The organism is Oceaniglobus sp. K40-3, from assembly GCF_055808395.1.
Genome location: NZ_CM147868.1, coordinates 1,915,899 through 2,030,274, shown reverse-complemented (window position 1 = coordinate 2,030,274; position 114,376 = coordinate 1,915,899). Strand labels below are relative to the sequence as shown.

Annotated in this window: 93 protein-coding genes, 7 tRNA genes and 21 pseudogenes (1 of these 121 running past the window's edge); 57 read left to right on the top strand and 64 right to left on the bottom strand. The window is 60.7% G+C overall.

The features are described from left to right. The 10 genes and pseudogenes from AC0L7P_RS10515 to AC0L7P_RS10470 all read right to left on the bottom strand — a co-directional run. On the bottom strand, positions 1-168 hold the 5' portion of the coding sequence (locus tag AC0L7P_RS10515; RefSeq protein WP_473432754.1) for a hypothetical protein. It extends 111 nt beyond the left edge of the window; the window shows 168 of its 279 coding nt (coding positions 1-168); the start codon lies at positions 166-168; the stop codon falls past the left edge of the window. Next, the gene (locus AC0L7P_RS10510; protein WP_473432753.1) at positions 168-536 is read right to left on the bottom strand and encodes a hypothetical protein; all 369 of its coding nucleotides are present in this window, start codon (positions 534-536) and stop codon (positions 168-170) included. Before AC0L7P_RS10510 ends, AC0L7P_RS10515 begins: the two co-directional genes overlap by 1 nt. After that, positions 536-2,341: a succinate dehydrogenase flavoprotein subunit gene (gene sdhA / locus AC0L7P_RS10505; RefSeq protein ID WP_473432752.1), complete on the bottom strand. Its 1,806-nt coding sequence runs from the start codon at positions 2,339-2,341 to the stop codon at positions 536-538. The genes AC0L7P_RS10510 and sdhA overlap by 1 nt, the downstream gene beginning before the upstream one ends. A 24-nt stretch (positions 2,342-2,365) precedes the next feature. Beyond that, a complete protein-coding gene (locus tag AC0L7P_RS10500) occupies positions 2,366-2,737 on the bottom strand; it encodes a succinate dehydrogenase, hydrophobic membrane anchor protein (protein WP_473432751.1) in 372 nt (123 codons plus the stop codon). Positions 2,738-2,749: 12 nt separating this feature from the next. Then, the gene (gene sdhC, locus AC0L7P_RS10495; RefSeq protein ID WP_473432750.1) at positions 2,750-3,133 is read right to left on the bottom strand and encodes a succinate dehydrogenase, cytochrome b556 subunit; all 384 of its coding nucleotides are present in this window, start codon (positions 3,131-3,133) and stop codon (positions 2,750-2,752) included. 215 nt (positions 3,134-3,348) lie between these two features. Beyond that, positions 3,349-4,389: pseudogene (locus tag AC0L7P_RS10490) on the bottom strand (MaoC family dehydratase). Next, positions 4,386-4,598 (bottom strand): DUF1737 domain-containing protein, encoded by a 213-nt coding sequence (locus tag AC0L7P_RS10485; protein WP_473432749.1) that lies wholly within the window; start codon positions 4,596-4,598, stop codon positions 4,386-4,388. The pseudogene AC0L7P_RS10490 and the gene AC0L7P_RS10485 overlap by 4 nt, the downstream one beginning before the upstream one ends. Further along, the gene (locus AC0L7P_RS10480; RefSeq protein WP_473432748.1) at positions 4,591-5,136 is read right to left on the bottom strand and encodes an NnrU family protein; all 546 of its coding nucleotides are present in this window, start codon (positions 5,134-5,136) and stop codon (positions 4,591-4,593) included. Before AC0L7P_RS10480 ends, AC0L7P_RS10485 begins: the two co-directional genes overlap by 8 nt. Next, complete coding sequence (locus AC0L7P_RS10475; protein ID WP_473432747.1) at positions 5,133-6,005, bottom strand: HpcH/HpaI aldolase/citrate lyase family protein; 873 nt, start codon at positions 6,003-6,005, stop codon at positions 5,133-5,135. The genes AC0L7P_RS10480 and AC0L7P_RS10475 overlap by 4 nt, the downstream gene beginning before the upstream one ends. Before the next feature lie 92 nt (positions 6,006-6,097). Next, complete coding sequence (locus AC0L7P_RS10470; RefSeq protein ID WP_473432746.1) at positions 6,098-6,850, bottom strand: sulfite exporter TauE/SafE family protein; 753 nt, start codon at positions 6,848-6,850, stop codon at positions 6,098-6,100. 163 nt (positions 6,851-7,013) lie between these two features. Here AC0L7P_RS10470 and mdh point away from each other — a divergent pair. The 11 genes and pseudogenes from mdh to lpdA form a co-directional block, all read left to right on the top strand. Further along, positions 7,014-7,961: pseudogene (gene mdh / locus AC0L7P_RS10465) on the top strand (malate dehydrogenase); the annotation flags it as partial. A gap of 263 nt (positions 7,962-8,224) precedes the next feature. Then, positions 8,225-9,451 carry a coiled-coil domain-containing protein gene (locus tag AC0L7P_RS10460; protein ID WP_473432745.1) on the top strand — a complete coding sequence of 409 codons (1,227 nt, stop codon included), beginning with the start codon at positions 8,225-8,227 and terminating at the stop codon, positions 9,449-9,451. 258 nt (positions 9,452-9,709) lie between these two features. After that, the gene (sucC, locus tag AC0L7P_RS10455; protein WP_473432744.1) at positions 9,710-10,903 is read left to right on the top strand and encodes an ADP-forming succinate--CoA ligase subunit beta; all 1,194 of its coding nucleotides are present in this window, start codon (positions 9,710-9,712) and stop codon (positions 10,901-10,903) included. Positions 10,904-11,019: 116 nt separating this feature from the next. Further along, positions 11,020-11,904 (top strand): succinate--CoA ligase subunit alpha, encoded by an 885-nt coding sequence (sucD, locus tag AC0L7P_RS10450; protein ID WP_473432743.1) that lies wholly within the window; start codon positions 11,020-11,022, stop codon positions 11,902-11,904. A gap of 4 nt (positions 11,905-11,908) precedes the next feature. Next, positions 11,909-12,397 carry a DUF805 domain-containing protein gene (locus AC0L7P_RS10445; protein WP_473432742.1) on the top strand — a complete coding sequence of 163 codons (489 nt, stop codon included), beginning with the start codon at positions 11,909-11,911 and terminating at the stop codon, positions 12,395-12,397. After that, the gene (locus AC0L7P_RS10440; protein WP_473432741.1) at positions 12,394-12,930 is read left to right on the top strand and encodes a DUF805 domain-containing protein; all 537 of its coding nucleotides are present in this window, start codon (positions 12,394-12,396) and stop codon (positions 12,928-12,930) included. The genes AC0L7P_RS10445 and AC0L7P_RS10440 overlap by 4 nt, the downstream gene beginning before the upstream one ends. Then, positions 12,927-15,887 carry a 2-oxoglutarate dehydrogenase E1 component gene (locus AC0L7P_RS10435; protein ID WP_473432740.1) on the top strand — a complete coding sequence of 987 codons (2,961 nt, stop codon included), beginning with the start codon at positions 12,927-12,929 and terminating at the stop codon, positions 15,885-15,887. Before AC0L7P_RS10440 ends, AC0L7P_RS10435 begins: the two co-directional genes overlap by 4 nt. Positions 15,888-15,891: 4 nt before the next feature. After that, positions 15,892-17,384, top strand: a pseudogene (gene odhB / locus AC0L7P_RS10430) (2-oxoglutarate dehydrogenase complex dihydrolipoyllysine-residue succinyltransferase). A gap of 2 nt (positions 17,385-17,386) precedes the next feature. Next, positions 17,387-17,881, top strand: coding sequence for a hypothetical protein (locus AC0L7P_RS10425; RefSeq protein ID WP_473432739.1), 495 nt, complete (start codon positions 17,387-17,389; stop codon positions 17,879-17,881). Continuing rightward, complete coding sequence (locus AC0L7P_RS10420; protein WP_473432738.1) at positions 17,878-18,267, top strand: MAPEG family protein; 390 nt, start codon at positions 17,878-17,880, stop codon at positions 18,265-18,267. The genes AC0L7P_RS10425 and AC0L7P_RS10420 overlap by 4 nt, the downstream gene beginning before the upstream one ends. A gap of 80 nt (positions 18,268-18,347) precedes the next feature. Next, complete coding sequence (lpdA, locus tag AC0L7P_RS10415) at positions 18,348-19,736, top strand: dihydrolipoyl dehydrogenase (RefSeq protein WP_473432737.1); 1,389 nt, start codon at positions 18,348-18,350, stop codon at positions 19,734-19,736. Between the two features lie 34 nt (positions 19,737-19,770). On the opposite strand, the pseudogene AC0L7P_RS10410 reads toward lpdA, so the two are convergent. Further along, positions 19,771-20,422, bottom strand: a pseudogene (locus AC0L7P_RS10410) (GntR family transcriptional regulator). Next, positions 20,419-21,108 (bottom strand): M48 family metallopeptidase, encoded by a 690-nt coding sequence (locus AC0L7P_RS10405; RefSeq protein WP_473432736.1) that lies wholly within the window; start codon positions 21,106-21,108, stop codon positions 20,419-20,421. Before AC0L7P_RS10405 ends, AC0L7P_RS10410 begins: the two are co-directional and overlap by 4 nt. 146 nt (positions 21,109-21,254) lie before the next feature. Here AC0L7P_RS10405 and AC0L7P_RS10400 point away from each other — a divergent pair, with 146 nt between their 5' ends. The 3 genes from AC0L7P_RS10400 to AC0L7P_RS10390 all read left to right on the top strand — a co-directional run bounded on the left by AC0L7P_RS10400 (position 21,255) and on the right by AC0L7P_RS10390 (position 22,349). Beyond that, a complete protein-coding gene (locus AC0L7P_RS10400; protein WP_473432735.1) occupies positions 21,255-21,578 on the top strand; it encodes a TIGR02300 family protein in 324 nt (107 codons plus the stop codon). 102 nt (positions 21,579-21,680) lie between these two features. After that, positions 21,681-21,756: transfer RNA gene (locus tag AC0L7P_RS10395), tRNA-Ala, on the top strand. A 230-nt stretch (positions 21,757-21,986) separates the two neighbouring features. Beyond that, the gene (locus AC0L7P_RS10390) at positions 21,987-22,349 is read left to right on the top strand and encodes a tyrosine-type recombinase/integrase (protein ID WP_473435436.1); all 363 of its coding nucleotides are present in this window, start codon (positions 21,987-21,989) and stop codon (positions 22,347-22,349) included. A gap of 23 nt (positions 22,350-22,372) precedes the next feature. Here the strand turns inward: AC0L7P_RS10390 and AC0L7P_RS10385 are convergent. The 4 genes and pseudogenes from AC0L7P_RS10385 to AC0L7P_RS10370 all read right to left on the bottom strand — a co-directional run bounded on the left by AC0L7P_RS10385 (position 22,373) and on the right by AC0L7P_RS10370 (position 26,110). Continuing rightward, a tRNA-Arg gene (locus tag AC0L7P_RS10385) sits at positions 22,373-22,449 on the bottom strand. 76 nt (positions 22,450-22,525) lie between these two features. Beyond that, positions 22,526-23,927, bottom strand: a pseudogene (locus AC0L7P_RS10380) (sensor histidine kinase). A 27-nt stretch (positions 23,928-23,954) separates the two neighbouring features. After that, positions 23,955-25,371 (bottom strand): annotated as a pseudogene (locus AC0L7P_RS10375) (dihydrolipoyl dehydrogenase family protein). Position 25,372: 1 nt separating this feature from the next. After that, on the bottom strand, positions 25,373-26,110 hold the full coding sequence (locus tag AC0L7P_RS10370; protein ID WP_473432734.1) for a TVP38/TMEM64 family protein: 738 nt from the start codon (positions 26,108-26,110) through the stop codon (positions 25,373-25,375). A gap of 295 nt (positions 26,111-26,405) precedes the next feature. Here AC0L7P_RS10370 and rpmH point away from each other — a divergent pair, with 295 nt between their 5' ends. The 3 genes from rpmH (at position 26,406) to yidD (ending at position 27,172) form a co-directional block, all read left to right on the top strand. Then, the gene (rpmH, locus tag AC0L7P_RS10365; RefSeq protein ID WP_007118882.1) at positions 26,406-26,540 is read left to right on the top strand and encodes a 50S ribosomal protein L34; all 135 of its coding nucleotides are present in this window, start codon (positions 26,406-26,408) and stop codon (positions 26,538-26,540) included. Positions 26,541-26,693: 153 nt separating this feature from the next. After that, the gene (rnpA, locus tag AC0L7P_RS10360) at positions 26,694-26,954 is read left to right on the top strand and encodes a ribonuclease P protein component (protein ID WP_473432733.1); all 261 of its coding nucleotides are present in this window, start codon (positions 26,694-26,696) and stop codon (positions 26,952-26,954) included. Then, positions 26,951-27,172 (top strand): membrane protein insertion efficiency factor YidD, encoded by a 222-nt coding sequence (yidD, locus tag AC0L7P_RS10355; protein ID WP_473432732.1) that lies wholly within the window; start codon positions 26,951-26,953, stop codon positions 27,170-27,172. Before rnpA ends, yidD begins: the two co-directional genes overlap by 4 nt. Positions 27,173-27,190: 18 nt before the next feature. On the opposite strand, the gene larB is transcribed toward yidD, so the two are convergent. The 4 genes from larB to AC0L7P_RS10335 are packed head-to-tail and all read right to left on the bottom strand — an operon-like array spanning position 27,191 to position 31,109. After that, positions 27,191-27,841 (bottom strand): nickel pincer cofactor biosynthesis protein LarB, encoded by a 651-nt coding sequence (larB, locus tag AC0L7P_RS10350; protein ID WP_473432731.1) that lies wholly within the window; start codon positions 27,839-27,841, stop codon positions 27,191-27,193. A 13-nt stretch (positions 27,842-27,854) separates the two neighbouring features. Next, entirely contained in the window at positions 27,855-28,613 is a 759-nt protein-coding gene (gene larE, locus AC0L7P_RS10345) for an ATP-dependent sacrificial sulfur transferase LarE (RefSeq protein ID WP_473432730.1), read from the bottom strand. Then, the gene (gene larC, locus AC0L7P_RS10340) at positions 28,606-29,742 is read right to left on the bottom strand and encodes a nickel pincer cofactor biosynthesis protein LarC (RefSeq protein ID WP_473432729.1); all 1,137 of its coding nucleotides are present in this window, start codon (positions 29,740-29,742) and stop codon (positions 28,606-28,608) included. The genes larE and larC overlap by 8 nt, the downstream gene beginning before the upstream one ends. Then, positions 29,739-31,109 carry a nickel-dependent lactate racemase family protein gene (locus AC0L7P_RS10335; RefSeq protein WP_473432728.1) on the bottom strand — a complete coding sequence of 457 codons (1,371 nt, stop codon included), beginning with the start codon at positions 31,107-31,109 and terminating at the stop codon, positions 29,739-29,741. The genes larC and AC0L7P_RS10335 overlap by 4 nt, the downstream gene beginning before the upstream one ends. Positions 31,110-31,156: 47 nt before the next feature. On the opposite strand from AC0L7P_RS10335, the gene ttcA reads away from it, so the two are divergent. The 6 genes from ttcA (at position 31,157) to yihA (ending at position 37,010) form a co-directional block, all read left to right on the top strand. Then, entirely contained in the window at positions 31,157-32,035 is an 879-nt protein-coding gene (ttcA, locus tag AC0L7P_RS10330; RefSeq protein ID WP_473432727.1) for a tRNA 2-thiocytidine(32) synthetase TtcA, read from the top strand. A 92-nt stretch (positions 32,036-32,127) separates the two neighbouring features. Further along, positions 32,128-32,826, top strand: a complete 699-nt coding sequence (locus AC0L7P_RS10325) for a GGDEF domain-containing protein (protein ID WP_473432726.1) — start codon at positions 32,128-32,130, stop codon at positions 32,824-32,826. A gap of 7 nt (positions 32,827-32,833) precedes the next feature. Next, the gene (locus tag AC0L7P_RS10320; RefSeq protein ID WP_473432725.1) at positions 32,834-33,715 is read left to right on the top strand and encodes an EAL domain-containing protein; all 882 of its coding nucleotides are present in this window, start codon (positions 32,834-32,836) and stop codon (positions 33,713-33,715) included. Positions 33,716-33,775: 60 nt separating this feature from the next. After that, positions 33,776-35,647: a membrane protein insertase YidC gene (yidC, locus tag AC0L7P_RS10315; RefSeq protein WP_473432724.1), complete on the top strand. Its 1,872-nt coding sequence runs from the start codon at positions 33,776-33,778 to the stop codon at positions 35,645-35,647. Between the two features lie 74 nt (positions 35,648-35,721). Further along, positions 35,722-36,363, top strand: coding sequence for a CatB-related O-acetyltransferase (locus AC0L7P_RS10310; RefSeq protein ID WP_473432723.1), 642 nt, complete (start codon positions 35,722-35,724; stop codon positions 36,361-36,363). Continuing rightward, entirely contained in the window at positions 36,360-37,010 is a 651-nt protein-coding gene (yihA, locus tag AC0L7P_RS10305) for a ribosome biogenesis GTP-binding protein YihA/YsxC (RefSeq protein ID WP_473432722.1), read from the top strand. Before AC0L7P_RS10310 ends, yihA begins: the two co-directional genes overlap by 4 nt. On the opposite strand, the gene AC0L7P_RS10300 is transcribed toward yihA, so the two are convergent. From AC0L7P_RS10300 to AC0L7P_RS10255, 10 genes and pseudogenes are all read right to left on the bottom strand, one after another. After that, positions 37,007-37,177 (bottom strand): DNA gyrase inhibitor YacG, encoded by a 171-nt coding sequence (locus tag AC0L7P_RS10300; RefSeq protein WP_473432721.1) that lies wholly within the window; start codon positions 37,175-37,177, stop codon positions 37,007-37,009. The two genes, yihA and AC0L7P_RS10300, sit on opposite strands and share 4 nt — an antisense overlap. Before the next feature lie 14 nt (positions 37,178-37,191). Then, positions 37,192-38,206: pseudogene (locus AC0L7P_RS10295) on the bottom strand (ribonuclease E/G). Further along, complete coding sequence (locus tag AC0L7P_RS10290; RefSeq protein ID WP_473432720.1) at positions 38,203-38,775, bottom strand: Maf family protein; 573 nt, start codon at positions 38,773-38,775, stop codon at positions 38,203-38,205. The pseudogene AC0L7P_RS10295 and the gene AC0L7P_RS10290 overlap by 4 nt, the downstream one beginning before the upstream one ends. 3 nt (positions 38,776-38,778) lie before the next feature. After that, positions 38,779-38,997, bottom strand: coding sequence for a translation initiation factor IF-1 (gene infA, locus AC0L7P_RS10285; RefSeq protein ID WP_007205486.1), 219 nt, complete (start codon positions 38,995-38,997; stop codon positions 38,779-38,781). A gap of 169 nt (positions 38,998-39,166) precedes the next feature. After that, positions 39,167-39,625, bottom strand: a complete 459-nt coding sequence (locus AC0L7P_RS10280) for an arsenate-mycothiol transferase ArsC (RefSeq protein WP_473432719.1) — start codon at positions 39,623-39,625, stop codon at positions 39,167-39,169. A gap of 1 nt (position 39,626) precedes the next feature. Then, entirely contained in the window at positions 39,627-40,091 is a 465-nt protein-coding gene (locus AC0L7P_RS10275; RefSeq protein ID WP_473432718.1) for a UPF0262 family protein, read from the bottom strand. Further along, positions 40,088-41,389: a histidinol dehydrogenase gene (hisD, locus tag AC0L7P_RS10270; protein ID WP_473432717.1), complete on the bottom strand. Its 1,302-nt coding sequence runs from the start codon at positions 41,387-41,389 to the stop codon at positions 40,088-40,090. Before hisD ends, AC0L7P_RS10275 begins: the two co-directional genes overlap by 4 nt. Positions 41,390-41,449: 60 nt before the next feature. After that, positions 41,450-41,902: a DUF2948 family protein gene (locus AC0L7P_RS10265; protein ID WP_473432716.1), complete on the bottom strand. Its 453-nt coding sequence runs from the start codon at positions 41,900-41,902 to the stop codon at positions 41,450-41,452. Then, positions 41,899-43,181: pseudogene (gene murA, locus AC0L7P_RS10260) on the bottom strand (UDP-N-acetylglucosamine 1-carboxyvinyltransferase). The gene AC0L7P_RS10265 and the pseudogene murA overlap by 4 nt, the downstream one beginning before the upstream one ends. Then, positions 43,178-43,345, bottom strand: a complete 168-nt coding sequence (locus AC0L7P_RS10255; protein WP_473432715.1) for a hypothetical protein — start codon at positions 43,343-43,345, stop codon at positions 43,178-43,180. The pseudogene murA and the gene AC0L7P_RS10255 overlap by 4 nt, the downstream one beginning before the upstream one ends. Before the next feature lie 203 nt (positions 43,346-43,548). Between AC0L7P_RS10255 and AC0L7P_RS10250 the strand changes: the two genes are divergently transcribed. The 8 genes and pseudogenes from AC0L7P_RS10250 (at position 43,549) to AC0L7P_RS10215 (ending at position 48,845) form a co-directional block, all read left to right on the top strand. Further along, positions 43,549-43,623: transfer RNA gene (locus AC0L7P_RS10250), tRNA-Thr, on the top strand. Between the two features lie 106 nt (positions 43,624-43,729). Beyond that, complete coding sequence (locus AC0L7P_RS10245) at positions 43,730-44,935, top strand: hypothetical protein (protein ID WP_473432714.1); 1,206 nt, start codon at positions 43,730-43,732, stop codon at positions 44,933-44,935. Positions 44,936-45,072: 137 nt separating this feature from the next. Then, a complete protein-coding gene (locus AC0L7P_RS10240) occupies positions 45,073-45,402 on the top strand; it encodes a hypothetical protein (protein ID WP_473432713.1) in 330 nt (109 codons plus the stop codon). A gap of 64 nt (positions 45,403-45,466) precedes the next feature. Beyond that, the gene (gene istA, locus AC0L7P_RS10235) at positions 45,467-46,093 is read left to right on the top strand and encodes an IS21 family transposase (RefSeq protein WP_473432712.1); all 627 of its coding nucleotides are present in this window, start codon (positions 45,467-45,469) and stop codon (positions 46,091-46,093) included. Then, a complete protein-coding gene (locus tag AC0L7P_RS10230; protein WP_473432711.1) occupies positions 46,090-47,073 on the top strand; it encodes a Mu transposase domain-containing protein in 984 nt (327 codons plus the stop codon). The genes istA and AC0L7P_RS10230 overlap by 4 nt, the downstream gene beginning before the upstream one ends. Beyond that, positions 47,070-47,913: pseudogene (gene istB / locus AC0L7P_RS10225) on the top strand (IS21-like element helper ATPase IstB). Before AC0L7P_RS10230 ends, istB begins: the two are co-directional and overlap by 4 nt. A gap of 320 nt (positions 47,914-48,233) precedes the next feature. Next, positions 48,234-48,411 (top strand): annotated as a pseudogene (locus AC0L7P_RS10220) (transposase); the annotation flags it as partial. 74 nt (positions 48,412-48,485) lie between these two features. After that, a complete protein-coding gene (locus AC0L7P_RS10215; RefSeq protein ID WP_473432710.1) occupies positions 48,486-48,845 on the top strand; it encodes a transposase in 360 nt (119 codons plus the stop codon). 7 nt (positions 48,846-48,852) lie between these two features. On the opposite strand, the pseudogene AC0L7P_RS10210 reads toward AC0L7P_RS10215, so the two are convergent. Further along, positions 48,853-49,452: pseudogene (locus tag AC0L7P_RS10210) on the bottom strand (transposase); the annotation flags it as partial. Between AC0L7P_RS10210 and AC0L7P_RS10205 the strand changes: the two are divergent. Next, positions 49,450-49,611: pseudogene (locus AC0L7P_RS10205) on the top strand (transposase domain-containing protein); the annotation flags it as partial. The pseudogenes AC0L7P_RS10210 and AC0L7P_RS10205 overlap by 3 nt on opposite strands. 296 nt (positions 49,612-49,907) lie before the next feature. Here AC0L7P_RS10205 and AC0L7P_RS10200 read toward each other — a convergent pair. The 6 genes from AC0L7P_RS10200 to AC0L7P_RS10175 form a co-directional block, all read right to left on the bottom strand. Continuing rightward, positions 49,908-49,984: transfer RNA gene (locus tag AC0L7P_RS10200), tRNA-Asp, on the bottom strand. A gap of 116 nt (positions 49,985-50,100) precedes the next feature. After that, positions 50,101-50,177: transfer RNA gene (locus tag AC0L7P_RS10195), tRNA-Asp, on the bottom strand. 140 nt (positions 50,178-50,317) lie between these two features. Beyond that, the gene (gene iolB / locus AC0L7P_RS10190) at positions 50,318-51,112 is read right to left on the bottom strand and encodes a 5-deoxy-glucuronate isomerase (protein WP_473432709.1); all 795 of its coding nucleotides are present in this window, start codon (positions 51,110-51,112) and stop codon (positions 50,318-50,320) included. Positions 51,113-51,123: 11 nt separating this feature from the next. Further along, on the bottom strand, positions 51,124-52,020 hold the full coding sequence (gene iolE, locus AC0L7P_RS10185; protein ID WP_473432708.1) for a myo-inosose-2 dehydratase: 897 nt from the start codon (positions 52,018-52,020) through the stop codon (positions 51,124-51,126). 11 nt (positions 52,021-52,031) lie between these two features. Next, positions 52,032-53,870, bottom strand: coding sequence for a 3D-(3,5/4)-trihydroxycyclohexane-1,2-dione acylhydrolase (decyclizing) (iolD, locus tag AC0L7P_RS10180; RefSeq protein ID WP_473432707.1), 1,839 nt, complete (start codon positions 53,868-53,870; stop codon positions 52,032-52,034). 5 nt (positions 53,871-53,875) lie between these two features. After that, positions 53,876-55,792 (bottom strand): bifunctional 5-dehydro-2-deoxygluconokinase/5-dehydro-2-deoxyphosphogluconate aldolase, encoded by a 1,917-nt coding sequence (locus AC0L7P_RS10175; RefSeq protein WP_473432706.1) that lies wholly within the window; start codon positions 55,790-55,792, stop codon positions 53,876-53,878. 191 nt (positions 55,793-55,983) lie between these two features. On the opposite strand from AC0L7P_RS10175, the gene AC0L7P_RS10170 reads away from it, so the two are divergent. Together AC0L7P_RS10170 and AC0L7P_RS10165 are read left to right on the top strand one after the other, a co-directional pair. Beyond that, positions 55,984-56,127, top strand: a complete 144-nt coding sequence (locus AC0L7P_RS10170) for a hypothetical protein (protein ID WP_473432705.1) — start codon at positions 55,984-55,986, stop codon at positions 56,125-56,127. Continuing rightward, positions 56,124-57,677 (top strand): metallophosphoesterase family protein, encoded by a 1,554-nt coding sequence (locus AC0L7P_RS10165; RefSeq protein WP_473432704.1) that lies wholly within the window; start codon positions 56,124-56,126, stop codon positions 57,675-57,677. The genes AC0L7P_RS10170 and AC0L7P_RS10165 overlap by 4 nt, the downstream gene beginning before the upstream one ends. A gap of 72 nt (positions 57,678-57,749) precedes the next feature. Here the strand turns inward: AC0L7P_RS10165 and AC0L7P_RS10160 are convergent, their stop codons facing one another. The 3 genes from AC0L7P_RS10160 to AC0L7P_RS10150 all read right to left on the bottom strand — a co-directional run bounded on the left by AC0L7P_RS10160 (position 57,750) and on the right by AC0L7P_RS10150 (position 60,887). Continuing rightward, entirely contained in the window at positions 57,750-58,688 is a 939-nt protein-coding gene (locus tag AC0L7P_RS10160) for a LacI family DNA-binding transcriptional regulator (RefSeq protein WP_473432703.1), read from the bottom strand. Between the two features lie 451 nt (positions 58,689-59,139). Beyond that, complete coding sequence (locus tag AC0L7P_RS10155) at positions 59,140-60,099, bottom strand: alpha/beta hydrolase (RefSeq protein WP_473432702.1); 960 nt, start codon at positions 60,097-60,099, stop codon at positions 59,140-59,142. After that, positions 60,009-60,887 carry a LysR family transcriptional regulator gene (locus AC0L7P_RS10150; protein ID WP_473432701.1) on the bottom strand — a complete coding sequence of 293 codons (879 nt, stop codon included), beginning with the start codon at positions 60,885-60,887 and terminating at the stop codon, positions 60,009-60,011. The genes AC0L7P_RS10155 and AC0L7P_RS10150 overlap by 91 nt, the downstream gene beginning before the upstream one ends. 141 nt (positions 60,888-61,028) lie before the next feature. Between AC0L7P_RS10150 and AC0L7P_RS10145 the strand changes: the two genes are divergently transcribed. The 6 genes from AC0L7P_RS10145 (at position 61,029) to AC0L7P_RS10120 (ending at position 67,043) form a co-directional block, all read left to right on the top strand. After that, positions 61,029-61,541, top strand: a complete 513-nt coding sequence (locus tag AC0L7P_RS10145) for a TRAP transporter small permease subunit (RefSeq protein ID WP_473432700.1) — start codon at positions 61,029-61,031, stop codon at positions 61,539-61,541. After that, the gene (locus tag AC0L7P_RS10140) at positions 61,538-62,848 is read left to right on the top strand and encodes a TRAP transporter large permease (protein WP_473432699.1); all 1,311 of its coding nucleotides are present in this window, start codon (positions 61,538-61,540) and stop codon (positions 62,846-62,848) included. The genes AC0L7P_RS10145 and AC0L7P_RS10140 overlap by 4 nt, the downstream gene beginning before the upstream one ends. Before the next feature lie 36 nt (positions 62,849-62,884). Further along, positions 62,885-64,009, top strand: a complete 1,125-nt coding sequence (locus AC0L7P_RS10135) for a C4-dicarboxylate TRAP transporter substrate-binding protein (protein ID WP_473432698.1) — start codon at positions 62,885-62,887, stop codon at positions 64,007-64,009. A gap of 161 nt (positions 64,010-64,170) precedes the next feature. Next, on the top strand, positions 64,171-64,311 hold the full coding sequence (locus AC0L7P_RS10130; protein WP_473435539.1) for a hypothetical protein: 141 nt from the start codon (positions 64,171-64,173) through the stop codon (positions 64,309-64,311). Positions 64,312-64,451: 140 nt separating this feature from the next. Beyond that, positions 64,452-65,924: a DUF6880 family protein gene (locus tag AC0L7P_RS10125; protein WP_473432697.1), complete on the top strand. Its 1,473-nt coding sequence runs from the start codon at positions 64,452-64,454 to the stop codon at positions 65,922-65,924. A 126-nt stretch (positions 65,925-66,050) separates the two neighbouring features. Next, on the top strand, positions 66,051-67,043 hold the full coding sequence (locus tag AC0L7P_RS10120; protein ID WP_473432696.1) for an LLM class flavin-dependent oxidoreductase: 993 nt from the start codon (positions 66,051-66,053) through the stop codon (positions 67,041-67,043). Between the two features lie 133 nt (positions 67,044-67,176). On the opposite strand, the gene AC0L7P_RS10115 is transcribed toward AC0L7P_RS10120, so the two are convergent. Beyond that, the gene (locus AC0L7P_RS10115; RefSeq protein WP_473435435.1) at positions 67,177-67,722 is read right to left on the bottom strand and encodes a YaeQ family protein; all 546 of its coding nucleotides are present in this window, start codon (positions 67,720-67,722) and stop codon (positions 67,177-67,179) included. A 153-nt stretch (positions 67,723-67,875) separates the two neighbouring features. Here AC0L7P_RS10115 and AC0L7P_RS10110 point away from each other — a divergent pair, with 153 nt between their 5' ends. From AC0L7P_RS10110 to AC0L7P_RS10100, 3 genes are all read left to right on the top strand, one after another. After that, on the top strand, positions 67,876-68,265 hold the full coding sequence (locus AC0L7P_RS10110; RefSeq protein ID WP_473432695.1) for a helix-turn-helix domain-containing protein: 390 nt from the start codon (positions 67,876-67,878) through the stop codon (positions 68,263-68,265). Positions 68,266-68,328: 63 nt separating this feature from the next. Next, positions 68,329-69,482, top strand: a protein-coding gene (locus AC0L7P_RS10105; RefSeq protein WP_473432659.1) for an IS3 family transposase whose coding sequence is annotated in 2 segments (ribosomal slippage) — positions 68,329-68,578 and positions 68,578-69,482 — 1,155 coding nt in all. Because the reading frame shifts where the segments join, the coding sequence is not laid out codon by codon here. Next, positions 69,483-69,941 (top strand): hypothetical protein, encoded by a 459-nt coding sequence (locus AC0L7P_RS10100; protein ID WP_473432694.1) that lies wholly within the window; start codon positions 69,483-69,485, stop codon positions 69,939-69,941. Between the two features lie 140 nt (positions 69,942-70,081). On the opposite strand, the gene AC0L7P_RS10095 is transcribed toward AC0L7P_RS10100, so the two are convergent. Both AC0L7P_RS10095 and AC0L7P_RS10090 read right to left on the bottom strand, forming a co-directional pair. Next, a tRNA-Asn gene (locus tag AC0L7P_RS10095) sits at positions 70,082-70,156 on the bottom strand. 49 nt (positions 70,157-70,205) lie between these two features. Next, a pseudogene (locus tag AC0L7P_RS10090) lies at positions 70,206-71,137 on the bottom strand (MBL fold metallo-hydrolase). A 39-nt stretch (positions 71,138-71,176) separates the two neighbouring features. On the opposite strand from AC0L7P_RS10090, the gene AC0L7P_RS10085 reads away from it, so the two are divergent. Beyond that, the gene (locus AC0L7P_RS10085) at positions 71,177-72,499 is read left to right on the top strand and encodes an ATP-binding protein (RefSeq protein ID WP_473432693.1); all 1,323 of its coding nucleotides are present in this window, start codon (positions 71,177-71,179) and stop codon (positions 72,497-72,499) included. On the opposite strand, the gene pgi is transcribed toward AC0L7P_RS10085, so the two are convergent. The 3 genes and pseudogenes from pgi to zwf all read right to left on the bottom strand — a co-directional run bounded on the left by pgi (position 72,496) and on the right by zwf (position 76,288). Further along, entirely contained in the window at positions 72,496-74,103 is a 1,608-nt protein-coding gene (pgi, locus tag AC0L7P_RS10080) for a glucose-6-phosphate isomerase (protein WP_473432692.1), read from the bottom strand. The genes AC0L7P_RS10085 and pgi overlap by 4 nt on opposite strands. Further along, a pseudogene (gene pgl, locus AC0L7P_RS10075) lies at positions 74,103-74,773 on the bottom strand (6-phosphogluconolactonase). The gene pgi and the pseudogene pgl overlap by 1 nt, the downstream one beginning before the upstream one ends. 62 nt (positions 74,774-74,835) lie before the next feature. Continuing rightward, positions 74,836-76,288 (bottom strand): annotated as a pseudogene (gene zwf, locus AC0L7P_RS10070) (glucose-6-phosphate dehydrogenase). A 212-nt stretch (positions 76,289-76,500) separates the two neighbouring features. On the opposite strand from zwf, the gene AC0L7P_RS10065 reads away from it, so the two are divergent. Beyond that, positions 76,501-77,451, top strand: coding sequence for a radical SAM protein (locus AC0L7P_RS10065; protein WP_473432691.1), 951 nt, complete (start codon positions 76,501-76,503; stop codon positions 77,449-77,451). An 84-nt stretch (positions 77,452-77,535) separates the two neighbouring features. Here AC0L7P_RS10065 and AC0L7P_RS10060 read toward each other — a convergent pair whose 3' ends face one another. Both AC0L7P_RS10060 and AC0L7P_RS10055 read right to left on the bottom strand, forming a co-directional pair. Then, positions 77,536-78,321 carry an SseB family protein gene (locus AC0L7P_RS10060; RefSeq protein ID WP_473432690.1) on the bottom strand — a complete coding sequence of 262 codons (786 nt, stop codon included), beginning with the start codon at positions 78,319-78,321 and terminating at the stop codon, positions 77,536-77,538. Beyond that, positions 78,318-78,899 (bottom strand): uracil-DNA glycosylase family protein, encoded by a 582-nt coding sequence (locus AC0L7P_RS10055; protein WP_473435434.1) that lies wholly within the window; start codon positions 78,897-78,899, stop codon positions 78,318-78,320. The genes AC0L7P_RS10060 and AC0L7P_RS10055 overlap by 4 nt, the downstream gene beginning before the upstream one ends. A gap of 89 nt (positions 78,900-78,988) precedes the next feature. Between AC0L7P_RS10055 and AC0L7P_RS10050 the strand changes: the two genes are divergently transcribed. From AC0L7P_RS10050 to AC0L7P_RS10020, 7 genes and pseudogenes are all read left to right on the top strand, one after another. Next, positions 78,989-79,342: an ArsR/SmtB family transcription factor gene (locus tag AC0L7P_RS10050; protein ID WP_473432689.1), complete on the top strand. Its 354-nt coding sequence runs from the start codon at positions 78,989-78,991 to the stop codon at positions 79,340-79,342. Then, positions 79,335-80,362: pseudogene (locus AC0L7P_RS10045) on the top strand (permease). Before AC0L7P_RS10050 ends, AC0L7P_RS10045 begins: the two are co-directional and overlap by 8 nt. A 122-nt stretch (positions 80,363-80,484) precedes the next feature. After that, positions 80,485-81,785 (top strand): annotated as a pseudogene (locus AC0L7P_RS10040) (Na+/H+ antiporter NhaA). Between the two features lie 185 nt (positions 81,786-81,970). Then, positions 81,971-82,631: pseudogene (locus AC0L7P_RS10035) on the top strand (ABC transporter ATP-binding protein). Then, positions 82,609-84,273, top strand: coding sequence for a KpsE/RkpR family capsule polysaccharide export protein (locus AC0L7P_RS10030; protein ID WP_473432688.1), 1,665 nt, complete (start codon positions 82,609-82,611; stop codon positions 84,271-84,273). The pseudogene AC0L7P_RS10035 and the gene AC0L7P_RS10030 overlap by 23 nt, the downstream one beginning before the upstream one ends. 79 nt (positions 84,274-84,352) lie before the next feature. Beyond that, the gene (locus AC0L7P_RS10025; RefSeq protein ID WP_473432687.1) at positions 84,353-85,651 is read left to right on the top strand and encodes a mechanosensitive ion channel domain-containing protein; all 1,299 of its coding nucleotides are present in this window, start codon (positions 84,353-84,355) and stop codon (positions 85,649-85,651) included. Between the two features lie 142 nt (positions 85,652-85,793). Then, positions 85,794-85,868: transfer RNA gene (locus tag AC0L7P_RS10020), tRNA-Gln, on the top strand. A 172-nt stretch (positions 85,869-86,040) separates the two neighbouring features. Here the strand turns inward: AC0L7P_RS10020 and AC0L7P_RS10015 are convergent. The 4 genes and pseudogenes from AC0L7P_RS10015 to AC0L7P_RS10000 form a co-directional block, all read right to left on the bottom strand. Then, positions 86,041-87,681: a recombinase family protein gene (locus tag AC0L7P_RS10015; protein ID WP_473432686.1), complete on the bottom strand. Its 1,641-nt coding sequence runs from the start codon at positions 87,679-87,681 to the stop codon at positions 86,041-86,043. Further along, positions 87,678-88,103 carry a DUF2924 domain-containing protein gene (locus tag AC0L7P_RS10010; RefSeq protein ID WP_473432685.1) on the bottom strand — a complete coding sequence of 142 codons (426 nt, stop codon included), beginning with the start codon at positions 88,101-88,103 and terminating at the stop codon, positions 87,678-87,680. Before AC0L7P_RS10010 ends, AC0L7P_RS10015 begins: the two co-directional genes overlap by 4 nt. After that, entirely contained in the window at positions 88,093-88,335 is a 243-nt protein-coding gene (locus tag AC0L7P_RS10005; protein WP_473432684.1) for a DUF3489 domain-containing protein, read from the bottom strand. The genes AC0L7P_RS10010 and AC0L7P_RS10005 overlap by 11 nt, the downstream gene beginning before the upstream one ends. Before the next feature lie 366 nt (positions 88,336-88,701). Continuing rightward, positions 88,702-88,888: pseudogene (locus AC0L7P_RS10000) on the bottom strand (transposase domain-containing protein); the annotation flags it as partial. Here AC0L7P_RS10000 and AC0L7P_RS09995 point away from each other — a divergent pair. Beyond that, positions 88,887-89,193: pseudogene (locus AC0L7P_RS09995) on the top strand (IS30 family transposase); the annotation flags it as partial. The pseudogenes AC0L7P_RS10000 and AC0L7P_RS09995 sit on opposite strands and share 2 nt — an antisense overlap. 76 nt (positions 89,194-89,269) lie before the next feature. Here the strand turns inward: AC0L7P_RS09995 and AC0L7P_RS09990 are convergent. The 3 genes from AC0L7P_RS09990 to AC0L7P_RS09980 all read right to left on the bottom strand — a co-directional run bounded on the left by AC0L7P_RS09990 (position 89,270) and on the right by AC0L7P_RS09980 (position 96,613). After that, positions 89,270-90,214 (bottom strand): response regulator, encoded by a 945-nt coding sequence (locus tag AC0L7P_RS09990; protein ID WP_473432683.1) that lies wholly within the window; start codon positions 90,212-90,214, stop codon positions 89,270-89,272. Positions 90,215-90,559: 345 nt separating this feature from the next. Continuing rightward, positions 90,560-94,300 (bottom strand): BapA prefix-like domain-containing protein, encoded by a 3,741-nt coding sequence (locus tag AC0L7P_RS09985; RefSeq protein ID WP_473432682.1) that lies wholly within the window; start codon positions 94,298-94,300, stop codon positions 90,560-90,562. A gap of 276 nt (positions 94,301-94,576) precedes the next feature. After that, entirely contained in the window at positions 94,577-96,613 is a 2,037-nt protein-coding gene (locus AC0L7P_RS09980; protein ID WP_473432681.1) for a BapA/Bap/LapF family prefix-like domain-containing protein, read from the bottom strand. Between the two features lie 411 nt (positions 96,614-97,024). Here AC0L7P_RS09980 and AC0L7P_RS09975 point away from each other — a divergent pair, with 411 nt between their 5' ends. The 4 genes from AC0L7P_RS09975 (at position 97,025) to AC0L7P_RS09960 (ending at position 100,908) form a co-directional block, all read left to right on the top strand. Then, positions 97,025-97,927 (top strand): sensor histidine kinase, encoded by a 903-nt coding sequence (locus tag AC0L7P_RS09975; RefSeq protein WP_473432680.1) that lies wholly within the window; start codon positions 97,025-97,027, stop codon positions 97,925-97,927. 26 nt (positions 97,928-97,953) lie between these two features. Next, the gene (locus AC0L7P_RS09970) at positions 97,954-98,913 is read left to right on the top strand and encodes a response regulator (RefSeq protein WP_473432679.1); all 960 of its coding nucleotides are present in this window, start codon (positions 97,954-97,956) and stop codon (positions 98,911-98,913) included. A gap of 301 nt (positions 98,914-99,214) precedes the next feature. Then, the gene (locus AC0L7P_RS09965) at positions 99,215-99,745 is read left to right on the top strand and encodes a response regulator transcription factor (RefSeq protein WP_473432678.1); all 531 of its coding nucleotides are present in this window, start codon (positions 99,215-99,217) and stop codon (positions 99,743-99,745) included. 143 nt (positions 99,746-99,888) lie between these two features. Beyond that, complete coding sequence (locus tag AC0L7P_RS09960) at positions 99,889-100,908, top strand: glycosyltransferase family protein (RefSeq protein WP_473432677.1); 1,020 nt, start codon at positions 99,889-99,891, stop codon at positions 100,906-100,908. A 226-nt stretch (positions 100,909-101,134) separates the two neighbouring features. Here the strand turns inward: AC0L7P_RS09960 and AC0L7P_RS09955 are convergent, their stop codons facing one another. The 9 genes and pseudogenes from AC0L7P_RS09955 to AC0L7P_RS09915 all read right to left on the bottom strand — a co-directional run bounded on the left by AC0L7P_RS09955 (position 101,135) and on the right by AC0L7P_RS09915 (position 113,803). Then, the gene (locus AC0L7P_RS09955) at positions 101,135-102,235 is read right to left on the bottom strand and encodes a BamA/TamA family outer membrane protein (RefSeq protein ID WP_473432676.1); all 1,101 of its coding nucleotides are present in this window, start codon (positions 102,233-102,235) and stop codon (positions 101,135-101,137) included. Between the two features lie 280 nt (positions 102,236-102,515). Then, on the bottom strand, positions 102,516-102,797 hold the full coding sequence (locus tag AC0L7P_RS09950) for a beta-barrel domain-containing protein (protein WP_473432675.1): 282 nt from the start codon (positions 102,795-102,797) through the stop codon (positions 102,516-102,518). Positions 102,798-102,973: 176 nt separating this feature from the next. Continuing rightward, positions 102,974-103,456 (bottom strand): annotated as a pseudogene (locus AC0L7P_RS09945) (hemolysin D); the annotation flags it as partial. A gap of 227 nt (positions 103,457-103,683) precedes the next feature. Beyond that, on the bottom strand, positions 103,684-105,036 hold the full coding sequence (locus AC0L7P_RS09940) for an ATP-binding cassette domain-containing protein (RefSeq protein ID WP_473432674.1): 1,353 nt from the start codon (positions 105,034-105,036) through the stop codon (positions 103,684-103,686). Between the two features lie 818 nt (positions 105,037-105,854). After that, on the bottom strand, positions 105,855-107,135 hold the full coding sequence (locus AC0L7P_RS09935) for a TolC family protein (RefSeq protein WP_473432673.1): 1,281 nt from the start codon (positions 107,133-107,135) through the stop codon (positions 105,855-105,857). Further along, a complete protein-coding gene (locus tag AC0L7P_RS09930) occupies positions 107,132-107,980 on the bottom strand; it encodes a hypothetical protein (RefSeq protein WP_473432672.1) in 849 nt (282 codons plus the stop codon). Before AC0L7P_RS09930 ends, AC0L7P_RS09935 begins: the two co-directional genes overlap by 4 nt. Before the next feature lie 288 nt (positions 107,981-108,268). Beyond that, entirely contained in the window at positions 108,269-108,595 is a 327-nt protein-coding gene (locus AC0L7P_RS09925; protein ID WP_473432671.1) for a hypothetical protein, read from the bottom strand. Further along, entirely contained in the window at positions 108,592-113,142 is a 4,551-nt protein-coding gene (locus AC0L7P_RS09920) for a beta strand repeat-containing protein (RefSeq protein WP_473432670.1), read from the bottom strand. Before AC0L7P_RS09920 ends, AC0L7P_RS09925 begins: the two co-directional genes overlap by 4 nt. Positions 113,143-113,185: 43 nt before the next feature. Next, complete coding sequence (locus tag AC0L7P_RS09915) at positions 113,186-113,803, bottom strand: hypothetical protein (protein WP_473432669.1); 618 nt, start codon at positions 113,801-113,803, stop codon at positions 113,186-113,188. Between the last annotated feature and the right edge of the window lie 573 nt (positions 113,804-114,376).

Sequence of the window (114,376 nt, the reverse complement as noted above, 5' to 3'; positions counted from 1 at the left end):
CACCTTGCTGCGCGCACCACCGGTGCCAACGCCAATGCCAACCTCGCCCGTTACCCCATCTGCGGCGCGCGCCCGTTCCTCACATTGGCGCGCCGCGAGTTCGGGCGATATCGGCGTACAGGCGGCAAGCCCGGCAAAAACAAGAAAGGCAGCGCCGGTTCGCATCATCAACAACCGTTCGCCCGGCGCACATCATCCTTGATGATATAGCCCGAACCGCCCAAAAATGCCGAATCCGAAGGCCGATAGGGATAGCCGCAAAATGCCCGCTCCCCTGCGCGCACCACAAGTGTTTGCCCGGCATCGGTGTTCACCCCGTGGCGCGCGGCACATGCGTTGACCACCTGCGCCGTCTGGACCGAAACATTTGCCCCGGCGTTCAACCGGGTAAAGGCGCGCCCGCCGACAAACCCACTCTGGACCGAAACCGGCCCCGTGACCCCGGCGTCGCGGGCACATTCCAGCACCGTGGCGCTGGGGCTGGCCTGCGCCGTACCGGCCAATGCGACAAATACCATGCTCAGCAGAATACGCATCAATACACCCGCGTTTTGGGGGCAATCTTTTTCAATGCGATCCCGCCGTCATCCTCTTTGGTCAGGGGGTCCAGATGCACGGCGCGATAATCAAGGCTGGCCTTGCCGTCCTTGAACCGGATCAGCGAATGCTTGCGCCAGTTTTCGTCATCGCGGTCAGGATAATCCTCGTGGGCATGGGCGCCCCGGCTTTCCTTGCGCGCCGCCGCCGAGGTGATGGTGGCCACGGCATTGGGCATCAGGTTTTCCAACTCCAGCGTTTCCATAAGATCGCTGTTCCAGATCATCGAGGTATCCGTGACCTTGATATCGCTCAGCTTGGCGGCCACGTCCTCCATCTTTTTCTGCCCTTCTTCCAGGGTTTTGTCGGTGCGGAACACCGCGGCATCGGCCTGCATCGTCTTTTGCATCTCAAGGCGCAGTTCTGCCGTGGGAACGCCACCCTTGGCAAAGCGCAGCGCATCAAACCGGGCCAGCGCGGCATCAATGGATTTCTGGTTTGGCGTCGGCACCCGGGTTTCGGGATCGACGATTTTACCCGCCCGAATGGCCGCCGCGCGCCCAAACACCACCAGATCAATCAACGAGTTTGACCCAAGCCGATTCGCCCCATGCACCGAGGCACAGCCCGCCTCGCCCACGGCCATCAGGCCCGGCGAAACGCGGTCGGGTTCATCCGCAGTGGGCGACAGAACCTCGCCCCAGTAATTGGTGGGGATGCCGCCCATGTTGTAATGCACGGTGGGCAAAACCGGGATCGGTTCCTTGGTGACATCGACACCGGCAAAGATGCGGGCGCTTTCGGAAATCCCCGGCAGACGTTCGTGCAGGGCCTCTTTCGGCAGGTGGTTGAGGTTCAGATGCAAGTGATCGCCATCCTTGCCCACGCCGCGCCCTTCGCGGATTTCCATGGTCATGCAGCGCGACACCACGTCGCGCGACGCGAGATCCTTGTAAGTCGGGGCATAGCGTTCCATGAACCGCTCGCCTTCGGAGTTGGTCAGATAACCGCCCTCGCCCCGCGCGCCTTCGGTGATCAGGCACCCGGCGCCGTAAATCCCGGTGGGGTGGAACTGAACAAACTCCATATCCTGAAGCGGCAGACCCGCCCGCGCGGCCATCCCGCCGCCATCACCGGTGCAGGTGTGCGCCGAGGTGGCGCTGAAAAACGCCCGGCCATAGCCGCCGGTGGCCAGCACTGTCATCTTGGCGGAAAACAGGTGCAGGGTGCCATCGTCCAGCTTCCAGCACAAAACGCCCTGACAGGTGCCATCGTCGGACATGATCAGATCAATGGCGAAATATTCGATATAGAACTGCGCCTTTTGCTTCAGGCTTTGGCCGTACAGCGTGTGCAAGATCGCGTGACCGGTGCGGTCGGCGGCGGCGCAGGTGCGCTGCACCGGGGGGCCTTCGCCAAATTCGGTAGTGTGGCCGCCAAAGGGGCGCTGATAAATCTTGCCCTCTTCGGTGCGCGAAAACGGCACGCCGTAATGCTCCAGCTCGTAAACCGCCTTGGGCGCCTCGCGGACCAGATATTCCATGGCGTCCATATCGCCCAGCCAATCAGACCCCTTGATCGTGTCATACATATGCCACTGCCAATTGTCCGGCCCCATGTTGCTCAGGGATGCGGCGATGCCGCCCTGTGCGGCCACAGTGTGCGACCGGGTGGGAAACACCTTGGTCACACAGGCCGTGCGCAGCCCCTGTTCGGCCATGCCCAGCGTCGCGCGCAGGCCCGCACCGCCCGCCCCCACGACGACAACATCATATTCGTGCGTTTCGTATTCATAAGCAGCCATGCGGCAAACTCCCGTGCGTTGGCGTCAAAGAGCGATGCGGACGATGGCGAACAAACCTGCCGCCGCCGCTGCATAGGACAGACAGATTACACCTATAATCAACGCTTTGCGCGTCAACCCGCCTGCGTAATCCTCGATCATCATTTGCGCACCGTTCTTGAAATGCATGAACCCGACCGCAATGGTCAGCCCGGCGATGATGGCCGGAAAGGGCCGTGCGAAATATGCCACCACGTCGGCGTGGGGGCTGCCCAGCATCGGGCCAAAGGTAAAGACAAACAGCGGCACCAGAATAATCAGCGCGACGGAACTGACCGTCATCGCCCAGTGATGTGCTGTGCCGCTCTTGGCTGATCCAAGGCCCTCGGCCCGCTTGCGATCTGTCAGATATCTCATGTCAGCGGCCCCCTATACCAACGCCACGGTCAGCAGTGTCAGAACCACCGATCCGCCGATACAGCCCCAGCCGAGCTTTTCGGCAAATTCCACCTCATAGCCGCGCCCGGTGTCCCAATAAAGATGCCGCAGCCCCGCCAGCGTGTGATACCACAGCCCCAGCACCGAAAAGAACATCACCAGATCGCCAAACCAACTGGTGATGAAACCATCCGCGGTGGCAAATGCCTCGGGCGATGTGGACGCGGCCAGAAACCACCACACGATCAACAATGCCGCAACCAGCATGGCGTTGCCGGTGATCCGGGTCAGGATCGAGGTCATCGAGGTAAGCTGCGGGCGATAAATGCTCAGGTGTGGCGACAGGGGCCGATTGCCCCGGTTTACGTCTGCCATGGGAATATCCTTGTTCTGCGCATCCGGGACGGGATGCAAACCGTACTCTTGTCCGCACCTTACGCCCGAACCCTTAAGCAAGTCACCCACCCTCGCCAATTTTCCGGCCAGATTTCGCCGCCTGCGGAAAGATTTCTTGCAATTATGTGATCACACGCCGATTTTTCGTGATCACAAAAACGGAACAGACGCCAAACACCGGCACCGCGCTGCTTTCACAGTGGAATCACCGCCCAATAATCCAGATCAAGCAGGATGTGGGGCAGGTATCGCCCGTCGCCATCCTTCACCCCGTCGCCCACGCCTTTGGTTGCCACCGTCCGCAGCCGGATAGCCCCCACGCCGGGGGCCGCTGTGGGGGCCAGATCCAACACCTCGGACCAGGCGCGCACCGTATCGCCCGCAGCGCAGGGGTTGGCATGGGCACCGCCGTTCAGCGCGACGATCATCTGCGCATTGGCCAAGCCGTTGAAACTCAGCGCCCGGGCCAGCGAAATCACATGGCCGCCATAGATCAACCGCCCACCGTCGCGCGCGGTGGCGTCAAAATGCACCTTGGCGGTGTTTTGCCACAATCGTGTGGCCAGCATGTGTTCAGCCTCTTCCACGGTCACGCCGTCGATATGGTCGATCACCTCGCCCACGGCGTAATCGCCCCAACGGTGCGGGCTCGCCCGCCTGGGCGAAATCATAACCGGTGAAATTCAACCCTTCGGGCAGCACCAGATCGCCCGCCGCCACCACAGGGGCCAGATCGGGGATCACCGTTTGCGGCGCATCGCCCGGTGCGCGGCGACGCACCATCACCCAGCGCACATAGCTGAGCACCGGCCTGCCATGTTGATTCACACCCGTCGTGCGCACCCAGATCACCCCGGATTTACCGTTGGAGTTCTGTTTCAGCCCGATCACCTTAGACTGGCTGCGCAAGGTGTCGCCGGGCCAGACCGGCGCCAGCCAACGGCCCTCGCCGTAGCCCAGATTGGCCACCGCGTTCAGCGAAATGTCCGGCACGGTTTTGCCAAACACCACATGAAAGGCGATCAGATCGTCCAGAGGGGCGCCGGGCAATCCGCAGGAGCGGGCGAATTCATAAGACGAATACAGCGCCCCGCGCGCGGGATAAAGCGCGTGATAAAGCGCCCTTTCCCCGCCCCCACCGTGCGGGGCACGGCATGGTCGATCACCTCACCCAGCCGGTAATCCTCAAAGAACCGCCCCGGGTTGGTTTTGCCAGAGGCGGTTCTTTTATTCATTGCTGGCCCAGCTTCATGTCCGGGGCATAAGGTTTGTCGATCACCTTGGTCACGGCCTGCGCACAGCGCATCACGCCATTGGCCCGATCAAACCCATATGCGGGTGACCCATGCAGCACCCAGCCCTTGCTTAGCGCCAGCGAAACCTTGTGACAGAATTCCGACGTATCGTCGCCCGTCAGCAGGCGATAAATGACATGCTCAGCCAAAGGGGTTCGCTCCCAACATGGTATGGATTCCCGCGACCACGGCAAACACCACCACCGTGGCAATCACCGCCGTCACCTCTTTTTTCACCGGCACCGGATGGGGCGGTGTCCAGGCGCCCGTTGCCCGGTTGATCACGATCACCTCGGCCACGGCCCAGGCCAACATGCCGCCAAACAACACCAGCGACGGCAGATCACCGTTCACCAGAATATGCGCCAGGGCCCAGACCTTGACCGCCGTAAGTTGCGGATGGCGGATAAACCGGGTGATCCGGGTTTTCGCACCACTGGCCGCGAACAGATAGAACGCAAACACCATCAACAGGTTGTTGATTCCCACCATGGCCGGCGTGCGGCCCCACCATACCGGCCCGTCGGCCCCGCGATAGCCAACAACCATCAGCACGATGGCAACGACAACGGCCAGCGCGACAATCCCCTTGCCCTTGTCCCCCATTGCCGCCCGGCTGTCGGGTGAAATGCGTTTCCAGAAATGCGCGCCTGCCCACAGGATCAGGCCAAGGATGATAAGGGTCATGTGTTCTCCAACGTGGCGATGGCTGCGTGTTTGGCCAAGGTCGCCTGTGCGGTGACGATATGCAAGTTCTCAACGATGCGACCATCCAGCACGGCCACCCCCTGCCCCGCAGCCAATGCCGCGTCATAAGCCGCAATCTGACGGCGCGCCAGATCAATTGCATCGCCCGAGGGCGCAAACACCGCGTTGGCCAGCGCCACCTGTGCCGGATGAATCAGCGTCTTGCCATCCATGCCCAACGCGCGGCCCTGTTCACATTCGGCGCGCAGGCCCTCTTCATCCTTGAACGCATTATACACGCCATCGACACAGGCAATCCCCGCCGCCCGCGCCGCCATCAGGCAGGTTTGCAGCGCCAGCATCATCGCCATCCGGTCGCCCCCGGTCTGGCATCCCAGTTCCCTGGCCAGATCGTTGGTGCCAATGACGAACCCTGCCATGCGCGGCGCGCGGGCCACGGCGGCGGCGTTCAGGATGCCGTCGCAGGTTTCCATCATCGCCCAGATCGCCGTTTCGCGGGTTTCGGGCCGGGCGTCCAGGCGCGCGGCCAACGCCTCGATGTCCGCCGGGCCGTTGACCTTGGGCAACAACACCGCGTCGGGGGAAGCGGCGGCGATGGCATCAAGGTCGGCGTCGGCCCATTCCGTGTCAAACCCGTTGATCCGCACCATGACAACCCGCGCGCCAAAGCCTTCGCGCAGGGCCGCAACCACGGTATCACGGGCACCCGGTTTGGCATCGGGGGCAACCGCATCTTCCAGATCAAGGATCACCGCATCGGTGGCAACGCTGCGCACCTTTTGCAAGGCACGCGCATTCGACCCCGGCACATAAAGAACCGAACGCAGGGGGCGCGTTTGAATATCCATGATCTCTCTCCGCAATTATATTGCGCAAAAAGGTCACAAAACGCACCTTTCCGCAACCTTAAATTTGCCGCGCCGCAGAAAGTCGCGCGCCGTCAGGTCAGCGCATCAAAGATCAGCTTGGCCCCGGTGATCGTCAGAAACGCATAGGTCAGCCCGAAAAACAGCCGCTCGTTCACCACCCGGTGCAGCCAGACCCCAAGGTAAACCCCGCCAAAGGCCACCGGCACCAGATAGACATCGGCCAACAGCGTATCAGGGGTGAAAATGCCCAAAGCGGCATAAAACCCGACCTTGTAAAGGTTGATCGCGGTAAACACGAGAACGGTCGTCGCCTGATAGGTTGTCTTGTCCAGCCCCCGCGTCAGCAGATACACCGCCGCCGGCGGGCCGCCCGCGTGGCTGATGAAACTGGTAAACCCGGAAACCGCCCCCCAGAAATATCCCGCCCCCGGCAAGGGCCGCCGCCCCTCAAGGCGCAACCAACCCCGGGTGCGCGCCAGTTGATAGACCACAAATCCGATTGCGACCGTCCCGATCAGAAACCGCAGAACATCGGCATTCGCCACAGTATAAAGCGCCGCCCCGATCAAAACCCCCGGCACCGCCCCGATCATCAGCACCCGCGCCAATGGCCAGTTCCAGCGCCGCCAAAAGGCGCGCAAAGCTGTGACATCCATGATCATCAGCAGCGGCAACATCAGCCCGATGGCCTGGGCCGGTTGCAGAATCAGCGCCAGCAGTGGCGCCGCCGCAAAGGCCGCCCCCGACCCGAATCCGCCCTTGGATGCCCCGGCAAACAGCACGGCAGGGATCGCGAAGGCAAAAAATGTGATGTCCAGTTCCATGTGGTGCGCCCTGCCCGATATCCCCGATCTGCCAGAGCTTTAGCGCCAACATCGCACAGGCACCAGCCGTCAGCGCGCCATCACTTGGCGCGGCAGGCTTGCAGGGGCCGCGCCAAATCGCTACCCAACCGGGCAATACCACACCAGATCGGAGATCACTTCCATGGCCAGACCCAAAATCGCCCTCATCGGCGCCGGGCAAATCGGCGGCACGCTCGCCCATCTCGCCGCCATCAAGGAACTCGGCGACGTCGTTCTGTTCGACATCGCCGAAGGTACGCCTCAGGGCAAGGCGCTGGACATCGCATCCTCAGGCCCGTCCGAGAAATTCGACGCCGCCGTGACCGGCGCCAACGATTACGCCGATATTGCCGGGGCAGATGTCTGCATCGTCACCGCCGGTGTGCCCCGCAAACCGGGGATGAGCCGCGATGACCTGCTGGGCATCAACCTCAAGGTAATGAAATCGGTGGGCGAAGGCATTGGCAAACATGCGCCCAACGCCTTTGTCATCTGCATCACCAACCCGCTGGATGCCATGGTCTGGGCGCTGCGCGAATTTTCCGGCCTGCCCCACAACATGGTCTGCGGCATGGCTGGCGTTCTTGATTCCGCCCGCTTCCGCCATTTCCTGTCGCTGGAATTCAATGTTTCGATGAAGGATGTGACCGCCTTTGTTCTGGGTGGGCATGGCGATACGATGGTGCCGCTTGCGCGCTATTCCACCGTGGGCGGCATTCCCCTGCCCGATCTGGTCGATATGGGCTGGACCACGCAGGACAAGCTTGACGCGATCATTCAGCGCACCCGCGACGGCGGTGCCGAAATCGTCGGCCTGCTGAAAACCGGCAGCGCGTTTTATGCGCCCGCCACCTCGGCCATCGAAATGGCCGAAGCCTTCCTCAAGGATCAGAAACGCGTCCTGCCCTGCGCCGCCTATGTGGAAAATGCCCTTGGCCTCAAGGGCATGTATGTGGGGGTGCCGACCGTCATCGGTGCCGGTGGCGTCGAAAAGGTGATCGACATCAAGATGAACAAGGACGAACAGGCGATGTTCGACAAATCCGTGGATGCCGTCAAAGGCCTGGTCGAGGCCTGCAAGGGCATTGACAGGCTCGCTGAGCTGAGATCGGTTCGACTGACCAAAAAAGGGGCGCCCCTGTGGCGCCCTTTTCGATTCTGCCCCTGCACGGCACGCTATTTTCCCCCGCCCCCCGGAACTTCCTTGGAACTTCGCCGCGCCCCGGTCATTATCAAATGGCGGGGTGCATCGGTTCGCCCCGCACCCACCGGTGCCATGCCACGGTGCCACAGTGCTGCAACAGGGGAGATGCGCTCATGGCGGAACAAGAAAATTCAAACGGTTTTAATGGCTTGACGGGAATTGTCATCGCCGTGGCCGTGGTTGGCTGGCTTACGGCCCTGTATTTCTTTGTGCAGCAAAGCCGCACATCCGACGATATCACCGCCGCCCTGCAACAGCGCGACGCCGCCACCCAGAGCCTTGAGGAACAGCGCACCGCCTCGGGCAGCGTTGACGATCTGAACGCCAAAATCACCAGTCTCACCCCCGAGGTCAAAGAACTCACCGACAAGCGCGATGCGGCCCAGGGCCAGGTTGATACCCTGACGGCGCAAGTGGCCGGCCTTGAAACCCGCCAAAGCGATCTGCAAGACCAACTTGATACCGTCAACGCCGCCCGCACCAAGGCCGAGGAAGACCTCGCGCCCCTGCGTGAGGAACTGGCCAAACATGAACAACGCAGCACTGAACTGGCCCAGACCATCACCGATCAGACCGATGAACTGGCCAAGATCAGCGCCCGCGTCGAAGAGGCCCGCGCCAAAGAGGCCGATCAACTGGCATCCGTCGCGCAGCTTACCAAGGAAAGCGCCGGCCTCTCTGATGAAGCCGCCGCCAGCGAAAGCCGCCTGAACGACGCCCGCGACGAACTGGCCACCGCAACCGAGAGCCTGACCGCCGCCCGCGACGAAACCGCAGACCTGACCGAACGCGCCGAAACCCTGCAAAAACAGGTGGACAGCGCCACCGAACGTCTGGCCACCCTGCAAGATGACGTCACCGCCATCGAAGCGCAACGCACCGAATTGCAGACCACTTTGGCAGAGTTGACCCAATCGGTTGCCGAGCGGTCAAAGAGCCTCGCCGAGATCGAGAACCGCATCAGCACCGGCATTACCGACGAAAACAGCCGGACCGCGGCACAAACCGAAACCGACAAGCCTGCAAAAGCGGTTGAAAAAGCCGCCCCCGACACACAAACCGCGCAACCGCCCGCCGCGGACGAGGAGACAAGCAAAGCGGTTGACGAGGCCGCACCCGCAACAGACGACAAGGCTGGCAATGCCGCCGATAAAGCCGCGCCCGCAACTGACGAAAAGGCTGGCGAAGCCACCGATGAGGCCGCGCCCGCAACGGACGACAAGGCTGGCAATGCCACCGATAAGGCCGCGCCCGCAACAGACGAAAAGGCTGGCCAAGCCACCGATGAGGCCGCGCCGGACACTGAAGCCGCCCAACCGCCCGTTACCGATGAGGAAACCGGCAAGGCGGCCGACAAGGCGCCCGCGTCGGAATGAACCGGACGGGCGCCCACAAGAGTTGATCCAAATGCACCGGCCCGCCCCGGGCCGGTGCAGTGTCAAACACCTCACAGAGCCGCGCGAATCACCTTTGCGCCCGGGCTTGTCACATTTTGTGATCACACCATTTCGACGTGTGATCACAAATGCTCGATTTTCCGCGAATTTACCGCCCTGACTGAAAATATCCCTTAAACCCTTTCGCAACACGTGGCATGCACAAAGGAACCGAAAGCATGACAAGGGACTGTCGCCATGAACATCCACGAATATCAGGCCAAAGCCTTGCTGCGTTCCTATGGCGCTCCGGTCAGCGACGGGCGCCCCGTCCTGCGCGCCGAAGACGCCAAGACAGCAGCAGGTGAACTTGATGGCCCCCTTTGGGTGGTCAAGGCCCAGATCCACGCCGGTGGACGGGGCAAAGGCAAATTCAAAGAATCCGACGCCGGCGACAAGGGCGGCGTGCGCCTGACCAAATCCGTGGCCGAGGCCGCCGAGGAAGCCAAGAAGATGCTGGGCCGCACCCTTGTGACCCACCAGACCGGACCAGCGGGCAAGCAGGTCAACCGTATCTATATCGAAGACGGCAGCGGCATCGAAACCGAACTTTACCTCGCCCTGCTGGTTGATCGCCAATCCAGCCGCATTTCCTTTGTCTGCTCCACCGAGGGCGGCATGGACATCGAGGAAGTCGCGGCATCAACCCCGGAAAAAATCCTGTCGTTCTCCGTCGATCCCGCCGCCGGCTACCAGGCCTATCACGGACGCCGCATCGCGTTTTCGCTGGGCCTGAAGGGCCAGCAGGTGAAACAATGCGTGTCGTTGATGGGGCTGCTCTATAAGGCCTTCACCGAGAAGGACATGGAGATGTTGGAGATCAACCCTCTGATCGTCACCGACAAGGGCGATCTCAAGGTGCTGGATGCCAAGGTGTCATTTGACGGCAATGCCATCTATCGCCACGCCGATATCGCCACCCTGCGCGACGAAACCGAAGAAGACCCCAAGGAACTCGCCGCGTCGAAATACGATCTGAACTATATCGCACTGGACGGTGAAATCGGCTGCATGGTCAACGGCGCGGGCCTTGCCATGGCGACCATGGACATCATCAAACTGTATGGCGCGGAACCGGCCAACTTTCTGGATGTTGGCGGCGGCGCCACCAAGGAAAAAGTAACCGAAGCGTTCAAGATCATCACCTCTGACCCCAACGTCAAAGGCATCCTCGTGAACATTTTTGGCGGCATCATGCGCTGCGATGTGATCGCCGAGGGCGTGGTTTCCGCGGTGAAAGAGGTCGGCCTGAAAGTGCCGCTGGTGGTCCGCCTTGAAGGCACCAACGTCGAGGAAGGCAAACGCATCATCAATGAATCCGGTCTCGATGTGATCGCCGCCGACGACCTGCGCGACGGCGCCGAAAAGATCGTGAAGGCCGTGAAGGGCTAAGCGCGCGCCGGTGCCCCGGCACCGGACAGTCGCCCCTGTGGGCCACGCAATACACTGATGAAGCGGTCGAAAACATCGCCGCTTCAGAACGCCAAATCCAGAACAGGACCACCACAATGGCCATTCTCGTAGACGAAAACACCAAAGTCATCTGTCAGGGCCTTACCGGCTCACAAGGCACGTTCCATTCTGAACAGGCCATCGCCTATGGCACCAAAATGGTCGGTGGCGTGACCCCCGGCAAGGGCGGGCAGACGCATCTTGACCTTCCCGTGTTCAACTCCTGCCACGAGGCGGTGGCGCAAACCGGCGCCAATGCATCTGTCATCTATGTGCCGCCCCCCTTTGCCGCCGATTCCATCCTTGAGGCGATCGACGCGGAAATCCCCCTGATCATCTGCATCACCGAAGGCATTCCCGTGCTGGACATGATGCGCGTCAAGCGCGCGCTGGAAGGCACGGCAAGCCGCCTGATCGGGCCGAACTGCCCCGGTGTCATCACGCCCGACGCCTGCAAGATCGGCATCATGCCCGGCCACATTCACCGGCGCGGCAGTGTTGGCGTTGTGTCACGCTCGGGCACGCTGACCTATGAGGCGGTGAAGCAGACCTCGGATTCGGGCCTTGGCCAATCCACCGCCGTGGGCATCGGTGGCGATCCGATCAAGGGTACCGAACATATCGACATTCTTGAGATGTTCCTGGCCGACCCCGAAACCGAAAGCATGATCATGATCGGTGAAATCGGCGGCTCTGCCGAGGAAGAAGCCGCGCAGTTCCTGGCGGATGAGCGCAAGAAGGGCCGCTGGAAACCCACCGCAGGCTTCATTGCCGGGCGCACTGCCCCTCCGGGCCGCCGCATGGGCCATGCCGGGGCCATCGTGGCCGGTGGCAAGGGCGGCGCCGAGGACAAGATCGAAGCGATGAAATCAGCCGGAATCGTTGTCGCAGACAGCCCCGCCGGTCTGGGCGAAGCCGTTCTCAAGGCGATCAAGGGCTGATCGGATGACGCCGCTTGCCGCCATTGACATGGGTTTGCGTGACAGCTTCCGCTTTCGCGGGAAAATGTCGCGCGGCCCGTATCTGTGGTTTCTGGCGGCGTCGATCGTGACCCTGGGTGGGCTGTTGTGGCTGGCCTGGGTCGCGTTCCCTGACCGGTTCGCATCCCTCGCTGTCGGCCTGATGCTCGTGTTTTACATCCCGGTTACATCGGCGGGTGCGCGGCGATTGCAGGATGCCGGACATCCGGGCGCTCTGATGCTGCGTCCGCTCGTGCCCGCCGCGACCGGGCTGATCATCGGTGTCGTTGCAATCTCGATCATCTATTCCAGCGTGATTACCTTTGCGATTTTCTTGCTCATGGCCAAGCTGATCTATTGGGTCGCGGCCCTCGTGGTTCTGGGCCTGACCATCGCCACGATGATCGCTGTCTCTGACGTGCTGTCGCGGCTGCTTGCGCCATCTGCGGCAATGAACAGGAGCGCGCGGCCATGACCCTTGCCCAAGCCATCAAAACCTGTCTGCGCAAGTATTTCACCTTTTCAGGCCGCGCCGCGCGCAGTGAATATTGGTGGTTTGTCCTTTTTGGGTTTCTGGCCTCGCTTCTCGCCGGCCTTGTCGATTTCCTGATGTTTGGCAGTGGCACCATCACCACAGCCCCGGGTGAAATCGCGGTTGAATCCGATGGCCCCCTTGGCGGGCTGGTCGCGCTGGCGCTGTTCATACCGGCCCTGTCGGCAGGATGGCGGCGGATGCACGACAGCGGGCGGTCCGGGTTTTACCTGCTGTATCCCCTGATCGTCATGATCGGAATTACCACGGCCGTGACCTTTTTTGGCGGTCTTAACATGATAACCGATGGCACCGCCCAAGGGCTGGCGGCCATCGTGCTGATCCCGGCGATGATTGTTCTGGCCATCTCGCCGCTGCTGGTGCTGTGGTGGCTGACCCGGCCCAGCCAACCGGGCACAAACGAATATGGCCCTGAACCCCATTCCGACCCCCGCTCCAACGAGGTGCAAAAATGACCGATCAATCCTCCAATGACGTGTTCCACGCGTCCAGCTTCATGCAGGGGCATAACGCCGAATACCTTGAGCAACTCTATGCGCGCTATGCCGCCGACCCCGAGGCGGTGGATGAAAGCTGGCGGGCGTTTTTCAAATCCCTTGGCGACACCCCCGCCGAGGCACAGGCCGAGGCCGCAGGCCCAAGCTGGGCGCGTTCCGACTGGCCGCCCCAGCCCGCCGATGATCTGACGGCGGCGCTGGATGGCCAATGGCCCGCCGCCCCGGTAGAGGCAAAGGCCGCCGGACAGAAAATCGCCGCCAAGGCCGCTGAACAAGGCGTCAAGGTCAGCGATGAGGCGATCAAACGCGCCGTGCTTGATTCCATCCGCGCCCTGATGATCATTCGCGCCTATCGGATTCGCGGCCATCTGGCCGCCGATCTTGATCCCCTGAACATGCGTGAAGAAAACGATCACCCCGAGCTTGAGCCAAAATCCTATGGCTTTACCGACGCCGACATGGATCGCCCGATCTTTATCGACAACGTGCTGGGGCTGGAAATCGCCACCATGCGCGAAATCCTTGATATCGTGCAGCGCACCTATTGCGGCACCTTCGCGCTGCAATACATGCATATTTCCAACCCCGAACAGGCCGCATGGCTGAAAGAGCGGATCGAGGGATACGGCAAGGAAATCGCCTTTACCCGCGAGGGGCGCAAGGCGATCCTGAACAAGCTGGTCGAGGCGGAGGGGTTCGAAAAATTCCTGCATGTCAAATACATGGGAACCAAACGGTTCGGCCTTGATGGCGGTGAATCCCTGATCCCGGCGATGGAACAGATCATCAAACGGGGCGGCAATCTGGGGGTGCGCGACATCATCATCGGCATGCCCCACCGGGGCCGTCTTTCGGTGCTGGCCAATGTGATGCAGAAGCCGTACCGCGCCATTTTCAACGAATTTCAGGGCGGCAGCTTCAAACCCGAAGATGTGGATGGATCGGGTGATGTGAAATACCACCTTGGCGCCTCGTCTGACCGGGTGTTCGACGATAATACCGTTCACCTGTCCCTGACCGCCAACCCCAGCCACCTTGAGGCGGTGAACCCCGTCGTTCTGGGCAAGGCCCGCGCCAAACAGGATCAGCGGAACGACAAGGAGCGCACCAGCGTTCTGCCGGTGCTGTTGCACGGCGATGCGGCCTTTGCCGGTCAGGGTGTGGTGGCCGAATGTTTCGGCCTGTCGGGTCTGCGCGGCCATCGCACCGGCGGCACCATCCATATCGTTGTGAACAACCAGATCGGGTTTACCACCGCGCCGCATTTTTCGCGCTCGTCCCCCTATCCCACCGACAACGCGCTGGTGGTCGAGGCGCCGATTTTCCACGTCAACGGCGACGACCCCGAAGCGGTGGTTCACGCCGCCAAGGTGGCCACGGAATTCCGCCAGAAATTCCACAAGGATGTGGTGATCGACATCTTCTGTTACCGCCGCTTTGGCCACAACGAGGGGGATGAACCCATGTTCACCAATCCCCAGATGTACCAGAAGATCAAGAAACAAAAGACCACGCTTACCCTTTACACCGACCGTCTGATCAAGGACGGGCTGATCCCCGAGGGCGAGATCGAAGATGCCAAGGCGCAGTTTCAGGCCTATCTGAACGAGGAATTCGAGGCCGGTAAGGAATTTCGCCCGAACAAGGCCGATTGGCTGGATGGCCGCTGGTCGCATCTGGATAAGCAGGGCAAGAAATATCAGCGGGGCAAAACCGCGATCAGCAAGGCCGATTTTGATGATATCGGCGCAGCGATCACCCACGCGCCCGATGATTTCGCGACGCACAAGACAATCGACCGCCTGCTGGACGCCAAGAAACAGATGTTTGAAACCGGCGAAGGCTTTGATTGGGCCACGGCCGAGGCGATCGCCTTTGGCTCGCTCATGCTTGAGGGCTATCCGGTGCGTCTGTCCGGTCAGGACAGCGCACGGGGCACGTTTTCGCAGCGCCACTCGGCCCTTGTGAACCAGAACACCGAAGACCGGTATTACCCCCTCAACCATATCCGCGAGGGGCAGGCCCAATATGATGTCATCGATTCCATGCTGTCGGAATACGCGGTCCTTGGGTTTGAGTATGGCTATTCCCTGGCCGAACCCAACGCCCTGACCCTGTGGGAGGCGCAGTTCGGTGATTTCGCCAATGGCGCGCAGATCATGTTCGATCAGTTCATCTCAAGCGGTGAATCCAAATGGCTGCGCATGTCCGGGCTGGTCTGCCTGTTGCCCCATGGCTATGAGGGGCAAGGGCCAGAGCATTCGTCCGCCCGCCTTGAACGGTTCCTGCAAATGTGTGGTCAGGACAACTGGATCGTGGCAAATTGCACCACGCCAGCCAATTATTACCACATCCTGCGCCGCCAGTTGCACCGCAGTTACCGCAAGCCGCTGATCCTGATGACGCCCAAATCCCTGCTGCGCCACAAGATGGCCGTCAGCCGCGCCGAAGAATTCCAGACCGGCAGCAGCTTTCACCGGGTGCTGTGGGACGATGCGCAATACGGCAATTCCAATCTGACGTTGAAAGACGACAGCGCGATCAAGCGCGTCGTCATGTGTTCCGGCAAGGTCTACTATGACCTTCTGGAAAAGCGCGACGCCGAGGGCCTGAACGATATTTATCTGATGCGGCTTGAGCAATTCTATCCGTTCCCGGCCAAATCTCTGGTCAATGAATTGGAACGGTTCAAGGGCGCCGAAATGGTCTGGTGTCAGGAAGAGCCGAAAAATCAGGGCGCCTGGAGCTTTATCGAACCCAACATCGAATGGGTGCTGAGCCGGATCAAGGCCAACACCACCCGCCCCGAATATGCCGGGCGCCCCGCCTCGGCGTCACCTGCCACGGGGCTTGCCTCGCAACACAAAGCACAACAAGCCACATTGGTGGCCGCCGCACTTGGCCTGGAAGGATAAGATCATGAGCACCGAAGTCCGCGTTCCCACTCTGGGCGAATCCGTCACCGAAGCGACCATCGCCACATGGTTCAAGAAACCCGGCGATATGGTTGCCGTCGATGAAATGCTCTGCGAGCTGGAAACCGACAAGGTCACCGTCGAGGTGCCCTCGCCCGTGGCCGGCAAGCTGGCCGAACTGGTCGCCGCCGAAGGTGAAACCGTGGGCGTCGATGCCCTGCTGGCCACCATCGCCGAAGCGGGCAACGCCGGCCCCGAAGAAACAGCGCCCAAAGCCAAGGCGGCAGCCCCCGAAGCTGGGGCCGAAGTGATCGACATCATGGTGCCCACCCTGGGCGAATCGGTGACCGAGGCGACGGTTTCGACATGGTTCAAATCCGCCGGTGACATGGTCGAGGCCGATGAAATGCTGTGCGAGCTGGAAACCGACAAGGTCAGTGTCGAAGTCCCCGCCCCCACCTCGGGGATGCTCGGCGACATTCTGGCCAAGGAAGGCGACACGGTGCAGGCCAACGGCAAACTGGCCACCATGACCCAGGGGGCGCTGCCGCCCCGGCCAAACCCGCCACCGCACCCACCGCGCCCGAGGGCACATCCACCGGCAAGGACGTGGAAGATGCGCCGTCGGCGAAAAAGATGATGGCCGAAAAGGGCGTGTCGCGCGATGCGGTCACGGCCACGGGCAAGGATGGCCGGGTGATGAAAGAGGATGTCCTCGCGGCGCTCTCATCGGGCGCCAAGGCTCCCTCTTCGGCGCCTGCCGCCGCCCCCGCGCGCCAGCCCCCGCCGCCGATGCTGATCGCGAAGAGCGGGTCAAGATGACCCGCCTGCGTCAGACCATCGCCAAGCGCCTGAAGGAAAGCCAGAACACCGCCGCCATGCTTACCACCTATAACGAGGTGGACATGACCGAAGTGATGGCATTGCGCAGCGAATACAAAGACCTGTTTCTCAAGAAGCACGGCGTAAAGCTGGGCTTCATGTCGTTCTTCACCAAGGCCTGTGTCCACGCCCTGCAAGAGGTGCCCGAGGTCAACGCCGAGATCGACGGCACCGATGTGGTCTATAAAAACTTCGTTCACATGGGCATTGCGGCGGGCACCCCCACCGGCCTTGTGGTGCCGGTGATCCGCGACGCCGACGCCATGTCATTCGCCATGATCGAGAAAAGCATCGCCGAAATGGGCGCCAAGGCGCGGGACGGCAAGCTGTCGATGGCCGAAATGCAGGGTGGCACCTTCACGATTTCCAACGGCGGTGTCTATGGCTCGGCTCATGTCCTCGCCCATCCTGAACCCGCCGCAGTCGGGCATTCTGGGCATGCACAAGATTCAGGACCGGCCCATGGCGATCAACGGCAAGGTCGAAATCCGCCCGATGATGTATCTCGCGCTCAGCTATGACCACCGGATCGTCGATGGTAAGGGTGCCGTCACCTTCCTTGTGCGGGTGAAAGAGGCGCTGGAGGATCCGCGGCGGTTGTTGATGGATTTGTGAGGATGAGAACAACGACAATCTCAACCGCGATTCTATTCTGCTGCGCGGCGGCATACTACTTTGTTGCCCCCGACAAATACCGCCCCGAGGTCCTTCAATCGGACTTCGAGCGCTTCTGTAAGGCTTGCGAAACAACCCTAAAAGACAGGCTCAAATCGCCCTCCTCCTACAATCGTCTAGAATGTTCTGGACCATTCACAGAGCAGGCCGATAAAGTAAAATACCTTTCTTACGACCCTACCGAAAATTGGGACGAACTAGATAAATGGCAAAAGGAACGTATCAAGAAGGGTGAAACACAAATTACGACCGCGTATCTTAAATATGAGGCGAGTAATTCATATGGTGCCGCGATAGCGGGCCTGAAAAGCTGCAAGATTTCTCATCGCAAAGGACAATCTCTCCTAGATGCAATTAAAATTCTGGGCCCGAAGGTTGATGGATACAACAAGATAGACTGGACATTAAAGAATTTCCTAGAATTGAAGTCAAAATGACCCCCGAACTCACCGCCCTCACCCTCGCCGCGCTCCTGCAAGTGGCCCAGTTCGTCGCCTATTCCGTCGCGGCGCAAAAACAGGTTGGCCCCAAGGCGGCGGCCAGCCCCCGTGACCGCAAGATCGAACTCACCGGCACCGCCGGGCGGCTGCAACGAGCGTTCGCCAACCATTTCGAGGGGCTGACCCTGTTCACCATCGCCGTGTTGGTCATCACCCTTGCCGATCAATCCACCCCCATCACCCGCGCCTGCGCCTGGGTCTATCTGATCGCCCGCATCGCCTATGTCCCGGCCTATGTCTGGGGCTGGGTGCCCTGGCGCAGCCTGATCTGGGCAATCGGCATGGCCGCCACCACCATCATGCTGATCGCGGCGCTGATGTGACTTTTTACTGAATGAAATACTCTGGGGGGGCCGCAAGGCCGGGGGCAAAGCCCCCTCCCCGCCAAACGGAAGGAACACCCATGTCCACTTATGACGTCATCGTAATCGGCTCCGGCCCCGGCGGGTATGTCTGCGCCATCCGCTGCGCCCAACTGGGCCTGAAAACCGCTTGCGTCGAGGGGCGTGAAACCCTTGGCGGCACCTGCCTGAACGTCGGCTGTATTCCCTCCAAGGCGCTGCTCCATGCCACCCATATGCTGCACGAGGCAGAGCATAATTTCGCCGCCATGGGGTTGAAGGGCAAATCGCCTTCGGTGGATTGGGCGCAAATGCAAAGCTATAAGGAAGATACCATTGCCCAAAACACCAAGGGCATCGAATTCCTGTTCAAGAAGAACAAGATAGACTGGATCAAGGGTTGGGCCAGCATCCCCGAAGCGGGCAAGGTCAAGGTCGGCGACGAGGTGCATGAGGCGAAAAATATCGTCATTGCCTCGGGGTCTGAGGTGGCCAGCCTGCCCGGCGTCGAGGTGGACGAAAAAATCGTCGTTTCCTCCACCGGCGCGCTGGCGTTGAAGAAGATTCCGAAAACCCTGACCGTGATCGGCGCGGGCGTGATCGGGCTGGAAATGGGCAGCGTTTACAGCCGCCTGGGCACCGAGGTGACCGTGGTGGAATACCTTGACGCCATCACCCCCGGCATGGACGGCGAAGTGCAAAAGCAGTTCAAAAGGCTGCTGGAAAAACAAGGCATCAAGTTCGTCATGGGCGCCGCCGTTCAGGGTGTGACCGCGACCAAATCCAAGGCCAAAACCACCTATAAATTGCGCAAGGACGACAGCGAACACACGCTGGATTCCGATATTGTGTTGCTTGCCACCGGCCGCAAACCCTTCACCGATGGCCTTGGGCTTGAGGCGCTGAACATCGCCACCACCAAACGTGGCCAGATCGAAACCGATGCCCATTGGGCCACCAACGTGACGGGCATCTATGCCATCGGTGACGCCATTGAAGGCCCGATGCTGGCCCATAAAGCCGAAGATGAAGGCATGGCCGTGGCCGAAGTTATCTCCGGAAAACAAGGGCATGTGAACTATGGCGTGATCCCGGGTGTGATTTACACCCATCCCGAAGTCGCCACAGTCGGCGCCACCGAAGACCAGTTGAAAGAGGCGGGTCGCGCCTTTAAGGTTGGCAAGTTTTCCTTCATGGGCAACGGACGCGCCAAGGCGAATTTTGCCGGTGAAGGCTTTGTCAAACTGCTGGCCGACAAGGACAGCGACCGCATTCTTGGTGCCCATATCATCGGCCCCATGGCGGGCGATCTGATTCACGAGGTCTGCGTCGCCATGGAATTTGGCGCCAGCGCGCAGGATCTGGCCCTTACCTGCCACGCCCACCCCACCTACAGCGAAGCGGTGCGCGAAGCCGCCCTCGCCTGTGGTGACGGCGCGATCCACAGCTGACCCAGAACACCGGGGGGGCCGGCAAGGCCCCGCATCACGCCAGCAAAAGCCGCAACCCTTGGGTGACATCGGTACGCACCGCCAGCCGCAATCCCGGCTCATCCCCTGCGCGCAGGGCGGCGACGATCATCCGGTGCCCCGACGGCACCTCGGTGCGGCGCAACCGGCCGTAAAGCTTGCGCATGGTCGGCCCCAGTTGCAACCAGACCGTTTCGCACATGGCCAGCATCGCGGGCGCCTGAGCGCGCAGATACAGGGTGCGGTGAAACTCAAGGTTGGTGCGGATATAGCCCACGGCATCGTGACGGGCGATCACCTCGGCCATCGATCCGTTGATCACCTGCAACCGGTCGATCAGCGCGATATGCGCCCGGGGCAAGGCGCGCGAGGCCAGCTCAACCTCGATCAGCGCCCTGAGCGCGCCCAATTCTTCGATCTCGTTCATTGCTCAGCTCCGGTGTGGACACCCGCCCCGATGACGACAGGGTCAGCGCACCTTCGGCCACCAGACGGCGCACCGCCTCGCGGGCCGGGGTCATCGACACATCGAACTGCCGGCCAATCCCCCGCAGGGTCAGCGCCACCCCCGGCGCGATTTCCCCGTGCATGATCTGCGCCCGCAGACTGCGGTACACCCGGTCATGGGCCGCGCTGAGCGGGTCACGGTTGCGCACCAGCGGGGTCATGGACGAAACTTCCAACGGTGCAGGCTGGCCCCCTCCCGGCGCAGCCAGGCGCGCGGCGCGGCAAAACCCGGCATCAGATTGGCAACCACGGCCCAGAAAGCGGGCGAATGGTCCATCCGCTCCAGATGGGCCACTTCATGGGCCGCGACATATTCCAGCACCTCGCGCGGTGCCAGTGCAAGACGCCAGGAAAACATCAGATCACCGGCAGATGAACACGACCCCCAGCGGCTGCGCGTATCGCGCAGAGTCAGCCGCCCATAGGGCCGCCCCAAAGCCGCCGAATACCTGTCTGACGCCGCCACCAGGGCATCGCGTGCCAGCGCCTTGACCAACGCCTCGGCGCTGGCCCCCACCACGCCCCGCAGAGGCACCAGCAGCCGCGCCCCATCCAGACGCGGCGCACGCACAGCGCCCTGTTCGACCCGCCGTTCCTGCCCCAGCAGGGGCAGAACAACCCCCGGCGCAACCAATGCCCCCTCGGGGTGGCGGGCCAGTTGATGGCGAATCCACTCTTCCTTGTCGCGGGCGAATCCCAATGCCTCGGCCTCGGTTCCCCGGCGCGGCAGGGTCAGGGTCACCTTGCCATCCAGCCCCGACACCCGCAGGGAAATGCGCCGCGCCCGCGGCGACCGTCGCAACGTGATATCGATCGGGGGATTGCCGGGCAGCACCGCCTGCGCCATATCTGTTGTCTCCGTTGCTTGACCGCAGGCCATCCTATCGCGCGCCCCCTGCGCGGGCCAGTGCAAAAGCGACCTTTGACACAGGCCCGCGCCTGTGGCATGGGACAGCGGATTTTGACCATCGATCACCTAGGAAAGGGTCTCTCATGCCCAAGGAAGAATGGGGCACCAAACGGGTGTGCCCGACCACTGGCAAACGGTTTTATGACCTCGGGAAATCGCCCGTGATCAGCCCCTATACCGGCGAAGCCGTCGTTCTGGACACCGGCAAGGGGTCGCGCACCATGCTGGCCGACAAGGCCGACAAGGAAAGCACCAAGGACGACGTGAACGACGACGAGGATGTCGTTCTGGACGATGATGACGACAACGATGCCGATCTGGGCGACGACGTGCTGGAAGACGACGACGACGACGACGACGTGTCGCTGGACGACATCGCCGATGTGACCGTAAACGACGACGACTGACACATAAAATCAAGAGATGACGCGGGGCGTGTTTTTTTCGCTTGAACTGCCCCGCTTCATCCCCTAGACCGCCCATGCAACCTGATCCAGCCGGTTGCATATGGGGCCTTAGCTCAGCTGGGAGAGCGCCTGCATGGCATGCAGGAGGTCAGCGGTTCGATCCCGCTAGGCTCCACCAAATCACCGTTTGACAAGTACCAGATGGCTCTGCCTTTATCGTCAGAGGATTTGCCTCCGCCGCGCTGACGGCTGCTGTTTTCCCTACGAAAATCCATGCTGCCTCGATCCACGCCCATTGCGTGTTGATCGCTGCGCAGCCCTCTCCCTGTCCAACCCGGGAATGGCTCATGAGCGACCATTTCTTCGTCGTGACGGGCGGCCCCGGTGCGGCTCTCACTCAATTCCCGTATGGAGCAGGATCGGGCGCACCTTCACGCGGCGCTTGCGGCCTCACCGTCCCGGCACATGACGTTCCTGGCCACCGCTGGCGGGCAGACACGATCTTCCAAGGCGCTGGGAACCATGATCCGCACAGCCGCGCGCGACGCTGATATCGAGAAAAGTGCGCACGGGCTGCGAAAATCGCGTGCGGTATTGCTGGCCGGTGCCGGTGGCACAACCCACCAGATCGGCGCCTGGACGGGCCACAAATCGCTTAAGGAAATTGAGCATTACACCCTTCGCGCCGACCGCCGCAGGGCGGTCATGGGAACGGGTGCCGAACACGAAGGTGCAAAACATGCCGCGCCAAAGTGCAAAACAGCTGAATGATTTCAACCGATAGCATGGTGAATTGGCGCGCTGGGGAGGATTCGAACCCCCGACCCCTTGATTCGTAGTCAAGTACTCTATCCAACTGAGCTACCAGCGCGCGAGTGGGGCGGATGTAGCTGGCGGGCGCGCCGAGTGCAAGGGGGTTTTGCGAGGTTTCTTGCCTTTGATCGAAATCAATCCCGGGTGTCGTCCAGCGAAACCACGGTCTTTGGTAAAACCAGCATGAATTCCGTTCCGTCTGCGCCCGTTTCGATCAGATCCAGCCTGCCCCCGTGCCCCCGGACCAGCTCTGCCGCGATGGTCAGGCCCAGCCCGGTGCCGCCCTTGCGCGCGCCGCCCTGAAACGCGGTGAACAGGTGGTCGCGCGCCTGGGCGGGCAGGCCGGGGCCGGTATCGCGCACCGTGACGCGCCAATCGGTTTCGGTGTCTTCGGCGTGGATGAAAATTTCGCCCGGCTTGCCGCTTACCATGATGGCCTGCCGGGCGTTGCGGATCAGATTTCCCAGCACCCGGTAGAGCTGTTCGCCGTCCGCGCGCACCCACAGGCCCATAGGCACATCTTCGGCAAAACTGATGTCATGGTCGCCACAGGCCAGCCGTTCGCCGTCCACCACATCGTTGATGATCGGTGCCAGTTCGATCCGCGCCAAGGCGGGGGCGGACTCGCTTCGCCTTGCCAAAGGCCAGGGTGGATTCGCACAGGTTCACGGCGCGGGTGATTGAATTCACCAGCTTGGGCGCCATGCGTTGCACCGTGGGGTCGGCGCTGTTTTCCAGCCGGTCGGTGAACAATTGCGCCGTGGTCAGGATGTTGCGCAGATCGTGGCTTACCTTGGCGACGGCGCTGCCCAGTTGCGCCAGCCGGTCTTTCTGGCGCAGGGCGCCTGTCACATGGGTCTGCATGGTTTGCAGCGCCTCTTCCGCCTCGCGCAGTTCGCGCACCCCGGCGCTCGGGGTGATGATCCGGCGTGCATCCTCGGGGGCGGCGGCATAGCTGCTCATGGCGCGCACCACGCCCTTGATCGGCACCACCAGAAACCGACGCACGGCCAGAAACAGCAAAAACGCGGTAAAGATTGAAATCACCGCCGACAACGCCAGAATACGCAACCCGTATTCCAGCATCGCGGCGCGCAGGGGGTGGGTGGGCAGCGTAATTTCAATCTGGATACCGGCATTGCGCACCGGATTGCCGATCACCCGGATCACATGGTTTTGCGGCGTCGCGACCGCCACGACCGCATCCCGGATCAACGCCCAGACCGACGGATCGCGCAGATCATATGTCGCCTGAATCGGCGAAGGCATGGGCGAGGACAGCACAAGCTGGCGCACCGAATCGCGCAACAGCACCACGTTCAGAACCTCGGCATTTTCCAACAGTTCGGCTTCAAGCTTGTCGTCGATCATGCCGTTGGCCAGAAGCGCAAGCGAGGCGATCTGCGCCCGCTCCAGTCGCGACAGCAGATAATCTTCGCGGAACCGCGCCACCGAGGGCACAAAGATCAGAACCTCGGCCAGCATGACAAACACGGTCGTCAGGATCAGGAACCGACCTGAAAGCGAATTCATCACGCCGCGCCCTCCTTGACCACCCTACCCTTATGGCAGGTACTTTTGCACCAGACCAACCATCGTTTTGAGAGTCGGGTTATCAAACAATTTCGGTGAGAAATAGGCCCCCGCCGCCCGCTTGTTGATTTCCCCCAGCGTCGGATAGGGCAGAACAGTGGCGGCGATCGCGCTCATCTTTTGCCTGTTGGCGATTGCCATGGCCCACATCCCGATCAACTCGCCCGCGTGGGCGCCCGCAATGCCGGCCCCCACCGGGCGGCCCCGCACCACCAGAACCTTGATCAGGCCTGCCGTTTTGCCCTCGGCAATGGCGCGATCATTTTCGGCGTAAGGAAAGCGCACAACCTCGACATTGGCGCCATGTTCCTCGCGCGCCTGCGCCTCGCTCAGGCCCACATGGGCCAGTTCCGGGTCGGTATAGGTGGCCCATGGAATATGGCGCGTGCTGGCCTTGGTCCACCACAGGCCCAGCACGCAGGACCGCACGACGATCCCCGCGTGATACCCGGCCACATGGGTAAATTGCAGCCCCCCGCGCAATCGCCCACCGCATAAACCCGCCGGTTGCTGACCGAGCGCAGCCGGTCATCGACCGTCACCGCCCGGTCATGGGCAACATTACCCCGGGCCAGATCGAGGCTGTCGATATTCGCCTTGCGCCCGACCGCCATCAACAGATGGCTGCCTTCATAACGGCCACCGTCGGTTTTCACCGTAATCGCACCGTCACTGCCGCTGATCTTCTGCGCCTGCTGGCCCTCAACAATCGTAATCCCTTCGGCGCGCAGGTTATCCAGAACCACGGCGGCCAGTTCCGGGTCATCCTTGCCCATGGCTTTGGCGCCTTCGATCACTGTCACCTCACACCCCAGACGGCGGTGCGCCTGCGCCATCTCCATGCCAATCGGCCCGCCGCCGATCACGATCAGATGGCGGGGCCGTTCGCGCAGATCGAAAATCGTTTCGTTGGTGTAATGCGGCGTGTCTTCTGCCCCGGAATCGGTGGCACGAAAGGCGACGATCCCGTGGCGATCACAAAGCGGCGCGCCTCGATCACCGTCTCGCCAGCCTGCACCTCGGTGGGGGAAATGAACCGCCCAAATTCACGGATCACGGTGCATCCCAGCCCTTCGAACCGGTCCTGACTGTCCACCGGTGCGATCTGGGCGATCACGCCTGCCACATGATCCTTGGCCTTGGCGAAATTCACGTCCGGTTCCACAGGGGCCGCACCAAACGGCGCGCCGGTTCCCATGGCGTGGGCGTGTTTTGCGGCCGCAATCAATGCCTTGGACGGAACACAGCCATAATTCAGGCAGTCGCCCCCCATCTTGTGGCCTTCCAACAGAACCACGCGCGCGCCCATCTGAACCGCCCCCGCCGCCACCGAAAGCCCGCCCGACCCGGCGCCGATCACACAAATATCTGTCTTGATCCGCTTCATTTCAAACCCCTTTCTTGCCGCGCACGGCCTTTAATACGATGGGCAGTGCCGCCAACACGCACAGCCCCAGAATGGGCAACAGGATGTGTGGTTCAAAGATAATCCCAAGGTCGGGCGTTTCGCCCCGGGCAAACACCGCGCCCAGCCCGGCCCCGACCGAAGTGAACACCACCGCGCCTGGGATGATTCCCACAAAGGTGCTGACCGCGAACCGGAAAAGCGGAACACCCACCAGTGCCGGCACCAGATTGGCCACAAAGAACGGCACCGCAGGCACCAGCCGGATCAGAAACAACATCGACCATTGATTTTCGTCGATCCCATCCTTGATCTTTTTTACCACCCCTTGCCCGCTTTCCATTCTGGCGGCCAACCGTTCCCCCAGGCCCCAGCGCGCGGCAAGGAAAATCGCGATGGCACCCAGGGTGGCCCCCGTCATGTTGAACAACGCACCGGGAAAGGTGGCGAACAGGAACCCACCGGTCAGGGTGGCGATGGTTGCCCCGGGCAGGGAAAACGCCACGATCACCACATAGGCGGCGATAAACGCCGCCACGGTCAGCCCGTAATTGGCATCACGAAAGGCGATCAGCCGCTCGCGATTTTCCGCAAGCGTATCAAACGACAGATAATCACGAAGGGTAAACGCACCGATAACGGCGATCACCCCAATGGCAATCAACGGCAGTCGGCGCCCCCAGGTCGATCCTGCGCCATTGTCGGTTTCGGTTCCATTCATCACATCTTTCCCTGCGTCGGTCGTTGGCCTGTTCCACTTTACATGCGGTGTTGCAGCGCCCAGAGATAGCCCGCTCACGGGCGGTTGATGAAAATCCCGGAATTTTGCGGTGTTCACGAATTTCTGTAACAATTGCAGCGCCAATGTTGCAGAATTTTCGGCAAACCCGGCCATTTCACCCCGCCGCACCCGTTGACTTGGTGCGCTTTGCGCCGTAATGACCGGGCTTCGCATGATACGCGGTTTACGAATCCACAAAGGGTGCGGGCCGCATAGGACGGACGGAGAGACGCCGATGAAACGCACATTTCAACCTTCGAACCTGGTTCGCAAGCGGCGCCACGGTTTCCGCGCCCGCATGGCCACCAAGGCTGGTCGCAAGATCATCAATGCCCGCCGCGCGCAGGGCCGGAAATCCCTGAGCGCATAAGCGCGCCGGTGATGGAAACGAGAACGCCGCCGATGGACGTGCCACCGGCGGCTTTGTCGCGCCTGCCCGCCAAGATGGCGCTGACAACCCTGAGCAAACGCGCCGATTTTCTGCGCGCCTCCCGGGCCGGGTATAAGCCCACAACCGGATCTCGTGCTTCAGGCGCGCCAGCGCAGGCCGGACGAGGCCGAAGGCATTCGCGTGGGGTTCACCTGTTCCAAAAAGGTCGGCAATGCCGTGGCCCGCAACCGCGCCAAACGGCGGCTGCGCGAAATTGCCCGCGCCATCCTGCCCACTCACGGGCGCGATGGCTGGGATTATGTTTTGATCGGGCGCCGCGATGCGACCGCCGCCCATCCGTTCGAGCGGCTAAAGACCGATCTGATTGCCGCTCTTGCCCATCTTCACAAATGACGCCCCTCGCCCGCCTTCTATCTTTACCTGTTCTGGCCTATCGCGCGGTGTTCAGCCCATGGGTCGGTCACAACTGTCGCTATCATCCCACCTGTTCGGCCTATGCGCTTGAGGCATTGCGCAAACATGGCGGGTTGCGCGGTGGCTGGCTGGCCTTGCGCCGGATTGGCCGCTGCAACCCATGGGGCGGCAGTGGCATTGATAACGTCCCGGATTAACGCGGCGCGGTTTCGGCGCTATCCATGCACCCGCAACAGCCGCGCCGCCGCCATGGCCGCGCCGAACCCGTTGTCGATATTCACCGTCACCAACCCCGGCGCGCAACTGGCAAGGGCCGAGCTCAACGCCGCCCGCCCGCCCTGTGCCACACCATAGCCAACCGAGGTTGGCACGGCGATCACCGGGGGGCGGACTAGGCCGGAAAGCACTGAAAACAAAGCACCTTCCATTCCGGCCACGGCGATCAGCAGATCAAATTCGTTCAATTCCCCGGCCCGTTCCAGCAGCCGCCACAGCCCGGCAACCCCCAGATCGGCAAAAATTTCAGGGGCCATTCCCAGAAACCGCGCCACCTCTGCCGCCTCGTGGGCCACAGGCAAATCCGAGGTGCCCGCTGTGACAATCCCGATCCGGCGGGCATCTGCCGCAGGCAAGGGCGCGGCAAGCGCCGCCGTCCTGGCCAAACGGTTGTGAACCAAGGGTAAATCCGCCACTCCATCGGCCTGTGCATCGGTCAGGCGGGTCAGCAACAGTGCGGCGTCACAGTCCATATTGGCGGTGATGATATCGCGCAACTGGTCAAGGGTTTTCGATTCTGCCAGAACCACCTCTGGCAGTCCGGTCCGCGCCTGCCGCGCCCAGTCAAACACCGTGTGATTATCGCTCATCCCGCTGGCACCGTCAAAATGCGCTGCCGCGCCGATATGGGCCAACCCCTTGGAAAACATACCCTTCCGCGCGGCAGATCCCGGCGATTTCCATTTCAACACCAGCGGGCAGCACGGCGTCAATCTCCAACCGAACGCCTTGCGCGGTTAACCGGCACCGCACATCCCCGGCGCCGGTTGTGCGCCGCAACAGGGTTTCGACCCGATGCACGAACGCCAGATCGGCGGCATCAATCGCAATCCCGGTTTCGATCCGGCTGGCCAGACAGGGCTGTGCAGGCAATGACGCCACCTGCCCCAAGCCCAATTCTGCCGCTAATCCACGCAACTCGGCCTTGGAAATCTTTGCGTTAACAAAGGGATGCACCACCCCATGTTCCGACGCTGCAATCAACCCGGGGCGGAATTCGCCCAGATCGTCGGTGTTGGTCCCCGCGGCAATCGGCCCCTCGGGCAGGGCCTCGCGTATTCTGGCATAGAGGTTTGTTTTGCAAAAATAACAGCGATTCAAGGGGTTGTCGACATAAGCGGGGTCATCAAATTCGCGGGCATTCAAGACATGCAGCACCCACCCCTGCGCCACGGCCATCTCGCGCACCCGCGCTGTCGCCTCGGGGGGAACGGCGGGTGAAACCGCATGGGCCACCCGCACCGGCGCCATGCGGTGGGCGAAACTGGCAAGGGTCAGGCTATCCACACCACCGCTGACTGCAACGATCAGATTATCGTGTTGGATCAGGGCATCGCGGAGCCTTCTTGACACGTCAGACATCGGCCAGCCCCGCCTTGCGCCGCACGGTCAGGGTGGCAAGAGGCGCCAGATCGTCGGCCTCGACCTTTATCGTGTCACCGCCGGGGCGGTGGGCAATCTTGGCGCGATGGCCGGCAATTTCCACGTCGTCACGGCCAACAATTACCCGCCGCGCCTGTCCGATCCGCACGCCGAGGGTTGTGGTCTGCACCAGACATTCCCGCGCCACAGCCTCGGCCCGGTCGGGGCGCACCAAAAGGCGCAGGGCAAACCGCATCCGCCCCTTTTTGCCGTATTCCACCCCGTAACCGACATCGAAAACCCCCGGCACAGCGCGCAGATGGTCCAGCGCATGGACGATTTCCTCGGGGGTCATATCGTCAATCTCAAACGCCAACTCGCCGATACTGTCGGCCTGAACCGTTGTTTCAAAACGCAAAAGCCGACAGATGTTGGCGATACCCTCCAAATCACGCTGCCCCGCGCCGGTGCCGGTTTGCGCCAATGTCACCTGCTCGGGCACACCCTGTGCTGGCGCCAGATGCCGAAGAATCGCGGCGCCCGTGGGGGTCACACGTTCACCTGCGATACCGTCATCAATCACCGCAAACCCGCGCAAAAGATGGGCCGTGGCGGGGGCTGGCACGGGGATCGGGCCGTGCTGGGTTTTGACGTTGCCGCGCCCCAAAGGCACCTGCCCCACCGACCACCCCGACACTTGCGACGTTTCAATCAGCGACGCGGCAGCGGTGATATCGGCCAGCGAATCCCAATCGGCGATTTCATGAAAATGCACGTCTTCGATTTCGATCCCGTGACAGGCGGCCTCTGCCTCGGCCAGCAGGGCGAAAATGGCGATGGTGCGCGCCTTGACCGGGGCGCGCAGGTCAGAGGCCTGAAAAAACGCACGAATATCGCGCCAGTGATAGGTTGGCGGCGCGTCACAGGATTGACCGAACGTCACCTGATTGGCCGCAAAACCGGCTTTGCGCACCTGCCCGATGTTCAGCGTCACATGGGCCAATATCCCCGCATCGCCCAGATCGGCCCGCAACGCGCCTTCGGCATCGGGCATCAGCGACAGCATCGCGCTGGCGAACATATCGCCCGACAGCCCGCCAAGGGGCGCGATATGGATATGCCCGCTCATTCGGCGGCCATGGGTGCGCGGGCCAGCGGCACCACATAGGGGCCTTCGGGAATCACCGCCACATCGGCGCTGGCGTGGCGGGCGATGGCCTCGGCGATGGCGGCGGTCACATCGGTGATCCGCTCTACCCCCGTCACGGTGGTATCTTCGTCGGGCAAGCCGCCGGAATACAACAAAACCCGCCCCGCGCGCATGGGTTTCAACTGCATCTCGGTCTGCCATTCATCCACATCGGCCAGGCTTTTGGCCAAAAGCGATTTCAGAAAAGCATCGGGGCCAAGGGCCACAAGCCGTTCCTGCGCCGCGCGAAAATGAGGCGATCCGATCCCTTCGCCGCAATGGGACACCACGATCAGCGTGCCGCCGGGTTCCAGAATGTCCAGCGGCGTGACCATCCCCTTTACCGTCTGGTAATAGGTCTGATCCAGGGGATACCCCGCCGCCGATGTCACCACGGTGGAAAACCGCCGCCCAACAGGGATTTCGGTGAATTCCCGCACGAATTCAACCGCCGCCAGATGGCTTTCGATGATTTCGCCAAAGCTGGCGAATACCAGATTGCGTTTGTCATCAATTACGGTGTTCAGGGCATAGACCTCGCCCAGCATCCGCACGATCTCAAGCTGTTCTTCGTGCAGGGGGTTGGCGACAAGGTTACATTCGCGCGCTGCCGGGTCTTCCATGAAACGGGCAGAATGGAACGTGCGGATCGTTTCATGCCCCGCAACCCCCGGCGCCACAACCTTGCGACCACCGGAATAACCGGCCATGAAATGCGGCTCTACCAGACCGGTGGCGATGCGCAGATCGGCCTCCACGAATCGCCGGTCAATGCGCACCGGAACGCCGCGCCCCTTGGTTGTGCCCAAATCAACATGGTCTTCATCGTTCAAGGCAAAGTGGTTGACGACACTGACATTTTCCAGAACCCAAGGGTCGCCCACCAATTCAGCCATCTCATCCCCTTCGTTGGGGCGATGCAGGCCGGTGGCAATCAGAACGGTGATGTTTTCGGCGGCGATTCCGCCGGCAATCATGGTTTCGATCATCGGGCGCAAAAACAGGTGGTTTGGCACCGGGCGCGTGATGTCACAGATCAGGATGCAGGCTGATTCTCGCCCCGCGCACAAGTCGGCAAACGGCGCCGCCCCCACGGGCGCTGACAGGGCCGCGGCAATCTGGGTTTGCGGCGCGGCCACCTGCGGAAACGGCGGTTTGTCGATGACATGGCCCTTGGCCCCCTCGGGCAGCGTGATTGACAGGCCGGTGCGCCCATACAGCAGGTTCAGATCCATCACATGCCCTCCTTCGGGCGCCTTGCGCGCCGACATGGCCACTGTATGCCAAGGATCGCGCGCCAGCGTCAATCAACACACCCTTGCCCAGCCCCCGCTTCACCGCTAAATCCGCTGACATGCTGGATGATGCCGACGATATTCACCCCCTGTTCTTTGGCGCCCCCAAAAGCGCCGAATTCAAAAAGCTGCGCAAGCGGCTGGTGCGCGACACCCGCGAGGCGATCGAAGCCTATGGGATGATCGAAAAGGGGTCGCGTCGCACCGAAGGTGCGCCACTTGATAAATGGCTGGTGTGCCTGTCGGGCGGCAAGGACAGCTATACCTTGCTGGCCATCCTGCACGAGTTGCAATGGCGCGGGTTGCTGCCGGTTGATATTCTCGCCTGCAATCTGGATCAGGGACAGCCGAATTTCCCCGCCACCGTCCTCCCGGCGTTTCTGGAGCGGATGCAGGTGCCGCACCGGATCGAATATCAGGATACCTATTCCATCGTCATGGATAAGGTGCCGGTCGGGCGAACCATGTGCGCCCTGTGTTCACGGCTGCGGCGCGGCAATCTTTACCGAATCGCCCGCGAGGAAGGATGCAGCGCCGTGGTGCTGGGCCATCACCGCGACGATATTCTGGAAACCTTTTTCATGAACCTGTTTCACGGCGGACGGTTGGCCACCATGCCCCCCAAGCTGTTGAACGAGGAAGGGGATCTGTTCGTCTATCGCCCGCTGGCCCATGTGGCCGAGGCCGATTGTGAACGATTCGCGCGGGCGATGGATTATCCGATCATCCCCTGTGACCTGTGCGGCAGTCAGGATGGGCTGCAACGCCAGCAAATCAAGGCCCTGCTGGATGGCTGGGAGGCCAACAGCCCCGGCCGGCGGCAGGTGATTTTCCGGGCGCTGACCAACGCACGGCCCAGCCATCTTTTGGACCCGAAGCTGTTTGATTTCGCCGGTCTGATGCGCGGTGAACCCGGCTCATTCGAGACAATTGAATAAAATCACCGATAACTGAGCGGATGGCGTTAACCGCCCCGTCAGTACGATGCCCTAGCCTGTTGTCCAAACCCACGGACAAAGGACGGTTGCCCATGGCCCGACTGATGCAGAAATTCCTGATCCGATGCCGCCGCAACGGTTGGTCGCTGTCGTTTATGGCGCTTGCCCTTGCGGGGCTGGTGGGGGTTTCGGCAGCAATCAGCGGCGCGCAGGGCGTGATGTTTTCCCTCGCTCTGGGCTGTGCGTTCCTTTTGGGCACTGCCAACCGACCGGGGCCGTTTCATTTGCGCAGTCTGGCCACGCACCCTCTGGATCGCCCGGTTGATCGCGATGTTCTGTGTGCCCGGATCGCGGAATATACGGATATGCCTGAAAATGCCGGGCCTTCCCTTTGTATCGTTCTGGCCATTGATGGGTTTGAAGATTTGACCGCGCGCCTGGGCCAGCGCGGGATCAGTGACCTCAACCGCCAGTTGGGCGAACGGCTGTTTCGCGAAATCCGCAACAGCGACACACTGGCCAGTCTGGGGGATGGGCGCTTTGCGGTGTTCCTGCCCCCGAATACGCGGATCAATCTGGAATCCGCCGTGCAAACCACGATGCGGCTGCACAGCATCGGCGCGCGCCCGATCCCGGTGGATGGCCTGCGGTTGCACCTGACCCTGAGCGCGGGGTTCTGCACCTCGGATCGTTTGCCCGCCGGGCTGCGGGCGCCCGGCCTTTTGGACGCCGCCGAAGCGGCGCTTGCGGCCGCCCGGCGCGAGGGTCCGCGCGAGATCTCGCGCCTTTGATCCCGTCATGACCCGCAATCCCGACGAAAAGCGGCTTGGATCTGGCAAACGCGATGTCGCCAAGGCCCTGAGCAACGATGAGATCGAACCCTGGTTTCAGCCGCAAATCTGCGCCGATACCGGCGCTCTTACCGGGGTAGAGGCCCTGGCACGCTGGCGTCACCCCGAAGAGGGCATTCTGGCTCCAGGAGCGTTTCTGGCAGAAATGCAGACGCAGGGTTTATCGACGATGTTGACCGAAACCATGATGACCAAGACGCTTGGCCATCTCAGCGCCTGGGATCAGGTCGGACTCCATATTCCCCGGGTATCGATCAACATCGGCGCCGAGGATCTGGCCGATCCACGGCTGGTGAATCGCATCACATGGGCGCTTGACCGGCACGGGGTGCCCCCTGCGCGTTTTGGCATCGAGGTGCTGGAAAATGTGGTCGCCGGGGCCAATCCCGATGACATGACCGCCTGCAACCTTCTGGCGCTGGGTCGGATGGGCTGCTGCATTGATCTCGACGATTTTGGCACCGGCAGCGCCTCGATCAATGGTATCAGGCGATTTTCGGTCAACCGGATCAAGATCGACCGCTCTCTGATCACGGCCATCGACACCGACCCCGACCAGCACGCCATGGTCGCGGCAATCCTGACCATGGCCGCACAACTGGGCGTCGCGGTCCTTGGTGAAGGCGTGGAAACCCCGGGGGAACACTCGGCCCTTGCACAATTGGGCTGCGATCATGTGCAGGGCTATGCCATCGCACGCCCCATGCCCGCTGCCGATCTTGTCGCCTGGGCGCTGCGCCGGGGCGCGCAACAGCCGCCAGACCCGGATACCGCCCAAACCCTGCGACGCAGCGCCCCGCAAACGGGACAGAACGGCAAAACGGCTTGACCTTTCGCTGTCGTCACTGTTGAACCGGCCTCACCTAAAAATCACAGGCGGCGCTCCGGTATGGACGATCAAAACAAGAACCTCATTCTGGCTACGGCACTCAGCTTTATCGTGATCGTGGGTTGGTTCCTGCTGGTTCCGCCACAGGATCAGGCACCCGACCCCGATGTTCAGGTGACCGGCCAGACGGGGGATTTGCCCCCGACAGCGGCACCGACCCCAGACAGCGGCACAACCGCCCCGGCCCCGACGGCGCCTGGCGGTCTGTTGGTTGCCGATGCCGACACCCCAAGAATCGCGCTCGAAACCCCTACACTCGAAGGTTCGCTTTCGCTTTTGGGCGGGCGGATCGACAAGCTCTCTCTGAAAACCTACCGCGAGACCCTTGCCCCCGACTCGCCACTCGTCGAATTGCTGGAGCCTGTCGGCTCGGAACATCCCTATTATGCGGCCTACGGCTGGGCGCCCGGTGGCAGCCTCGGGTTTGAGGATGTTCCCGGCCCCAATACACTCTGGACCCAAACCGGCGGCACCACCCTCACCGCTGACACCCCGGTTCAACTGACCTGGGACAATGGTAAGGGCCTGATTTTTCATCGTGAAATCTCGGTCGATGACAAATTCATGTTCACCGTGACCCAGAGCGTCGAAAACACCACCGACGCCCCGGTCCGCGTCGCCCCCTATGGTACGATCTCGCGGCAGGGCATGCCCCCCGATCTGGCAAAATTCTTTATCCTGCACGAAGGCGTCGTGCGGATGTCGGACGGAAAGTTGCAGGAAATCAAATACAAGGCAATGCCCGATCAACCCAGCGATGAACGATGGGGCGCCCATGCCGATGTGATTTCGGTCAACGAAAATGGCTGGCTTGGCTTTACCGATAAATACTGGATGGCCTCGTTGGTCCCCCAGGCGGGCAGCGCCTTTACCTCGGTTGTGAAATACAACGCCGGCGCCGACATTTATCAGACCGAGGCGCGCCTTGCCTCGATGGATGTGGCACCGGGCAGCACCGGCACATCGACCAGCCGTCTGTTCGCCGGCGCCAAGGAATGGGACACGATCCGCAATTATCAAAACAATGAGGACGTGCCGGGCTTTCTCGATTCGATCGACTGGGGCTGGTTCTTTTTCCTGACCAAACCGATCTTTTTCGTGCTGCACTGGCTGCATGCCATCATTGGCAACATGGGGTGGTCGATCATCGCGCTGACCTTCTTCCTCAAGGCGCTGCTGTTTCCGCTGGCCTATAAATCCTATGTTTCCATGGCCCGGATGAAGGAACTTCAGCCCGAAATGGAAGCCCTGAAAGAGCGCGCAGGCGACGACCGCCAGAAGATGCAGCAGGGCATGATGGAGCTGTACAAGAAGAACAAGGTGAACCCCGCCTCGGGCTGCCTGCCGATCCTGTTGCAGATTCCGATCTTCTTTTCACTCTACAAAGTGATTTTCGTCACCATCGAACTGCGGCACGCGCCCTGGATCGGCTGGATTCGCGACCTTTCGGCCCATGACCCCAGCAGCATCCTGAACCTGTTCGGCCTGTTGCCCAATGCGACGCCGGAACCCGGTTCGACGTTCTTCATCCTCAGCCTTGGCATTCTGCCGATCCTACTGGGCATCTCCATGTGGCTTCAGCAAAAACTGAACCCGGCGCCCACCGATGCGACCCAAAAGATGATCTTTGCCTGGATGCCCTGGGTGTTCATGTTCATGTTGGGGCGGTTTGCCAGCGGGCTGGTTCTGTACTGGATCACCAACAACACGATCACGTTTACCCAGCAATATCTGATCATGCGCAGCCAGGGCTACAAACCCGACGTGTTCGGCAATATCATGAGCAGCTTCCGGCGTAAAAAATCGACGGACAAGGCTGAAAAGGCAGACCAGAAAAAGCCCGCCAATCAGAACACGCCCAAGCGAAAGTAACCGAGACCACAATCGACACGCTGACGCCGGGCCAATAAGGCCCGGCGTTCGCCGTTCAGACCGAAGGTTCCACCATGCCCGGCCCCGACCCAGATACCCTTACCCCGATGCCCCAATATGACGGCACGGTGTTTCTGCGCCCCTTGGCGCAGGGCCGTGCGAATGTCGATGTGGGCGCCTTTACCTATTATGACGACCGCGAGCGCGGGCGCGACTTTTTCGACCGTAACGTCCTGCATCACTATGATTTTATCGGCGATCGCCTGATCATCGGGCCGTTCTGTGCCATCGCCCACGGGGTACGGATTTTCATGAACGGCGGCACCCATGCCATGGACGGGTTTTCAACCTTTCCGTTCAATATCTTTGCCCATGGCTGGGAAGACGGATTTGACCCGGCCACCTGGACCATGCAGCAAAAGGGCGACACTGTGATTGGTCCCGATGTCTGGATCGGCGATCATGCCACCCTGATGCCCGGCATTACCATCGGCGCAGGGGCCATCATCGCGGCGGGCAGCGTGGTCAGCCGGGACGTGGCACCCTATACAATGGTCGGGGGCAACCCGGCCCACGCGGTGAAACAGCGGTTCGATGCGGCGATTGTGGACGCGCTGCTGCGCATCGCCTGGTGGGACTGGCCGGTCGACAAAATCTCACGCAACCTGAACGCCATTCGCGGCGCCGATCTGAATGCATTGGAACACGCCACATGACCACCCTGCCCTTCCCCCTTGCCGAGATTGACGATACCGCCCGTGAAACCGGGCGCCTGCTGTTTGCCGGTGAAACCGATTTTGTCAAAGGCGTTGTCGCCATGGATGGCATGCCCCCGGACGACCGGCTTGAGGTGTGTTTTGCCGGTCGTTCCAACGTCGGAAAATCCACCCTGATCAATGCACTGACCGGGCGCAAGGCGCTGGCGCGTGCCTCAAACACCCCCGGACGCACGCAGGAGATCAACTTTTTCACCTGCGGCGAGAGCCATTATCTCGTTGATCTGCCCGGTTATGGCTTTGCCAAGGCGCCACTCAAGACGGTGGAAAAATGGCAACGGCTGATGAAATCGTACCTGTCGGGCCGTGCCACCCTGCGCCGGGTGTTCGTTCTGATCGACGGGCGTCATGGCGCCAAGGACGTGGACGAAGAGATCATGACTCTGCTCGACAGATCGGCCGTGACATTTCAGGCGGTGCTGACCAAGGCCGACAAACCATCGGCCCGCGATCTTGACGAATCCCTTGCCCGCACCCGCGCCATGTTGGCGCGTCACCCGGCGGCCTTTCCCGAAATCGTGATCACCTCGTCAGACAAGGGGCTGGGTATCGACACCCTGCGCGGGATCATCGCCACCCTGGATTAATGCGGGCGCTGCACCGGTGCGCGGTCTGAGTCGTCCATGTCGTCCTCGTCTGCGGGGACGGCATAGGCCCCGTTCAGCCATTTCCCCAAATCCACATCGGCGCAGCGGCGCGAACAGAAGGGGCGGTATTTGCGGTCGGTTTCGCGGTGACAGATCGGGCAGGCCATCGGCGCTCCTTTCGTCAGAGAGGCAGGCGGTCGCGCTTGCGCTGCAATTCATAGCAGCCCAGCGGCGTCCAGCCCGCCAGAATAGTTTCGACTGAATCATGGCGAAAGGCGGCGCGCAAGATTTGTTCAAATCCGCGCCGTTCCTTTTTCGCCATGGGAGCAAGATCAAGCGTGATCTGCCCGCCCAGCCCGCGACAGCGCAGTTGCGCCGGAAGGGCGCGCACGCAGGCGATGTTCGCCTTCAGCCCCGCCGCCAGCGATGTATCGGCGCCGGTGTTCACATCCACCGCCACCAGCGCGCGGGTGGGTTCGATATACATTGATCCGGTGCCCAGCGGCACATGGGCGCGGTGCAACGTGTCGATCATCGCATCCACGCCCTGTTCGGCAAAGCCGCCGTCGCGAGTGGAAATCGAGATCGGGTTCGGGCCATTCGCGCCAGGCCAGGGTGTGCGGATCGGGACCATCGGCCAAAAGTTCGGGCGCGCCTTCGGTTTCCCCAAGGATCGCCTCTGCCAGATCACCCATGGCAAAAATGTCTTCGGCCACGGCGCCGTCGGGGGCATTGGCCGCCGCTGAACGCAGGATCAACCCGGTGCGCCCGGCCTCTCCCATTGCCTCGTGAGCAATCAAAAGCAGCTCTTCGCGCCGGTCGTCGTCTTTGATGCTGCGGGAAATATTGATGCCCGGCGCGTCTGGCGTAACAATCGCATAGCGGCTTTTGAACAGCACCCGGTCCGTCACCGGCACGGCCTTGGTCCCTTCGGCAAAGCCGGTCACCTGCACCAGCATCGTGGTGCCCGGTGCCAACCCTTTGGCCGATTTCAGGTATCCGCGCCCTTCGGGCAGTTTCACGATCGCCCCGCCCTGCCCTTTCATCGGGCGGTCAACCACGGCGCGATAGATGGCGCCGGGAACCGGCACGCCATCGGGGGGCGCGATCAGCAGATCGTCAAGCACACCGTCAACGATCATCGCCGCCGCCAGCCGCTCTCCCAGCCGGTCAAGAAGAACCGCGCGCCCTTTCATCGGCCAAACACCGGATACCCGGCCGCGCCCAACAGCGCCGCCGTTTCGGCCACGGGCAACCCGACAACCCCGGTGAAAGACCCTTGAATCCACGGGATAAATGCGCCCGCAGGCCCCTGAATGGCATAGCCACCTGCCTTGCCCTGCCAATCGCCGGTGGCAAGATAACCGTTCACTTCGACATCGCTCAGCCGTTTCATTTTCACATCCGTCACCACGTCGCGTTGCCACAGGCGTTCGCCCCGGCGCACGGCCACGGCGGTGATCACCCGGTGCCGCCGCCCCGAGAGTTTATGCAGAAATTCCGCCGCCTGCCCGGCGTTGTCGGGTTTGCCCAGAATGCGACGGCCCAAGGCAACGGTGGTATCGGCGGCAATCAGGATTTCATCCTCGGCCAGCGTCACCGCCGCCGCCTTTTCGGCGGCCATACGAATGCAATAGGGGCGCGGCAATTCAGCAGCGCCCGGTGTTTCATCAATGTCGGGGGCGCGTATATCGTCAGGCACAAGGCCCAATTGCCCCAGCAATTCGCGCCGCCGGGGCGAGCCTGAGCCGAGAATCAGCCGCATGGCTTACTTGAAACGATAGTTGATCCGCCCCTTGGTCAGATCATAAGGGGTCATTTCGACCTGTACCTTGTCGCCTGCCAGAACACGGATGCGGTTTTTGCGCATCTTGCCTGCCGTGTGCGCGATGATCTCATGGCCGTTTTCCAGCTCGACCCTGAATGTCGCGTTCGGCAGGAGTTCCTTCACGACACCGGGGAATTCGAGCAGTTCTTCCTTGGCCATGTTCACTCCATCATGTGGGTGCCCGCCAGAAGTGCGGACGAGCGACTAGATGCGCCCAATCGCGCCGGTTTTCAAGGCTTCATCGTGCCAGTTGTTGTAAAGATCCCAATGTTTCGGCACGCCTGTGGCATTTCCAACGGATCAGCGGCCAAAGAGGCCCGTCCGACGGTCAAACATTCACGGGTGCCGGGCCGAACCGGTCAAACATTCGCAGTTTTATCTGATCGCGCGCTTCGCGATACGACCGCAGTTTGTCGTCACGCCCCTGCCCCAGCCCCGTCGGATCGAGAATCGGCCAGTATTCGACCTCAAGATGGTAAATGCGCGTAAGATCAAGAACGTGGCGCTGCGACGCAGGCGACAAGGCCACGATCAGATCAAACCCCGAAAGATCATCGCCCCATTGCTCCATTTCGTCAAAAGACCGGGTGCGGTGACGTTCAAGCTCGACCCCGAGTTCCCGGCAGACGGCGATTGAAAACCCGTCGATTTCCATGTCGCCCTTGACGCCAGCCGATTGAACATAGGTCTGATTGCCATAAAAGCGTTTCATCATCCCCTCGGCCATGGGCGAGCGGACGGCATTGTGATCACAGCAAAACAGAACCGACTGTGGAAGTCCGGCCACCTCAGGCGCCGAAATGCAGCACGCAGATCAGCGTGAACAGGCGCCGCGCGGTGTCGATGTCAATGTCCGCCTTACCGTCAAGCCGTTCCTGCAACACCCGCGCGCCTTCCATGTGAATGCCGCGCCGCGCCATATCGATGGTTTCAATCTGACTGGCCGGCAGCCGTTTCACCGCGTCGAAATAACTTTCGCAGATCTGAAAGTAATCCTTTACCACCTGCCGGAACGGGCCAAGGGACAGGTGAAATTCGGTTACTTTTTCACTGTCCGGGGTGGTCAGATCAAACACCAGTCGCCGGTCGCGAATCGCCAGCAGAAGGTGCAGATCGGCGGTCGGCATCCCGGGCAGCGCAAAGGCGTTATCCTCAAGCAGATCAAAGATGGCCACCCGGCGTTCCTGTTCGATCTCGGGCGTGGGGGCGGCAAGGCCGGTATCGTCGATGTCGATCTGAACCAGCCCGCTCATCGGTTCAGCCGGTCCAGACGGGCGCGCACCGACAGCCCGTGTGCCTCAAGGCTTTCTGAATTGGCCAGGCGTTCCGCGGCAGGGCCGATCGATTTCAACGCCCCGGGCGACATTTTGGCCATGGTCGTGCGTTTGAGGAAATCCATGACCGACAGCCCCGAGGAAAACCGCGCCGAACGGGCCGTGGGCAGCACATGGTTTGGCCCGCCCACATAATCGCCAATGGCCTCGGGTGTCCATTTGCCAAGGAAAATCGCGCCAGCGTGGCTGATGTTGGCGGCAAGGGCGTCGGGGTTATCGACGCAGAGTTCCAGATGTTCTGGCGCGATCTGATCGCACAGCGCCGCCGCCTCGCCCAGATCGGCAACCGTGATGATCGCCCCGAAATCGCGCCACGATGCCCCGGCAATGGCGCGCCGTTCAAGGGTTTCAAGGCGCATCGCCACCGCTTCGGCCACCGCTTCGGCCAGAATCGGATCGGTGGTGATCAGGATGCTTTGGGCGCTTTCGTCGTGTTCGGCCTGGCTCAGCAGATCAAGGGCGATCCAGTCCGGGTCATTGTCAGCGTCGGCAATCACCAGAATTTCCGACGGCCCGGCAATCATGTCGATGCCGACCTTGCCAAACACCCGCCGTTTCGCCGCCGCCACAAAGGCATTGCCCGGCCCGGTGATTTTATCAACGGGTGCAATGGTTTCCGTGCCATAGGCCAGCGCAGCAACCGCCTGTGCCCCGCCAACCCGGTACACGGTTTCAACCCCGGCCAGCCGCGCCGCCAGCAACACCAACGGGTTGCCCACCCCATCGGGCGTGGGCGCCGTGATGACCAGGCGTTCGACCCCGGCCACGGCGGCGGGAATCGCATTCATCAACACCGACGACGGGTAAGAGGCAAGACCGCCCGGCACATACAGCCCCGCTGCCGAAACCGGTGTCCAGCGCCATCCAAGGGTGGCGCCGGATTCATCGGTCCAGCTTTCATCTTTTGGCATCTGCCGTTTGTGATAGGCCCGGATGCGGGTGGCGGCCAGTTCCAGCGCGGCGCGATCCTCGGCGCTGACCTCGGCACAGGCCGCATCAATTTCGGCCTTGGTAAACGCGAGCGTCTCCGGCGTCAGGCTCAGCCGGTCGAATTTCGCCGTCAGCTCCAAAACCGCCGCGTCACCACGGGCGCGCACATCGGCAATGATGGCCGCCACGGTGGCATCCACATCGGGGCTGTCTTCACGCTTCATGGTCAACAGGGCCGCAAAGCGGGATTCGAAATCGGTATCGCTGGTGGACAGGATATGGGGCATGGCAAATACTCCGTTCCCGCAAGGCATAGCGCCGCAGTGCAGCAGGCTCAAGCCCGCGGCTTAGTCGGGGTGGTGGGGCGTCTTGCCCGAAACCGCACGATAGGGTTGCGTCACATCCCTGAGCGAAACCTCAAGCGCCGAGGCATCAATGGCAATCGCCCCATCCCCCGCAAGGGTCAGGATCGCCCGGTCACTGTCACCATCCAGCGTGACCGCAAGCAGTGACAGGATCTGATCGCCGTCGCCCCGGTCAATTCCGCTGCTTTGCACACCCGTCACATTGTCAAACGACAGCACGGCGCGCACCCGTTCGGGGTTGGCGGTATTGTCCTCCCAGCGGAACCGGTTGACCAACACGGAAAACCGGCGCACGGCGCGTTCAAACCGCATGTCGGTGATCGGGAATACCGCATCCTGCACCAGCGAGGAAATGACCGTCAGATCCTCGCCGCTCAGCGCCTGAAGCCGCAGAGGACGGGCGGCACCGTCCTCGAACCTTGCATCCCCGCTCATGCGCGCACCCGTTCGATACGCGCGCCACAGGCGCCCAGTTTTTCCTCAACCCGTTCGTACCCGCGATCAAGGTGATACACCCGGCTGACCATGGTTTCCCCTTCGGCCGCCAGCCCCGCCAGAATCAGCGAAACCGATGCACGCAGATCGGTCGCCATGACCGGCGCACCTTTCAGACGCTCAACCCCTGTCACCCGGGCCGTACCGCCATGCACATCAATATTGGCCCCCATGCGGATCAGTTCGGGCGCGTGCATGAACCGGTTTTCAAAAATCTTTTCTTCCAGCGTGCTGGTGCCTTCGGCGGTACACAGCAGCGCCATCATCTGTGCCTGAAGATCGGTGGGAAAGCCGGGAAACGGCTCGGTCGTGATGTCCACGGCCCTGATCCGCCCGTTCTTGCGCGCCACTTTCAACCCGCGCGGCGTTTCCTCAACGGAAATACCCGCCTGATCCAGCTTTTCACAGAACGCGCCCACCAGTTCGATCCGCCCGCCAAGGCATTCCACCTCACCGCCGCAGAACGCGGGCGCCAGCATATATGTGCCCAGCTCGATCCGGTCAGTCACCACCGGGTGCGTTGCGCCGTGCAGCTTTTCAACCCCCTGCACGGTGATCGTGCTGGTGCCTTCGCCCTCGATCTGCGCGCCCATGCGGCGCAGGCATTGGGCCAGATCGACAATCTCAGGTTCGCGCGCGGCGTTGTTGATTGTGCTGGTGCCCTTGGCCAAACTGGCCGCCATCAGCACATTTTCCGTGGCACCGACCGACACCAGCGGAAAATCAACTGTCCCGCCCCTCAGGCCCCCGGGCGCCTTGGCGTGAACATAGCCGTCGCGCAGCTCCAGCTCGGCCCCAAGCGCCTCTAGCCCGCGCAGATGCAGATCGACAGGCCGCGCCCCGATGGCACAGCCCCCGGGCAGCGACACCACCGCATGACCATCGCGCGCCAACATGGGCCCAAGCACCAGGATCGAGGCGCGCATCTTGCGCACGATATCGTAGTCAGCGGTGTGGTTGGTCACGTTGTGCGACGACATCACCAGAACCTGACCATCCTGAAGGCTGCTTACCTCGGCCCCAAGAGAACGCAAAAGCGCCGTCATCGTCGCGATATCCGACAGACGCGGCGCATTGGTCAGGGTCAGCGGCTCATCGCTCAGCAAGGTCGCCGGCATCAGGGTGAGGCAGGCATTCTTTGCCCCGGCGATTGGGATTTCCCCCGAAGTTCGCCGCCACCGCGCACAATAATCGAGATCCATCTGCCTGCCCTTTTCATTCGCCCTTGGCGGAACCACCGTCCGCCGTTTTTGTTACCTGCCCTGAACGTGCCCGCGCCTGTGCCTTGCGCCGCGCCAGATTGGCCTTGAGCGCCGCCTTCAGCCGCGTCTCACGGGCCGAGGCCGGTTTGGCATTCTTGTCTGGGCCGTTCGTCTTTACCATGGCCCGTTCCTACCCCAGCCTTGTCCGTTGGTCCAGTTTCTACGATCCACCACAGCGGCAGACCGCACAAAACCTGCCCTGCCCTCCATGTTCAGGCCAGGTTTGCCCTTGAATAAGGCACCCGCACAGCATTCCTCGCAAAAACCCGAAAAATCCCCCTTGCGCCCCCGCCACCAAGCGTCTATCCACCCGCCACGATGAAAGCTGTGGTAGCTCAGTGGTAGAGCACACCCTTGGTAAGGGTGAGGTCGAGAGTTCAATCCTCTCTCACAGCACCATCTTTTCCCTTTATCTTCAATACTATGGCCGAAATTCCCTTATCTTTGGCGGTTTGTCCTAGCGTTTGTCTTAGTTTCGACTAAGACACGGAACTAGGACACAGCCATGGCGCTCCCCAAGATCAAATACACAAAACAACGCGGTGGCATCTACCACCTCAACATTCCCGTGCCGCTGGCAATTCGACATCTGTATCGGGAAAAGGCCGCATTCGAGGCTTCCACCCGGTCCAGCGACCCGCGCGAGGCCGCACGGCAAGTCACAGACCAGCGCGCGATCATGGCGCGGCAAGTCAAGGAAGTTGATGCCAAAGCCGCAAAGGCCCGCCTCAAGGAATTGTTGGACGCCCCCGAGGCTGCAATGGTCGAAGCGCTGGGCGGCGCAGACAAGCTGCCTGCCCTGATCGCGGAACTCCGCTGCACGAATGCTTTCCTTGAAGCCGGACGGGGGGCGGACGACCCCATCGACACAGATGTGGATTGGCTTCACTCCGAAATCATTGACTTCAAGACAGGCAAGACTCGCCGGAAAACATCCCCGGTTCAGGTCTTCATCGGTGAAGAAGACGTGGAACCGGACCTGTTGCGCGACATACACCAACAAGCAGAACGAGCCGCCCAGCGCGCCTTTGCCGATCACGTCACCGCCGAACTCCGCAAGCTGAAAACCACAGCCGCAACACTGCAAGAGCCAATTCCCGAAGCGCCGGAGTGGGCGGACGAAGGTGGAGAAGGGCTGCGCGATCTTGCTGAACAGTTCGCCGCCGCAAAGTCCTACACCAAGCAGCATAAGGACTCGTTGAATTACACCGTTCGCCGCTGGATCGAACTTCACGGTGAGACGCCCATCAACAAGTTCAAACGTGGTCACCTCCACGACTTCGATGAAGCTCTCAAGAAGCTGCCCATCACACGGGAGAAGCGAATCCAAGACCTACCCATCCAACAAGCAATAGAAGCCGGGGAAACTGAGGGGCTTGAATGTGCGGGCGACAAGATCAGGGGCACCCGCGTCGATCACATGAAGGCGATGATGGCATACGCTCTCGATAAACCCGGAACTATTTCTGCTGATCCATTCTCAGGCTACAAAATAATCAAAACGAAGGTGAAACACTCCGCAAAGGCTGATGATGATGTCAGGCCGTTCGCTCCCGCGCATATTCGGCTGATCCTCCACCACTGTGCGGCTAAATTCCATGAGGACAGCATCGACCGCTGGGCACCGATGATCTCCGCATACACCGGAGCACGCCGGGAAGAGATCGGACAGCTTCACGTCGCAAACGTCGAAACTGGGGGAACGGACTGACGCTCAAAATCACCGACGAAGACCCGCTGCAAAAGGTTAAGAACAAGCATAGCTTCCGTGTGATCCCCATCCCGCCGGTCCTGCTAGATGCGGGTTTCGGTGACTTCCTTTCCCGTCGGCGCGCGTCTGGTGACAAGATGTTGTTCATCGAGAACTATACCGACAACAAGACCAAGATCAGAAGCCCCCGTGAGGTGACCCTCAGCAAACGGGATCGCTATAGCGAGACCTTTGGCACACGGTTCCCCCGCGAAGTCACCAAGGCCCTCAAGATCAAAGAAGACGGACTGGTCTTCCACAGCTTCCGCCATAGCTGGACGCGCGCCGCCCGACTCTCGGGCATCAAACCGGAAATTCGCCGCCTGATCGCCGGACGGCTTGAAAACGTTGGGGTAAAAGAATCCAAGGATCAGGCGTGTGAATCGGCATGCGAAATTGACCCACTTAGGTGGGTTATGAGCGAGTAAAATTGACCCACCTGTTTCGTTAACATCGGCGCTTCAAGTGCGGAGGGAAGAGCAGGTGTTATTGATGGAAAGTGTATCGAAGATCCGTCTGTGGGTGCTGGTTGAAGGGCGCAGTATCCGGTCTGTTGCGCGGGCGACGGGATTATCGCGCAACACGATCAAGAAGTATCTGAAGGATGAGAGCCCGCCGAGCTACCAGCGCCAAGCCCCGCCGGTTCGGCACAAACTGTGCAACGGGTTTGATCTTCGGCTTCAGGAGCTGTTCGAGCAGGACCAGAAGCGACCACGCCGGGAACGGCGAACGGCCGTGAGGCTTTACGAGCAGCTTGTCTCGGAAGGTTATCCTGGTTCCTATTCGCCGGTTCAGCGATTTGTCCGCGATCTGAAGCAGGCCGGTGCCGGTTCGGGCGAGGCTTTTATCCCGCTTTATTTTGCGGCAGGTGACGCGCTGCAATTTGACTGGAGCGAGGAACGGGTTGTCCTGGGCGGTGTCGAGCGATCGGTGAAGGTTGCCCACTTCCGCCTGTGCCATAGTCGCAAGCCCTTTGTCGTCGCCTATCCCGGCGAAGCCCAAGAGATGGTGCTGGATGCCTTTGTGCGGGCGTTGTCCTTCTACGGCGGGGTCCCGCGACGGGGTGAACATCGACCCACCGAAGGTGGCAAACCGTCCGGGGGACGGTTTGAGATGTGAACGGGCGGAGCCCCGGGATCATCGACAATCCCAAAACGATGGTGACCTATGTCTCCCGCTCGAAGGATCGGATATTCCATCCGCGGTTCCTCGCGTTGATGAACCACTATGTCATGGAGCCGCCGTCCATTGGGCTTGAACCAATGGCGCCCTTCTGGACGGCCCTGCCCCCCGCGTCGGGCTGGGAGAAGGGTCAGGTCGAGAACCAGGTCCAGTTTTTGCGAGGCCGGTTGTTTGCCCCAATGCCAGCCTTCGATGATCTGGATGGGCTGAACGACTGGTTGCGCCTGCGCTGCGAGGAGCTGGCAAATCGCGCTCATCCTGAACATTCGACCCGCACGGTTGCAGAGGTTTTTGAAGATGAACGCGCCGGGCTGCGCCCCCTGGGGCGGGCTTTTGATGGCTATGTGGAGAAGACGGTGCGTGTCCGCTCCACCTGCCTGGTTCAATATGCCAGCAATCGCTACAGCGTGCCGTCCCGGTTTGCAGGCCAGCATGTCTCCTTGCGCGCCTATGCGGGCCGGATCGTGCTGGTGTCAGGCCAGGATGTCATTGCCGAACACAGGCGCCGCTTTACCCGCAACGTCAGCTACTTTGAACCGTGGCATTACGTTCCTCTGCTGGATCGCAAACCCGGCGCCTTGCGCAACGGGGCACCCTTCGTGGACTGGCAACTGCCCGATGCCATGCATCGGATCAGGGAACATTACATGGCCGGCAAAGGTGGGGATCGGGAGTTTGTCGATCTGCTTCTGCTGGCCCAGGATCACCGGATCGAGGTCGTCGAGATTGCGTGTGATCTGGCGGTGGAGCAAAACACCCTGCGCCTGCCCGCCATCATCAACCTGATTAACCAGCTGGTCGAGCCGGTCATCACCTCCTTGAGCGAAACATACGTCTATCCACAGCTGACCCTGCGCCCGGAGGCCGATTGTAAGCGCTATGAAACGCTGTGCTCGGCAGAGGGGGCCGTCATATGAACGCTCTCATTGATCAACTGACCGCCCTGAGGCTGCATGGAATGGCAGCTTGCGCACATGATTTGCTGTCCGCGCGCAAGCCGCCCAGTCTGACCACAGCGATGAAGCAACTGATCGACGCAGAAACTGTAGAGCGCCGGGTGCGCTCCATCTATTAGCTGACAGGCGATGCTTTGCATCGCCGAGAGGCCAGTATCAAATGCGCATCGCGAAGTTCCCGCATCACAAGGACTTCGCCACCTTCGATTACGGCGCGGCAGCCGTCACCAAGGCCCGGATCGAGCCCTTCTGCTCGGGCCAGTTTACCGAAGAGGCACACAACCTCATCCTGGTGGGTGGAACCGGAACAGGCAAAACCCACATCGCCATCGCGCTTGGAACCGCCTTGATCAACAACGGCAAAAAGGCCCGCTTCTTCAACGCCGTCGATCTGATCAATGCCCTCCCTCTCATGCATGTAAACATGCACCGCCGGGCAGTGGATCAAGGAACAGGCCGAAGGCAACGCCGGGAAGATCATCCGGCAATTGTCAGCCCTGGATTGCGTCATCATCGACGAGTTGGGCTACATCCCCTTCCCGAAATCCGGCGGCGCACTGCTGTTCCACCTGATCAGCAAGCTCTACGAGAAAACCAGCGTCATCATCACCACCAATCTGGAGTTCGGGGAATGGGTCGCTGTCTTCGGCCCCTCTCATCGCTGCAAGCAGCGACTGCCGGGCAGTGGATGCCAAGATGACAACCGCGCTGCTGGACCGCGTCACGCACCACTGCGCCATCATCGAGACCGGCAACACCTCATACCGCTTCGCTCAGAGCAAAAGCCGCAGAGAAAAATAACCGCACCGCAAGCAAAGCCCACAGACGGACTCGCTATATGAGGGCGGCCCGCCTGAGGGCTTTGCCTCCCAATAGGCGGGTCAAAATCAAATGCTGAAACCGGGTCAGTTTTGAACGCTCATTGACAGGGGAGTTCGGCAATAGCGAACTTCTCGTGCTCCAGCTTCTCGATCTTGGATTCAAAGGCCTTGATGACCGTTGGGTTCCTAGGGGCTGTTGACGTTCAGGATTCCCAAATCACTTGACTTCTGATTCAAGGTTGCAAACAGAGGAGAGCAGCCTTGACCTGAAGAGTTTTAACCGACGCGCAATGGGCCACGATCGAACTGTATTGTCTTGGGAAGGTTGCCGATTCGGGACAGACTGGGCGTGATCCCCGCTTGTTCGTGGAAGCGGCCCTGTGGATCGTCCGCACCGGGGCGCAGTGGCGTGAATTACCGATCGAATTTGGCAAATGGAACAGCGTGTTCAAGCGGTTCCGCAGATGGGTTGGCGCGGCTGTTTTCCATCGGATGTTCAAAGAGTTATCTTCAGACGCCGACTTGGAACACGCGATAATCCCCTCTCATTGATTGCTCCGCAATCAACTGCCGGGCAACGGACGGAATGATCGTGAAGGTCCACCGCTCGGGTCAGGGCGCAAATGGGGGACTCTTTGCCAGGCCATCGGGCGTTCCCGCGGAGGCATAACGACGAAAATTCTGGCCCTGACCGATGCGCTCGGCAATCTTGTTGATTTCTGCCTGATGCCCGGACAGGCACAAGACTTGCGCGAAACCGATGAGTTGATCCGCAACCTTTCCGCCGGACATCTGCTGGCTGACCGGGCTTTCGACGCGGATTGGCTGCGAAATGACCTGCTGGAACGCGACATCATCCCGGTCATACCGCCGAAATCCAATCGAAAGTGCGATATGCGCAAAAGTTGGTGACGCCTGATCAGGCGGCAGCTTGAACGTGGCGGAGGCCGTCGCGGAACTCAACCCCTTGGATGATCTCGGGCAGGCGGTTCTGGCCGTCGAGTTTGCGCCAATTTTTCTGCGCTGACATCATCAGCTTGAACGCCATTGCCAGCCCGGTCTTGCGACTGAGGCACCCCTTGGTGCGTTTCGTGCGATGCCGGACAGTGGCGAAGGTGCTTTCGATCGGGTTTGACGTCCGAATGTGTTTCCAGTGTTCCGCCGGGTAGTCGTAGAAGGCCAGCAACGCGTCTCTGTCCTTGACCAACTTGGCCACCGCCTTGTCTTATTTCACGCCATAGTTTTCGACCAAGAAGTCGAAAGCGAGGTTGGCCTTGGCTTTTGCCTGAACGGATTTCGGCATCGCGTTCAGCACGTTCATGGTCTTGTGAACCCAGCACCGCTGTTCCCGCGTTGTGGCGAACACCTCGCGCAGGGCCGTCCAGAACCCCAGGGCACCGTCGCCGATCGCCAGCTTGGGGTCCTGCTTCAGGCCACGCCATTTGAGATCGAGCAGCACCTTGCGCCAGCTTTGGGTGCTTTCGCGGAAGCGGTCGGTCATGGCCAGCAGCTCCTTGCGATCACCTACACGCTTGTTGAGACCGCCCGCATGAACGGCGTCAATCCCGAAGCCTGGCTTACCTGGGTTCCCGAGCGTATCGCCGATCACAAGATCAACCGCGTCGAAGAACCCGCGCCCTGGAACTGGACGCCGCAACAGGCGTCAAGCGCGACGTAGCCGGACGGATACGTCGATACGGGCATTCGTCCGCGATGTCGGACGTTTCTTCGATCACGCAGGTCGATACCGACCCCGAAAAAGTTCTTGGATTTTCCGCAGCTTTTTCCGGATGTGCCGGTCACGAAATATCTGACAACAGCAAAGACCTGCTGCGCCCTGCGCGCCAGGTCTGTGTGTTCAGGGCCCCCGCCAAACGGAATGCGTGTGGATGATGCGGCCCATTTTTTACAGTCCCGCACGCCAATGCAGATGCCGTCCCGAAAGGGCGCTGACACAGAGGCGGAAATGGGAAATGGCGCGGTTGACGGGGCTCGAACCCGCGACCCCCGGCGTGACAGGCCGGTACTCTAACCAGCTGAGCTACAACCGCGCGTGAGGTGCGGGATAGGCCAGTCGCACGGGGCCGTCAAGCGCGAAGATGCCCCCAAAACGCATTTTGTTTCCGAAAGGAATATTCAGTGAAAATGTCACGAAAAGAGGGGTAAATGGCGCGGTTGACGGGACTCGAACCCGCGACCCCCGGCGTGACAGGCCGGTACTCTAACCAACTGAGCTACAACCGCGCATGACGTGCGGGATAGAATATGGCACCGGGGGCGTCAAGGCATTCCTGCCTGTTTTTTGCTATTTATCAACGCCCCCGCCCCGGGGCCGATAACGCGCCTTTGCGAATGTCATCAAAGGGCTTTTTCCTGCGCCGCAATCACATCAGATGTTCCACTTCTGGCGCGGCAACAAAGCGCCATTTGCGCAAGGGGCCTGCCATCACGTTGAGGTAATACATCTCAAACCCATAGGGCGCGCCACAGGGGTGATGACCGCGCGGCACACAGACGACATCACCGTCGGCCACGGCCATGGTTTCATCAAGTTGCAGATCATCCGTATAGACCCGCTGAATCCCAAAGCCATTTGCAGGGTTAAGGCGATGGTAATAGGTTTCCTCCAGATAGGTGATGCGTGGAAAATCATCCTCGTCATGGCGGTGGCTTGGATAGGACGACCAATTGCCTGCCGGGGTGAACACCTCGGTTACCAACAGGCTGTCGGCATAGTCTTCGTTTTCCATTGCGATGTTGTTGATATGGCGGGTGTTGGTGCCCTCGCCCCGCTGGGTCAGGGAAATCCCGTCGGGGCCGATCCTGCGCGCGTCATGCCCGGATTTTCCGGGTGCCTTGCAAATCGCGATGGTGCAATCTGTGGTGGCGACCGCCTGCCACTCCTGACCATTTGGCACATAAAGACAATGGGGCGGCGTTTTTTCAAACACTTGCATCCTGTCCCCCAATTCGCCCCACTCGTGACCTGCGGCCACCACCGTGGCCTTGCCTTCGACCATGACCAGTATGACCTCATCAGAGCCGGTGACATCGCCCGCGGTTTCGCCCGCCCGCAGGCGGTAAAGATCAAACCCGACATAGCGCCAGCCCGCGCTTGCCGGGGTGATCGCGTGGACCTTGCCATGGGTGCCAAACGGTTTTTTCAGAAAATCGGCCATGGGTCGCTCCTTTAGATAAGTCCGGTTTCACGCGCGATGCGTTTCAGGGTGTGCAACCCAAGGGTTTGATACAAAAGCGGGTTATGCACGTCGGGGTCTTGTTCGGCCTCGATCACGATCCAGCCGTCATAGCCCGCCGATTTCAGAATCTGCAAAAGCGGCGCGAAATCAATCGCCCCCTCCTGATCGCCCGGCACGGTGAAAACGCCACGGCGCACCCCGTCCATGAAGGACCAGCCTTTGTTTTCGACCGTTGCCCGCACAGCCGGGCGCACGTTCTTGGCGTGAAAATGCGCAACCCGGCCGATGTGACGCGCCAAGACCTGCGCAGGATCACCGCCGCCGAAATAACAATGCCCCGCATCAAACAAGAGTTTCGTCGCCGGGCCGGTTGCGGCCATAAAGGCATCGATGTCTTCGACGCTTTGCACCACTGTGCCCATGTGGTGATGATACACCAGATCAATGCCCTGCGCGGCGGTGAAGACAGCGATTTCCTCGACCCGGGCGGCGAAATCCACCATGCTGGCGCTGTCCAGCGTGGGCCGTGTCGTCAGCGGCGCATCAAGGCCCTGCACGGAATTGGATGTCTCGCAGACGATGCACACCCGGCAACCGTTATGCTTTAACTTGTCCAGGTGCGGCTGAATCGCCGCTTTCTCATCCGCGACAGAATGGGCCAGCAGGTTCAGGGAATGCCAGCCCGAGATAAAGCGCAAACCATATTGCCCCAGCAGATCCTTGAGCGCGGCAGGGTCGTCTTGCGGCCAGCGGTGACCGTTCTCTATTCCGTCAAAGCCGATAAGGCGGCCCGCCTCGTGCAGGATGCGCGTGGTTTCAATATCGGCGCCCAAGCTTTGGTCGTCGTCATTGGCCCATGCGATCGGATTGGTGCCAAACAGGATCATGTGGTGTTCTTTCAGTTTACAACGCGCTGTTGTGCAAGGTTTTTCAGGTAATCCGCATAGGCGGCGTTAATGTCCGGTGTATCACTGACCGCAGGAACCGCCACATCCCACCACGCCCCCGACCCATCAAGGTTGGGGCCGACTGTCGGATCGGTTTCGATCACGATCACCGTTGGAATGTCGCGCCCACGGGCCGCCGCGATCTGCGTTTCCAGATCGGCAATATCGCGGGCCTTGACCGCATGGGCGCCCATTGATCCCGCATGGGCGACATAATCGATCTGCGGCTGCGCCTCGACGTTGCAATCGGCATAAAGGTTGTTGAACGCCGCGCCCCCCGTCCCGGTTTGCAGGCGATTGATACAGCCGTACCCCCGGTTATCGGTCAACACGACCGTAAAGGGCACGCGGCGCATCACGGCGGTTGCCAGTTCGGAATTGGCCATCATGTAAGACCCATCCCCGACAAAACAGATCACTTCGCGCGCCGGATCGGCGAGTTTAAGCCCCATCGCGCCCGCAATTTCATAGCCCATGCAGGAAAAGCCGTATTCCATATGATAGCCGCCGCTTGCCGCCTGCCAAAGCAGCTTCAGCGCGCCGGGCATGGTGCCGGCGGCGCACATCGCCACGGCGGTTTCATCGGTGGCGCGTTGCACCGCGCCGATCACCTCGGCGTCAAGCGGGCGATACCCTTTGGGGGTGTCTGCACGGGGCGCGCAATGGGCCGTGACCGCCGCCAGCCACCCTGCCCGTGCATCGGGGTTTGCGCCCTTTCCGGCGTAATCGCCCAAGGCAGCGGTCAGTTTTTCCAGCGCAATCCCGGCATCCGCCATCAGTGGCACCGCCCCGTGCTTTACCGCATCATAGGCCGCCACATTGATCGAAATCAGGCGCCGGTCCGGGTGTTTGAACACCGACCATGACCCGGTGGTGAAATCCTGAAACCGCGTGCCAACCCCGATCACCAGATCCGCCGCCGCCGAAATGTCATTCGCCGCCGCCGATCCATCCACGCCCGAACCGCCATAGTTCATCGGATGGGCCTGCGCGACAGCACCTTTGCCAGACTGGGTTTCCACGATCGGAATATTGTGACGTGTCGCGAAATCTGCCAGCGTCTTTTCCGCCTGCGCATAGATGACGCCGCCACCGGCAACGATCACCGGGGTTTTGGCCGCGCGGATCAGATCGGCCACTTCGGCCAATTCCACCGCATCCGGTTCGGGCCGGCGAATGCGCCACACACGCGGGGCAAAGAACGCGACGGGGTAATCATAGGCCTCGGTCTGCACATCCTGACAAAATGCAAGGGTCGCCGGGCCGCAGGTTGCCGGGTCTGTCATGGCCGCCATTGCACGGGGCAGCGCCGTCAAAAGATGTTCGGGGCGCACGATGCGATCAAAATAACGGCTGACAGGGCGCAGGCAGTCATTGGCGCTTACCGTGCCGTCGCCGTGGTCTTCGATTTGCTGCAACACGGGATCAGGGCGACGGTTTGCAAACACATCACCCGGGATCAGCAACAAGGGCAAACGGTTGACGTGGGCCAAGGCCGCCGCTGTCACCAGATTGGTCGCGCCCGGCCCGATCGAGGTGGTCACAGCCATGGCGCGGGTGCGCTTTTTCGCCTTGGCATAGGCGATGGCCGTATGCGCCATGGTCTGTTCGTTCTGGCCCCGCCATGTTGGCAGGTCAGCACCATAAAGCGCCTCGCCCATACCCGTCACGTTGCCATGACCAAAGATCGCCCAAACGCCCTCGATGAAACGCTCGCCTTCCTCGGTCATCTGCACCGAGAGCCATTTGACCATGGCCTGCGCCGCCGTCAGTCTGATTGTCTTGCTCATCGCGATTATCCCTTGCTTGCGGCGCGCGCCGCATCCCAAACCTTGCACAGTCGCGCAAACCGGTCTGCCATCTGTGCAACCGCATCCGCATCTGACATTGCGTTCACCATCCATGCCCGCGCGGTATCGCCGAATATTGTGCGCCCCACGGCAAAGCCCTTGACCAGGGGATGGCGCGCCGCGACGGCAAAAGACGCCGACAATTCTGTCTCTGGCGCATCCAGCCCCAACACCACGATCCCGCGTGTGTGCCGGTCGTTATCCTCGATTGCCGACACTGTGGCGGCCCAACCTTTCGGGTTTGCCATCGGTTCCAGCTTCCACCAGTCGGGATAAACCCCGGCCTTGTAAAACTGCCGGATCAGGGTTGCCGTTGTGTCAGGCGTTACCGGACCAATCTTGGAGGGGATCACTTCGAGCAGGAATTCCAGATTGTTGCGCCGCCCCGCATCAAACAGCCGCTTGACGGTCGCTTCCTGTGCCATACGCGTTGCGGCATCATCATCGGGGTGGCAAAAACACAGGCATTTGATCACATTCTCACGCGCCCAGGTATTCACGCCGCCAAAGTCACTGCCAAGGTCAGGCTCCAGCGTCAAAGGCCGCGAGCCGGGCCATTCGGCGGGCCGGCCGATCCAAAGCCCGGTGCCAGAGGCCCCATGCAGCGCCGATTTCCCGATCCGGTTGTCGCACAGAATGCCAAACCCGCCCTGCCCGCCCTGCACCTGTAACGCGGCCTTCAAACACAGTTCCTTGAACGCCGCGCCCTTTTCAATCGTGTAACCGTCCATCTCTTCCAACTGGGACCGGTGATCAAAGGCAAACACCCGCATGGTCGACCAATCGCCCCCATTGCGCGTGTGGCGTGTGGTTGACCAATGAACCTGCTCTAACGCGGGATCGTTGCGCAAATCCTTTTGCACCACCCCGCGTTCAAGAAAAAACTCAAGCTCGGCCAGGGACGGATAGGCAGGGGTGCACCCGTGCCGCGACACCGCAAACGCCCCGCAGGCATTCGCGTATTTCAGCGAGGTCGGCCAGTCGGCATCTGCCATCCAGCCTTTCAACAGGCCCGAGAAAAAGCCATCTCCCGCACCCAGAACATTGAACACCTCGATCAGAAATCCCTGGCCCGTCTGCCCCGCATCAAGGCTGTCGGGGATCGGCCCGTCAAAGGCAGTGGCACCTGCGGCACCGCGTTTGCAAATCAGGGTCGCCGCTGATTTTTCCCGCACCGCAGACAGCGCCGCAAGGGTATCTGTCGATCCGCCAGCAATGTGGAATTCTTCTTCGGTGCCGACAATCAAGTCAAAGTAATGCAGCGTCGCCAACAGTTTATCCGTCACCTGTTGGCTTGCGACAAACCGGCTTTCACCGTCGCCATGCCCCGCGACGCCCCAAAGGTTCGGGCGGTAATCAATATCCAAGGCGGTGCGGATGCCGTTGTCACGCGCGATGGTCAGCGCCTTGAGAACCGCCGCCGCCGTGCGCGGGTTCGACAGATGTGTGCCCGTCACAACCACCGCCCGCGCGCGTTTGATAAAGGCCGCGTCGATGTCATCTTCGCACAGGGCCATATCGGCGCAATTCTCGCGGTAAAAAATCAGCGGAAACTGTTCCTGGTCGCGGATGCCAAGAATCACCAGGGCTGTCAGGCGCTCGGGGTCTGTCACGACGCCATCGGTACAGACGCCTTCGCGGGCCAGTTGTTCGCGAATGAAGCGGCCCATGTGTTCGTCACCGACCCGGGAAATCAACGCCGTCCTCAGACCCAGCCGCGCCGCGCCGCAAGCGATATTGGTGGGACTGCCGCCGATGTATTTTTCGAACGAACCCATATCCTCAAGCCGCCCACCGACCTGTGCGCCATAAAGATCAACGCCCGCGCGCCCGATTGTGATTACGTCGATGTCTGGTTTCATGGCTCTATCCAAATGTCGCGTTTGTTGCCCGCGCCCGATTATGCGGATCATGGCCAAATCACAACGATCCCGCCACCCCTGCCCCGGCCAGATGCAGCCGAAAATGGAATTGTCGTCGGACACTCGTGATTGAAGCCATTGCAAAGCCGTGCAATAGCACGCAGGACAGCGGCTCGTAAAGGACATGACCGATGACCGAACAACCGCCCCCGCTGGCCCCGGATACCCTTGGCCGTCGCGCTGTTCGATATTGGGCGGCCTTGCGACATGGGATCACCACCGTCATGATTTACACCACAAATGCGCATTTCAAACCCGACGAGGCAAAACAATGACGGAACCCACCCCATGGAGCGGCCGGATCGGAATTCTTGCCGATCCGCATTTGCACGCCGTTGCAACCGGCGCCGCCTATGGGTGCGAGGGCGTCGCGATGCTGCGCAGCCTGGCCAACACCGTCCAGTCCACCCGCGTCTTTAACGAAAGCGAACCCGCCCTGCGCGCCGCGCTGGATGCCATGGTCGCTGAGGGGGTCACGTTGGTGCTGATCCTCGGCGATCTGACCGATGACGGTCAGGCGCCCAACTGGCAGGCCGCCGCCGCCATTCTGCACGAATATGAGAGCCGCGCAGGGATGCGGTTTTTCCTGACGCCCGGCAACCACGATCAATGGGTTGACGGCACGCTGGCGCAAACAAAAGAATTCACAGCGCCGAATGGCGGTGTGTTCACCGTCTCCAGCGCGCCAGAAACGCCGCATCATCACGCACCCGTCCTGCAACGCCTGAGCTATGCACAGGTTTTTCCTTTCGCATCCGGTTTCGGCTTTGCCCCGCATCCCGGTGATGTACTGTGGGAAACGCCCTTTGGCACCGATCCCGCAATTGAGGCGCGTATGGGGCCGGTTTTCGCCGGGCCTGAAACGGTGATGACGCCCGACTTTTCCTATCTGGTAGAGCCTGTGGCGGGTCTGTGGATTCTTTCGGTTGATGCCTCGGTCTATCGGCCCGACCCGGCATCGCAAACAGGCGCCTGGCGCGACAGCAGCACCGAGGGCTGGGCCGCTGTGCTGGGGCGCAAGACCTGGTTGCTTGACTGGATTGCCGATGTCGCGGCGCGCGCACAGGTTTTGGGCAAACGGCTGGTGACATTCTCGCATTATCCGGTGCTTGATGCGCTCAACGGGGCGGCCGGTCAGATGGAGGCAGGCGGTCAGCGCCGCATCATGCCGGATGATACCACGGGCGCGCGGATTGCCGCGACGGGAATGGGGCTGCATTTCAGCGGGCATTGGCACCTTAACCGCAGCACCGCAATTACCACCCCCAAACCATTGATAAATATCGCCACACCGTCGACCGTCGCATTTCCCGCCGGATGGAAACTGCTGCATATCGACGGGGAAACAGCCCGGATTCACACGCGCCTGTTGAACGATGTCACCGGATTTGATCTGGGGTTTGACGCCTATCGTCAGGCGGGGGCGGACCTGCCGCAGGGCGATTATCAAACCTTTCTGCGCTGGCACCTCGAACACCTTGTCATCACGCGCTTTCTTCCCCGGGATTGGGAGGAAGGTTTTGCCGAGCACCTTGCCGGGGTGACGCTGGCCGATCTGATCGACGATACCAACCACCACCCCGACGCGGCGCGGATTTCCGGCCTCACGGCCATCACCGACCTTTACCTGCTGGAGCGCGCCGGCTCTCTCGCGGCCCTGCCGGAAGAGCGTTTGCGGCTTTATCGCGGATTGTCCGTTGGGGCCGAAACCGGGCCGGCGGCGCGGATGCTCAGAACCTTGCACAAACATGCAAACGGGGCGCCTGACGCGGATTTTACGATTGATCTGACGGCGGGCAACCTCACCGCGCCCGGCGCGAACTAGCGCGGTCGGACAGACCGCCGCCAGATCAGTTGCGCCTCGAATGTCACGCCGTCGCCTGCCACGTCCTCGCGATCAAGAAGCTGTGTGATGTGTTCGGCGATCTGGTTGATTGGCTGACGGAATGTCGTAAGCCCATAGGAATCCCACCCCCTGATCAATGTCATCGAAACCGATCACGCAACACTCGCGCGGGATTGCCAGATCAAATTCCAGACGTGCGGAATCCATGAAGCCAAGCGCCAGAAGATCGGTCACACAGAACGCCGCATCAACGGCGTTGGAGCGCGCCAAAACCTGCCGGGCAGCAGCCTGCCCCGATTCATAGGATGTCGCCCCCGCCGCGACCACCTCAACCGCGACACCCGCCGCGCGGGCCGCCTGAACATAGGCCGTTTCCCGCGCCACAAGGCTTGGCGTCCGGTTCTGGCTTGATACCACGACATGGCTTTGCGCACCCGCCCGTTGATGCAGTAAAAACGCCTCATGGGCGGCAGCGGCATTGTTTACCGTGATCCGGTCTGCCCCTTCCGGGGTTTCGCCCCGATTGATCAGGATGACATGTTGACCGTTGGCAAGGCAGGTATCAACAAGGGTCGACGACGGCGTTCCCGTCAGCACGACAGTCGCATCGGCGCGGTAATTCAGGCTTTGTTTCAACGCCTGCGCGGCGTTGGCATCATCGCCATTGGTGTTGATCACCAACGCAACGCGATTTTGCTTTTGCAGCGCCCGCGTGATTGCCTCCATCAGGCGCGCCTGAAACGGGGTGGCGATTTCGGAAACCACGAGCGACACAATGTTGCTGCGTTCGCGGATCAACCCGCGCGCCAGATGATTGACGTGATAGCCCAGCTCTTCTGCCGCCTTCAGCACCCTGCCCCGCGTTTCTGCCGAAACACTCGCCCCGTCGGTAAACGCCCGTGACACCGCCGAACGTGACACGCCCGCCAGCTCTGCAACCTTTTGGGCGCTGACAAAGCCACGGTTTCGGGGCGGCAAAGAATTGGTCACATTGTATCCCACCATTGTGCAGACCCCTCAGGCCCGCGTCGCGCATAAAATCTTTTGGCCCGCGGTGCGGTTCTGCCCCCTGTTCTGGCGCAATCTGCGTGCAATGCAAGCCTTGCGGCCCGGCCCATGCGGAAACCCGGCGGCAATTCCTGCGCCGTCCGACACGTGCAATGCACAGGGTTGCACAGAATACCAAAAACGCCAAATCGCGCCATGATGTCAACGATCAGCTTGAATGACCGGCGCGGCACTGGGCACGACATGGTGATATCGCGGTCGCGTTTCCATTTCTCGGGGGTGGTGCGCCCCTTCATACAGTTCATCTTCGACTCGACGCGGCTGAATTGAGACAGGCGTTCGGGGGTTAAGCAATATCCGCCACAATGGGGCGCACGGAAGCGCTTCTTTCGACATTCACTGTCAAGAGGCCGGGCAACAAAGGCGCGGATCTTTACCGCAGGAACCGGCCGGAAATGAAAGCGGAGCAGCGGAACGCGATCTGGTCCCGGTCATGGTCGAGTGTCGCGACGTGAAAGGAGCGGTCCAGCCATTGCAACGACACATCCGAAGATCCGACATCGCGCAGGATGCGCAATCCGTTTTCCGGTGCGACGACATGGTCTTCGCGGGACTGGAACACAAGGACCGGCTGCTTCAACTCTGGCAGCAGGATGCCCGTCGCGCAGGTCAGGATGAATCTTTCCCGCATCGTGGAAACGGGAATTCTGTCGTAGCATGTCTCGCGCCGTGTGGGGTGGCTGATGTCTGATCCGATGCCTGGATGGAACGCGTCGGATTCGGTCGAGAACAGGCCTGTCACCTGATCCGGCCGGTAAATGCCGGTCGACCCGTTGATGCTGATCACGCCATCGACACGATCCGCAAAGCGGGCGGCGAGGTTTAAGGCAATCGTTCCGCCCAGCGACAAACCTGCCACGACAACACGGTCGCAGTCATTGTGCAACCGATCGAGCGCAGCCTGCGCAGAGTCCAGCCAGTCGCGGAACCCGGTGCACGCCAGCGCTTCGGGTGTTTCTCCGTGGCCGGCCAGCAATGGCACGCTCAGCGTGACCCCGGTCGCCGCGTGGATCTTGCGGCCGACATGGGCGACGCTTTGGGGCGTGCTGGTGAAGCCGTGCAGCAGCAGCACGCCAGTGTCTGATCCGCTAAGGTAAAAGGGGGTCGGATCGGTATCACAGTCCATCGCGGTCTCACACTGCTCATTCATGTCGGCGCTGCCATAAGACGCAAGGTCGCCACGACGCTCAAATAAGGTTGTGTGATCGGGTGATCGCGGAATTGGATCACCTGCGCGGCCGATCAGGTTGCAAAACTGTCCCGAAAGGCGTGCAGCAGCCTGGTATCGACGACCTTGCTCCAGGCCATTGCAATGGTCATCTGCGGTGTCCAATCCGGCACCGGCAGAATCTGGAGCGCGGCGGGCAGGCTATCGGCCGCGCTGATCGGATAGAAGGTCAGTCCGCGCCCGTCCGCGACCCGCTGAAAGATGACCTGCACGTCCCATGCCTCATCCACGATCAATGGGGTCAGACCCGGTGCAATGAATGCGGCGTCGAGAAGCGCGCGGAATGATCGCCAGTTTTCGCGGACACCCATCACGAAGTCGCTGGTGCGCAGCATGTCAAGCGACACGGCGTTGATCGTGCGGGGAACGACGACGCCGATCGTGGTCGACCAGATCGGCTTTTGCGCAACCTCGGGGTCGTGCACGCTGTCGTGCGACAGAAGGAAACCGATGTCGATCTCGCCGGTCTTGAGGTTGCGCATCATCGTGTCCGTGGACATGACGTGCATCTCGACCTGGCAGCCCGGGTGGCGTTCCTGAAATCGGTCCAACCCACCCGAGATCTGGGAAGACGCGGCAAGCGCCGAGTATCCGACAATGATGTGCCCCCGCGCGCCCAGTTCATTCTGGCGCGACGCGCGGATCGTCCTTTCAAAGGTCGCCAGTGTCTGGCGGGCATCATCAAGAAAAACGCGACCCGGTTCGGTGATTTCGAACACCCCCGCACTGCGCACGAAGATCGCGAACCCAAGGTCGTTCTCGGTGTCCTGCACCGTCTTGCTGACCGCGGGCTGGGCGATGTTCAACATCTCGGCCGCCGCACGGAACCCGCCGGCATCCGCGACGGCAATGGTATAGCGCAGATGGCGGATGCCTATGCGGGTCGGACCCATTGCGTTCTCCTCATCGTATGACGGATCGATAACGAAGTGCGATCACCCGATCAAGCTTTGCGATTTGCGATGAACAGACCTGTGCGGAATGCTGTCAAAAAGCGCAGCCGATCATGAGGATCTCTTGCGCAGGGAGGATCAATGGATCGCGCATTTCGCAAACTGACTCATGGGCTGATGCTTCTCGGTGGCCTGGGCATCATCCTGATGATGCTCAACATCACGCTGGATGTCGTTCTGAAGGTGTTCTGGAACGCCCCGATCCAGGGCACGGTCGAAATCTCGTCCTATTATTATATGGTTGCGATCGTCATGCTGCCGATGGCAATGGTCGAATACGACGACGAACAGATCAGCGTGGACCTGCTGTTCAACCACTTTCCCGACTGGCTGAAGCGGACCAGCCTGATCGCGACCTTCATTGCCACGGCGGGGATGCTGTCAATCATGACCTGGCGCACCGGGCTGGATGCCGTGCGTGCCTTTAACGTCGGCGAGGTGGTCATGGGAAGCCGCGAAATCATCGTCTGGCCCGCGCGCTGCATGCTGCCGCTGGGCTTTGGGTTGGCGGCCGTTGCGGCGCTCATGCGGGCGATCATGCTGTTGCGCGGTCGACCCGTCACGAAACTGCACGATACGGATTCCGCAGCATGAGCATGTTGGCCATCGGTTGGATCGGGGTCGGCAGCCTTTTCGCCCTGCTTGCCCTGCGCATGTCCATCGGCATCGCCCTTATGATCGTGTCATTCATCGGCATTTCGGTCATGCTGAACACGACGGCCGCCTTCGGCATCGTCAGCGCGCTGCCGTTTAGTTTCATCGGTGACTGGTCCCTGACCGCGATCCCGATGTTCCTGCTGATGGGGTTCATCGCCGCCAATACCGGCCTGACGACGGGTGCGTTCGATTTGCTGAAGCTGCTGCTGGCGCGTGTTCCCGGCGGGCTTGCCTCGGCCAGCGTGGGGGCCTGCGGGCTGTTCGCCGCGGCGTCCGGTTCCAGCATCGCGACGACGGCAGCCATGTCGCGCATTGCGGTTCCCGAAATGCTGCGGGCGAAATATCACCCGTCGCTGGCCACAGGCGTGGTTGCGGCCTCGGGTACGCTCGGCTCGCTGATCCCGCCGTCGATCCTGATGGTGCTTTACGGCATCTTCACCGAGCAATCGATCGGCCAGCTCTTCATCGCCGGCGTCATTCCCGGCGTGATCTCTGCCCTGATCTATATGGGCATGATCACAATCCGTTGCGCGCTGAACCCCGCCCTGGCCCCCCGCAGCAAGGGAACCTTCGACACGTCGCGGTTCTTTGCCCTGCTGTGGTCGGTCTGGCCCTTTCCGGTGCTGATCATGGGCGTTCTGGGTGGCATCTTCGGCGGCTTCTTCACCCCGACCGAGGCCGGTGGGGTCGGCGCCACGCTGGCCATCCTGATCGCCGTCCTGCGCCGCAGCCTGACATGGGAGGCCGTGCGCATCGCCATCCGTCAGACCGTTGTGGCGACATCGTCCATCTTCTTTCTGTCGATCGGCGCGATCATGTTCACCCGCTTCATGGGGTTGTCGGGTGTGCCGCGGTCCCTGACGGATGCGATGCTGTCGGTGTCGGACAACCAGATCGTCATCATTCTGATGGTCGCGGGGCTGTTCGTCATCCTGGGCATGGTTATCGATTCGATCGGCCTGATGCTGCTGACGCTGCCGGTATTGCTGCCCGTCCTGGAAGGCGCCGACGTGAACCTGATCTGGTTCGGGATCATCACCATCAAGCTGCTGGAAATCGGGCTGGTCACACCGCCGGTCGGCCTCAACCTCTACGTCCTGCACAGCGCATTATCCGGCAAGGTCAAACTGGGCGACATCATTTCCGGAACGACGTGGTTCATCGCCATGGACCTGCTGACCCTGATCCTGCTGATCGCATTTCCCGCGCTCAGTCTTTTCCTGCCGTCGCTGATGGCAGGCTGACACCAAACCACTGCATGTTCCAAAGGGAGGAAACCTGTGAACACGACATCAATTCTGAAATCCACCGCCGTCGCACTTGTGGCGATGACGACTGCGGCCGCGGCCGAAAGCTATAACGCGAACCATTTCTTTGCCGAACGCCATTCGATGGTGCGCGGGCCATATGTCGAATTCGCGAAAAAGGTCGCGCAGGAAACCAACGGCGAAATCGAATTCACGGTGTTTTCCGCCGGCTCACTGTTGCCGCCGGCTTCGTCGCTGCAAGGGGTCCGCGACGGGGTGGCACAGGTCACCTATCATGCGGGCACCTACACGCCGTCCGAACTGCCCATCGACAACCTGATCGGCAACATGGCGTTCTATAACACCGACCCGCTGGTCATGGCGTTCGCCTCGACCGAATTCGGGCTGACCAACCCCGAACAGCAGGCCGAATGGAAGGCGAACGGCGTCGTCTTCGGCGGCGGCTATTCGACCTCGCAATACTTCATGCAGTGCAACACGCCGATCCGCACGCTGGAGGACATCAAGGGCAAGCGGCTGCGCATGGCCGGTGGGGCATGGTCGCGCTTCGCCGAATACGTCGGTGCCGTGCCGGTCTCGATCCCGTCCAGCGAAATGTATACGGGGCTGGACGCGGGGTCGCTCGATTGTGCGGTGGCCGCGGCGGACGCGCTGGACAGCTTCAGCCTGAAGGATGTCGTCACCGACATGAACACCCTCGCGATCGGCAATTATTACGCCGGGTTCGAATGGGGGTACAACGTGCCGTTCTGGCAGTCGATCTCGCCCGAAAACCGCCGCGTGCTGTTCAACCAGATGGCTTATTACCTGGGCGAGCACCGCATCGAATTCGACAAGGACGTCGCGAAAGCGGTTCAATCCGCGAAGGACGCCGGCATGACCGTCGTCGATCCCGATGAGACGCTGAAAAACGCGCTTGCAGACTTCGTGGTGGCCGACGAAGCGACCCTGATTTCAACGGCAAAGGAGCGGGGTATCGAAAACCCCGAAGATATCCTGACCGCCTTCAAGGCGCTCGTCGACAAATGGGACGGGCTTCTGTCCGAGGTGGACACCAAAGACGTGGATGCCCTTGCCGACCTCGCCCGCACGGAAATCTACGACAAGATCGACGAGACGACTTACGGTGTCTATTGATCCTCGTTGAGCGTGATCACGACAAGAGCAGGCGGCTTTCGGGCCGCCTTCTCTTGAGCGCATTCGCGACAAGATAGCCGCCTCGCGCAAGAAGGGCATGTGGATGGGCGGCAAGCGTGCCAAGAATACCCGAGAGCGTTGAGGACACCGCACGCGCAGCCTTGACCCAACTTGAGCCGCTTTGGAATGAACTCTTCCCCGCCGAGCAGGCCCGCATTGTCCAGCTGCTGGTGGAACGCCTGGACATCGGTCTTGCCGGGCAGGATGTACGCCTGCGGGTTGTGGCCCACCCCGGGCATTGACCATTCGATCACACCGCATTCCCATTGCGGCTTTTGGGTCTTCGTACAGCATTTTATCTGTCGGATGCCCGGTCCTTGTCCCGACCGTCTGGGCAAGGCACTATTTCGGGGCAAACCGTTCCAAAAATCGAGACCTGCCCATGGCCCGCAAACCCGCCCTTTCGATCAACAAGCTGAAGGAACTCGGCATCGACAAGCTTGCGCAACTGGTGCTGGACGAGGCAGAGCGCGACGCAGGCTTTCGGCGCCAGGTCAAGGCGGCGCTGGCCGGGAAATCCGGCCCCGAAGCCATCGCCAAGCTGATCGACCGGCGGCTTTCCGGGTTGGAACGGGCAAAGAGCTTCATCGAGTGGGACAAAGCCCGCGCCTTTCGCGACGATCTGCGCAGTCTGATCGATACGATCACATCCGAGCTTGGCCCCGCCGCTCCGGCCCTGGCCATCGACCGGCTGCTGCGCTTCATCGCGACCCATGAACGGGTCTTCGAGCGCGTTGACGATTCCTCGGGAAATGTTCAGGATGTCTATTATCAGGCGATCAGCGCGACCGGCGATCTGGTGCAGACCCTGACCAGCCCAGAGGCCGACATTCTGCCGGACAAGATCATGGCAGCCCTTGGCGAAAGCTGCCATGGCTATCTGACGGACCTGACCGAGGCCGTGGCGCCGCATCTGCCGCAAGACACCCTGACCCGCTGGGACAGCGATCTGAACGCCGCCATAGCCAAACGACAGGCCATTGAGACGGAGCGCAAATCGGATGGCTGGGTCTACTCCATGACCTCGCAATGGGCGAGGATGCGCCAGACCATCGCGTCAGCGCGTGGCGACATCGACCTGCTTATCGCCATGGAGGCCCAAAAACGCCCGCATATGCAGGACACGCTGGGAATGGCGGCACAGCTTCTTGAGGCCGGTCGTGCGCCCGAAGCGCTTGAGTGGGTGCGCAAATCGGGGCGGCATAGCTTTGGCGAAACTGATGATGGCCTGTCGCCGGAGCAGGTCAGCCTGGAGGCGCATATCTTGGACGCCACGGGCGACAAGCCAGCGGCGCAAGCCCTGCGCTGGCATTGTTTCGAGGCGCGCCTTTCAGCTGGCATTCTACGTGACTACCTCAAGCACCTGCCGGATTTTGAAGACATAGAGGCCGAGGAGCGCGCTCATGCTCTGGCGCTTGAGCAGGCCGACCCCGAGGCGGCGCTGCAATTCTTCCTTGACTGGCCACGTCTCGATCTGGCGGCAAAGCTGATCGTTGCGCATCCCCACCACTGGGACGGCGGCGATTGGCACGTTCTGCCGAAAGTCGCTGCCCTTCTGGAACACGACCATCCGCTGGCCGCGACCCTCCTTTATCGGGCCCTTTTGGACGATATCCTGACCCGTGCACGGTCCAAGGCCTATTCCCATGGCGCGAAATACCTGGGAAAACTGGCCCTTCTGGCCCAAGACGCAGACCGCGAGCGCACCAGCGGAGTGGCCGACCACGCCACCTATCTCGCGCAGCTGAAGAAATCCCACTCCCGCAAAACTGGTTTCTGGTCCCGTACCGGAGCCGCCAAACCAGCGCCAACCAACATCGCCCGCCGTCCTGTTTGGGGCAAGACTGACGAGTGACGCACGCCCCCTGCATTGGCCGGGCGGGCCTGCGCAGTCGCGCAACGCCGGGCCTCACAACAAAAATCCGCGGGTTTCCTTGGTTCGCAACCCTGCAGTGCATAGGTCATGCAAAAGGACCGCACCATGAAGAAATTCTCGTTACTCGACTTGTCGCCGATCCCCGAAGGCAAGACCGCAGCAGATGCCTTGGCCAATACCGCAACCCTTGCCGTCGCGGCAGAGGCTGCGGGATATCACCGCTTTTGGCTGGCCGAGCATCACAACATGCCGGGCATCGCCAGTGCAGCCACGGCGGTTGTCATCGGTCATGTCGCGGCGGCGACGAAAACCATGCGCATTGGCGCCGGTGGAATCATGCTGCCCAATCACGCCCCCCTTATGGTGGCTGAACAATTTGGAACGCTTGCAACCCTGTTTCCCGACCGGATCGACCTGGGATTGGGGCGCGCACCCGGCACGGATATGGCGACAGCCCGCGCGTTGCGGCGCCATATGGCGCCCGAGGATCGCTTTCCCCAGGACGTGCAGGAATTGATTGGCTATTTCAACGACGCGCCGAAGGGCGCTGCGGTGCGCGCCATTCCCGGCGAAGGCACCCAGGTTCCGGTCTGGATTCTCGGCTCCTCGCTCTATGGTGCGCAACTGGCGGCGCATCTTGGCCTGCCCTACGCCTTTGCATCGCATTTCGCACCTGACCTGTTGGAGCAGGCGATTTCGATCTATCGGTCGTCTTTCCAGCCCTCGGAATCCCTTGCGCGCCCCTATGTGATGATGGCCACAGGGGCTTGCGCGGCGGAAACCGAGGCAGAAGCAGAGTTTCTGCGGTCATCGCAATTCCTGGCCTTCGCCAACCTGCGCACAGGAAACCCGGGCAAGCTGCCCCATCCGCAGAACGATGTCGCCTCGCTCATTCCGGCGCCGGTGTTTGCCCAGGTCCAACGCGCATTGTCCTGCTCGGCGACCGGCGATGTTCAGACGGTCCGCAGGCAGTTCGAGGCCCTGATATCCAGGTATCAACCAGATGAGCTTATGGTGACAGGCATGATCCACGACCCGCAAGCAAGGGTGCGATCATTCCAGATTGCCGCAGAGGTTCTGAAGGAATTCAGCACGTAACAATTGATGGCACCTAGAAATGCCATCTGGGTCATCAGGTTCGGGCCGAAGAAGATTTTCGCATAGCAATCGGCGCAGAGGTTGGCGCGCCACTCAACAATGCAAACCCGCCATTCCGGCAGGCATCCGTGAATTAAGCAGCGGGCTTCCATTTTACCGGGGTCACGTAAACGATGCTGTCACCAACACTGACCATCACATCGCCGTCCTGAATATTGACCTGAAACTTCATCGCGCGGCTTACCAGTTTCGCAAGGTCGCTGGTGTCGGTCTCGGACAGATTTATCACCTGAAGATTATCGAAACGGGTGGTGCTGTTTTTAACTTTGTCCCACCACATCTCGGCGGTCCTGCCGCCGTAAGGATAGACGATCACCTTGCCAGCTTTGCCGCAGGATTGGCGCATCACCTTCTCGCTGGGAAGCCCCAGAGCCACCCACAGATCAAGCTCGCCGCTCAGGCTTTTTTGCCAGATGTCCGGTTCGTCATCGGTTGAAAGACCCTTCGTCATTTCCAAATGCGCATGGGCATTCAGCGCAAAAGCCAGGATGCGCACCATCAACCGCTCATCCGTCTCCGACGGGTGCTTCGCAACGGTCAGTTTATGGGTCTCATAATAATGACGATCCATGTCAGAGACCGAGAGTTCAACTTTATAGATCGTTGATTTTTGCGCCATGATCTGTCCCGAAACGCCAAAGATCGGCATGCCTACTGTGTGAATCGGCATGCGAAATTGCCCCACTTAGGTGGGTTATGAGCGAGTAAAATTGACCCACCTGTTTCGTTAACATCGGCGCTTCAAGTGCGGAGGGAAGAGCAGGTGTTATTGATGGAAAGTGTATCGAAGATCCGTCTGTGGGTGCTGGTTGAAGGGCGCAGTATCCGGTCTGTTGCGCGGGCGACGGGATTATCGCGCAACACGATCAAGAAGTATCTGAAGGATGAGAGCCCGCCGAGCTACCAGCGCCAAGCCCCGCCGGTTCGGCACAAACTGTGCAACGGGTTTGATCTTCGGCTTCAGGAGCTGTTCGAGCAGGACCAGAAGCGACCACGCCGGGAACGGCGAACGGCCGTGAGGCTTTATGAGCAGCTTGTGTCGGAAGGGTATACCGGGTCCTATTCGCCGGTTCAGCGATTTGTCCGCGATCTGAAGCAGGCCGGTGCCGGTTCGGGCGAGGCTTTTATCCCGCTTTATTTTGCGGCAGGTGACGCGCTGTGACCTGCCCCCCGGAAGTTCCCTCAATCTGATGTAGAGTCTGCCCAACCTGAAGGAGCAGACGAGATGAGGAAAAGCCGTTTTACCGATGCGCAGATAATCGGGATGATCAAAGAGCAGGAGGCTGGTTTGCCAACCGCTGATCTGTGCCGGAAGCATGGCCTGAGCCCTGCGACGTTCTACAAGCTGAAGGCCAAGTATGGCGGGATGGATTTGTCCGATGCTAAGCGGCTGAAGCAGCTCGAGGATGAGAACGCGAAGCTGAAACGCCTAGTGGCAGATGTCATGCTGGACAATGTTGTGCTGAAGGATCTCCTGGGAAAGCCCTGACGACGCCGATGCAACGGCGGGACGCAGCGCTGCGGGCGATGCGGGATCATCCGATCTCTCAACGCCGGGTCTGCGTCCTGATCGGTGTCGATCCCAAGACCGTGCGGCGCGAAAGATCGCCCGATAATCCGGAGGTCCGCCTGGAAATGAACAAGATTGCTGAGAAACGGCGCCGGTTCGGTTACCGGCGCATTGGCGTCCTGCTGGAGCGCGTGGGCATGATTATGAACGAAAAGAAACTTTACCGAATTTACCGGGAAGAGGGTCTGTCAGTGCGCCGCCGTAGAGGCCGGAAACGGGCGCGAGGCAGCCGCACACCGATGCCAGTGCCATTGCGCCCGAACCAGCGCTGGTCCTTGGACTTCCTGTCCGACACCTTCGGAGCCTGTCGCAAATTCCGCATCCTGGCTGTGAACGACGATTGCTGCCGCGAAAACCTATGCCTGGTCCCGGACACGAGCATCTCCGGGGCCAGGGTCGCACGGGAGTTGGATGCGCTGGTCCGGATCTATGGGAGGCCCGCCTGCATTGTCTCGGACAATGGCACCGAGTTTACCAGCAAAGCGATCCTGAAATGGGCAAACGACAACAAGGTCGAGTGGCATTACATCGATCCCGGCAAGCCGCAGCAGAACGGCTACATCGAGTCATTCAACGGCAGCCTCCGCGATGAATGCCTGAACGAAGAGATCTTCGACACCTTGGCAGATGCCCGCCGAACGCTGGCCCTCTGGCGCTACGATTACAACAACGTCAGGCCACACTCATCGCTCGGCAACAAGACCCCAGCAGAAGCGCGCCGGGCGCTTGACCTACATGATGGCACCGCGCCCGGCGCGCTTGCCACACCCGAAATCGACGACTATCAAACCCAAGGACTCTCGTTATGAATGAGGGACGACCGGGGGGCAGGTCAGAGGGCAGCGTTTCCAACTGTGGCAAACAGACAGATTATTCATCCCTACTTGGATGATGACCATTTTTTCACGGAAAAGTGGACGACGGCTACCGTTGTGCGAACTGATCCGATTACGGTGACGTTTTCTGTGGCTGCGCCAAACTACTGGAGCTTGGTCGATCAAGACAGGGTTTGGTACCATTTTGATGACTGTGATTTAGCCCTCAGATACAGCAAGCAGGTACCGGGAGAAATCGGTCCGCTCATCGATCAACGCAAATCCTCGCTTCGAAATTTGCCAGTTGTGGACTTCCGAGCGGTCTTGAGAGACGTAGCTGATAGCAACACGCTTCCAATCAACGGTTGGAAAAGAACCTTGTATGCTGCGTTGGCCGACACTGATTGGTTCTACAACGCTGACTTCAACTCACCCGAAGGACACATGCACTAAGTCCTTCAAAACAGAGAATGATCAAGCCGTACATACCTACTGTAGGGATGGAGTTCTCATGCGGACAGTGTTTTCTGTACTTATTCTGTACTCGAAAAGAAAAAGGACTTAGCGGATGAGCGCTAAGCCCTTGAATTCTTTGGCTCCGGCGGTAGGGATCGAACCTACGACCAATTGATTAACAGTCAACTGCTCTACCGCTGAGCTACGCCGGACCATGGGCGGGACATAGCAATACCTTTGGGCAGCGTCCAGAGGGTTTTGTCACAAATTTTCGGCCCGGGTGAATTTGGCGTCCAGGGAAAGGTGCGGCAGGGCGTGGATCTGGCTTTTTGACGCCAGATCAATGAGATGGGCCAGGACGTTGCGTGTGGCGGCGGGCAGAAGGGCTGGCGCGAGGTCGGCGTAAACCATGCGGGTGATCGCAAAAAGCGACAGCGGCGTGTCACCGAGGGCCGCGAGAATCTGGCGTTCACGGGATTCGCGGTGGGCGATCAGGGCGTCGATCCGCATCTGTGGCGCCCGGACCGGGGCACCATGACCGGGAAAAAGCATCCGCGCGCCCAGTGTTCGCAGCCGTCGGCACGACGCCATGAAGGCCGCCATATCGCCATCGGGGGGGACACAAGCGAGGTGGACCAGCCCATCACCAGATCGCCCGAAAACACCACATCGCCCATGGCGAAACACAGGTGGTTGCCCATATGGCCGGGGGTGTGCAGGGCGCGCAGATGCCAGCCGGGGCCGTTCACATCGGCGTTGTCGGCCAGGGTCACATCGGGGGCAAACCCCGCATCGACGCCCTCACCGCCCCCCGTCAGCCCGTCAGCGGCCAACCGCGCCATGACCGGGCTGCGCCCCGCATCGGCGGGGCCGAACCCATAAACCGGCGCGCCCGACCTGCGGCCAAGCATGCCGGCCAGGGGTGAGTGATCGAGATGCGCGTGGGTCACCAGAATATGGGTGATCCTTTCGCCGGCAAGCGCCCGTGTGATGGCCAGCATGTGCGCCGGGTCGGATGGCCCCGGATCAATCACCGCAACATCGCCCTGCCCCACCACATAGGTGTTGGTGCCACGAAAGGTCATGGGCGACGGGTTGGGTGCCAATATCCGGCGCACACCGGGCGCCACCTGTTCGGCCACCCCCACCGGAGGGTCAAAGGTCATCGGATCATTTTCGGGGTCTGTCACCATGGCCCTTTCTTGCGCCCGCCCCAGAGGATAGCAAGGGGCATGACTTTTGCCTGGCTCAAACGATATGCTCCGCGCTCGCTTTACGGGCGGGCGGCGCTGATCCTGCTGACGCCGGTGATCGTGATTCAGCTTGTGGTCGCCGTGGTGTTCATCCAGCGCCACTATGAAGACGTCACCGAACAGATGACCCGCAACATTGTGCTGGAGCTGCGCCTGCTGGTCAGCCGGATTGACGCGGCGCCCTCGCCCGCAGCGGCGCTGGCGCAAACGGCCGATCTGGCCCAGGGGCTGCGCCTTGATCTTACCCTGCCCGTAGCGCGCAACGACACCGGCAACCGGCGGCGGTTTTATGATCTGTCGGGGCGTATTGTCATCAACACCCTGCGCGCCGAATTGCAGCGTGTCACCTGGATCGACCTTGCCGAGGATGACGGCCGGGTGATGATGGGGATGAGAACCACCCACGGATCGCTGGCAATCACCTTCCCACGGTCGCGGGTGTCAGCGTCCAACCCTCATCAGCTGTTGGTGCTGATGGTCGGGGTCAGCCTGCTGATGACGGTGATCGCCTTTTTGTTTCTGCGCAATCAGGTGCGCCCGATCCATCGGTTGGCCAAGGCTGCTGCCGCCTTTGGGCGTGGCCATGCGGTGCCCTATCGCCCATCGGGGGCCGCCGAGGTGCGTGCCGCGGGGCAGGCATTTCTGGACATGCGCAACCGGATCGAGCGCCAGATCGAACAGCGCACCGTCATGCTTTCGGGGGTAAGCCACGATCTGCGCACCCCTCTGACCCGGCTGAAACTGGGGCTAACCATGCTGGATGCCGGCCCGGATATCGAAGATCTGTTGAGCGATGTCCGCGATATGGAGGCGATGCTGGATTCCTTCCTCAGCTTTGCCCAGCTCGATTCACTCGACGACCCGGAACCGGTGAATCCAGCCTACTTTCTTGGCACGCTGGCACGGGGCGCGGCGCGGGGCGGGCAGGATGTGCAACTGATCACCCCCTGCCCCGAAGGCCCGGTGCTGCTGCGCCCGTTGGCCGTGCGCCGCGCGCTGGAAAACCTGATCGGCAACGGGGTGCGCCACGCAGACCACATTGAGCTGTCCTGTGACATAAGCGAACGCGCGGTGGTGTTCCGGGTCGAAGACAACGGGCCGGGCATCGACCCCGCCGTGCGCGAAGAGGCGCTGAAACCCTTTACCCGGCTGGACACCGCACGCGGCCAGAACCGGGGTGGCAACGTGGGGCTGGGCCTGTCCATCGCCATCGACATCGCGCGACAGCATGGCGGCACCCTGCGTCTGGAAACCAGCGAACATTTGGGCGGGCTGCGCGCCGAACTGGTGCTGGCGCGTTAGCCCCCGTGGCGATGGATATAGCCGACCAGCCCGAGGGTTGAGCCATCCTTGCCCGCCCCGTCGCTTTGGCCGCTCACCACCGGCTCCAGCGCCAGCGCCAGTTCCTTGCCCAGTTCAACCCCCCATTGATCATAGGAGTTGATGCCCAAAAGCACCCCTTCGACAAACACCCGGTGTTCATAAAGCGCGATGATCTGGCCCAGAACAAACGGGGTGAGTTTCGGATAGGCCAGCGTGGTTGATGGCCGGTTGCCCGGAAACACCCGGTGGCGCGCCTGACGATCCAACTCATCGCCACTGAACCCTTTTTGCGCCATCAGCGCCCGCGCCTCGCTCAGGCTGCGCCCGCGCAACAGGGCCTCGGATTGGGCAAGGCAATTGGCGATCAACAGGGTGTGCTGATGTTTCAGGTCATCCTCAAACCCTTCGGCACCCACCATGAATTCGCAAGGGACAACCCGGGTGCCCTGATGGATCAACTGATAAAATGCGTGCTGCCCGTTGGTGCCCGGTTCGCCCCAGACCACGGGGCCGGTGTTGACGGGCACATCGCTGCCATCCATCGCCACCGCCTTGCCGTTGCTCTCCATTTCAAGCTGTTGCAGATAGGCAGGCAGACGCAAAAGCCGCTGTTCATAGGGTAAAACGGCGCGGGTGGCGTATCCACAGCCCTGATTGTGCCAGATGCCCACAAGGGCCAGCATGATTGGCATGTTGTCCTGCGGTGCGGCGGCGCGGAAATGCAGATCCATCGCCTCGGCCCCGGCCAGAAAGCTGCGGAACGCATCATGCCCGATGGCCAGCATCAACGGCAGGCCGATCGGCCCCCAGATGGAATAGCGCCCGCCAACCCAGTCCTCAAAGCCGAACACCCGTTCCGGCGCGATGCCGAAAGCGGCGGTTTTCTCGGCGGCGGTGGACAGGGCGGCAAATTGTGCGCCGGGGTCTTTCACCACCTCGCCCATCCACGCCTTGGCGGTGGCGGCGTTGGTCATGGTTTCGATGGTGGTAAAAGTTTTCGACGCAATCACCACCAGCGTGGTCTCCGGGTTCAGCCCGCGCAGGGTATCGGCAATATGGGCCCCATCGACGTTGGAAACGTAATGCACCTTCGGCCCGTCGTGGTAAGGGGTCAGCGCCAAAGTGGCCATCACCGGCCCAAGGTCAGAGCCGCCAATCCCGATATTCACCACATCGGTGATCGCCCCGCCCTGCCCCGTGAACGTACCACTGCGCACGGCATCGGCAAAATCGCCCATGCGTTTCAGGGTGTCCAGAACCCCGGGCATCACATCGGTGCCATCCACCATCACCGGTGTGCCCGTCAGGTTGCGCAGGGCGGTGTGCAGCACCGCGCGCCCTTCGGTATCGTTGATCGGTTCGCCTGAAAACATGGCGTCACGCTTTTGCGTCAATCCAGCATCGTCGCACATGGAAATCAGCAAATCGCGGGTTTCGCCATCAATGTTTGTCTTGCCATAATCAAACAGCAGATCGCCCGCCGTCACCGAAAAATCGCCCGCCCGCGAGTCGTTGAACAATGACAGGATGTTACGGTCCGCCACCCGGGTGGCGGCATCGGAAAGAGAAGTCCAGTCAATCATTATTCGGCCCAATGTATTGTTGCTTCGCCCAGAACCGCCGCAATCGGCGCCTCAGCGGGGAAAGGTGGCGCGCGCGTTCGATCGCGGCACGTTTTTCGGCCCCGGTAATCACCACATGGGTGGACAACGCGCCGCGCAAAACCGGTGCCGTCAGGGTGATGCGTGGTTCCGGTGCGCCGGGGGCGCGCATGGCCATCAGGGGTGGTGCGTCATTTTCCAGGGCCGCGTCCAACTGATCGGCGCCGGGAAACAGCGATGCGGTGTGCATATCCGCCCCCATCCCCAACAGCAGAATCGACAGGGGCAACACCGCGCTCACCTTTTCGGCCAGCGCGTCCAGCCGATCCTCGGGGGTGGGGGCATCGGCGTAAAGTGGCACATGGTTGGCCGCCGCCGCCTTGTCGGTCAACAGCCGCTGACGCAACAACCGGGTGTTTGACCGCTCGCTGGTTTCTGGCACCCAGCGTTCATCGGTCAGCAGGATATGCACCCGCCCCCAATCCAGATCGGCACCACACAGCGAATCAAACACCGGCCCCGGCGTGGTGCCCCCCGGCACCGCCAGCGATGCCCATTCATGGGTCATCAGGCAATTGTTCAGCTCGCTGGCGATCTTGTCCGCCAGTTGCATCATCATCATTTCGCGGTCAGGATATTCCCTCAGGTCCATGGCTGGCCCCCTTTCGGTTTCATGGGCAGATTACCCCGCAGTGCGGCGTATCGAAAGCCCCCTCACTCCTTGATTTCGCGCCAGCGCCGGCCCTCGCGGTGCATCAGCATCTGCGCCTCTTCCGGCCCCGAGGTGCCGGGGTCATAGGTTTTGGGCGCATCGCCCCGTCCTTCCCATCCCTCGATGATCGGATCGGTCCAGGCCCAGGCCGCCTCAACTTCGTCACCGCGCATGAACAGGGTCTGGTTGCCCCGGATCACATCCATGATCAGCCGCTCATAGGCGTCGGGGGCGTCTTCGGCATCGGGGCCAAGGGCATCGGCAAATGTCATATCCAGCGGCACATCAATCAGCCGCATCCCCCCCGGCCCCGGTTCCTTGATCGTGACGCCCAGGGTCATGCCTTCGTTGGGTTGCAGGCGGATGGTCAGGATATTGCGGTGTGTTCCCGCCTCATCGCCAAAGATCGAATGGGGCGTGTCCTTGAACACCACGGCGATTTCGCTGGTGCGCGCCTTCAACCGTTTGCCGGTGCGCAGATAAAACGGCGTTTCCGCCCAGCGCCAGTTGCTCACATTCACTTTCATCGCGATGAAGCTTTCGGTCAGGCTGCGCGGGTGCTCCACATCCTCGCGATACCCCGGCTGATCGCCCTCGGGCCCATATTGCCCCCGCACAATGTGATGCGGTGCCACCGGATCAAGCGCGCGAATGACCTTGAGCTTTTCATCGCGCACCGAATCCGGTGAAAACCGGCTCGGCGGCTCCATGGCAATCAGGCACAACAGCTGCATCAGGTGGTTCTGCACCATATCCCGCATGGCGCCGGATTTGTCGTAATAGGCACCACGCCCGCCTACCCCGACAGTTTCGGCCACGGTGATCTGGATGTGATCGACGTATTGGGCGTTCCACAGGGGTTCGAACAGCATGTTGCCGAACCGGACCGCCATCAGGTTCTGGACCGTTTCCTTGCCCAGGTAATGATCAATCCGGTAAATCTGTGTCTCATCAAAATGCAGCGCCAAAGTGCCGTTCAGCGATTTGGCCGAATCAAGATCGCGCCCAAAGGGCTTTTCAACCACGATCCGGGTGTCCTGATCCGCCAGCCCGTGTTTGTGTAACCGTTCTGCCAGATCGCCAAACAGGCTTGGCCCGACCGAGAAATAATAGGCGTGAACCACATCATCACGCACCAGATCGGCCAGTTGCGCCCAGCCTCCGTCGCCCTTGGCGTCGATGGTGACAAAATGCAGCCGCTCCAGAAACTGCGCCAGACAGGCCTCGTCACGGCCATCGGGAATGAATTCCTCAACCGCTTCGCGCACGAAACCACGGTAATCTGCGTCACTGTATTCGGCCCGCGCCGCGCCGATGATCTCGCGCCTCGGCGGGCATCTGACCGGCAACGAACCGGCGAAACAGCCCCGGCAGGATCTTGCGCCGGGCCAGATCGCCCGTGCCACCAAAAATGACCAGATCGAATGCATCGACCGGAATAACGCGTGAGACCATGATACCCTCGTCTGCTTGCGGCCCGCGGGCCGGTCTTGCCTGTCGCGCTCACGCCTGTTAGCGCTAACCAGACTTTCTCGCCTCTTATCGCCCCCCGCGGGCCAAGTCCAGCGTTCCGCGCCGCCTTCACAACTGTGTCAAACCTGCGGCGCGGGGTTTCGGCCAGCCCGGCAAGACGTTACCACATTTGCCAAACCATGCGGAGCGTTGCAATGAAAGACCAGACCCACGCCATTGATCCGGCCAAGTTTCGCGACCCCCGCGTTACCGCCAAGGGCGAACGCCGCGCGACGGTCAGCCTCGGTGATCCGCAAACCCTGTGGTTCAACACCGGCACCCTGTGCAACATCGAATGCGTGAACTGCTATATCCAAAGCTCACCCACCAATGATGCGCTCGTCTATATCACGACGGATGAGGTGATTTCCTACATCGATCAACTGGAGACCCGACACTGGAAGGTGCGCGAGATCGGCTTTACCGGCGGCGAACCCTTCATGAATCCCGACATGATCCCCATGGCGCGTGCCGCCCTGACCCGGGGCTATGAGGTGTTGATCCTGACCAACGCCATGCGCCCGATGATGCGCAAATCCATGCGCGACGGGCTGGTCGCGCTGCAAGCCGATTTTCCCGGCAAGATGACCCTGCGCATTTCGGTCGATCACTGGTCCGAAGACATGCACGACACCGAACGTGGCAAGGGCGCCTTTGCCAAAACCATCGACGGCATGAAATGGCTGCGCGATGCGGGCATTCCCATGGCCGTGGCCGGGCGCACCGTCTGGGGCGAAACCGATGCACAATCCCGGGCGGGCTACGGCGCGCTCTATGCCCGGCACGGCTTTGCCATCAACGCCGATGATCCGGGCGAAACGGTTCTGTTTCCCGAAATGGATGATCGCGCCGATGTGCCTGAAATCACCACCGCCTGCTGGGACATCCTCAACGTTTCGCCCACATCGGTCATGTGCGCCTCGTCGCGCATGGTGGTCAAACGCCGTGGCGCCGCCAAACCGGCGGTGCTGGCCTGCACGCTCCTGCCCTATTCCCCGGAATTCGAACTGGGCGAAACCCTCGAACAGGCCGAGCGCGACGTCGCCCTCAACCATCCCCATTGCGCAAAATTCTGCGTGCTGGGCGGGGCAAGCTGTTCGGCCTGAACGCCCTGCGGGATGGCGGGTGGGGCGTCGGCGCAGCCGCGCGTCACCCCCATCAGCAGTATTTCACCCCTTCGCCCCCACGGCCTAGCGCAGTTTTGGCGGGCGGGCCGGGTCCATGCCGGGGTTGGCGCCCGGAGGGGCAGATTGCTCAACCTCGGGCAAATCGAACCGCAGCCCGACCCGCGCCAGACGCGCGGCAAAAGGATCGCTTGGGGCAAAGAACCCCACGTCCAGCATCCCCGCCCCGACCCCGGAAAACGCCAGCGCCTCGCCTGTCGCCTGCGCCAGCGCGGCTTCGGCCCCCGGCGCCGGATCGACAAAGGCCAGAAGATGCGACAGCCCCCCATCGTACCGCGCCCCCACAAGATAGGCCGTCCGCGCCATCCCCGCCGCCGTGGCCAGTTTCGCATCCAACCCCTGCAACAGGCGTTCGGGCAAACCACGGGGGACGGTAATTTCGCGCGGGCGCGCCTCGATCTGTTGCGGGGCCTCTGACAGGGTGGCGACCAGCCAATTCAGGGCATCGGGGGGAATAAGAAACGACGAGGGCGCCACATCAGGGTTCAGCGCAAGGCCCAACCCCTGAGGCGCCAGCATCGCGGCGATCGCCCGCCCCGACAGCGCCGCATAGGGGATGATGCCCCCCGCAAAACCGGCCAGGCGTTCCTCGCGGTCAAACCCCAGAACAAACCGGCCCTCGTCCGTGTCAAACACCGAGGGCGCGATGGTTTCGCCATCCGCCTCGGCGTCAAGCATCATGAACAATTCGCCATCGGCCAGCCGTTCGTAAAACCGCAGACGCAGGGCATCGTCGCCCGGGGCCTGTTCCATGGCGGCGTGGGCGTGGTCAAGGGGAGTTTCGGGTGTCATGTCAATTCCTGTGTGACGGCGGCGCGCAGGGCGGGCAACAGCTCGGCCTCGAACCAGGGATGTTTGCGCAGCCAGCCGGTGTTGCGCCAGCTTGGGTGCGGCAGGGGAAAGACGGCCGGCGCCAGAGCGCGCCAGTTTTCCACATGTTCGGCCACCGTGCCGGGGCCAAGGTGCCATTTGTGGGCATAGCCCCCAACCACCAGCGTCAGCGGCACCGGCCCGATGTATTCCATCACCCGGTCACGCCATGTGCGCGCGCAAATGGCCGGGGGCGGCAGATCCGATCCTTTGGCGGAATAGCCGGGAAAACAGAACGCCATTGGCACGATGGCAATGCGGCTGCGGTCATAGAAGGTGTCGGCGTCAACGCCCATCCAGTCGCGCAGCCGGTCGCCCGACGGATCACTGAACGGCCGCCCCGAGCGATGCACCCGCGCCCCGGGCGCCTGCCCCGCGATCAAAATCCGCGCACCACGCCCGAACCACGGCACCGGGCGCGGCGCGTGCCGGGTGGCGGTGGCGGCAAAGCGGGCGGCGCACAGGGTGCAGGCCGCGATTTCGGCAGGCAGATCAGGCATGCCCACCACATAGGCCGTGCGCGGCGGCAGGTCCATGAGGGGTTGCATCAATTCTATATTTCTATATCCATAGAAATATGAAAACACATATGACCGACTCACTCGCAATCGAACAGGTGGCCTCGACCTTTGCCGCCCTCGGATCGGAACAACGGCTGGCAGTGCTGGGCGCCCTGGTGCGCGCCGGGCCAGATGGGCTGAGCATCGGGGCGCTGGGGGAAAAATGCGGCGTCACCGGATCGACCCTGACCCATCACATGCGCATTCTTACCCAGGCGGGGCTGGTGCAACAGGTGCGCAAGGGCCGCTCCATCATCTGCGCGGCGGTCGAATATGGCCGGGTGCAGGCCCTGACCGATTACCTTTTACGCGAATGTTGCGCTGATCGCGTACGCGAATGCTGTACTGATCGCGACGCAATCGGAGAACACCGCCATGTCTGACCACTGCCACACCCACGCGCCCGCCGGTATGCCGTCGATCTTCAACGCCTGGACTGCAAGCATTTTCTTGCTGGTCGTCCTTGCCATTGTCGACATCGCTGAACTGTGGCCGACCATATCCTTTGCCCTGAACGCCATGGGCCACACGGCCCCCTTTATCATCTTTGCCGTCTGCGCCGTGGCCTATCTCAAGGCAAGCGGGGCGGAAAACCTGTTGGCCAAGGCATTTGAGGGGCGACAGGTGCGCATGATCGTGCTGGCCGCCCTGCTGGGCGGGTTGGCGCCGTTTTGCAGTTGCGAGGTGATTCCCTTTATTGCCGCCCTTCTGGCCGTGGGCGCACCGCTAAGCGCCGTCATGGCTTTCTGGCTGGCCTCACCGTTGATGGACCCGGCGATGTTCGCGATCACCGGCGCCGCCCTTGGGTTTGATTTCGCGGTGGCCAAGGCGGTTGCGGCGGTATCATTGGGCCTGCTGGGCGGGGCAGTTGTGATGATCTTTGCCAACAGCCCGGTTTTTGCCGATCCGCTGAAGCCACAACCAACCCGCAAAGGGTGCTGTGGCAGCGCAAAGCCGTTTTCCGGCAAACCCGTCTGGGCGTTCTGGCACAGCGCCGAGCGGCGTGAAACCTTCCGTGATACGGCCATCGACAACGCGCTGTTTCTCACCAAATGGCTGTTGCTGGCCTATCTGTTCGAGGCGCTGATGCTGCGCTATGTGCCTGCCGACTGGATCGGTTCGGTGCTGGGGGGCAGGGAATCGGCCCGATCTTTCTGGGCGCATTGGTGGGCGCACCGGCCTATCTGAACGGCTATGCCGCCGTGCCGCTGGTCGATGCCCTGCTGGATCAGGGCATGGCGCCGGGGGCGGCGATGTCGTTCGTGCTGGCCGGGGGTGTCAGTTGCATTCCCGCCGCCATTGCTGTCTGGGCGCTGGTGAAACCCCGGGTCTTTTTCGCCTATATCGGCATCGCCATGACGGGCGCGGTTCTGGCCGGTCTGAGCTGGGGCGCCCTGGCCTGATCCCGCCCTGCGGCCGTTCCAACCGGATTGGCCGCAGGTTCCTGTCGCGACATCAAGGGCGATTGCCCCTGTCACAGGGATGATTTAGGCCTTGGACCAATCTGCCGGGGGTTGGGGGAAATATGTATCGTGTCTGGAACTTCGTCACCAATTATTCTCTTTTGCTGATCGTCGGTGCGCTGATCGCCCTGATATGGGCCAACGTCGATCCTCAGTCCTATCATCACATGGTGGATTACCCCCTGTGGTTCAACGATCTGATCGGCATCCATTCCGGCAAATGGATGGACAGCCACGGCGCGGATTACGGCTTGGATGCCATCGGGGATGTGAACCGGGTTCTGACCTTTCATTTTCTGATCAATGACATCCTGATGGCGTTCTTCTTTGCCGTCGCCGCCAAAGAGGTCTGGGAGGCGGTGATTCTTGAAAACGGCGCCCTGCGCGGCAAAAGGCGGCAACACCCCTGATCGCCACCCTTGGCGGGATGCTTGGGCCGATCGTGGTGTACCTCGGGATGGCGCATTTCGTCTTTGGCTCTGAAACCTATGACGCGGTTGCCCGGGGCTGGGCGATTCCCACGGCCACCGATATTGCGTTTTCCTATCTCGTGGGGCGGATCGTGTTCGGCGCGGGCCATCCGGCGGTGCGGTTCCTGCTGTTGCTGGCGATTGCCGATGATGCGGCGGGGCTGATCATTCTGGCAGTCTTCTATCCCTCGGCCGAACTGGCGCCTGCCATGCTGCTGGTGTCGCTGGCGGCGGCGGTTGCCGTGTTCGTGCTGTTCAACTGGTTGCCGCGCAAGATGGATGCCCGTGACCAGTTGCGCCCCCATTCGACATGGGTGCGGGAAAAGCTGTCGTTCTGGCCCTATCTGGCGGCGGGGTGCATCAGTTGGTGGGCGTTTCAGCAAAGCGGGCTGCATCCGGCGCTTGGGCTGCTGCCGATCGTGCCCACCCTGCCCCATGCGGACCGGGCCTTTGGCATCTTTTCCGAGGCCGAACAATATCTGACCGACCTTCTGAACCACACCGAACATCTGCTGAAACACCCGGTTGAGGTGATCCTGTTCTTTTTCGGGCTGTTGAACGCGGGGGTTGAATTCAACACAATCAGCACACCGACGTGGCTGGTGCTGGCCGGGCTTTTGATCGGAAAACCTGTTGGCATCTTCCTGTTTGGCTGGGGCGCGGCGCGGCCCTTGGGGCTGGGCCTGCCGGCGGGGATGCGCACGGTTGATCTGTTCGTGGTGGGCTGTGTGGCCGCCATCGGGTTTACCGTTTCGCTGTTTGTCGCCTCGGTCGCCTTTCCCGGAGGGCCGATTCAGGACGCGGCCAAGATGGGCGCGCTGTTCAGCTTTGCGGCGGCGCTGATCTCTTTCATCGCGGGAAAATTGACCCGGGTTGAGAAACAATCAGGCTAAGCCGCGCCCCTCACCCCTGAATCCGGCACATCTGGAAACAATTGACCGGATTCTGCGGGTCCGCGACACGCAAACACCTGTGATCGCGGGGCGCTCTGACATAATATGGCCCAATTGAACGCATATGCAGGGTGTTAACCACTATATGTTAGCTGTGGGTCATCCAGACAGGCGCCGGGGCGCAAATGATCGAGTTTGAAAATGTTTCCAAGTCCTATTGGACAGGATCACACCACAAGGTGATTCTGCACCGCGCGTCGTTTCGCGTTGAGCTCGGCAATTCTCTCGGGATTCTGGCGCCCAACGGCACCGGGAAAACCACCCTGATCAACATGATGGCCGGGTTGGAAAAACCTGATGAGGGCACGATTTCCCGCACCTGCCGGATTTCCTTTCCGCTGGGGTTCATGGGCGGCGTGATTGGCCGGCTGTCGGGCACCGAAAACGCGCGCTTCATCGCCAAACTCTATGGCATTGACCCCGATTATCTTGAGGCGTTCTGCCGCTGGCTGTGCGGGTTGGGTGAATATTTCGACATGCCGGTGGGCACCTATTCGGCGGGCATGCGCTCGCGCCTGTCCTTTGCGCTGCTTTTGGCGCTGGAGTTCGATATTTACCTGATCGATGAAGGCATGCCGTCGACCACGGATGTGGAATTCAACAAAAGGGCCGGCTCCATTCTGCGCGAGCTGGCTTGAAAATTCCACCATCGTGGTGGTGTCGCATCAGGCGAAAACCCTTGAAAAATTCTGTCGCTCAGCGGCCGTTCTGATGGACGGACAGCTGAACATGTTTGATACACTGGAAGAGGCCAAGCAGCTTTATGACTACGAAACCGAAAGTTAGAAAGTTCCGCATTCGCCGCTCCAGCCCCTTGGCAACAGCGCCCGCGACCGACGAACCAACCGGCGAAACGGCCCCCGACGCCGCGCCCAACGTGCATCCTATGCCCGAACCACCACGCAGCGCGCCCGAACCGGCCAAAACCCAACAGCCGACCCCGGCGGAGAATGCGGCGGTTTCCTCGCCACAGGATGTGGCCGCCGAAGATGACATGACGGCGCTGCGCCGCGAGGGGCTGACCGGGCGGCAGTTGCGCATGGCCCGGCGTCTGGCCCAGAAACACGGGCTGGCCCCCACATCGGATTTCGACGCCGTGCGCCTGTTGCGCGCCCGCGGGATCGACCCGTTCGAGCGGGCCAATATGCTCGAACTTGTGGTGCCGGAACAAGGGGCGGGCCTGCCGGGTGACGCACGGGTGCAATTGCCCCAGACGCGCAAGCCCGATCAGGTTCCCTCGACCCAGGTGGGCACCCCGCCCCGCCCCGATCCGCGCGATGCGCGAAATCGCGAGATTCAAGGCATCCAGCGTGACATCGCCCGCCGCCGCCGCCGCAAATCAGCGCTCTTGTTGGCGCGACTGCTGGTTCTGGTGGGTCTGCCCACGCTGATTGCGGGGTATTATTTCTATGCCATGGCCACGCCGATGTATGCCACCAAGTCGGAATTCGTGATCCAGCAAGCCGATGTCGGATCGGCCAGTGCGCTTGGCGGGCTGTTTTCCGGCACCAGCTTTGCCACCAGTCAGGATTCGATCGCCGTTCAAAGCTATCTCCAATCCCGCGATGCCATGCTGCGGCTTGATGCCGACGAAGGATTCAAGAAACATTTTTCGGATCCGTCGATTGATCCGCTTCAGCGGCTGCCGGAAAACCCAAGCAACGAACAGGCCTATAAGGTGTTCAAAAAGAACGTCGAAATCGGCTATGATCCGTCGGAAGGCATCATCAAGATGGAGGTTGTCGCCGCCAACCCCGAGGCCAGCGCCGAATGGTCCAAGCGCCTGATCAAATACGCCGAAGAACAGGTCGATAACCTGACCCGGCGCCTGCGATCCGACCAGATGGAGGGCGCCGAGGGCAGCTATGCCGATGCCGAGGCCAAAATGATGGCGGCCCAGAAAAGGGTGCTGGATTTGCAACAGGAACTGGGCGTTCTTGACCCCACCGCAGAAACCGGCGGATTGATGAGCCAGATCACAACGTTTGAGGTGCAGCTTCAGGAAAAGCGTCTTCAATTACAACAGCTTCTTGATAACAGGCGACCGAATGAGGCGCGGGTTGACGGGGTGCGTGGCGATATTTCGCGACTGGAAACACTGATTGATACCCTGCGCAGCCAGTTGACCGAAGGCGACGGCAGCGCCAGTTCGCTCGCCCAGATCTCCAGCAAGTTGCATATGGCCGAGGTCGATCTTCAGACCCGGACGATGCTGATGCAACAGGCCCTGCAACAGCTTGAGGCCGCGCGCATCGAGGCAAACCGCCAGACCCGCTATCTCTCCATGGGGGTTTCGCCTGTTCCGCCGGATGAACCGACCTATCCGCGGGCCTTTGAAGACACGCTTCTGGCGTTCCTGATCTTCTCGGGGATCTATCTTCTGGTGTCGCTGACGGCGTCGATCCTGCGTGAACAGGTCTCGGCCTGACGACGTGGGGGGCGGATCGGGCTTTTCCTGATCCGCCGCACCGATTAACGTGGCGGAAATTTTGCCACGGATATTGTCGATGAAGCCCCTTTTCGCCCTGCTGGCCGCATTCCTGCTGGCCTGTACCATTGCCGCCCCCCTGCCCGTCTGCGCGCAGGAAACAATCCAGACCGACAACGAGATGAGCCGCGATCTGGCGAGTGTCGAAGCGGCCATCGCCACCGATGCCCGGATCGCCGACCAGATTCGCGACATTCTGATCGAACTGGACGGATATGACAGTGTCACCGTCGCCGTGCGGTCAGGCATCGTCACCCTGTCGGGCGAGGTGTTGGATGACACCGCGCTGACCCGCCTCGAAACGCTGGTCACGGGCATTGACGGTGTCATCGCCGTGCAAAACGAGGTGAGCGAAACAACCGACCTGTCAAAACGGCTCCATCCCGCGATCGAACGCATGCAGGCGCGGGTCCGGCAGGGCGTTGCCTTTCTGCCGCTGATCGCCGTCGCGGTTTCCGCTGCGGCGCTGGTCTGGTTCATTGGTTTGCGCATCGCCCGACTGCGCCAGCCATGGGAACGGCTCGCGCCCAACGAATTCATCGCCGACATCTATCGTCAGATCATTCTGCTGGTGTTCATTATTGTCGGAATCGTCACCGCGCTCGACATCCTGAACGCCACCGCCCTGCTGGGCACCATTCTGGGCGCCGCGGGGATCATCGGCCTGGCCATCGGTTTTGCGGTCCGCGACACGGTGGAAAACTTTATCGCCTCGATCATGCTGTCGATCCGGCAGCCGTTTCAACCCAACGACGCGGTCGAAATCAACGGCGATCAGGGCAAGGTGATTCGCCTTACCAGCCGCGCCACGATTTTGCTCAGCTTTGATGGCAACCATATCCGCATCCCCAATTCCACCGTGTTCAAAAGCCGGATCGTCAACTTTACCCGCAACCAGGAACGGCGTTTTCAGTTCAGTATCGGTGTCGAATCCGACAGTGATCTGGCCGCCGTGCGCAGCCTGATCGAAGAGACCGTCACCGCCATGCCCTTCACGCTCTCCACGCCGGGCACCTCGGTCTGGATCGAGGATCTGACCGACAGCGGCGTGATTTTCACCGTTACCGGCTGGATCGACCAACGCTCCACTTCGCTTTTGCGGGCACGCGGAGAAACCCTGCGCCTGGTCAAACAGGCCATCGAGGCCGCAGGATTTCAGATTCCCGACACCACCTACCGCATCCGCATGGAGGCCCCCGCCCCCCAGGAAAAGGCCCAAGGATCGACGCCCCCGGCGCCGAAAGCACCCCGCCGCCCGAACCGCCGCTCGATGTGGTCGGCGTCAACGCCCAGGACGACGAGGCGCTGGAGCATATGATCGCCGAAGAACGCAACGACGACACCAACCCCGATCTGTTGCGCCAGAACGCCCCAATAGAATAACCCGCGAGAAAACCCGCAAAAAACCGGTTTTTTGCCCTTGCACCGCCCGCCGCCCACCAGTAGAAACCGCGCACTGTTGGGGTGTAGCCAAGCGGTAAGGCATCGGTTTTTGGTACCGTGTATCGTAGGTTCGAATCCTACCACCCCAGCCAGTCACTCATCATGACTGAGACCGTTCTAGGTGTGCTGCGTTTAGTGGCGCAATATCCGCGGCTTGTGGCAATGGTGTATCGACGCAGACCGTGACAAGCCCTTAGGTTGGGCGGCGAACGGGGTGGAGTCTGCGCTTGGCGTTTTCGAGATACGAGGTGTGGAGAGGGCCGATCAAAGGGTCGCGATCAACCGGCGCTGGTCTTGCCAATCGGATGGCAATTTGTGGCGCAGGCACCAATCTGATGTGAACCCGACCGGCTGAGTACCATCCAGTACAGCGCGCAGGATATCCGGGGCAAGGAATGCAAGGTCGATCATCTGCTGGATCCGTCGTTTCGAGAGAGGGCCGACAGCGGCGATTTCACTGAATGTCTTTCCAGCCTTGATCTGCTCAAACCAGCTGTGCGCCAGAGCAATGTTGCGGATCAGGACCTCGTCGCGCCCCATGAGGGTATCAGCCAGGACAAGCTTCGTCTCGACCCCGCGCTTGCGCAACTGGAAGCAAGCTTTAAGTTGCAGACCTGCTGCGTCGATCCGGTTGGAATCAATCTCCAGCGCCGTGCCAAGACGCGCGGGGTCGAGCGCTAGACCGATCTCACCCGGCACGATGTCGATCCGGGCCACGAGAGCCATCAGCGCATGATCGTCGGCCCTTGATGCCATCAGGATCAAAGCCCCGCGCAGTCGTCCGATCTCGCCCGCATCCGCGCCCGCGATCAGTCGCGCAGCCAGCGAAGGTTCCGACAGAAGACCTTTCGTCAGACGGCTTACGCAGGCTTCGATCTGCACTGCCGGCAGCCGCCATCCATCCAGACCTGCCTCACCGCTCTGTGCCACCAACCGGTGCGAGATGTAGTAGCGCAATCGCGAGCCCTTTGCAGTCTTGGTATGGGACGGCGTCAGCCGATCCCCGGTGTCGTCGAAGATCTTCCCGCAGAGCGGCGAGGCTTGCCGCGCTGTCGCCTTCGTCCGGCTCTTTGCCGCATCCTGCTGCAACCGATCCTGCAAGACGTCCCATCGGTCGGATTCGATGATCGCCGGGTGCTGCCCGTCAAAGACCTTGTCGCGGTGCCGGATGCGCCCCGCATAGATCGGATTGCTCAGGATGTGGTAGATATGGCCTCGGTCCAACGGCCCGCCACCGCGCCTTTCACCACCGGCCGCGAGGCGAACCCGGCTGCACAGTCCCAAGGTCTCCGCCGCCGTTTTCACTTGCCGGATCGTGCCGAACCGCTCGTAGAGTGCGTAAAGCGTTCGGATAGTTTCGGCCTCTACACCGTTGATGGCAAGGGTCCGACCGTTCGCGTCGTAGCCCAGTGGCACCTGTCCGCCCATCCACATTCCCTTGCGCTTTGACGCCGCAATCTTGTCGCGGATGCGCTCCGCCGTCACTTCGCGTTCAAACTGGGCAAAAGACAGCAGCATGTTCAGCGTCAACCGCCCCATGCTGGTGGCCGTGTTGAACGACTGGGTCACCGACACGAACGAGGCGTTCGCCGCGTCCAGTGTATCCACGATTTTCGCGAAGTCGGCCAAGGATCGGGTCAACCGGTCGATCTTGTACACCACGATCTGATCGACCTGCCCGGCCCGCATATCATCGAGTAGCCGCTTGAGGGCGGGGCGCTCCAACGATCCGCCCGATAGCCCACCATCGTCATAGGTCGCTGGCGACAGAATCCATCCCTCATGCTTCTGGCTGGCGACATAGGCAGCGCAGGCCTCCCGCTGGGCGTGGAGCGAGTTGAACGCCTGCTCCAACCCATCCTCGGAGCTCTTTCGGGTATAGATGGCGCAACGGATCTTCTTCATGAAACTACTCCACGCTGCCCCGCCCCTGTCCTCCGCTTAAGGCCAAAGAACCGCGGCCCCGACCAGGTCGTGCCGGTGATGTGTTTGGCGATCGCAGATAGCGACGGCCAGTTCCTGCCATCCATCCTGTAGCCACCCTCAACCACCTCGACCTGATACGTCCGGCCATTCCAATTCCGCACAAGGTGGGCACCGGCTCGGATATGGCTGCCTCCCGCCTCGCGGACCGGTATTCCGTCGGCAATCTGGCGCAGCACCCTCTGTGTCGCCGCGGGAAGACCATCGGTAGCCCTACATTGGCTCTGGTAAGCCACGGCTTTACACATAAACGCTACCGATAGGTACTGCGGAGCAGGCGACCCGAAAATTTCCTTCCATCGCTGCCGGACCGCGTTTCTCACCGGATCGGCCTTACCCGGCATTGTCGGTCTCCACCGGCTCCGTCACCTGCCCAGAAGTCGGCGACGCTGCGATACGATAGCGTTCGGGCTTGGCCCGCCCCGACGTTTCGACCGCCAGCTCACAGTCCGTCTTGCGCAAACCGCTCAACACGGCCCGCTTCATATAAACCTGCCAGCCCAGCGTCTTGCTGATCCTACCCGCATCGGCACCGGTCTTCCCACTCAACATCCAGATCAGCTGGTCCTCCGTCATCAAACGCCCCTTGAAGGTAGTCGCTGTGGGTTCATCGCTTGGCCCCGTCATCGTTGTCGTATTTGGCATCATCCCATTCTCCTGAAGTATGGCGCAGAAGTACCCTGCTCTGCGACCGCCTCAAGCCCAGCCCCCCGGGCGCAAAAGCGGCCAAACCTGACATCGACCAAATCCACTACCGCTCCAGACCAGCCGGAAGTCCAGTCATTTGAGGAACGATTGACGGCTCCAAGACAGGTCCACATTGAGCAAACTGCGGCTTCTGTGTTTGGTGTTGTCGCCGCAAAAGGGTGGTTTCGCGCCCGCGGCGCGTTCTCGCAGACCGGGATCACTCAGCTGTAAGCGGTGCGTGGGCAGCACGGGGTTTCAGCTTGATGGCCGGAAGTTCCATGGAAGCAAGTCGTCGATGCGGCTTTTCGGATGGCCCGCCACGATGGCTTCGAGCGTGGATTTCAGGTACGCGAAGGGCTCCACGCCGTTGATCTTTGCGGTCTCAATCAGTGAGACGATGCGGCATGCGGCCCCAGGCCCGGCCACCCTCGTCGTGACCGGCGCGCGGTGTCCTCAAGAAAGAGCTGCTGGCCCAGCTGCGCAGCCGCAGGATTATGCGCCGGGGGCGAACATCAACAACAGCCGGGCAGGCGCGCGGACAGAATCGTCGATGCCGTGTCGATCCGAGACAAACCGGCGGAAATTGAAAATCGCCCCATCCCCGGGCACTGGGAACGCGATCTTCTGAGCGACACAAAGAACACCCACATCGCAACCCTGGTCGAACGCAGCTCGCGCTTTGTCAGGCTGTTCAAGGTGAAAGGCAAAGATAGCGACAGCGTCGTGGAGGCCTTGATCCGGCACGTGCGAAAATCTCTGTCGCTTTCGAAAGTAAGGTGGCCTGAACGAGCATGTGGGGCGGCACAAATACGTGCCAAGACCATCAAGCCATGCGCACCCCGACAGTCGCGCGTAAGCTGACCCGCTCTTGCGCTCTCGCAAAGGATTTTTTCACGCGTTGGCTGTGAATTCCGTGGGGTACAATTGGATTTCCAACCAGAACTTCCGTCGGCATCAGCGCACAATACTCGGTTTGTGAAACCGAACCTGCAAGCGCGTCCTGTATATCATACTGAAGCTTGCCGCCAACCGGTACATCCACCCCGCGCGTGATACACATGAAAGTGCCATTGCCGATATAGGCGGTCAAAAAGCGCGCCGAGGCTATAACCTGCGCCACCGCACGGACAACATCGACCAGTGCATCGATAAATACCCGGCTGTTGCAGCGGCAATAGATTTTATCGATCGGTTCGATCCGCAGAGCAAAGACCCGGCAAATATCAATTTCGCTCCTGGGAAGCTGCGTCAGATAGTTGCCAAGCGAAAAGGGAAGGATCAATCGATCAACACCATCAATCTGAAAACTCTGCGACAAATCAAAAGGGTGTCGCCCGGCCGGATCGGCAGGGTCGAATGTATTTGGCACCAGCGTCAGATTCGCCTCGGCCCGGGATAGATACCGCTCGGCAACATGCACCCGGCTGGTAAAGGCTCTCATGTCAAAGCGCTTGATAATATAGTCATTCGCACCTGCGGCAAAGGCGCGTTCGATTGACGTTCCGTCTGCGCGGGCGGTGAGCATGATGATTGGTGTGTTACGATAACGGGGCAACTGCCTGATGCGTCCACAAAGCTCAATGCCGTCCATACCTGGCATTTCAATATCGAGGATGAAGCAATCGAACACTGCTTTTGTGTCGTTCAAGATCGTTAATGCCGATGCCCCGGAATCGGCAATCTGGATGGGATGATAGTCGGTGTTCCGAAAGAGTGTCGGAAGCAGATCCCGTACAAACTTGTCATCGTCGACAGCCAGAATTCTCATGTTTCCCTCCACGGTTCGGCATTTAAATTCGTTGTGCGGAAAGCTTGAGAGCACTGCTCGACCGCCTAGCTTGTTCCTCACTGTGGTTGGACCCTGTTTATCGATCCACTCCCCCCAGCTCAGATATGTCACCGACACTCGGGATCGTGAATATGCTGGTGCCGTTGGTCCGGTCCGTTCGAAGCGACAGGAACAACGCAAAAATGCGCCCCAGACTTACAAACTATCTGTATCAAATGCGTGCCTGAATAAAGCCAGCGACAAAACAGAGAGGGATCCTGGTGAGGGGTGTCTGACCCGCAAACCATGCGGATCAGACATTTTCTTGTTTCGTGAGCAGTAGATTTAGATCATTCCGTTTTCATCGGAATTGAAGAGGCCTCCCAGAAGACCGCCAACCAGGCCATCATCCCCGAGGACACCGTCCAGCAGGCCGCCGTCCGTTTCGCCGCCCCCGAGAAGACCGCCAACCAGGCCGTCATCCCCGAGGACACCGTCCAGCAGGCCGCCATCCGTTTCGCCGCCGCCAAGAAGACCGCCAACCAGGCCGTCATCCCCGAGGACACCGTCCAGCAGGCCGCCGTCCGTTTCGCCGCCCCCGAGAAGACCGCCAACCAGGCCGTCATCCCCGAGGACACCGTCCAGCAGGCCGCCGTCCGTTTCGCCACCCCCGAGAAGACCGCCAACCAGGCCATCATCCCCGAGGACACCGTCCAGCAGGCCGCCGTCCGTTTCGCCGCCCCCGAGAAGACCGCCAACCAGGCCGTCATCCCCAAGGACACCGCCCAGCAGGCCGCCATCCGTTTCGCCGCCGCCAAGAAGACCGCCAACCAGGCCGTCATCCCCGAGGACACCGTCCAGCAGGCCGCCGTCCGTTTCGCCACCCCCGAGAAGACCGCCAACCAGGCCGTCATCCCCGAGGACACCGTCCAGCAGGCCGCCGTCCGTTTCGCCGCCCCCGAGAAGACCGCCAACCAGGCCGTCATCCCCAAGGACACCGCCCAGCAGGCCGCCATCCGTTTCGCCGCCGCCAAGAAGACCGCCAACCAGGCCGTCATCCCCGAGGACACCGTCCAGCAGGCCGCCGTCCGTTTCGCCACCCCCGAGAAGACCGCCAACCAGGCCATCATCCCCGAGGACACCGTCCAGCAGGCCGCCGTCCGTTTCGCCGCCCCCGAGAAGACCGCCAACCAGGCCGTCATCCCCGAGGACACCGTCCAGCAGGCCGCCGTCCGTTTCGCCGCCCCCGAGAAGACCGCCAACCAGGCCGTCATCCCCGAGGACACCGTCCAGCAGGCCGCCGTCCGTTTCGCCGCCCCCGAGAAGACCGCCAACCAGGCCATCATCCCCAAGGACACCGCCCAGCAGGCCGCCGTCCGTTTCGCCGCCGCCAAGAAGACCGCCAACCAGGCCGTCATCCCCAAGGACACCGTCCAGCAGGCCGTCAGAGGCACCAGCTTCGCCGGGGTTCTCTCCGAGTGTCCCGGTCCCGGTGAGATCACCCACCAGTCCGTCTGCGCCGGTCACGTCGGACAGTGCACCGTCATTGCCGACCAGATCGCCGAGCAAGCCATCGGAGCCAGTAATATCCCCGAGCGCACCGTCGTTGCCGGTAATGTCACCAAGCAGCCCGTCGTCTGCAATAACACCGTCCAACAGACCGTCAGAGACACCAGGTTCGCTGGGGTTCTCCCCAAGTGTCCCGGTCCCCGTGAGATCACCCACCAGTCCGTCTGCGCCGGTCACGTCGGACAGTGCACCGTCATTGCCGACCAGATCGCCGAGCAAGCCATCGGAGCCAGTAATATCCCCGAGCGCACCGTCGTTGCCGGTAATGTCACCAAGCAGCCCGTCGTCTGCAATAACACCGTCCAACAGACCGTCAGAGACACCAGGTTCGCTGGGGTTCTCCCCAAGTGTCCCGGTCCCCGTGAGATCACCCACCAGTCCGTCTGCGCCGGTCACGTCGGACAGTGCACCGTCATTGCCGACCAGATCGCCGAGCAAGCCATCGGAGCCAGTAATATCCCCGAGCGCACCGTCGTTGCCGGTAATGTCACCAAGCAGCCCGTCGTCTGCAATCAGACCATCGGTTAGCCCAACGTCGGGCGTGATCGTACCATCGCCAAGGACGGGTTGGCCCAAAAGATGCTCACCAAGGTCGCCAACCGGACTTCCATCACCGATGAGATCACCCAACAGACCGTCGGAGCCCGTAACATCACCAAGCAATCCGTCGTTGCCCGTGATATCACCGAGCAGACCGTCATCAGCAAGGATCGGATCGAGGAGACCTTGGTCGCCAACATCCGTTCCGTCAGTGCCATCAGTGCCGTCAGTGTTGTCGGTCCCGTCGGTATTGTCGGTTCCGTCGGTGCCATCCGTCCCGTCGGTTCCGTCAGTGCCATCCGTCCCGTCGGTATTGTCGGTTCCGTCAGTGCCATCCGTCCCGTCAGTATTGTCGGTTCCGTCTGTGCCATCCGTCCCGTCGGTATTGTCGGTTCCGTCAGTGCCATCCGTCCCGTCAGTATTGTCGGTTCCGTCTGTGCCATCCGTCCCGTCGGTATTGTCGGTCCCGTCAGTGCCATCCGTCCCGTCGGTCCCATCCGTCCCGTCAGTATTGTCGGTTCCGTCGGTGCCATCCGTCCCGTCGGTATTGTCGGTTCCGTCAGTGCCATCCGTCCCGTCAGTATTGTCGGTTCCGTCTGTGCCATCCGTCCCGTCGGTATTGTCGGTTCCGTCAGTGCCATCCGTCCCGTCAGTATTGTCGGTTCCGTCTGTGCCATCCGTCCCGTCGGTATTGTCGGTCCCGTCAGTGCCATCCGTCCCGTCGGTCCCATCCGTCCCGTCAGTATTGTCGGTTCCGTCGGTGCCATCCGTCCCGTCGGTATTGTCGGTTCCGTCAGTGCCATCCGTCCCGTCAGTATTGTCGGTTCCGTCGGTCCCATCCGTCCCGTCAGTATTGTCGGTTCCGTCTGTGCCATCCGTCCCGTCGGTATTGTCGGTCCCGTCAGTGCCATCCGTCCCGTCGGTCCCATCCGTCCCGTCAGTATTGTCGGTTCCGTCGGTGCCATCCGTCCCGTCGGTATTGTCGGTTCCGTCAGTGCCATCCGTCCCGTCAGTATTGTCGGTTCCGTCGGTGCCATCCGTGCCGTCGGTGCCATCCGTCCCGTCGGTCCCATCCGTCCCGTCAGTATTGTCGGTTCCGTCGGTGCCATCCGTCCCGTCGGTATTGTCGGTCCCGTCAGTGCCATCCGTGCCGTCCGTCCCGTCAGTATTGTCGGTTCCGTCGGTGCCATCCGTCCCGTCGGTATTGTCGGTCCCGTCTGTGCCATCCGTGCCGTCAGTATTGTCGGTTCCGTCTGTGCCATCCGTCCCGTCGGTTCCGTCGGTGCCATCCGTCCCGTCGGTATTGTCGGTTCCGTCAGTGCCATCCGTCCCGTCAGTATTGTCGGTTCCGTCTGTGCCATCCGTCCCGTCGGTATTGTCGGTCCCGTCAGTGCCATCCGTCCCGTCGGTCCCATCCGTCCCGTCAGTATTGTCGGTTCCGTCGGTGCCATCCGTCCCGTCAGTATTGTCGGTTCCGTCGGTGCCATCCGTCCCGTCAGTATTGTCGGTGCCATCCGTGCCGTCAGTATTGTCGGTTCCGTCGGTGCCATCCGTCCCGTCGGTATTGTCGGTTCCGTCGGTGCCATCCGTCCCGTCAGTGTTGTCGGTTCCGTCTGTTCCATCCGTTCCGTCGGTACTGTCCGTCCCGCCACCGCCACCACCGCTCATAGCCAGACCCAGGCCACCTGCCCCCACCAAGGCAGCCATTGCTGCTTGCTGATCCTCCATCGACAGGCCAAGGCCACCTTCACCGTCAACTTCGCCGCGAATGCCACTATCTGTCGAGTCACCGAGAATCAGACTGTGGAGAGAGTCATTTGCTGCTGGCGTATAGAAATCATTAATCAAGACGCGGTCGCCGTTCTTGAGTTCAACGATCAACGTATCGCCCTTGCGAGAATAGCGGGCAATGTCGCTCGAAACCGCATTGATTTTGATTCCGATCTCTGGTCCAGCCTGGATCACCGTTTCTGACATGGATTTCGTCCTCTCATGGCCTAGGAGCGCTACGGCGCGAATTATCTAAAGTCTTTTATACGAACTTAAGTATGTACTAACCAGACGAAAGGTCATCAAGTCAACAGTCTTTTGCTCCAAGGTTCTAAGTTTGGCCAATCACTTCTGAACGCCCGTATTGTGCACAGAACGGACGCAATCCGGTGAGCCAACCGGCGCTCCAATAAAAAATGCCCCGGCAAGCCAGGGCATTTTCAAGTTGGTCAGCTCTTCTCCCTACTTGGGATTATGATTGGATCAGCTACTTTCCCCAAACAGCTCCAGCCCCGACAGCAGACTACTACCACCCAAATCGCCGAGAACTCCGTCAACCAAGCCCCCCTCGCCCAGAATTGGATCGGTGACATCACCCAGCGCTCCGCCATCCGCGCCGCCGTCGCCCAGCAGACCCCGGCCAAGCAGATCGCCAACAAGTCCGTCGTCGCCCGTCACCTCTCCCAGCGCCCCGTCGTTGCCCACCAGATCGCCCAGCACGCCGTCGGAACCGGTAACATCACCAAGCAAACCATCGTTGCCAGTAAGCTCGCCCAGAAGGCCGCCGTCGCCGATCACCGGTTCCAGAACGCCCGCACCTTCGCCGATCAGGTTGTCCAGCACCGCGCTGTCGCCAAGCAGGCTGTCGGTGACATCGCCAAGCGCTCCGCCATCCGCGCCGCCGTCGCCCAGCAGACCCCGGCCAAGCAGATCGCCAACAAGTCCGTCGTCGCCCGTCACCTCTCCCAGCGCCCCGTCGTTGCCCACCAGATCGCCCAGCACACCGTCGGAACCGGTAACATCACCAAGCAAACCATCGTTGCCAGTAAGCTCGCCCAGAAGGCCGCCGTCGCCGATCACCGGTTCCAGAACGCCCGCACCTTCGCCGATCAGGTTGTCCAGCACCGCGCTGTCGCCAAGCAGGCTGTCGGTTACATCGCCAAGCGCTCCGCCATCCGCGCCGCCGTCGCCCAGCAGACCCCGGCCAAGCAGATCGCCAACAAGCCCGTCGTCGCCCGTCACCTCTCCCAGCGCCCCGTCGTTGCCCACCAGATCGCCCAGCACACCGTCGGAACCGGTAACATCACCAAGCAAACCATCGTTGCCAGTAAGCTCGCCCAGAAGGCCGCCGTCGCCGATCACCGGATCCAGAACGCCCGCACCTTCGCCGATCAGGTTGTCCAGCACCGCGCTGTCGCCAAGCAGGCTGTCGGTGACATCGCCAAGCGCTCCGCCATCCGCGCCGCCGTCGCCCAGCAGACCCCGGCCAAGCAGATCGCCAACAAGCCCGTCGTCGCCCGTCACCTCTCCCAGCGCCCCGTCGTTGCCCACCAGATCGCCCAGCACACCGTCGGAACCGGTAACATCACCAAGCAAACCATCGTTGCCAGTAAGCTCGCCCAGAAGGCCATCGTCCGCAAGGATCGGATCGAGAAGCCCCTGCTCGCCAGCGTCCGTCCCGTCAGTGACGTCCGTCACGTCGGTGACGTCGGTGGCGTCCGTCACGTCGGTGAGGTCCGTCCCGTCGGTGCCGTCCGTTCCGTCGGTGCCATCCGTTCCGTCGGTATTGTCGGTCCCGTCTGTGCCATCCGTCCCGTCAGTGTTGTCGGTCCCGTCTGTGCCATCCGTCCCGTCAGTGTTGTCGGTCCCGTCTGTGCCATCCGTCCCGTCGGTATTGTCGGTTCCGTCAGTGCCATCCGTCCCGTCAGTATTGTCGGTTCCGTCTGTGCCATCCGTCCCGTCGGTATTGTCGGTCCCGTCTGTGCCATCCGTGCCGTCAGTATTGTCGGTTCCGTCGGTGCCATCCGTCCCGTCAGTATTGTCGGTTCCGTCTGTGCCATCCGTCCCGTCAGTATTGTCGCTCCCGTCTGTGCCATCCGTCCCGTCGGTATTGTCGGTCCCGTCTGTGCCATCCGTCCCGTCAGTATTGTCGGTCCCGTCTGTGCCATCCGTGTTGTCCGTCCCGTCGGAACCAGAACTTGCGGTAGCGGCCAAGATGCCACTTAGAACTGACGCAGCGCCAGCGGCCACCGCATCATCAGGAATAGCGACCCCGAGGCCGGCAGATTCCTCCTCGGTAAGTGTGCCCTCTACCCCGCTAAAGCTTCCGTCGCCCAACATCAGACGATGGGCTGAACCATCGGCGGCAGGGGTGTAGAAGTCATCGATTGTGATCTTGCTGCCATTATTCAGTTGAACCACAAGATCTTTGCCAGATCGCTGGTAGCGCGCGATGTCGCTACTGCTGAATGCAATGCTTACTTCGGCCATCGGGCCGGCCTGAAGTTCAATATCGGCCATCGGTCAATTCCTCGGGTTATGCCAGTTGAAGGCGTGCGGTGATACTAAAGTACTTTACAACATCCTTTAGTATGTAGCTAATACATCCGAAAGTAAATTATCTGGAAAGGTGCAAAAAGTTTGAATATGCCGCAAACCTGTACTTCGTTCGCACCGTTTGCTATCGTTCCTGTCCACATCGGCCTGAGTCGGCAGCAGTTCGTCCAAGTAGCAATCAAGGCATTTCACCGCGTTCCGGCGTGGTGATTCTCATCTTTTCCATCGGGGAGTCATCGGTTGGACAAAACTGGGCCTGAATCGCCTCATCCTGAACATGTCCGTCACCCCGTGATGTCGGCCGAGAGAATCAGAACGGTGCCGCGCGGTGAAGATGCAGCGTCGGTACGGCCGGTTCTACAGGCCATTGCACGGATGATCGCCACCGACCGGCGCGCCGTGGTATTATCCACCGAAACGGCGGATATTCTGTTGGCCAACACGCCTGCCAATCGGCTCGGACTTACCGCCGAACGGCTGCGCGCTTTGCTTGACTGGCCATCGACTTGTGTGCGCGCACAACGTGCAGGCAGTGCGATGGTCTCGCTTGATGTCGAAAATATGTCGCTTGAAGGAGAGCTTGTCCATCTGCCATTGGGCCGCTCGGCGGGATATCTTTTACGGCTCTCGGAAACGGATCAAGAGGCAACCTGGCTGCGCAATCGTGCCCGCGCATCAACGCTCATGCGGGTAGCCCACGATCTGAGGACGCCAATTCAGTCCTTGCTTGCCAACGCCGAGGCCTTGCTTGATCCCGACCGACGCGAAGACGTGGACATGGGCCAACTGCGCCGTGCGGCCGATCTGGCGCTCGACCACGTCAGCAACGTTCTCGCGGTGATTCGCGGCGAACAGGCGGTTGGTGGGTTGCAACCGGACGAGACATTTTCGCTGGCAGACGAACTCGGCGGGTTACTTGAGATAATGAGTCCGATTGCCCGTGCCCGCGGCGCGGCCCTGCGGCCTGCAATCCTGTCGGACAAGGCCAGCCAGGTGACCGGCCCGGTTCGTTTCGTTCGCGCTCTGTTTCAGAACATGATTGATAATTCGGTAAAATACGGCGGGCCGGTTATCGACATCAGTCTAACCACTTCGCCTTTGCCACTGTCGCTCGACGCCCAAAACGGCGCGGCACAGCAGTTGGGCATCGTTCTTGAAGTGCGCGATCTGGGCGGCGGCCTGCCAGAATCGCAGAAGCAACGGCTGCGCTTGGCGCTTGGTCAGGCCGGGGGCGCCACAGGACGATCGCCCGAAAAAGGACGGCCCGCCGGGGGTTGAACGTCTTGGCTCATGCCCTGCTTCAGTTGGGTGGGCGGCTTGAGGTACTGGACCGCGGCGAAAATGGCGACGCGGTCATTGAGCCGGGCGAACCAGTCATCGGAACCATATTACGCGCCACCTTCAGCCTTGGTCTGGCAAAATCTGCAACCTTTGCAGAAGCCCCCGCCACCGGGGCCAAGGAAACCGCAGTCAGGGCCTTGCTGGAAGGGCAGTCGATTCTATTGATCGAAGACAGTCCCTCAAGCCGGGACTGGCTGACACACGTGCTTCGCGGCGCCGGGGCGCGGGTTCAACCCGCGAAAAGTGGCGCAGAGGCGCTTGCGCTGCTTGCCCGTGCCGCCCCTGAAGAAATGCCCGAACTGATCGTGACAGATGTTACGCTGCCGAACATGAGTGGGATCGAATTGGCACGCCGGATCTGCGAGGCCGGGCAATCCGGCAAGCTTGCATGGCATGGGCGGATCGTCGGACTGACCGCCCATGTAGACGCAAGAATTCAACAAGCCTGTCTTGAGGCCGGTATGTTACGGATTCTGGAAAAGCCGATCCGCCCAGCAAAGCTTTGCGAGATCCTTCACGAGGTTCTTTCGACACAACCCATCGCGGAACCACCTGCCGCTATCGCATCTTCACGCGCAGAAAACCTTGCCCAGTTAAGTTCATTGTTGGAAAAAACAGTGATTGCAGATCTGATGTCCGAACTTGGCCAGGAAGGCGCCGGGAGCTTCCTGACCCGTGCGTTGGCTGAGGCGGAAGGCGCCGCCCAAACCCTGCGACAGACGGGCATCGTTGACGACACATGGCGCATGCTACATGCAGCAACCGGTGCCTGCGGACTTACCGGTCTATCACACCTGGAGAAATGCCTGCGCCAACTGGAAATCGCGATTGAAAAGGATAAAGCCCGTCTTCCCGCATTGCTTGACCTTACCGATCAGGCTGTCATGGACAGCGCCAAGGCAATCCGGACACTTCTGGCATGATACTCCGCAACACCTCTTCACCCTGGACGCTTGTTATCCGTCGTTGGCATAACAAAGATACAAGTCCACTGGTGAACAAGAGGTGTATTATAAACCAAGGTAACATGCGCATGTCGGCCCCCCAAACCCGGACTGTGTCGGCAACATGAATCAGGGGCGAGTAATAACACTTCATATGGCGGAAACAAACAAATGACGACCAAGGCTGCTGCATCGATAAGGATTCTTATCGCTGACGACCACGCGATGGTTCTTGAGATGTTCGCGCATTTCATTTCGAGATCTTACAGACGTAAGCGCAATGACCGCGCCCGACCTCTCGGAGGCTCTCGCGTTGATCGAGAGCGACGGGCCGTTTGATTTGGTTCTTGTCGACCTGAACATGCCAGGAATGAACGGCGTCGAGGGATTGGGCAAGGCCATCGCCCAGAACGGCGGCAAACCCGTTGCGCTGCTGACCAGCCATCCGTCGCCGCAAGTGGTTTCGGAAGTTTTGCAGTCGGGTGGCTGCGGTATCGTTCTGAAAACCACATCGCTGCGCAACTTTGCGAATGAGATCCGCTTCATGGCCGCCGGGGGGCGCTATATCCCTGTTGAACTGATTGAAAAGCAACGTGTCACCACCAGCGAACCGCGAAAGGTGCCACTGTCGGACCGCGAAGCCGACGTGCTGAGTCATCTTGCCGAAGGCAAATCAAATCGCCAGATTGGCGACGCGCTCGGTTTGGCCGAGCCAACAATCAAGATGCATGTCAAATCTATTTGCACGAAACTCGAAGCAAGCAATCGGACACAGGCGGTAATTGTCGCCCGTGATTTGAACCTGATCTGACGGTCCAGTCGTTCTGGTTCTGCTTTCCACCAAAGTCTATTTGTGCCCTGCCGCCATATCCTATACTTAAGAACGTATCCTTCGATCAAGGGCCGTGTGTGCGGGATTGGCGAGGAACAGAATAGGGTAAGGTAAGGGACGAAATGCAAAAACCTGTAATTGTCTTCGCGGGAGCCGTATATCCGGGGCAGTTCGGTCGTTTGTGCGACTACCTGCGGGAAACCGGGCTGGCCGACAGCTATTTCCTTACAACGCCAGGTCATCAAGAACGCAATGCCCATCGCGGCAAGCATATACTTGGCTTCAAACCTGACGGCGCCGTGATCGGACCTCAGAGTTATTATTATTCTGCCAAGGTAGAGCGGTCGGGACGAATTGGGCGCGGGTTACTCAAGGCATTGCAGGCCTTCGAAAAGCAGAAAAAGATTGATGTTGTCGTAAGCCACTCACTCTGGGGCGCTCCACATTTTCTGTATGACGAGATTGATGCCGCAATTGTCAGCTATATCGAGTTCCCAAGCTATTTCGCCCATGGCTGGGACCCCGCTTATCCACCGGATCAGGCCCAACGTATGGCCGACAAGAACACAGAAATGTTGAACCTGCACCAGGCCGTCCGTAGCGATCTGGTGATCTGTCCAAGCCACCACGCCAAACAGATGTTCCCGAAAGCGCTGCGATCAAATATCGAAGTGCAACTGGAAGGTTTCGAGTTCGAAGCTGATAGTGAACACCCCGCTGAAAGTGGCGGATCACGCCCTTTCACCATCGGATTCTCGGCGCGTGACCTCTCCAGCTCCAAGGGTTTCGAAACCTATGTTAGATTGGTCGACAAGTTGGTCGAGAGAGGCGTCGAGGCAGAGTTCATCGCACTCGGAGGTGCTGACGGAACAACCTACGGTTATGAACAGCAATGGGTCAAACGCAAATATGACGGTGCCGTCGAGACCTTTCGCGACCACCTGTTGAAGGTCTACCCAAGAACAGCGGACGTCATCCAATTTCCGGGCAAACTTCCCTACGAGCTATTTGCCGAGAAAATTGCCGGGATTGATCTCTTTCTCTACCCGCTGAAGTTCGGCGTGGCAAACTGGGGGCTGGTAGAGATTCTGGGCGTGGGGGCTGTGTTCTGGCGCCCGACCGCGGATATGCATCCGAGCTGATCCAGCATGACATCAACGGTATGCTGCTGCCCGATGACGATAACGCCTGGCTTGATGCAATCATTGCCCTCAAGGATGACCCCGCTCGCCGCCTCCGTTATAGCACGAAAGCGAAGTTCCTGGCACGGCTGCAATACAGCTTACCCTCCGTCGCACCGCGTTACATGCGGTTATTCCGACAGGCCGTGGAAAACCGCGTAAGACGGATGTCCGGCAAGGAAACATATTAAAAGCTTGCGCTGAAGCCCAAGCCAAAGACCTGGACTTCATCGCCCGGCTCCTTGCGCAGAGGTTCGGCAACATAAAGCGAAACCGGTGTATCCGCGACATCAAAGGTCAGCGAAAGACCGACACTGCTGCGGTTCTGCCAACTATCCTCAATCTGCCCGTTCAACGTGTTGTCCAACCCCCAGGCGCCGCCCGTTTCAAGGAAAAGACCGCCGCGCAAGTAAGTTCCCAGCACTTGGCCAAAATCGCGCTGCAATTCTAGATAGGTAACAACATACTGGTTCCCACCCAGTGCGTCGTCTCCATCACGCGGACCGATTCCACGGGGTGCAAAACCGCGAAACGTATCGGCACCGGGGAAAAACCTGTCGATGCTCCGGGTATTATTGCCCGACAGTCCCGTGACCATACCCGCACGAATGCCTGATCGAAGGCGCAGATCAGATGTCAGCGGCAACTGCGCCTGCAAATCAAGGCGCGTATCCGACAACGTATCCGAGCCGCCCAGATTCCAAAAAAACTGATCAAAAGTAATCGAATACCCGGCTCGCGCCCAATCAGCCCGCTCTCCGTCCAACTCAGAGCTGCTGTTAAAGTTCAGAGAAAACCGCAGATAGGGTGCCGTAATTTGACTCCCCAGCGCCTCTTGCTGCACTAGTCTGCCAGCGTTAGCGTCAAGGTTCCGCATACTGTAATCGCGCAGACCAAGCCCGGCTTCGAGACGCAGCTGGTCATCCGGTGTCCAGGCGATATATGGCTCGAGCCTCAAACTGCGCTCGGAATAGCTCAGATCGTCATAATCAGTCTCGCGACCAATCAGGTCCAACCCCAGATCAACATCATCACCAAACACATCTGTGCGATAGAGGTTCGCGTCGAAACTCTTGACCTCAGTGTTAAAAAGAAGGTGCAGCGCCCCATAGGTAGAAGGAAAAAGGTTGTAGCGTTCAAATGAAAGTTCGGCAGTCAGGCCGTCTTGCGCAACGTATGCGATTGTCCCTTCAACCCGACCGGGGCGCATTTCTATCTCGGTCACCTCAATAATCAGCGTTTCACCTTCAGGGTAAAGCCGCACGGTTTCAAAGACATCGGTCGACATCAGGCAATCTTGGATCGCTTGCAACTCTACTGCGGAATAATCGACATCGTTCCTGGCACCGCAAGTCAATCGAATGTCGTCTTCTGGTATGAACTCGGCCCCCCTCACCTCGACAGACCTGAATTCGCGGGCATACCCAGGGTCTGATCCAGCCAGTAAGGCGCTGCACAGTAAAACACCCGTTCCAGCGCGCACGGCAAATCTCGGTATGCAACCATACTTTATTGGCGACATAGGTATTCCTTTTCAATTCTGCCGGTTAGCACGGAAATGGATACGATCAGCGCAAACGCGCGTTAAGCAACGGGCGCGTCAGATAGCTCAGCACTGAACGCTTACCGCTCTCGATATCTACCTGAGCGACCATGCCGGGACGGATCGGGTATTGCTCGCCGAAACGCTCAAGGTAATTCAGATCGGTGCCCACCATCACCCGATAGAAATCCTGCGGTCCGGTACGGGTTTCTTCTTCGACCGTATCTTCAGATATCTGCAAGACGGTACCTTCCAGATCGCCATAGATCGAAAAATCATAGGCTGTGATCTTGACGCTGGTTGGCATGCCAGGCGCAACAAAGGCAACATCACGCGGCAAGACTTTGGTTTCGATAATAAGCTTGTCGTCAATTGGGGTGATTTCCATGATCGCTTCGCCCGGTTGGACCACCCCCCCAAGGTCGTGATCGAAATATTATTTACCCGCCCTTCAACTGGCGAACGTATATTTGTGCGCTGAAGCTCATCCTGTTTCTGAACCAGTTCCTGCTGAAGCGTGCCGAGTTTTGCCCGACGCTGCGCAAGATCCTTATAGGCGTCTTGCACATAGGCATTGCGGGTTTCACCAATTTTACCCTCCAGTTCCGCCTTCTTCTGCTCAAGCTGCAGCAGGTCTATGCGACTAACCGAGCCACGTTCGGCCAGCGGTTTGGTGATGTTAATCTGTTCCTGGATCGTGTCACGTTCACTTTCCAGCGCACCTAGAGATGCCTCGAGCTTGGTGCGACGCGCCCTGAACAGCCGCAGTTCGCCACGCTCTGTTTCTGAAGGCGTCGCGCCGAAATCCAACTTGGGATATTCCAGCACCTCGGCCTCAAGCCGGGCCAACTCCGCGACAAGGGTTTCGATTTGCGATTCTGCCGCATTGAAAGCAGATTGCGTGCGCGTAGGATCAAGTTTGGCGAGAACTTGGTTCTTCTGCACAATGTCGCCTTCGTGCACCATCAGCGCTGAAAGGATGCCCCCCTCAAGACTCTGAATGGTCTGCATACGTTGGGCGGGCACAACCCGCCCGTCGCCGCGAGTGACTTCGTTCACCTGCGCAACAGCGGCCCAAACGATAGCGGCGATCAGAGCAAGAACCACTGTCTGGATCGTCAGGCGCGCCCTGGCCAAGGTCTGACGGCGATAGCTGCCGTCGACGTGACTCGGGTCAAAAATATCAGCATTGCTCATGTCACGGCCTTGACCTGAGGTTTCGACGCGACATTGGCCCGTGCGGCATTAAGAATTTTAAGAAGATCGCCATCGCGAGCAATTTTTCCATCCTTAAGCACCAGCGTGCGCTCTGTCAGGCTCAGCAATTCCCGCTTGTGAGTCGAAATAATGGTGGTTCGATCCTCTAGCCAGGTCTTCAGATGCGCAATAACCTTGCTTTCCGTGATATGGTCGAAAGCAGCAGTCGGCTCATCCAGCAGAACGATCTTGGGGTCTTGCAACAGGATACGGGCAAGACCAATGGACTGACGTTGCCCACCCGAAACATTGCCATTGCCCTGAATTTGCAGATCCAAACCGCGCACATGGCGGCGCACGAAGCTGCCGAGGCCCACATGATCCAGTGCTTCCAAGAGTTCGTCGTCCGAATGCAGGCTGTGATCAAGTAACAGATTGTCGCGCAGCGACCCCTGGAACAGCGCAACCGATTGCGGAAGATAGCCGATCTGGCGGCGGCGATCTAACGGGTCGATCTGACCAAGGGCCAGATCATCCACCAGGACACTCCCGCTTGCAGGATCGGTAAGACCGGCCAATAGGCGCAGCAATGTTGATTTGCCCGCGCCGTTTCCACCGAGCAGCGCAATACGTTCGCCCGGGGCAATGTTCAACTCGCGGATGTTGACCACTGGCGGCGCCTTCGGGTCATGATGGTACACCATATCTTCAATGTGATATTTGCCCTCAAGAGACGAAGCGCGGACAAAATGGCGATCAGCGGGACGCTCAACAGGGAGGTCCATGATCTTGTCCAGCCCATCCATCGCGGCACGGACTTGCTGCCAACGTGCCAAAAGCCCCGCAACCTGGCCCATCGGCGACATTGCCCGACTGGTCAGAATGGTACATGCAATCAAGCTACCCACCGTCAGGTCGCCCGCACTGATAAGGTAGACCCCCGCGATGATCACCCCTGCGTATGCAAATTTCTGTACGCTGCTGACGATCTGGCCCATGACATTGGTCAGGTTGCGGGTCTGCACGGCTGTGTTGGCCATAGTGGCCGAAAGTTGCGCATGGGCGCGTTGCAAGCGACTTTCAGCGCGTGCAGCCTTTACCGTTTCAAGGTTAGAGATTGTTTCTAGGAGAAGCCCATTGAGCGCCGCAGATTCACGAACATTTTCGCGTGAGGCGCGGGCCAGACGCTTCTGCATCAACAGACCTGGCAGGATGGTCATAATCACACCAATAACAGCAACCGCCGCAACCACGCCACCAATCGACCAGATTACAGTAATAAAAATCAGGACAAAGGGAATGTCGCAGAGCGCTGTTACCGTGCCCGACGTGAAAAACTCGCGGACCATGGCAAAATCCCGCACCTGATCTCGCGAATACCCCGGTTGACGTTGGCTGATTCGCCAAACGCATATTTACCACTTTATCAAAAAGCTGTGCTGAAAGCTTCAAGTCCAGATCGCGCCCTGAAATGTCAATCAGCGAGGCCCGCATCACCCGCAGCAGCACCTCAAGCAGGATAGCGAGTCCGACACCGCTAGCCAGAATCCACAAGGTATCGAAGGCGTTGCTGGGCACCACACGATCATACACCTGCATCGAGAAAAGCGCTGTCGCAACGGCAAGGATATTCGCCGCAAAGGACGCCATTATCACATCGCGGTAGATCCACCAGTTTTTCAGGACCGGCCCGAGAATCCAATGGCTGCCATTTGGATTTGGCTCGTCAAGGCGGTCGGAAACAATGTCGACAGGCTTTGAAACCAGAATGCGCCCGTCGCATTGCCTTTCAAGTTCATCACGGCTCCACTTAGCACGACCACCACCGCTTTCAGGTAGAATGACCGTGGCATAGACCTTGTTAAACTTTTCCACTATCAGCGTGCGTCCATCCTTCAGGAACAGCATCACTGGCAAACTGTGGGAGGGAAATGACGAAAGAGGATCCCGGCAGACCCGACAACTCATATTTATGCGGCGCAAGGCCATGGGCGCCAACTCGATCGGCATCGTCTCGCCGGGCTTAATTGGCAATCCATTGGTCAGCCGCATCGCCGAGGTCGCAATGCCCTGTGCCCGGCAAAGCTCAACGAGGCCAACTACGATTGGGTCGGAATGGACCTGGTCATGCATTCGGCGGCTTCCTTCGTAATCTACCCGGCAAAGCTCATTGCGTTCTGGCGAATGGGAGGATCAGCGTCCCAAGGACGCCTAGATCATGTGCGGCGATGTATTCGGTTCGTTTTCGTTCGTCATATGTATCGACCTGGTCGATCTGCGCGTCATAGAGATCGCGACCGGTGGTAAGTACGTCAATCAGTTCGCGTTTACCGGCTGTGAACTGCTCTTCGTAGTTATCCAGCACGCGGCGCGCCTGCACCAACTGGGCCTCGCGCGATGCCTCGTTTGCACGCAGAGTTTGCAAATGCTGCAATGCAGTCAGCGCAATATTACTCAGTTGTCGCTCAACAGCGCGCATCGAAGATTGCGCGGCTTTCAAATCCTGTTTAGCAACCTGAATTCCACGACCGCCGAAACTGCCCGCGTTCAGATCTACACCAGCAGAAAGGCCAATCGCCGTACGGCTGCGACCGCCATTCAAATCTTTACGCCCCTGGGCCTGAAGCTTGATGGTCGGCAAACGCGAGGCGCGGGCAGTATCCACCTTGGCTGCGGCCTCATCAGCCATCGAACGGGCCGAAATGTAGTCTGGGGCAATGCGCACAGCTGCAAGAATCTTGTTTTTATTGGAATAATGTTCGGAAAAGCCAATTTCTGGCGTCCGTTGGACACCTGATACAGACTTTCCAACAAGGAATTCGACCTGCATCAACGTCATGTCACGATCCGATTGCAGGCGCGACAGCTGGTCCCGGGCACGGGCAATCTCAAGACGCGCGCGCGCCACTTCGCCATTGTCGCCCAGACCAGCCCGACTACGAGCCTCTGACTGCTCGGCCAATCGGCCAGCATATGTCATATAATTTTGCGTCAGGCGAATTTTGCGTTTCGCAATCTCAACGTCAAGAAATGCTTCGGCAACTTGTAATGTCAATCCTTCGACCGCCATCTTCAGTTCCGAAATAGACTGCACGCGTCCTTGCGAGGCAACTTGAATCTTGCTGCGGATCAGGCCCCAGTCATAAAGAACCTGCGAGACGGTCAATGTAATTCCGGGTCCGTTGGAATCGGTTGTGCTGCTATCAGCCGAAACGCTGAGGCTGGGATAATAAGCGTCACGTTCTTCCTGAACGCCAATTGTCCGGCTGGCGACCTGCTGTCGCAGGGCAGTAATATTGGGATCAAGTTCCGTGGCCAATCGCACCGCATCAGGCAGTGACATCTGCGCTACCACCGGAGATGCAGCCGCAAGGCAGAACGATACCGCCAGCGAGAAAGCAAAACCCGTCAACCGTGTCCTGACAAGGGCTGGCGTGGTACGGTTCATACTTCAACCTCGGTCATGAATTCCGCCATCAAAGCTCCCCCTGGGGCCATCTCAATATGACCGACATCTTCCCACCCGCCGATCAGGCCCCCAAACATGTCCTCTTCGGGTGGCAAGGGCGCGTCTTCCACAGTCCCTTGCAAAGCTTCTTCGCCTCCCGTCCCTGCTGCCACGGTATCACTGCCAAACAAGGATTCGATTTCGCCAGCCAAACTCATTTCGTCGGCGTCCGTGCCAACCAGCTTGTCAATCTCCTGTGCCAGTTCGCTTTGGTCGACCGCAGCGCCTGAAGGTGTTTGTATCTCGGCTTGGGCAGCATTTGTGGACATGTCATCGTCCGCCAGCAAACCAGTACCGCCGAAGCCAGAGGCCAGCCCCAAGCCCCCCAACAACACTGGCGTTGACCAATCGGACCCTTCCACCTCTCCAGCCCCGGCGTCAGGTCCCTCATGCACGGCGGTCGCAGGCGCTTCTGGCCCACCAACCCCGGACGGCAGAGACTCCGGATTCAGAAACGCCTCACCGGCGCCATCGGCAGAGCTTTCGATGTCCAAGGGGTCGGGTTCAGGCGCTACGAGGCCCGTAATCGCCTGGGACCCATCAACAGTGTTCAAACTGCTAAAGTCGCCCTCAGGGCTGATGACGAAAAAATCCTGCAAATTCAATTGCTGACCATCCGCAAACTGCACCTGAAGATCAGGACCAATCTTGGCGTAATTCACAACCTGCGGGGCACTCGACGCCAGGGTTATGTCGGTTGCCGCATCGAGAATGTACCGAGAGCCAACTTGCCGAACAGGAGCGTTGTCGTCTGCCAAATTGTGAGTGAAGAATTCGATGGCCATATGCGCATCTCCCAATGGTACCTTCCGCACTCGCTCCAAAGATATTCAATCAATCGAGAACCCCACAAGAAGCGAAATTCACTAAAGATTGCGAACTCTGTTACCGAGAGTTGTGCGTTTTCCGTTCGTTAGAGTCTAACTACCCCTCTAAACCCTACGTTTCAATTGTATAATCTGGTTTTTCCTCGCCTTCCGAGGGCATCACGCATCCGTGACATAATTTTCTCAGATAAATGGAGCCACTGGACATGATAACTTCACCTGCCCGAAGCCTGTTCAGTTCAGTGTTCAATCAGGCTGATCCTCCGTGCCCGGCGTAAAGAGACCGCTGAGAAGCGAACTTCCGGTGTCCGAAACTTCATCGAACAACGTACCCAGAGCGCCCTCGACAGCAACATCGTCCACCAGATTATAATCATTATCCGGTGCAGTCTCATCGTTGCCCGTGCCTTCCGGATCAAGAAGCATGCCAAGCGTACTTACCGAACCGCTAAGAATATCACCTTCTGCACTGGTGCTGAGAATATGGTTGAGCAAGTCGTCAACCTCGGCATCCGGCATCTGGTTGGTGTCGTCGGCGCCAATCACTCCCTCGTCAACCAGCGTACCGCTCAAAAGGTCTCCCCGTCGAGACCGGCAAAAAGATCATCTGCATCGTCGTGCACCGGCAATTCAACGTCGACGCCAAAGGTATCGGTGTCACCAAGCAGTCCGTCAAAGACCGGACTGCCGCTGTCAGTTGCGAGGAATGCTTCAAGATAGCCATCGTCGCTTTCCAACGATGGCTCGCCGGGCATCTCATCCCCAGAAGAATCAATGCCTTCCTGGCCCGCAGGTGCGGCTTCTCCAAGCATCTCGGAGGACAGATCCGCGGAACCACTCGCGACAAGATTAGCTTCTGCGACAACATCGGGGGCGGCAACTTCATTACCATGACGGCCCCCAAACTGACCGGCAAGTCCCAGCAAGCCATCCTCGCCCGTAACCGTGTCGAGAACGCCGTCCACGAGACCGTCATCGCCCAGAACACCGCCAAGCAGACCATCCTCGCCGACGAGGGCGTCTGACGCGCCATTCTCCTCGGTCACTGCATCGACAGGTGCTTCATCAGGCACATCGGCCGCGTCGTCACCGCCGAGAAGTCCACCCAGAACGCCGCCCAGCAGACCGTCTTCGCCGGTGACCGCATCCAGCAAGCCATCCTCGCCCGTAACCGTGTCAAGAACGCCGTCCACGAGACCGTCATCGCCCAGAACGCCGCCAAGCAGACCATCCTCGCCGACGAGGGCGTCTGACGCGCCATTCTCCTCGGTCACTGCATCGACAGGTGCTTCATCAGGCACATCGGCCGCGTCGTCACCGCCGAGAAGTCCACCCAGAACACCGCCAAGCAGACCATCCTCGCCGACGAGGGCGTCTGACGCGCCGTTCTCCTCGGTCACTGCATCGACAGGTGCTTCATCAGGCACATCGGCCGCGTCGTCACCGCCGAGAAGTCCACCCAGAACACCGCCAAGCAGACCATCCTCGCCGACGAGGGCGTCTGACGCGCCATTCTCCTCGGTCACTGCATCGACAGGTGCTTCATCAGGCACATCGGCCGCGTCGTCACCGCCGAGAAGTCCACCCAGAACGCCGCCCAGCAGACCATCCTCGCCGGTGACCGCATCCAGCAAGCCATCCTCGCCCGTAACCGTGTCAAGAACGCCGTCCACGAGACCGTCATCGCCCAGAACACCGCCAAGCAGACCATCCTCGCCGACGAGGGCGTCTGACGCGCCGTTCTCCTCGGTCACTGCATCGACAGGTGCTTCATCAGGCACATCGGCCGCGTCGTCACCGCCGAGAAGTCCACCCAGAACGCCGCCCAGCAGACCGTCTTCGCCGGTGACCGCATCCAGCAAGCCATCCTCGCCCGTAACCGTGTCAAGAACGCCGTCCACGAGACCGTCATCGCCCAGAACACCGCCAAGCAGACCATCCTCGCCGACGAGGGCGTCTGACGCGCCATTCTCCTCGGTCACTGCATCGACAGGTGCTTCATCAGGCACATCGGCCGCGTCGTCACCGCCGAGAAGTCCACCCAGAACGCCGCCCAGCAGACCGTCTTCGCCGGTGACCGCATCCAGCAAGCCATCCTCGCCCGTAACCGTGTCAAGAACGCCGTCCACGAGACCGTCATCGCCCAGAACACCGCCAAGCAGACCATCCTCGCCGACGAGGGCGTCTGACGCGCCATTCTCCTCGGTCACTGCATCGACAGGTGCTTCATCAGGCACATCGGCCGCGTCGTCACCGCCGAGAAGTCCACCCAGAACGCCGCCCAGCAGACCATCCTCGCCGGTGACCGCATCCAGCAAGCCATCCTCGCCCGTAACCGTGTCAAGAACGCCTTCCACGAGACCGTCATCGCCCAGAACACCGCCAAGCAGACCATCCTCGCCGACGAGGGCGTCTGACGCGCCATTCTCCTCGGTCACTGCATCGACAGGTGCTTCATCAGGCACATCGGCCGCGTCGTCACCGCCGAGAAGTCCACCCAGAACGCCGCCCAGCAGACCGTCTTCGCCGGTGACCGCATCCAGCAAGCCATCCTCGCCCGTAACCGTGTCAAGAACGCCGTCCACGAGACCGTCATCGCCCAGAACACCGCCAAGCAGACCATCCTCGCCGACGAGGGCGTCTGACGCGCCATTCTCCTCGGTCACTGCATCGACAGGTGCTTCATCAGGCACATCGGCCGCGTCGTCACCGCCGAGAAGTCCACCCAGAACGCCGCCCAGCAGACCGTCTTCGCCGGTGACCGCATCCAGCAAGCCATCCTCGCCCGTAACCGTGTCAAGAACGCCGTCCACGAGACCGTCATCGCCCAGAACGCCGCCAAGCAGACCATCCTCGCCGACGAGGGCGTCTGACGCGCCATTCTCCTCGGTCACTGCATCGACAGGTGCTTCATCAGGCACATCGGCCGCGTCGTCACCGCCGAGAAGTCCACCCAGAACGCCGCCCAGCAGACCGTCTTCGCCGGTGACCGCATCCAGCAAGCCATCCTCGCCCGTAACCGTGTCAAGAACGCCGTCCACGAGACCGTCATCGCCCAGAACACCGCCAAGCAGACCATCCTCGCCGACGAGGGCGTCTGACGCGCCATTCTCCTCGGTCACTGCATCGACAGGTGCTTCATCAGGCACATCGGCCGCGTCGTCACCGCCGAGAAGTCCACCCAGAACGCCGCCCAGCAGACCATCCTCGCCGGTGACCGCATCCAGCAAGCCATCCTCGCCCGTAACCGTGTCAAGAACGCCGTCCACGAGACCGTCATCGCCCAGAACACCGCCAAGCAGACCATCCTCGCCGACGAGGGCGTCTGACGCGCCATTCTCCTCGGTCACTGCATCGACAGGTGCTTCATCAGGCACATCGGCCGCGTCGTCACCGCCGAGAAGTCCACCCAGAACGCCGCCCAGCAGACCATCCTCGCCGGTGACCGCATCCAGCAAGCCATCCTCGCCCGTAACCGTGTCAAGAACGCCGTCCACGAGACCGTCATCGCCCAGAACACCGCCAAGCAGACCATCCTCGCCGACGAGGGCGTCTGACGCGCCATTCTCCTCGGTCACTGCATCGACAGGTGCTTCATCAGGCACATCGGCCGCGTCGTCACCGCCGAGAAGTCCACCCAGAACGCCGCCCAGCAGACCATCCTCGCCGGTGACCGCATCCAGCAAGCCATCCTCGCCCGTAACCGTGTCAAGAACGCCTTCCACGAGACCGTCATCGCCCAGAACACCGCCAAGCAGACCATCCTCGCCGACGAGGGCGTCTGACGCGCCATTCTCCTCGGTCACTGCATCGACAGGTGCTTCATCAGGCACATCGGCCGCGTCGTCACCGCCGAGAAGTCCACCCAGAACGCCGCCCAGCAGACCGTCTTCGCCGGTGACCGCATCCAGCAAGCCATCCTCGCCCGTAACCGTGTCAAGAACGCCGTCCACGAGACCGTCATCGCCCAGAACACCGTCCAGCAGACCGTCTTCGCCGGTGACCGCATCCAGCAAGCCATCCTCGCCCGTAACCGTGTCGAGAACGCCGTCCACGAGACCGTCATCGCCCAGAACACCGTCCAGCAGACCGTCTTCGCCGGTGACCGCATCCAGCAAGCCATCCTCGCCCGTAACCGTGTCAAGAACGCCGTCCACGAGACCGTCATCGCCCAGAACACCGCCAAGCAGACCATCCTCGCCGGTGACCGCATCCAGCAAGCCATCCTCGCCCGTAACCGTGTCGAGAACGCCGTCCACGAGACCGTCATCGCCCAGAACGCCGTCCAGCAGACCGTCTTCGCCGGTGACCGCATCCAGCAAGCCATCCTCGCCCGTAACCGTGTCGAGAACGCCGTCCACGAGACCGTCATCGCCCAGAACGCCGTCCAGCAGACCGTCTTCGCCGGTGACCGCATCCAGCAAGCCATCCTCGCCCGTAACCGTGTCGAGAACGCCGTCCACGAGACCGTCATCGCCCAGAACACCGTCCAGCAGACCGTCTTCGCCGGTGACCGCATCCAGCAAGCCATCCTCGCCCGTAACCGTGTCGAGAACGCCGTCCACGAGACCGTCATCGCCCAGAACGCCGTCCAGCAGACCGTCTTCGCCGGTGACCGCATCCAGCAAGCCATCCTCGCCCGTAACCGTGTCGAGAACGCCGTCCACGAGACCGTCATCGCCCAGAACGCCGTCCAGCAGACCGTCTTCGCCGGTGACCGCATCCAACAAGCCATCCTCGCCGGTGACCGCATCCAGCAAGCCATCCTCGCCCGTAACCGTGTCGAGAACGCCGTCCACGAGACCGTCATCGCCCAGAACACCGTCCAGCAGACCGTCTTCGCCGGTGACCGCATCCAACAAGCCATCCTCGCCCGTAACCGTGTCAAGAACGCCGTCCACGAGACCGTCATCGCCCAGAACACCGCCAAGCAGACCATCCTCGCCGGTGACCGCATCCAGCAAGCCATCCTCGCCCGTAACCGTGTCAAGAACGCCGTCCACGAGACCGTCATCGCCCAGAACACCGTCCAGCAGACCGTCTTCGCCGGTGACCGCATCCAGCAAGCCATCCTCGCCCGTAACCGTGTCGAGAACGCCGTCGTCACTCTGCCCTGTCACCTTCACCGATAGCAGGTCTCCACCACCGTCAGGTCCGGGAATTTCAACCGGATCGTCTTGCAATAGTTCGACGACTGTCGTGCCTGTCGACAGTGTAGGCGCAACCATGACCGTCGGGGTTATCGAGGTAATAACTGGGGCGCGAGCCTATGTCGACCGGTGTCAAATCTTTCGGTTCATTGTCCGAACCGGACGGGAACAGGCCCTCGTCCGCCATAAGCAGCAAATCGACATCACCACCATCCGATTCCGGTGATGGCGACGCCGAAACCTCAGCCTCCGCTATAAAATCAGTGACTGGAATGGATGCGGTCAGATCCGTTTCATGTTCGCCTCCCGTCGCTTTGAAAGCGGAATCCGCCGCAGGGGATGCTCGGTCTGAGTTCGCCCCCTCCTGCGGATTCAGGCGGGCCTGGACTGACACCTTATTGTCCGCGGTCTGCGAGGAAGACACGAGTGACGCCTGACCTTCGGCCGTCGCCTTCTGCGCAGCAAGTCCCATTCCAATGGCACCCGCGACAATCGAAACGCTTGCCTGCCCGAACTCCGACCGCGCGGAAGACAAGTCTTCCCTCTCGCGCAAGACGAAAGAAGGCACAGTCGCAGAATCGGCATTAATCCGATGTGTCAGCGCGCCGCGTTTGTCCTTGCCATTGGCCAATGGAGGCTCTCCCTTGATCTTCCGTTGACAGCGCTGCAAATAGTCAATGTCATTTCAGCTCCATGAAAAATGGTCAGCACCTAGAACGTGTGTACACATCAATACATTGGGCGGAACATCGGATTCGTCACCGTCACATCCATTAGTATGTAGCCAGCCCCCGGTTGGCAAGTGCAATTCGCAACAATCGGAGCGTCCCCACCAAGTCGACGCACATGAGCCACATTCACGTCCAGACAGATCACCCCAGAATGGCCGACGAAGACGATCAGGTCGCTTCGTGCTAACTTTGGTATGGTGCAGATTGCGCTACACAAAGAACCTCGCCAGAATTTTCAATCATGAAACCAGCATGATAGCCGGTTAACATGAACAGTTGGACACCAACGACCTACAAGACCAGGAATTGGCCTGGCTACAAACGCCCCCTGAGAGCAAGCACCCAGCCTGACGGCTCTGCCACTGAGAGAGTGAACGATAGCGCACGCTTTAGTCATTGCCTCACGACCCCCCACCCAGCGATGTACGCCCCGCAAACGGCGACTGCGGCGCATGATGTACATCGGGAACGAC

Excerpts from the sequence above, each read along its gene's own strand:
- AC0L7P_RS10510 (WP_473432753.1), bottom strand. The coding sequence starts at position 536 with ATGCGTATTCTGCTGAGCATGGTATTTGTCGCATTGGCCGGTACGGCG.
- sdhA (WP_473432752.1), bottom strand. The coding sequence starts at position 2,341 with ATGGCTGCTTATGAATACGAAACGCACGAATATGATGTTGTCGTCGTG.
- AC0L7P_RS10500 (WP_473432751.1), bottom strand. The coding sequence starts at position 2,737 with ATGAGATATCTGACAGATCGCAAGCGGGCCGAGGGCCTTGGATCAGCC.
- sdhC (WP_473432750.1), bottom strand. The coding sequence starts at position 3,133 with ATGGCAGACGTAAACCGGGGCAATCGGCCCCTGTCGCCACACCTGAGC.
- AC0L7P_RS10480 (WP_473432748.1), bottom strand. The coding sequence starts at position 5,136 with ATGACCCTTATCATCCTTGGCCTGATCCTGTGGGCAGGCGCGCATTTC.
- AC0L7P_RS10475 (WP_473432747.1), bottom strand. The coding sequence starts at position 6,005 with ATGGATATTCAAACGCGCCCCCTGCGTTCGGTTCTTTATGTGCCGGGG.
- AC0L7P_RS10470 (WP_473432746.1), bottom strand. The coding sequence starts at position 6,850 with ATGGAACTGGACATCACATTTTTTGCCTTCGCGATCCCTGCCGTGCTG.
- sucC (WP_473432744.1), top strand. The coding sequence starts at position 9,710 with ATGAACATCCACGAATATCAGGCCAAAGCCTTGCTGCGTTCCTATGGC.
- sucD (WP_473432743.1), top strand. The coding sequence starts at position 11,020 with ATGGCCATTCTCGTAGACGAAAACACCAAAGTCATCTGTCAGGGCCTT.
- AC0L7P_RS10445 (WP_473432742.1), top strand. The coding sequence starts at position 11,909 with ATGACGCCGCTTGCCGCCATTGACATGGGTTTGCGTGACAGCTTCCGC.
- AC0L7P_RS10440 (WP_473432741.1), top strand. The coding sequence starts at position 12,394 with ATGACCCTTGCCCAAGCCATCAAAACCTGTCTGCGCAAGTATTTCACC.
- AC0L7P_RS10435 (WP_473432740.1), top strand. The coding sequence starts at position 12,927 with ATGACCGATCAATCCTCCAATGACGTGTTCCACGCGTCCAGCTTCATG.
- AC0L7P_RS10425 (WP_473432739.1), top strand. The coding sequence starts at position 17,387 with ATGAGAACAACGACAATCTCAACCGCGATTCTATTCTGCTGCGCGGCG.
- AC0L7P_RS10420 (WP_473432738.1), top strand. The coding sequence starts at position 17,878 with ATGACCCCCGAACTCACCGCCCTCACCCTCGCCGCGCTCCTGCAAGTG.
- lpdA (WP_473432737.1), top strand. The coding sequence starts at position 18,348 with ATGTCCACTTATGACGTCATCGTAATCGGCTCCGGCCCCGGCGGGTAT.
- AC0L7P_RS10405 (WP_473432736.1), bottom strand. The coding sequence starts at position 21,108 with ATGGCGCAGGCGGTGCTGCCCGGCAATCCCCCGATCGATATCACGTTG.
- AC0L7P_RS10400 (WP_473432735.1), top strand. The coding sequence starts at position 21,255 with ATGCCCAAGGAAGAATGGGGCACCAAACGGGTGTGCCCGACCACTGGC.
- AC0L7P_RS10390 (WP_473435436.1), top strand. The coding sequence starts at position 21,987 with ATGGAGCAGGATCGGGCGCACCTTCACGCGGCGCTTGCGGCCTCACCG.
- AC0L7P_RS10370 (WP_473432734.1), bottom strand. The coding sequence starts at position 26,110 with ATGAATGGAACCGAAACCGACAATGGCGCAGGATCGACCTGGGGGCGC.
- rpmH (WP_007118882.1), top strand. The coding sequence starts at position 26,406 with ATGAAACGCACATTTCAACCTTCGAACCTGGTTCGCAAGCGGCGCCAC.
- yidD (WP_473432732.1), top strand. The coding sequence starts at position 26,951 with ATGACGCCCCTCGCCCGCCTTCTATCTTTACCTGTTCTGGCCTATCGC.
- larB (WP_473432731.1), bottom strand. The coding sequence starts at position 27,841 with ATGAGCGATAATCACACGGTGTTTGACTGGGCGCGGCAGGCGCGGACC.
- larE (WP_473432730.1), bottom strand. The coding sequence starts at position 28,613 with ATGTCTGACGTGTCAAGAAGGCTCCGCGATGCCCTGATCCAACACGAT.
- larC (WP_473432729.1), bottom strand. The coding sequence starts at position 29,742 with ATGAGCGGGCATATCCATATCGCGCCCCTTGGCGGGCTGTCGGGCGAT.
- ttcA (WP_473432727.1), top strand. The coding sequence starts at position 31,157 with ATGCTGGATGATGCCGACGATATTCACCCCCTGTTCTTTGGCGCCCCC.
- AC0L7P_RS10325 (WP_473432726.1), top strand. The coding sequence starts at position 32,128 with ATGGCCCGACTGATGCAGAAATTCCTGATCCGATGCCGCCGCAACGGT.
- AC0L7P_RS10320 (WP_473432725.1), top strand. The coding sequence starts at position 32,834 with ATGACCCGCAATCCCGACGAAAAGCGGCTTGGATCTGGCAAACGCGAT.
- yidC (WP_473432724.1), top strand. The coding sequence starts at position 33,776 with ATGGACGATCAAAACAAGAACCTCATTCTGGCTACGGCACTCAGCTTT.
- AC0L7P_RS10310 (WP_473432723.1), top strand. The coding sequence starts at position 35,722 with ATGCCCGGCCCCGACCCAGATACCCTTACCCCGATGCCCCAATATGAC.
- yihA (WP_473432722.1), top strand. The coding sequence starts at position 36,360 with ATGACCACCCTGCCCTTCCCCCTTGCCGAGATTGACGATACCGCCCGT.
- AC0L7P_RS10300 (WP_473432721.1), bottom strand. The coding sequence starts at position 37,177 with ATGGCCTGCCCGATCTGTCACCGCGAAACCGACCGCAAATACCGCCCC.
- AC0L7P_RS10290 (WP_473432720.1), bottom strand. The coding sequence starts at position 38,775 with ATGCGGCTGATTCTCGGCTCAGGCTCGCCCCGGCGGCGCGAATTGCTG.
- infA (WP_007205486.1), bottom strand. The coding sequence starts at position 38,997 with ATGGCCAAGGAAGAACTGCTCGAATTCCCCGGTGTCGTGAAGGAACTC.
- AC0L7P_RS10275 (WP_473432718.1), bottom strand. The coding sequence starts at position 40,091 with ATGAGCGGGCTGGTTCAGATCGACATCGACGATACCGGCCTTGCCGCC.
- hisD (WP_473432717.1), bottom strand. The coding sequence starts at position 41,389 with ATGCCCCATATCCTGTCCACCAGCGATACCGATTTCGAATCCCGCTTT.
- AC0L7P_RS10265 (WP_473432716.1), bottom strand. The coding sequence starts at position 41,902 with ATGAGCGGGGATGCAAGGTTCGAGGACGGTGCCGCCCGTCCTCTGCGG.
- AC0L7P_RS10255 (WP_473432715.1), bottom strand. The coding sequence starts at position 43,345 with ATGGTAAAGACGAACGGCCCAGACAAGAATGCCAAACCGGCCTCGGCC.
- AC0L7P_RS10245 (WP_473432714.1), top strand. The coding sequence starts at position 43,730 with ATGGCGCTCCCCAAGATCAAATACACAAAACAACGCGGTGGCATCTAC.
- AC0L7P_RS10240 (WP_473432713.1), top strand. The coding sequence starts at position 45,073 with ATGTTGTTCATCGAGAACTATACCGACAACAAGACCAAGATCAGAAGC.
- istA (WP_473432712.1), top strand. The coding sequence starts at position 45,467 with ATGGAAAGTGTATCGAAGATCCGTCTGTGGGTGCTGGTTGAAGGGCGC.
- iolB (WP_473432709.1), bottom strand. The coding sequence starts at position 51,112 with ATGGCCGATTTTCTGAAAAAACCGTTTGGCACCCATGGCAAGGTCCAC.
- iolE (WP_473432708.1), bottom strand. The coding sequence starts at position 52,020 with ATGATCCTGTTTGGCACCAATCCGATCGCATGGGCCAATGACGACGAC.
- iolD (WP_473432707.1), bottom strand. The coding sequence starts at position 53,870 with ATGAGCAAGACAATCAGACTGACGGCGGCGCAGGCCATGGTCAAATGG.
- AC0L7P_RS10175 (WP_473432706.1), bottom strand. The coding sequence starts at position 55,792 with ATGAAACCAGACATCGACGTAATCACAATCGGGCGCGCGGGCGTTGAT.
- AC0L7P_RS10170 (WP_473432705.1), top strand. The coding sequence starts at position 55,984 with ATGACCGAACAACCGCCCCCGCTGGCCCCGGATACCCTTGGCCGTCGC.
- AC0L7P_RS10165 (WP_473432704.1), top strand. The coding sequence starts at position 56,124 with ATGACGGAACCCACCCCATGGAGCGGCCGGATCGGAATTCTTGCCGAT.
- AC0L7P_RS10150 (WP_473432701.1), bottom strand. The coding sequence starts at position 60,887 with ATGGGTCCGACCCGCATAGGCATCCGCCATCTGCGCTATACCATTGCC.
- AC0L7P_RS10145 (WP_473432700.1), top strand. The coding sequence starts at position 61,029 with ATGGATCGCGCATTTCGCAAACTGACTCATGGGCTGATGCTTCTCGGT.
- AC0L7P_RS10140 (WP_473432699.1), top strand. The coding sequence starts at position 61,538 with ATGAGCATGTTGGCCATCGGTTGGATCGGGGTCGGCAGCCTTTTCGCC.
- AC0L7P_RS10125 (WP_473432697.1), top strand. The coding sequence starts at position 64,452 with ATGGCCCGCAAACCCGCCCTTTCGATCAACAAGCTGAAGGAACTCGGC.
- AC0L7P_RS10120 (WP_473432696.1), top strand. The coding sequence starts at position 66,051 with ATGAAGAAATTCTCGTTACTCGACTTGTCGCCGATCCCCGAAGGCAAG.
- AC0L7P_RS10115 (WP_473435435.1), bottom strand. The coding sequence starts at position 67,722 with ATGGCGCAAAAATCAACGATCTATAAAGTTGAACTCTCGGTCTCTGAC.
- AC0L7P_RS10110 (WP_473432695.1), top strand. The coding sequence starts at position 67,876 with ATGGAAAGTGTATCGAAGATCCGTCTGTGGGTGCTGGTTGAAGGGCGC.
- AC0L7P_RS10100 (WP_473432694.1), top strand. The coding sequence starts at position 69,483 with ATGAGGGACGACCGGGGGGCAGGTCAGAGGGCAGCGTTTCCAACTGTG.
- AC0L7P_RS10085 (WP_473432693.1), top strand. The coding sequence starts at position 71,177 with ATGACTTTTGCCTGGCTCAAACGATATGCTCCGCGCTCGCTTTACGGG.
- pgi (WP_473432692.1), bottom strand. The coding sequence starts at position 74,103 with ATGATTGACTGGACTTCTCTTTCCGATGCCGCCACCCGGGTGGCGGAC.
- AC0L7P_RS10065 (WP_473432691.1), top strand. The coding sequence starts at position 76,501 with ATGAAAGACCAGACCCACGCCATTGATCCGGCCAAGTTTCGCGACCCC.
- AC0L7P_RS10060 (WP_473432690.1), bottom strand. The coding sequence starts at position 78,321 with ATGACACCCGAAACTCCCCTTGACCACGCCCACGCCGCCATGGAACAG.
- AC0L7P_RS10055 (WP_473435434.1), bottom strand. The coding sequence starts at position 78,899 with ATGCCTGATCTGCCTGCCGAAATCGCGGCCTGCACCCTGTGCGCCGCC.
- AC0L7P_RS10050 (WP_473432689.1), top strand. The coding sequence starts at position 78,989 with ATGACCGACTCACTCGCAATCGAACAGGTGGCCTCGACCTTTGCCGCC.
- AC0L7P_RS10030 (WP_473432688.1), top strand. The coding sequence starts at position 82,609 with ATGACTACGAAACCGAAAGTTAGAAAGTTCCGCATTCGCCGCTCCAGC.
- AC0L7P_RS10025 (WP_473432687.1), top strand. The coding sequence starts at position 84,353 with ATGAAGCCCCTTTTCGCCCTGCTGGCCGCATTCCTGCTGGCCTGTACC.
- AC0L7P_RS10015 (WP_473432686.1), bottom strand. The coding sequence starts at position 87,681 with ATGAAGAAGATCCGTTGCGCCATCTATACCCGAAAGAGCTCCGAGGAT.
- AC0L7P_RS10010 (WP_473432685.1), bottom strand. The coding sequence starts at position 88,103 with ATGCCGGGTAAGGCCGATCCGGTGAGAAACGCGGTCCGGCAGCGATGG.
- AC0L7P_RS10005 (WP_473432684.1), bottom strand. The coding sequence starts at position 88,335 with ATGACGGAGGACCAGCTGATCTGGATGTTGAGTGGGAAGACCGGTGCC.
- AC0L7P_RS09990 (WP_473432683.1), bottom strand. The coding sequence starts at position 90,214 with ATGAGAATTCTGGCTGTCGACGATGACAAGTTTGTACGGGATCTGCTT.
- AC0L7P_RS09985 (WP_473432682.1), bottom strand. The coding sequence starts at position 94,300 with ATGTCAGAAACGGTGATCCAGGCTGGACCAGAGATCGGAATCAAAATC.
- AC0L7P_RS09980 (WP_473432681.1), bottom strand. The coding sequence starts at position 96,613 with ATGGCCGATATTGAACTTCAGGCCGGCCCGATGGCCGAAGTAAGCATT.
- AC0L7P_RS09975 (WP_473432680.1), top strand. The coding sequence starts at position 97,025 with ATGATCGCCACCGACCGGCGCGCCGTGGTATTATCCACCGAAACGGCG.
- AC0L7P_RS09965 (WP_473432678.1), top strand. The coding sequence starts at position 99,215 with ATGACCGCGCCCGACCTCTCGGAGGCTCTCGCGTTGATCGAGAGCGAC.
- AC0L7P_RS09960 (WP_473432677.1), top strand. The coding sequence starts at position 99,889 with ATGCAAAAACCTGTAATTGTCTTCGCGGGAGCCGTATATCCGGGGCAG.
- AC0L7P_RS09955 (WP_473432676.1), bottom strand. The coding sequence starts at position 102,235 with ATGTCGACCGATGTCTTTGAAACCGTGCGGCTTTACCCTGAAGGTGAA.
- AC0L7P_RS09950 (WP_473432675.1), bottom strand. The coding sequence starts at position 102,797 with ATGCCAACCAGCGTCAAGATCACAGCCTATGATTTTTCGATCTATGGC.
- AC0L7P_RS09940 (WP_473432674.1), bottom strand. The coding sequence starts at position 105,036 with ATGGTCCGCGAGTTTTTCACGTCGGGCACGGTAACAGCGCTCTGCGAC.
- AC0L7P_RS09935 (WP_473432673.1), bottom strand. The coding sequence starts at position 107,135 with ATGAACCGTACCACGCCAGCCCTTGTCAGGACACGGTTGACGGGTTTT.
- AC0L7P_RS09930 (WP_473432672.1), bottom strand. The coding sequence starts at position 107,980 with ATGGCCATCGAATTCTTCACTCACAATTTGGCAGACGACAACGCTCCT.